Annotated in this window: 102 protein-coding genes, 2 pseudogenes and 1 riboswitch (1 of these 105 only partly in view); of the genes and pseudogenes, 53 read left to right on the forward strand and 51 right to left on the reverse strand. The window is 73.8% G+C overall.

Annotated elements, in window-relative coordinates; all coding sequences use genetic code 11:
- Nucleotides 1-418 precede the first annotated feature (418 nt).
- Nucleotides 419-1069, reverse strand: coding sequence for a DNA-3-methyladenine glycosylase (locus ACZ4SV_RS28905; protein WP_397941869.1), 651 nt, complete (start codon nucleotides 1067-1069; stop codon nucleotides 419-421).
- 100 nt (nucleotides 1070-1169) lie between these two features.
- On the opposite strand from ACZ4SV_RS28905, the gene ACZ4SV_RS28910 reads away from it, so the two are divergent.
- From ACZ4SV_RS28910 to ACZ4SV_RS28920, 3 genes are all read left to right on the forward strand, one after another.
- Nucleotides 1170-1952 (forward strand): sporulation protein, encoded by a 783-nt coding sequence (locus tag ACZ4SV_RS28910; RefSeq protein WP_468007681.1) that lies wholly within the window; start codon nucleotides 1170-1172, stop codon nucleotides 1950-1952.
- A 42-nt stretch (nucleotides 1953-1994) separates the two neighbouring features.
- Nucleotides 1995-2534, forward strand: coding sequence for a YbhB/YbcL family Raf kinase inhibitor-like protein (locus tag ACZ4SV_RS28915; protein ID WP_365881982.1), 540 nt, complete (start codon nucleotides 1995-1997; stop codon nucleotides 2532-2534).
- 168 nt (nucleotides 2535-2702) lie between these two features.
- Nucleotides 2703-3209, forward strand: a complete 507-nt coding sequence (locus tag ACZ4SV_RS28920) for an HNH endonuclease (protein ID WP_365881980.1) — start codon at nucleotides 2703-2705, stop codon at nucleotides 3207-3209.
- Between the two features lie 109 nt (nucleotides 3210-3318).
- Here ACZ4SV_RS28920 and ACZ4SV_RS28925 read toward each other — a convergent pair whose 3' ends face one another.
- The 3 genes and pseudogenes from ACZ4SV_RS28925 to ACZ4SV_RS28935 all read right to left on the reverse strand — a co-directional run.
- Nucleotides 3319-4287, reverse strand: a complete 969-nt coding sequence (locus ACZ4SV_RS28925) for an SPFH domain-containing protein (protein WP_365881978.1) — start codon at nucleotides 4285-4287, stop codon at nucleotides 3319-3321.
- Nucleotides 4288-4409: 122 nt separating this feature from the next.
- Entirely contained in the window at nucleotides 4410-4838 is a 429-nt protein-coding gene (locus ACZ4SV_RS28930; RefSeq protein ID WP_365881976.1) for an NfeD family protein, read from the reverse strand.
- Nucleotides 4839-5163: 325 nt separating this feature from the next.
- A pseudogene (locus tag ACZ4SV_RS28935) lies at nucleotides 5164-5814 on the reverse strand (ABC transporter ATP-binding protein); the annotation flags it as partial.
- Nucleotides 5815-5843: 29 nt separating this feature from the next.
- On the opposite strand from ACZ4SV_RS28935, the gene ACZ4SV_RS28940 reads away from it, so the two are divergent.
- Nucleotides 5844-6674: a hypothetical protein gene (locus ACZ4SV_RS28940; RefSeq protein ID WP_468007684.1), complete on the forward strand. Its 831-nt coding sequence runs from the start codon at nucleotides 5844-5846 to the stop codon at nucleotides 6672-6674.
- A gap of 104 nt (nucleotides 6675-6778) precedes the next feature.
- Here ACZ4SV_RS28940 and ACZ4SV_RS28945 read toward each other — a convergent pair whose 3' ends face one another.
- Together ACZ4SV_RS28945 and ACZ4SV_RS28950 are read right to left on the reverse strand one after the other, a co-directional pair.
- On the reverse strand, nucleotides 6779-7420 hold the full coding sequence (locus ACZ4SV_RS28945) for a response regulator transcription factor (RefSeq protein ID WP_365942028.1): 642 nt from the start codon (nucleotides 7418-7420) through the stop codon (nucleotides 6779-6781).
- Nucleotides 7413-8558, reverse strand: a complete 1146-nt coding sequence (locus ACZ4SV_RS28950; protein ID WP_365881969.1) for a GAF domain-containing sensor histidine kinase — start codon at nucleotides 8556-8558, stop codon at nucleotides 7413-7415. The genes ACZ4SV_RS28945 and ACZ4SV_RS28950 overlap by 8 nt, the downstream gene beginning before the upstream one ends.
- A 457-nt stretch (nucleotides 8559-9015) precedes the next feature.
- On the opposite strand from ACZ4SV_RS28950, the gene ACZ4SV_RS28955 reads away from it, so the two are divergent.
- Nucleotides 9016-9753, forward strand: a complete 738-nt coding sequence (locus tag ACZ4SV_RS28955; protein WP_365881967.1) for a transglycosylase SLT domain-containing protein — start codon at nucleotides 9016-9018, stop codon at nucleotides 9751-9753.
- A gap of 111 nt (nucleotides 9754-9864) precedes the next feature.
- Here the strand turns inward: ACZ4SV_RS28955 and ACZ4SV_RS28960 are convergent, their stop codons facing one another.
- A complete protein-coding gene (locus ACZ4SV_RS28960) occupies nucleotides 9865-12576 on the reverse strand; it encodes an FHA domain-containing protein (RefSeq protein WP_468007688.1) in 2712 nt (903 codons plus the stop codon).
- Between the two features lie 211 nt (nucleotides 12577-12787).
- On the opposite strand from ACZ4SV_RS28960, the gene serB reads away from it, so the two are divergent.
- The gene (gene serB / locus ACZ4SV_RS28965; protein WP_365878264.1) at nucleotides 12788-14011 is read left to right on the forward strand and encodes a phosphoserine phosphatase SerB; all 1224 of its coding nucleotides are present in this window, start codon (nucleotides 12788-12790) and stop codon (nucleotides 14009-14011) included.
- A 222-nt stretch (nucleotides 14012-14233) separates the two neighbouring features.
- Here the strand turns inward: serB and ACZ4SV_RS28970 are convergent, their stop codons facing one another.
- From ACZ4SV_RS28970 to ACZ4SV_RS28985, 4 genes are all read right to left on the reverse strand, one after another.
- Nucleotides 14234-14752 carry a SixA phosphatase family protein gene (locus tag ACZ4SV_RS28970; protein WP_365878266.1) on the reverse strand — a complete coding sequence of 173 codons (519 nt, stop codon included), beginning with the start codon at nucleotides 14750-14752 and terminating at the stop codon, nucleotides 14234-14236.
- 78 nt (nucleotides 14753-14830) lie between these two features.
- The gene (locus ACZ4SV_RS28975; RefSeq protein ID WP_468007690.1) at nucleotides 14831-15037 is read right to left on the reverse strand and encodes a hypothetical protein; all 207 of its coding nucleotides are present in this window, start codon (nucleotides 15035-15037) and stop codon (nucleotides 14831-14833) included.
- A gap of 182 nt (nucleotides 15038-15219) precedes the next feature.
- The gene (locus tag ACZ4SV_RS28980; RefSeq protein ID WP_364863007.1) at nucleotides 15220-15339 is read right to left on the reverse strand and encodes an SGM_5486 family transporter-associated protein; all 120 of its coding nucleotides are present in this window, start codon (nucleotides 15337-15339) and stop codon (nucleotides 15220-15222) included.
- 57 nt (nucleotides 15340-15396) lie between these two features.
- Nucleotides 15397-16725, reverse strand: a complete 1329-nt coding sequence (locus ACZ4SV_RS28985; protein ID WP_468007692.1) for a CynX/NimT family MFS transporter — start codon at nucleotides 16723-16725, stop codon at nucleotides 15397-15399.
- 70 nt (nucleotides 16726-16795) lie between these two features.
- On the opposite strand from ACZ4SV_RS28985, the gene ACZ4SV_RS28990 reads away from it, so the two are divergent.
- Nucleotides 16796-17488 carry a FadR/GntR family transcriptional regulator gene (locus ACZ4SV_RS28990; RefSeq protein ID WP_365878272.1) on the forward strand — a complete coding sequence of 231 codons (693 nt, stop codon included), beginning with the start codon at nucleotides 16796-16798 and terminating at the stop codon, nucleotides 17486-17488.
- On the opposite strand, the gene ACZ4SV_RS28995 is transcribed toward ACZ4SV_RS28990, so the two are convergent.
- The 3 genes from ACZ4SV_RS28995 to fabG form a co-directional block, all read right to left on the reverse strand.
- Complete coding sequence (locus ACZ4SV_RS28995) at nucleotides 17466-17816, reverse strand: hypothetical protein (protein ID WP_365878274.1); 351 nt, start codon at nucleotides 17814-17816, stop codon at nucleotides 17466-17468. The two genes, ACZ4SV_RS28990 and ACZ4SV_RS28995, sit on opposite strands and share 23 nt — an antisense overlap.
- A gap of 315 nt (nucleotides 17817-18131) precedes the next feature.
- Nucleotides 18132-18899, reverse strand: a complete 768-nt coding sequence (gene fabI, locus ACZ4SV_RS29000) for an enoyl-ACP reductase FabI (protein WP_365878275.1) — start codon at nucleotides 18897-18899, stop codon at nucleotides 18132-18134.
- A 5-nt stretch (nucleotides 18900-18904) separates the two neighbouring features.
- On the reverse strand, nucleotides 18905-19609 hold the full coding sequence (fabG, locus tag ACZ4SV_RS29005) for a 3-oxoacyl-[acyl-carrier-protein] reductase (protein WP_365878277.1): 705 nt from the start codon (nucleotides 19607-19609) through the stop codon (nucleotides 18905-18907).
- Nucleotides 19610-19847: 238 nt separating this feature from the next.
- On the opposite strand from fabG, the gene ACZ4SV_RS29010 reads away from it, so the two are divergent.
- The 3 genes from ACZ4SV_RS29010 to tyrS all read left to right on the forward strand — a co-directional run bounded on the left by ACZ4SV_RS29010 (nucleotide 19848) and on the right by tyrS (nucleotide 24097).
- Complete coding sequence (locus tag ACZ4SV_RS29010; protein WP_468007696.1) at nucleotides 19848-21371, forward strand: TldD/PmbA family protein; 1524 nt, start codon at nucleotides 19848-19850, stop codon at nucleotides 21369-21371.
- Entirely contained in the window at nucleotides 21368-22762 is a 1395-nt protein-coding gene (locus ACZ4SV_RS29015) for a metallopeptidase TldD-related protein (RefSeq protein ID WP_397941855.1), read from the forward strand. The genes ACZ4SV_RS29010 and ACZ4SV_RS29015 overlap by 4 nt, the downstream gene beginning before the upstream one ends.
- Nucleotides 22763-22828: 66 nt before the next feature.
- Entirely contained in the window at nucleotides 22829-24097 is a 1269-nt protein-coding gene (gene tyrS / locus ACZ4SV_RS29020; protein ID WP_365878281.1) for a tyrosine--tRNA ligase, read from the forward strand.
- 88 nt (nucleotides 24098-24185) lie between these two features.
- Here tyrS and ACZ4SV_RS29025 read toward each other — a convergent pair whose 3' ends face one another.
- The gene (locus tag ACZ4SV_RS29025; protein WP_468007698.1) at nucleotides 24186-24467 is read right to left on the reverse strand and encodes a GlsB/YeaQ/YmgE family stress response membrane protein; all 282 of its coding nucleotides are present in this window, start codon (nucleotides 24465-24467) and stop codon (nucleotides 24186-24188) included.
- Between the two features lie 243 nt (nucleotides 24468-24710).
- Between ACZ4SV_RS29025 and ACZ4SV_RS29030 the strand changes: the two genes are divergently transcribed.
- Together ACZ4SV_RS29030 and ACZ4SV_RS29035 are read left to right on the forward strand one after the other, a co-directional pair.
- Nucleotides 24711-25115, forward strand: coding sequence for a DUF3099 domain-containing protein (locus ACZ4SV_RS29030; RefSeq protein ID WP_468007700.1), 405 nt, complete (start codon nucleotides 24711-24713; stop codon nucleotides 25113-25115).
- 223 nt (nucleotides 25116-25338) lie between these two features.
- A complete protein-coding gene (locus ACZ4SV_RS29035; RefSeq protein WP_365878287.1) occupies nucleotides 25339-25578 on the forward strand; it encodes a hypothetical protein in 240 nt (79 codons plus the stop codon).
- Nucleotides 25579-25599: 21 nt separating this feature from the next.
- Here ACZ4SV_RS29035 and moaA read toward each other — a convergent pair whose 3' ends face one another.
- From moaA to ACZ4SV_RS29050, 3 genes are all read right to left on the reverse strand, one after another.
- The gene (moaA, locus tag ACZ4SV_RS29040) at nucleotides 25600-26589 is read right to left on the reverse strand and encodes a GTP 3',8-cyclase MoaA (protein WP_365878289.1); all 990 of its coding nucleotides are present in this window, start codon (nucleotides 26587-26589) and stop codon (nucleotides 25600-25602) included.
- Nucleotides 26590-26758: 169 nt separating this feature from the next.
- Complete coding sequence (locus tag ACZ4SV_RS29045) at nucleotides 26759-28384, reverse strand: solute symporter family protein (protein WP_468007703.1); 1626 nt, start codon at nucleotides 28382-28384, stop codon at nucleotides 26759-26761.
- A complete protein-coding gene (locus ACZ4SV_RS29050) occupies nucleotides 28381-28737 on the reverse strand; it encodes a DUF485 domain-containing protein (protein WP_365878292.1) in 357 nt (118 codons plus the stop codon). The genes ACZ4SV_RS29045 and ACZ4SV_RS29050 overlap by 4 nt, the downstream gene beginning before the upstream one ends.
- A 279-nt stretch (nucleotides 28738-29016) precedes the next feature.
- On the opposite strand from ACZ4SV_RS29050, the gene ACZ4SV_RS29055 reads away from it, so the two are divergent.
- Nucleotides 29017-30546, forward strand: a complete 1530-nt coding sequence (locus tag ACZ4SV_RS29055; protein ID WP_468007705.1) for a S8 family peptidase — start codon at nucleotides 29017-29019, stop codon at nucleotides 30544-30546.
- Nucleotides 30547-30613: 67 nt separating this feature from the next.
- Nucleotides 30614-32155, forward strand: a complete 1542-nt coding sequence (locus ACZ4SV_RS29060) for a CoA transferase (RefSeq protein WP_468007707.1) — start codon at nucleotides 30614-30616, stop codon at nucleotides 32153-32155.
- Between the two features lie 31 nt (nucleotides 32156-32186).
- Here ACZ4SV_RS29060 and ACZ4SV_RS29065 read toward each other — a convergent pair whose 3' ends face one another.
- Together ACZ4SV_RS29065 and ACZ4SV_RS29070 are read right to left on the reverse strand one after the other, a co-directional pair.
- Entirely contained in the window at nucleotides 32187-33236 is a 1050-nt protein-coding gene (locus ACZ4SV_RS29065; RefSeq protein ID WP_397941846.1) for a zinc-dependent alcohol dehydrogenase family protein, read from the reverse strand.
- Nucleotides 33237-33531: 295 nt separating this feature from the next.
- Nucleotides 33532-34242, reverse strand: coding sequence for a VIT1/CCC1 transporter family protein (locus ACZ4SV_RS29070; RefSeq protein ID WP_468007710.1), 711 nt, complete (start codon nucleotides 34240-34242; stop codon nucleotides 33532-33534).
- Nucleotides 34243-34506: 264 nt separating this feature from the next.
- Between ACZ4SV_RS29070 and ACZ4SV_RS29075 the strand changes: the two genes are divergently transcribed.
- The 5 genes from ACZ4SV_RS29075 to ACZ4SV_RS29095 all read left to right on the forward strand — a co-directional run bounded on the left by ACZ4SV_RS29075 (nucleotide 34507) and on the right by ACZ4SV_RS29095 (nucleotide 39441).
- A complete protein-coding gene (locus ACZ4SV_RS29075) occupies nucleotides 34507-35502 on the forward strand; it encodes a DEDDh family exonuclease (RefSeq protein ID WP_365879979.1) in 996 nt (331 codons plus the stop codon).
- Between the two features lie 238 nt (nucleotides 35503-35740).
- On the forward strand, nucleotides 35741-35974 hold the full coding sequence (locus tag ACZ4SV_RS29080; RefSeq protein ID WP_365879981.1) for a hypothetical protein: 234 nt from the start codon (nucleotides 35741-35743) through the stop codon (nucleotides 35972-35974).
- Between the two features lie 49 nt (nucleotides 35975-36023).
- Entirely contained in the window at nucleotides 36024-36833 is an 810-nt protein-coding gene (locus ACZ4SV_RS29085) for an SURF1 family cytochrome oxidase biogenesis protein (RefSeq protein ID WP_468007713.1), read from the forward strand.
- Nucleotides 36834-36895: 62 nt separating this feature from the next.
- A complete protein-coding gene (locus ACZ4SV_RS29090) occupies nucleotides 36896-38680 on the forward strand; it encodes a glycoside hydrolase family 15 protein (RefSeq protein WP_468007715.1) in 1785 nt (594 codons plus the stop codon).
- 5 nt (nucleotides 38681-38685) lie between these two features.
- On the forward strand, nucleotides 38686-39441 hold the full coding sequence (locus ACZ4SV_RS29095) for an SDR family oxidoreductase (RefSeq protein WP_365879987.1): 756 nt from the start codon (nucleotides 38686-38688) through the stop codon (nucleotides 39439-39441).
- 778 nt (nucleotides 39442-40219) lie between these two features.
- Here the strand turns inward: ACZ4SV_RS29095 and ACZ4SV_RS29100 are convergent.
- The 4 genes from ACZ4SV_RS29100 to ACZ4SV_RS29115 all read right to left on the reverse strand — a co-directional run bounded on the left by ACZ4SV_RS29100 (nucleotide 40220) and on the right by ACZ4SV_RS29115 (nucleotide 44087).
- Nucleotides 40220-41023 carry an enoyl-CoA hydratase/isomerase family protein gene (locus ACZ4SV_RS29100; protein ID WP_468007717.1) on the reverse strand — a complete coding sequence of 268 codons (804 nt, stop codon included), beginning with the start codon at nucleotides 41021-41023 and terminating at the stop codon, nucleotides 40220-40222.
- A gap of 117 nt (nucleotides 41024-41140) precedes the next feature.
- Nucleotides 41141-41362: a helix-turn-helix domain-containing protein gene (locus ACZ4SV_RS29105; protein ID WP_004002281.1), complete on the reverse strand. Its 222-nt coding sequence runs from the start codon at nucleotides 41360-41362 to the stop codon at nucleotides 41141-41143.
- Between the two features lie 336 nt (nucleotides 41363-41698).
- Complete coding sequence (locus ACZ4SV_RS29110; protein WP_365879991.1) at nucleotides 41699-43297, reverse strand: ABC-F family ATP-binding cassette domain-containing protein; 1599 nt, start codon at nucleotides 43295-43297, stop codon at nucleotides 41699-41701.
- A 127-nt stretch (nucleotides 43298-43424) separates the two neighbouring features.
- A complete protein-coding gene (locus ACZ4SV_RS29115) occupies nucleotides 43425-44087 on the reverse strand; it encodes a hypothetical protein (RefSeq protein WP_468007719.1) in 663 nt (220 codons plus the stop codon).
- 1159 nt (nucleotides 44088-45246) lie between these two features.
- On the opposite strand from ACZ4SV_RS29115, the gene ypfJ reads away from it, so the two are divergent.
- Nucleotides 45247-46137, forward strand: coding sequence for a KPN_02809 family neutral zinc metallopeptidase (gene ypfJ / locus ACZ4SV_RS29120; protein ID WP_468007721.1), 891 nt, complete (start codon nucleotides 45247-45249; stop codon nucleotides 46135-46137).
- 41 nt (nucleotides 46138-46178) lie between these two features.
- A complete protein-coding gene (locus tag ACZ4SV_RS29125; RefSeq protein WP_365883418.1) occupies nucleotides 46179-46592 on the forward strand; it encodes a VOC family protein in 414 nt (137 codons plus the stop codon).
- Nucleotides 46593-46608: 16 nt separating this feature from the next.
- Here the strand turns inward: ACZ4SV_RS29125 and ACZ4SV_RS29130 are convergent, their stop codons facing one another.
- The 3 genes from ACZ4SV_RS29130 to ACZ4SV_RS29140 all read right to left on the reverse strand — a co-directional run bounded on the left by ACZ4SV_RS29130 (nucleotide 46609) and on the right by ACZ4SV_RS29140 (nucleotide 50445).
- A complete protein-coding gene (locus ACZ4SV_RS29130) occupies nucleotides 46609-48024 on the reverse strand; it encodes a hypothetical protein (protein ID WP_365883417.1) in 1416 nt (471 codons plus the stop codon).
- Nucleotides 48025-48295: 271 nt separating this feature from the next.
- A complete protein-coding gene (locus ACZ4SV_RS29135; RefSeq protein WP_468007874.1) occupies nucleotides 48296-49423 on the reverse strand; it encodes an alpha/beta hydrolase in 1128 nt (375 codons plus the stop codon).
- Nucleotides 49424-49653: 230 nt separating this feature from the next.
- Complete coding sequence (locus ACZ4SV_RS29140; protein WP_468007724.1) at nucleotides 49654-50445, reverse strand: class II aldolase/adducin family protein; 792 nt, start codon at nucleotides 50443-50445, stop codon at nucleotides 49654-49656.
- Nucleotides 50446-50891: 446 nt separating this feature from the next.
- On the opposite strand from ACZ4SV_RS29140, the gene ACZ4SV_RS29145 reads away from it, so the two are divergent.
- From ACZ4SV_RS29145 to cobI, 10 genes are all read left to right on the forward strand, one after another.
- A complete protein-coding gene (locus tag ACZ4SV_RS29145) occupies nucleotides 50892-51650 on the forward strand; it encodes a lysozyme (RefSeq protein WP_468007876.1) in 759 nt (252 codons plus the stop codon).
- 143 nt (nucleotides 51651-51793) lie between these two features.
- Nucleotides 51794-53101 (forward strand): inorganic phosphate transporter, encoded by a 1308-nt coding sequence (locus ACZ4SV_RS29150; RefSeq protein WP_397948204.1) that lies wholly within the window; start codon nucleotides 51794-51796, stop codon nucleotides 53099-53101.
- A 34-nt stretch (nucleotides 53102-53135) separates the two neighbouring features.
- Nucleotides 53136-53363 (forward strand): hypothetical protein, encoded by a 228-nt coding sequence (locus ACZ4SV_RS29155; RefSeq protein ID WP_468007726.1) that lies wholly within the window; start codon nucleotides 53136-53138, stop codon nucleotides 53361-53363.
- A 190-nt stretch (nucleotides 53364-53553) separates the two neighbouring features.
- Nucleotides 53554-53694: riboswitch (cobalamin riboswitch) on the forward strand.
- A gap of 99 nt (nucleotides 53695-53793) precedes the next feature.
- A complete protein-coding gene (locus ACZ4SV_RS29160; protein ID WP_397941827.1) occupies nucleotides 53794-54738 on the forward strand; it encodes a cobalamin biosynthesis protein in 945 nt (314 codons plus the stop codon).
- Complete coding sequence (locus tag ACZ4SV_RS29165; RefSeq protein ID WP_365882716.1) at nucleotides 54735-56279, forward strand: cobyric acid synthase; 1545 nt, start codon at nucleotides 54735-54737, stop codon at nucleotides 56277-56279. Before ACZ4SV_RS29160 ends, ACZ4SV_RS29165 begins: the two co-directional genes overlap by 4 nt.
- Nucleotides 56276-59926 carry a cobaltochelatase subunit CobN gene (cobN, locus tag ACZ4SV_RS29170; RefSeq protein ID WP_468007728.1) on the forward strand — a complete coding sequence of 1217 codons (3651 nt, stop codon included), beginning with the start codon at nucleotides 56276-56278 and terminating at the stop codon, nucleotides 59924-59926. The genes ACZ4SV_RS29165 and cobN overlap by 4 nt, the downstream gene beginning before the upstream one ends.
- Entirely contained in the window at nucleotides 59923-61932 is a 2010-nt protein-coding gene (locus tag ACZ4SV_RS29175; RefSeq protein WP_468007730.1) for a putative cobaltochelatase, read from the forward strand. The genes cobN and ACZ4SV_RS29175 overlap by 4 nt, the downstream gene beginning before the upstream one ends.
- Entirely contained in the window at nucleotides 61932-62540 is a 609-nt protein-coding gene (gene cobO / locus ACZ4SV_RS29180) for a cob(I)yrinic acid a,c-diamide adenosyltransferase (protein ID WP_365876819.1), read from the forward strand. Before ACZ4SV_RS29175 ends, cobO begins: the two co-directional genes overlap by 1 nt.
- Complete coding sequence (locus ACZ4SV_RS29185; protein ID WP_468007732.1) at nucleotides 62537-63886, forward strand: cobyrinate a,c-diamide synthase; 1350 nt, start codon at nucleotides 62537-62539, stop codon at nucleotides 63884-63886. The genes cobO and ACZ4SV_RS29185 overlap by 4 nt, the downstream gene beginning before the upstream one ends.
- A complete protein-coding gene (cobI, locus tag ACZ4SV_RS29190) occupies nucleotides 63883-64614 on the forward strand; it encodes a precorrin-2 C(20)-methyltransferase (RefSeq protein WP_397941819.1) in 732 nt (243 codons plus the stop codon). The genes ACZ4SV_RS29185 and cobI overlap by 4 nt, the downstream gene beginning before the upstream one ends.
- Nucleotides 64615-64637: 23 nt before the next feature.
- On the opposite strand, the gene ACZ4SV_RS29195 is transcribed toward cobI, so the two are convergent.
- Nucleotides 64638-65369, reverse strand: coding sequence for a ZIP family metal transporter (locus tag ACZ4SV_RS29195; protein WP_468007735.1), 732 nt, complete (start codon nucleotides 65367-65369; stop codon nucleotides 64638-64640).
- An 83-nt stretch (nucleotides 65370-65452) separates the two neighbouring features.
- Here ACZ4SV_RS29195 and cobM point away from each other — a divergent pair, with 83 nt between their 5' ends.
- The 6 genes from cobM to cobC are packed head-to-tail and all read left to right on the forward strand — an operon-like array spanning nucleotide 65453 to nucleotide 71749.
- Nucleotides 65453-66271, forward strand: a complete 819-nt coding sequence (gene cobM / locus ACZ4SV_RS29200; RefSeq protein ID WP_468007737.1) for a precorrin-4 C(11)-methyltransferase — start codon at nucleotides 65453-65455, stop codon at nucleotides 66269-66271.
- Nucleotides 66268-67503, forward strand: coding sequence for a precorrin-6y C5,15-methyltransferase (decarboxylating) subunit CbiE (cbiE, locus tag ACZ4SV_RS29205; protein ID WP_468007739.1), 1236 nt, complete (start codon nucleotides 66268-66270; stop codon nucleotides 67501-67503). Before cobM ends, cbiE begins: the two co-directional genes overlap by 4 nt.
- On the forward strand, nucleotides 67500-69191 hold the full coding sequence (gene cobJ / locus ACZ4SV_RS29210) for a precorrin-3B C(17)-methyltransferase (protein WP_468007741.1): 1692 nt from the start codon (nucleotides 67500-67502) through the stop codon (nucleotides 69189-69191). Before cbiE ends, cobJ begins: the two co-directional genes overlap by 4 nt.
- Nucleotides 69188-69778: a precorrin-8X methylmutase gene (locus tag ACZ4SV_RS29215; RefSeq protein ID WP_468007743.1), complete on the forward strand. Its 591-nt coding sequence runs from the start codon at nucleotides 69188-69190 to the stop codon at nucleotides 69776-69778. Before cobJ ends, ACZ4SV_RS29215 begins: the two co-directional genes overlap by 4 nt.
- On the forward strand, nucleotides 69775-70683 hold the full coding sequence (locus ACZ4SV_RS29220) for a sirohydrochlorin chelatase (RefSeq protein ID WP_365876804.1): 909 nt from the start codon (nucleotides 69775-69777) through the stop codon (nucleotides 70681-70683). Before ACZ4SV_RS29215 ends, ACZ4SV_RS29220 begins: the two co-directional genes overlap by 4 nt.
- Complete coding sequence (gene cobC / locus ACZ4SV_RS29225; RefSeq protein WP_468007745.1) at nucleotides 70673-71749, forward strand: Rv2231c family pyridoxal phosphate-dependent protein CobC; 1077 nt, start codon at nucleotides 70673-70675, stop codon at nucleotides 71747-71749. Before ACZ4SV_RS29220 ends, cobC begins: the two co-directional genes overlap by 11 nt.
- 85 nt (nucleotides 71750-71834) lie before the next feature.
- On the opposite strand, the gene ACZ4SV_RS29230 is transcribed toward cobC, so the two are convergent.
- From ACZ4SV_RS29230 to ACZ4SV_RS29250, 5 genes are all read right to left on the reverse strand, one after another.
- The gene (locus tag ACZ4SV_RS29230; protein ID WP_468007747.1) at nucleotides 71835-72743 is read right to left on the reverse strand and encodes an SCO1860 family LAETG-anchored protein; all 909 of its coding nucleotides are present in this window, start codon (nucleotides 72741-72743) and stop codon (nucleotides 71835-71837) included.
- A 136-nt stretch (nucleotides 72744-72879) separates the two neighbouring features.
- A complete protein-coding gene (locus tag ACZ4SV_RS29235) occupies nucleotides 72880-73971 on the reverse strand; it encodes an amidohydrolase family protein (protein ID WP_365883530.1) in 1092 nt (363 codons plus the stop codon).
- An 18-nt stretch (nucleotides 73972-73989) separates the two neighbouring features.
- The gene (locus tag ACZ4SV_RS29240; RefSeq protein WP_397948213.1) at nucleotides 73990-74784 is read right to left on the reverse strand and encodes an amino acid ABC transporter ATP-binding protein; all 795 of its coding nucleotides are present in this window, start codon (nucleotides 74782-74784) and stop codon (nucleotides 73990-73992) included.
- The gene (locus ACZ4SV_RS29245; RefSeq protein ID WP_365883532.1) at nucleotides 74781-75614 is read right to left on the reverse strand and encodes an amino acid ABC transporter permease; all 834 of its coding nucleotides are present in this window, start codon (nucleotides 75612-75614) and stop codon (nucleotides 74781-74783) included. Before ACZ4SV_RS29245 ends, ACZ4SV_RS29240 begins: the two co-directional genes overlap by 4 nt.
- Nucleotides 75611-76459, reverse strand: a complete 849-nt coding sequence (locus tag ACZ4SV_RS29250; RefSeq protein WP_468007750.1) for a basic amino acid ABC transporter substrate-binding protein — start codon at nucleotides 76457-76459, stop codon at nucleotides 75611-75613. The genes ACZ4SV_RS29245 and ACZ4SV_RS29250 overlap by 4 nt, the downstream gene beginning before the upstream one ends.
- A 141-nt stretch (nucleotides 76460-76600) precedes the next feature.
- Between ACZ4SV_RS29250 and ACZ4SV_RS29255 the strand changes: the two genes are divergently transcribed.
- The 6 genes and pseudogenes from ACZ4SV_RS29255 (at nucleotide 76601) to thpD (ending at nucleotide 81254) form a co-directional block, all read left to right on the forward strand.
- On the forward strand, nucleotides 76601-77701 hold the full coding sequence (locus tag ACZ4SV_RS29255) for a pyridoxal-phosphate-dependent aminotransferase family protein (protein WP_468007752.1): 1101 nt from the start codon (nucleotides 76601-76603) through the stop codon (nucleotides 77699-77701).
- Nucleotides 77702-77791: 90 nt separating this feature from the next.
- Nucleotides 77792-77863 (forward strand): annotated as a pseudogene (locus ACZ4SV_RS29260) (mycothiol transferase); the annotation flags it as partial.
- Between the two features lie 255 nt (nucleotides 77864-78118).
- Nucleotides 78119-78637 (forward strand): diaminobutyrate acetyltransferase, encoded by a 519-nt coding sequence (gene ectA / locus ACZ4SV_RS29265; protein WP_365874219.1) that lies wholly within the window; start codon nucleotides 78119-78121, stop codon nucleotides 78635-78637.
- Between the two features lie 12 nt (nucleotides 78638-78649).
- Complete coding sequence (gene ectB / locus ACZ4SV_RS29270) at nucleotides 78650-79921, forward strand: diaminobutyrate--2-oxoglutarate transaminase (protein WP_365874217.1); 1272 nt, start codon at nucleotides 78650-78652, stop codon at nucleotides 79919-79921.
- Nucleotides 79922-79951: 30 nt separating this feature from the next.
- Nucleotides 79952-80356, forward strand: a complete 405-nt coding sequence (locus tag ACZ4SV_RS29275) for an ectoine synthase (protein ID WP_468007755.1) — start codon at nucleotides 79952-79954, stop codon at nucleotides 80354-80356.
- A 4-nt stretch (nucleotides 80357-80360) separates the two neighbouring features.
- The gene (gene thpD, locus ACZ4SV_RS29280) at nucleotides 80361-81254 is read left to right on the forward strand and encodes an ectoine hydroxylase (RefSeq protein WP_468007757.1); all 894 of its coding nucleotides are present in this window, start codon (nucleotides 80361-80363) and stop codon (nucleotides 81252-81254) included.
- A 94-nt stretch (nucleotides 81255-81348) separates the two neighbouring features.
- On the opposite strand, the gene ACZ4SV_RS29285 is transcribed toward thpD, so the two are convergent.
- The 3 genes from ACZ4SV_RS29285 to ACZ4SV_RS29295 form a co-directional block, all read right to left on the reverse strand.
- A complete protein-coding gene (locus ACZ4SV_RS29285; protein WP_468007759.1) occupies nucleotides 81349-82410 on the reverse strand; it encodes an aminotransferase class V-fold PLP-dependent enzyme in 1062 nt (353 codons plus the stop codon).
- A gap of 95 nt (nucleotides 82411-82505) precedes the next feature.
- Nucleotides 82506-83225: a DsbA family oxidoreductase gene (locus ACZ4SV_RS29290; protein ID WP_397948225.1), complete on the reverse strand. Its 720-nt coding sequence runs from the start codon at nucleotides 83223-83225 to the stop codon at nucleotides 82506-82508.
- A 207-nt stretch (nucleotides 83226-83432) separates the two neighbouring features.
- Nucleotides 83433-84962: an aldehyde dehydrogenase (NADP(+)) gene (locus tag ACZ4SV_RS29295; protein ID WP_468007761.1), complete on the reverse strand. Its 1530-nt coding sequence runs from the start codon at nucleotides 84960-84962 to the stop codon at nucleotides 83433-83435.
- Nucleotides 84963-85106: 144 nt separating this feature from the next.
- On the opposite strand from ACZ4SV_RS29295, the gene ACZ4SV_RS29300 reads away from it, so the two are divergent.
- From ACZ4SV_RS29300 to ACZ4SV_RS29320, 5 genes are all read left to right on the forward strand, one after another.
- Nucleotides 85107-85880 carry an IclR family transcriptional regulator gene (locus tag ACZ4SV_RS29300; protein ID WP_397948228.1) on the forward strand — a complete coding sequence of 258 codons (774 nt, stop codon included), beginning with the start codon at nucleotides 85107-85109 and terminating at the stop codon, nucleotides 85878-85880.
- 144 nt (nucleotides 85881-86024) lie between these two features.
- A complete protein-coding gene (locus tag ACZ4SV_RS29305; protein WP_468007763.1) occupies nucleotides 86025-86516 on the forward strand; it encodes a GNAT family N-acetyltransferase in 492 nt (163 codons plus the stop codon).
- Nucleotides 86517-86581: 65 nt separating this feature from the next.
- Complete coding sequence (locus tag ACZ4SV_RS29310) at nucleotides 86582-88036, forward strand: peptidoglycan D,D-transpeptidase FtsI family protein (protein ID WP_468007765.1); 1455 nt, start codon at nucleotides 86582-86584, stop codon at nucleotides 88034-88036.
- A 200-nt stretch (nucleotides 88037-88236) separates the two neighbouring features.
- Complete coding sequence (locus tag ACZ4SV_RS29315; RefSeq protein ID WP_365874199.1) at nucleotides 88237-88806, forward strand: SigE family RNA polymerase sigma factor; 570 nt, start codon at nucleotides 88237-88239, stop codon at nucleotides 88804-88806.
- Nucleotides 88803-89678 (forward strand): hypothetical protein, encoded by an 876-nt coding sequence (locus ACZ4SV_RS29320; RefSeq protein ID WP_468007767.1) that lies wholly within the window; start codon nucleotides 88803-88805, stop codon nucleotides 89676-89678. The genes ACZ4SV_RS29315 and ACZ4SV_RS29320 overlap by 4 nt, the downstream gene beginning before the upstream one ends.
- Before the next feature lie 59 nt (nucleotides 89679-89737).
- Here ACZ4SV_RS29320 and ACZ4SV_RS29325 read toward each other — a convergent pair whose 3' ends face one another.
- From ACZ4SV_RS29325 to ACZ4SV_RS29395, 15 genes are all read right to left on the reverse strand, one after another.
- Entirely contained in the window at nucleotides 89738-90535 is a 798-nt protein-coding gene (locus ACZ4SV_RS29325; protein WP_468007769.1) for an HAD family acid phosphatase, read from the reverse strand.
- Between the two features lie 81 nt (nucleotides 90536-90616).
- A complete protein-coding gene (locus ACZ4SV_RS29330; protein ID WP_468007771.1) occupies nucleotides 90617-91726 on the reverse strand; it encodes a pectinesterase family protein in 1110 nt (369 codons plus the stop codon).
- Nucleotides 91727-91795: 69 nt separating this feature from the next.
- The gene (locus tag ACZ4SV_RS29335) at nucleotides 91796-93112 is read right to left on the reverse strand and encodes a pectate lyase family protein (RefSeq protein ID WP_468007773.1); all 1317 of its coding nucleotides are present in this window, start codon (nucleotides 93110-93112) and stop codon (nucleotides 91796-91798) included.
- Between the two features lie 18 nt (nucleotides 93113-93130).
- Complete coding sequence (locus ACZ4SV_RS29340; RefSeq protein WP_468007775.1) at nucleotides 93131-93901, reverse strand: rhamnogalacturonan acetylesterase; 771 nt, start codon at nucleotides 93899-93901, stop codon at nucleotides 93131-93133.
- A gap of 103 nt (nucleotides 93902-94004) precedes the next feature.
- Nucleotides 94005-95345, reverse strand: a complete 1341-nt coding sequence (locus ACZ4SV_RS29345) for an ABC transporter substrate-binding protein (protein WP_468007777.1) — start codon at nucleotides 95343-95345, stop codon at nucleotides 94005-94007.
- A 110-nt stretch (nucleotides 95346-95455) separates the two neighbouring features.
- The gene (locus ACZ4SV_RS29350) at nucleotides 95456-96961 is read right to left on the reverse strand and encodes a glycoside hydrolase family 43 protein (protein WP_468007779.1); all 1506 of its coding nucleotides are present in this window, start codon (nucleotides 96959-96961) and stop codon (nucleotides 95456-95458) included.
- The gene (locus tag ACZ4SV_RS29355; protein ID WP_468007781.1) at nucleotides 96958-97803 is read right to left on the reverse strand and encodes a DUF6807 domain-containing protein; all 846 of its coding nucleotides are present in this window, start codon (nucleotides 97801-97803) and stop codon (nucleotides 96958-96960) included. Before ACZ4SV_RS29355 ends, ACZ4SV_RS29350 begins: the two co-directional genes overlap by 4 nt.
- On the reverse strand, nucleotides 97803-98942 hold the full coding sequence (locus ACZ4SV_RS29360; RefSeq protein ID WP_468007783.1) for a Gfo/Idh/MocA family protein: 1140 nt from the start codon (nucleotides 98940-98942) through the stop codon (nucleotides 97803-97805). Before ACZ4SV_RS29360 ends, ACZ4SV_RS29355 begins: the two co-directional genes overlap by 1 nt.
- Nucleotides 98943-98982: 40 nt before the next feature.
- Nucleotides 98983-99867: a carbohydrate ABC transporter permease gene (locus ACZ4SV_RS29365; RefSeq protein ID WP_397972195.1), complete on the reverse strand. Its 885-nt coding sequence runs from the start codon at nucleotides 99865-99867 to the stop codon at nucleotides 98983-98985.
- Entirely contained in the window at nucleotides 99864-100799 is a 936-nt protein-coding gene (locus ACZ4SV_RS29370) for a carbohydrate ABC transporter permease (RefSeq protein ID WP_365874178.1), read from the reverse strand. The genes ACZ4SV_RS29365 and ACZ4SV_RS29370 overlap by 4 nt, the downstream gene beginning before the upstream one ends.
- A gap of 80 nt (nucleotides 100800-100879) precedes the next feature.
- Nucleotides 100880-102613, reverse strand: coding sequence for an L-arabinonate dehydratase (araD, locus tag ACZ4SV_RS29375; RefSeq protein WP_468007786.1), 1734 nt, complete (start codon nucleotides 102611-102613; stop codon nucleotides 100880-100882).
- On the reverse strand, nucleotides 102610-103521 hold the full coding sequence (locus ACZ4SV_RS29380) for a dihydrodipicolinate synthase family protein (protein ID WP_397941764.1): 912 nt from the start codon (nucleotides 103519-103521) through the stop codon (nucleotides 102610-102612). The genes araD and ACZ4SV_RS29380 overlap by 4 nt, the downstream gene beginning before the upstream one ends.
- Nucleotides 103518-104174 carry a GntR family transcriptional regulator gene (locus ACZ4SV_RS29385; RefSeq protein ID WP_398216469.1) on the reverse strand — a complete coding sequence of 219 codons (657 nt, stop codon included), beginning with the start codon at nucleotides 104172-104174 and terminating at the stop codon, nucleotides 103518-103520. Before ACZ4SV_RS29385 ends, ACZ4SV_RS29380 begins: the two co-directional genes overlap by 4 nt.
- 1581 nt (nucleotides 104175-105755) lie before the next feature.
- Nucleotides 105756-106919, reverse strand: a complete 1164-nt coding sequence (locus ACZ4SV_RS29390) for a hypothetical protein (protein WP_468007789.1) — start codon at nucleotides 106917-106919, stop codon at nucleotides 105756-105758.
- Nucleotides 106916-107857, reverse strand: a complete 942-nt coding sequence (locus ACZ4SV_RS29395; protein WP_365882449.1) for a 5-dehydro-4-deoxyglucarate dehydratase — start codon at nucleotides 107855-107857, stop codon at nucleotides 106916-106918. The genes ACZ4SV_RS29390 and ACZ4SV_RS29395 overlap by 4 nt, the downstream gene beginning before the upstream one ends.
- A 255-nt stretch (nucleotides 107858-108112) precedes the next feature.
- On the opposite strand from ACZ4SV_RS29395, the gene ACZ4SV_RS29400 reads away from it, so the two are divergent.
- From ACZ4SV_RS29400 to ACZ4SV_RS29420, 5 genes are all read left to right on the forward strand, one after another.
- On the forward strand, nucleotides 108113-108922 hold the full coding sequence (locus ACZ4SV_RS29400) for an NAD-dependent epimerase/dehydratase family protein (protein WP_397941757.1): 810 nt from the start codon (nucleotides 108113-108115) through the stop codon (nucleotides 108920-108922).
- A gap of 411 nt (nucleotides 108923-109333) precedes the next feature.
- The gene (locus ACZ4SV_RS29405) at nucleotides 109334-110104 is read left to right on the forward strand and encodes a DeoR/GlpR family DNA-binding transcription regulator (protein ID WP_365882453.1); all 771 of its coding nucleotides are present in this window, start codon (nucleotides 109334-109336) and stop codon (nucleotides 110102-110104) included.
- A gap of 128 nt (nucleotides 110105-110232) precedes the next feature.
- Nucleotides 110233-111603, forward strand: coding sequence for an ABC transporter substrate-binding protein (locus ACZ4SV_RS29410; RefSeq protein WP_397948251.1), 1371 nt, complete (start codon nucleotides 110233-110235; stop codon nucleotides 111601-111603).
- Nucleotides 111600-112535 carry a carbohydrate ABC transporter permease gene (locus tag ACZ4SV_RS29415; RefSeq protein WP_468007792.1) on the forward strand — a complete coding sequence of 312 codons (936 nt, stop codon included), beginning with the start codon at nucleotides 111600-111602 and terminating at the stop codon, nucleotides 112533-112535. Before ACZ4SV_RS29410 ends, ACZ4SV_RS29415 begins: the two co-directional genes overlap by 4 nt.
- Nucleotides 112532-113061, forward strand: the 5' portion of a protein-coding gene (locus ACZ4SV_RS29420; RefSeq protein WP_365882459.1) for a carbohydrate ABC transporter permease. It continues 295 nt past the right edge of the window; only the first 530 of its 825 coding nucleotides appear in the window; its start codon is at nucleotides 112532-112534; its stop codon lies beyond the right edge, outside the window. The genes ACZ4SV_RS29415 and ACZ4SV_RS29420 overlap by 4 nt, the downstream gene beginning before the upstream one ends.

Below are 113061 nucleotides of genomic sequence, written 5' to 3' on the forward strand. Positions count from 1 at the left end.
ACTGCTCCGGTAGACGGGGTATCAACATATCTGGCGTTGACTTTTGGCACGCTGTTGAGTTCTCAAGGAACGGTCGCTTCCTTTGTACTCACCCTCTCGGGCTTTCCTCCGGGCTGCTTCCCTTCGGTCTTGCGTTTCCGACTCTATCAGATCTTTTCTCGATCCGATTCCCTGTCGGCGGGATTTTCTTGGGGCTTTCGGCTTTCGCCGCCCGCCCTTTCGACATTCACTACTTTAGCGGATTCCCCCGGAGACTCATAATCGAGTCCCGCGGGTTCGAATTCGGGCGCGCGGACGCGCCAGAAACGACCCCGTCGAGGGGCTGGAGCCAAGGTAGTGGGTTGGCCGCTCCGGCTGCAGGCTAAAGCCGTACCCGGTTCAGCGGCTCGGGCCACATTACGCACCTCGCCGACCCGAGTCAACCCCGGCGGCGCCTCGGCACGTGCGCGCGGTAGGGACTGACGGTCGGGTCGTCGGCCACCCAGTAGCGCCACGGGTGCAGGTCGCCGTTCCCGCCCTCGCCGGCGACACCGGTCCGGGGACCGCTGCGCACCTGGTCGGAGGGGACCGGCGTGCCGGTCAGCATCCGCATCGGCGTCTCGCCCAAGGCGCACGCGTCCGTGCCGTCCAGTGCCCGGTCGACGCCCAGTGCCGTGGCCAGCCGGGCGGGACCTTTGGCCAGTTCCTTGTCGTTGCGGGCCGAAAGCCGTCGCTGCCGGGCCAGCTCGGCGCCCTCCACCACCTCGCCCGCGCGCAGCAGCACGGCGCTCGCCCGGCCCTCGGGTCCGCAGACCAGGTTCATGCAGTGCCACATGCCGTAGGTGAAGTAGACGTACACGTGTCCGGGCGGGCCGAACATGACCGCGTTGCGCGCGGTGCAGCCGCGGTAGGCGTGCGAGCCGGGGTCGTTCTGCCCGTCGTAGGCCTCCACCTCGGTGAGGCGGACGGCGATCGGGCCGTCGGGTGTCGTCCGGACCAGGATGCGGCCGAGGAGATCGGGAGCGACCTCCAGCACCGGGCGGTCGAAGAAGCTGCGGGGCAGTGGCGTACGGTCCGGAGGCGCGATCATGCCCTCCGAGGGTAGCCCAGGCGGCGTACCGGGCCGGTGGAACCGGTCACGGGCGGATCGCGTTCGTACGGGTCGACGGTTCATTCGTAGAGGGAGTGTCATGGCGTTCAAGAAGCTGCTCGCGAGCCTCGGGGCCGGCGGGGCGTCGGTCGAGACGGTGCTGACCGAGGACAACGTCGTGCCGGGCGGTGTGGTCCAGGGTGAGGTGCGGATCCAGGGCGGGTCGGTGAACCAGGCCATCGAGGGGCTGTCCGTCGGTCTGCAGGCCAAGGTCGAGGTGGAGAGCGGCGACCAGGAGTACAAGCAGGACATCGAGTTCACGAAGGTGCGGCTGGGCGGTGCCTTCGAACTCCAGGCGGGTGCCGTGCACGCGGTGCCGTTCGGGCTGGAGATCCCGTGGGAGACGCCGGTCACCATGATCGACGGGCAGGCGCTGCGCGGGATGCACATCGGTGTGACCACCGAGCTGGCGATCGCGCGGGCGGTGGACTCGGGCGACCTGGACCCGGTCAACGTGCACCCGCTGCCGGCGCAGAAGGCCGTGCTGGACGCCTTCATCCAGCTGGGCTTCCGCTTCAAGAACGCGGACATGGAGCGCGGCCACATCCGGGGGACGCGGCAGCGGCTCCCCTTCTACCAGGAGATCGAGTTCTTCCCGCCGGCGCAGTACCGGGGTCTGAACCAGGTCGAGCTGAGCTTCGTGGCGGACGAGCACGCGATGGACGTCGTCCTGGAGATGGACAAGAAGCCGGGCCTGTTCAGCGAGGGCTCGGACACCTACCGGTCCTTCCAGGTGGGTCTGAACGACTGGCAGGGGACCGACTGGGCGGCCTACCTCAACCAGTGGCTGTCCGAGGTCGGCAGCAAGCGCAACTGGTTCTAGGCTCGGTACCCGCTGTTGCAGATCCGATCAGGAGGTACCGAGGTGACCGAGCAGAAGCGGCGGCCGCTCCCCCATGACTTCCATCCGCCCGTGCCGTCGTTCACGGTGACGAGCGAGGACGTCCAGGAGGGCGCGACGCTCAAAAGCGCCCAGGTGCAGGCCGAGGGCAACACCTCGCCGCAGCTGCGCTGGGAGGGCTTCCCGGCGGAGACCAAGAGCTTCGCCGTGACCTGCTACGACCCGGACGCGCCCACCGGGAGCGGGTTCTGGCACTGGGTCCTGTTCGACATCCCCGCCTCGGTGACCGAGCTGCCGGCGGGTGCGGGCGGCGGTGCGTTCGCGGGGCTGCCCGAGGGCGCCGTGCACGCGCGCAACGACTACGGCACGAAGGACTTCGGCGGCGCCGCCCCGCCGCCCGGTGACGGCCCGCACCGGTACGTCTTCACGGTGTACGCGGTGGACCAGGAGAAGCTGGGTCCGGACGCGGACGCCTCGCCGGCCGTCGTCGGCTTCAACCTGCGGTTCCACACGATCGCCCGCGCCCAGCTGATCGGTGAGTACGAGAACCCCGCCGAGGACTGACCACGGCGGCCCGGCGCGGCCGGGGGTTCACCGAGGTTTTGCCCGCCTCCGGTCTTGGAAGTGACCGGAGGCGGGCAGTTTTTATTGCGTTGTCCATCTCGGCGTGCCCGTCCAGAGTTGACCGAAGCCCGCCGGGGGGCGGGCAGGCGCACACGGGAGGTGGGCTGGATGCGTGACACGTTGGTCCTGAACGCGAGTTTCGAACCGCTGTCGACGGTGACCCTGAACCGAGCCGTGGTCCTGGTGCTGCAGGACAAGGCCGTGGTCGAGCAGACCCATCCCGAACTGCGTATGCGCGGTGCCGAGGTGGACATACCCGCGCCCCGGGTGATCCGGCTGTGCCGGTACGTACGGGTGCCGTTCCGAAGACAAGCGCCGTGGTCGCGGCGCGGGGTGCTGGTGCGGGACCGGCACCGGTGCGCGTACTGCGGGCGCCGGGCGACGACCGTGGACCACGTCGTGCCGCGGTCGCGGGGCGGGCAGGACACCTGGCTGAACACGGTGGCCGCCTGCGCGGAGGACAACCACCGCAAGGCGGACCGGACTCCCCAGGAGGCGGGGATGGCTCTGCTGCGGGAGCCGTTCGAGCCCACGCCCGCCGATGCGATGCTGCTCGCGCTGGGACGGGAGGACTTCGCCGCGCTCCCCGGGTGGCTCGCCCGGGACGCGGCATAACGCGGCGTAACACGCGCTGCCGGGTTCCTCCGGGGGTGCGGCCGTGGGCCGTTGGGGGCCGCTCGCGCGGTCGCCCGCACCCCCCGGCGGGGGCGCGGGCGGCCGGGCTTCAGTCGATGCGCGGCTTCTCCCGGCGTTCCGTGCCGCCGTTGTTGCCGTTGTCGGGGCCGCCGTTGTTGCCGTTGTTGCCGGAACCTCCGCCCAGGGAACCGAAGTTGCCCATGGCGCCGGACAGGCCCTTGAGGGCGTCGCCGATCTCGCTGGGGACGATCCAGAGCTTGTTGGCGTCGCCCTCGGCGATCTTGGGGAGCATCTGGAGGTACTGGTAGGAGAGCAGCTTCTGGTCCGGGTCGCCGGCGTGGATGGCCTCGAAGACCGTACGGACGGCCTGGGCCTCGCCCTCGGCACGCAGCGCGGCCGCCTTGGCCTCGCCTTCGGCGCGCAGGATCTGGGACTGCTTCTCGCCCTCGGCGCGCAGGATCTCGGACTGCCGGACGCCTTCGGCCTGGAGGATCGTGGCGCGCTTGTCCCGGTCGGCTCGCATCTGCTTCTCCATCGAGTCCTGGATGGAGGTGGGCGGCTCGATGGCCTTCAGCTCGACGCGGTTGACGCGGATGCCCCACTTGCCGGTGGCCTCGTCCAGGACACCGCGCAGGGCCGCGTTGATCTCCTCGCGGGAGGTCAGGGTCCGTTCGAGGTCCATGCCGCCGATGATGTTGCGCAGGGTGGTGACGGTGAGCTGCTCGATCGCCTGGATGTAGCTGGCGACCTCGTAGGTGGCGGCCCGGGCGTCGGTGACCTGGTAGTAGATGACCGTGTCGATGTTCACGACCAGGTTGTCCTGGGTGATCACCGGCTGCGGCGGGAACGGTACGACCTGTTCCCGCAGGTCGATGCGGTTGCGGATGGTGTCGATGAACGGGACCACGATGTTGAGGCCCGCGTTCAGTGTCCGTGTGTAGCGGCCGAAACGCTCGACGATGGCCGCGCTCGCCTGTGGGATCACTTGGATCGTCTTGATCAGGGCGATGAAGACCAACACCACCAGGATGACCAAGACGATGATGACCGGTTCCATCGTCGTTCCCCGTACCCTTCTCCGCTTCGGCGCCTTCGGCAGATCTCATGAGTGTCGAAGATCTTGCTGGTCGAGTCTGACAGACCGTCGCGCAACACGTGAGCTGTTCCGGGCCAGTTGTCTCACAGGACGATCGCGGTGGCCCCTTCGATCTCTACGACGTCCACCTCCTGGCCCACCTCGTAGGCGCGGCCGGTGTCGAGGGCGCGGGCCGACCAGATCTCCCCGGCCAGCTTGATCCGGCCGCCGGATCCGTCGACGCGTTCCAGTACGACGGCCTGTCTGCCCTTCAATGCCTCGATGCCGGTGGCGAATTGGGGGCGCTGCCGGCCGTGCCGGGCCGCGATGGGCCGGACGACGGCGATGAGGGCGACGGAGACGACGACGAACGCGAGGACCTGGATGACCGCGTCGAAGCCGAGGGCGGAGACGACCGCCGCCGCGACGGCTCCCACCGCGAGCATGCCGAACTCCGGCATCGCGGTGACCACGAGCGGAATTCCGAGCGCCGCCGCGCCGACGAGCCACCACACCCATGCGTCGATGTCCACATGGTCATGGTAGGGCCGTGGCCGGGCGGCGGACAGGGCGCGCGGGCGGGGCGCGGGGTCAGGACAGGGGCAGGCCCTGGGCGGTCCAGCGGTCGCCGATCTGCTCGACGACGAGCGGCAGGCCGAAGCAGAGGGAGAGGTTGCGGCTGGTCAGCTCCAGCTCGACGGGTCCGGCGGCGAGGACCTTGCCCTGGCGGATCATGAGGACGTGGGAGAAGCCGGGGGCGATCTCCTCGACGTGGTGCGTGACCATGATCATGGAGGGGGCGATGGGGTCGCGGGCGAGGCGGCCGAGGCGGCGGACGAGGTCCTCGCGGCCGCCGAGGTCGAGGCCGGCGGCGGGCTCGTCCAGCAGGAGCAGCTCGGGGTCGGTCATCAGGGCGCGGGCGATCAGGGTGCGCTTGCGCTCGCCCTCGGAGAGGGTGCCGAACCTGCGGTCCAGGTAGTCGCTCATGCCGAGGCGGTCGAGGAAGGCGCGGGCGCGCTGCTCGTCGACGTCCTCGTACTCCTCCTGCCAGCCGGCGGTCATGCCGTAGGCGGCGGTGAGGACGGTCTGCAGGACGGTCTGGCGCTTGGGCAGCTTGTCGGCCATCGCCATGCCGGCCATGCCGATGCGGGGGCGCAGCTCGAAGACGTCGGTGCCGGGCTTGCCGAGGGTCTCGCCGAGGATGGTGGCGGTGCCCTTGCTGGGGTAGAGGTAGCTGGAGGCGACGTTCAGAAGGGTGGTCTTGCCGGCGCCGTTGGGACCGAGGATGACCCAGCGCTCGCCCTCCTTCACCGACCAGGAGACCTGGTCCACCAGAGCCCGGCCCTCGCGGACCACGGATACGTCCTGAAGCTCCAGAACATCGCTCATGAGCGCGTTGTCTCCCCTTGCAGTGTGGCCGGTCTCGGCTGTCGTACGCCTGTGGCTCGGGTCCGCCGCGCCGGTGGGCGCAGCCCTTATGAAATCTACGCCACGAGTGCCGCGCTCCATTCCATCGGTCCGGTCCTTAGGGTGGGGGCATGCTCTCGGAACCGCGTTCAGGACGCCTTGCCGCTTGGGGAAACGCCCTTTTGGCCGGACTTGTCTCTCCGGACGACGCCGTGCTCGCCATCGTGGACGGGGACGCGGTGCACCGGGTGGAGGGGCTGCCCGGCGAGACCGCGCCGGTCGGGCTGACGCTCGCGCTGGGGCGGCTGCGCACGCTCGGGGTGACCGGGCTGCGGGTGGCGCTGCCCGCGCCGGGTCATCCGCTGGGGCTGAGCGGTCCGCCGGAGTTCAACGCGCGGGCGCTGGAGGCCGGGGAGGCGGTGGTCTGTCACGGTGCCGCGTTCGGGCTGGTGCCCGAGGTGTACGAGGCCGGGCCCGAGGGTGATGTGCACGCCGAGGTGGTCTGGCGGGTGCTGCCGGTGCGCGAGGCGCCGCCGGCCGACGTGCCGTCGCTGGGCGAGGCCGAGCGGGAGCTGGCGGAGGCGCTGCGCGAGGCGACCGAGGTGCTGTCGAAGCTGGACGTGGCCGCGTCGGGGCCGGTGGCGGAGGCGGCGATCGAGGCGTACCGGGCGCGGGCCGGGGCGGTGCGCGGCGGCTCCCCTGGAGGCGGCCGGGTGGCGGACGGGCGGCCGGAGGTGCTGGCGCCGGGCTATCCGCCGCGCGCGGTGCGGGTGTGGGAGCTGGCGCGGCGGGTGCGGCTGCTGGTGTCGCTGGCGCAGGGCACCGGGCACGGGGGCGCGGTCAGCTCCGCGGAGATGGCGGCGCGGGCCGAGGCGCTCAGGCCGGTGGAGCGGACGGCCCGGCGGGCGCAGGTGGCGGCGTACAACGCGTATGTGGAGGAGCGGGAGCGCGGGGTGCGCTGACCGCGCGCCCCGGACGGGTGGCCGGCCGGGCGGTCTCCCGGTGGGACCGGGAGACCCGGGACCGGCGCGCGGCCTGGGCCGGCCCCGCCGGGTGACCGGGCGGCTCAGCCGGCCGCGCCGTGGCGTACGGCCCACAGGGCGGCCTGGGTGCGGTCGGCGAGGTCGAGCTTCATCAGGATGTTGGAGACGTGCGTCTTGACGGTCTTCTCGGACAGGACGAGGGCGCGGGCTATCTCGCGGTTGGAGCGGCCGTCCGCGATCAGGCCGAGCACCTCGCGCTCCCGCTCGGTGAGCGAGCCTCCCCGGCCCTGGCCGCCGCCCGTCTCCTCCTGGGAGAGCAGGACGTCGGCGACCTCCGGCTGGAGCAGGACGTGGCCGGCGTGCACGGAGCGGATGGCGCCGGCGAGGGCGTCGGGGTCCACGTCCTTGTAGACGTACCCGGCGGCGCCGGCGCGCAGGGCCGGGACGACCGTGCGCTGCTCGGTGAAGCTGGTGACGATCAGCACGCGCGCCCGGTTGCCGAGTTCGCGCAGTCTGCGCAGCGCGTCGATGCCGTCCATGCCCGGCATCTTGACGTCCATGAGGACGACGTCGGGCCGCAGCTCCTCGGCGCGGGCGACGCCCTCGGCGCCGTCGGCGGCCTCGCCGACGACCTCGATGTCGTCCTGCACCTCCAGGAAGGTGCGCAGGCCCCGGCGGACCACCTGGTGGTCGTCGACCAGCAGTACCTTGACGGGTTCAGCCACCGGGGACCTCCATCTCGATCGTGGTGCCCTTGCCGGGCGCCGACTCCACGCTCAGCGCGCCGCCGACCCCGCTCGCCCGGTCCCGCATCGAGACCAGGCCGAGGTGGCGCCCGGCGCGGCGGACGGCCGTGGGGTCGAAGCCGCGGCCGTCGTCGGTGACACGCAGGACGGCGCCGCCGCCGCGCCGCTCCACGCTCACCCCGACCCGGGCCGCCCCGGAGTGCCGCAGCGCGTTGTGCAGGGCTTCCTGGGCGACCCGGAGCAGGGCCTCCTCCTGGGCGGCGGGCAGGGCGCGGAAGCCGTTGCTGGTGAAGGTGACGCGGGCGGTGTGGGCGCGGTCCAGGACCCGTATCTGGGTGCGCAGGGTGGCGAGCAGGCCGTCCTCGTCCAGCGCGGCGGGCCGCAGCTCGACGACGGCGGCGCGCAGCTCGTCGGCGGCCTCGGCGGCGAGCGTGGCGACCTGGTGCAGTTCGTCCTTGGCGCGGGCGGGGTCGCGGTCGACGAGCGCGGCCGCCGCCTGGGCGGTCAGGCGCAGGGAGAACAGCTTCTGGCTGACCGCGTCGTGCAGCTCGTGGGCGAGGCGGGAGCGTTCCTCGGCGATGGTCAGCTCGCGGCTGCGCTCGTAGAGCCGGGCGTTGGTGAGGGCGATGGCGGCGTGCTGGGCGAGGATGGCGAGCAGTTCCTCGTCGTCCTGGGTGAAGCCGCAGCCGCCCTCCGGTCTGGCGCAGCGCTTGTTGGCGAGGAACAGGGCCCCGATGACCTCCTCGCCGTCCCTGATCGGCAGGCCCAGGAAGTCGGCCAGTTCGGGGTGGGCGGCCGGCCAGCCGCCGAAGCGGGGGTCCTCGCGCACGTCGGCGAGGCGCTGGGTCTTCGCCTCGTGCAGCATCGCGGCGAGGATGCCGTGCTGGCGCGGGAGCGGGCCGATGGCACGCCACTGCTCCTCGTCGACGCCGTCCACGACGAACTGCGCGAAGCCTCCGTGGTCGTCGGGGACGCCGAGCGCGGCGTACCGCGCGTCGAGCAGTTCGCGGGCGGAGGCGACGATCGTCTTCAGGACGTCGCGCACCTCCAGATGCCTGCTCATGGCCAGCAGCGCGGAGCTCACCGCGGCGAGGCCGGACCGGGGGCCGTGACTCATGTCCTCACGGTACCGGCGGGGTCCGGCACCCCGGATCGGTCCGCCGCCCGCCGGGCCCGGTCCGCTGGTCCTGGTCCGCACGGCGTAGGTCCGGCGCCGCCCCCTCCTGCGCACGGAGGAGAGGCCTCACACAGAGCTTTGCGACGGCAACACGCGGTGAGGTGGCGCGGTGGCCGGTGTGAGCCCGCCCATAGGGCCTGCATCACGTACGAAGGGGCTTAGGAGAACGACCCGTCCGCATGAACGGGATAGACGGTCCCGTCTGTCCTATTTTGCCCTTCCCTGATCCACTAAGCGGGATCGTACGTCACACCGTTGCCTGGGGATTTTGCGCCCGCTAAGAATTGCACCGTCGCTCAGCGCCGCGGACTCCCACCGCGGCGTTCGTGCGGGAGGAGCCGATTCCCCCGGCGGACGCGAGAGCGGCCTCCGCGCTATCCGAAGAGGTCCATCAGCCATGCCCAAGAACATCCTCAGCCGTGCTCACAGTCGCCCGCTGACCAAGCAGCACAAGCTGGCCGCCGTCGCCGGCGCCGCCGCCCTCGGCACCGCCGCCCTGGCCTTCTCGGCCGTCCCGGGCGGAGCCGGCACCGTCACCACCGGCGCCCCGGCCACCACCGCCCAGGTCGCCTCCGGCACGGCCCTGAAGAACGTCAAGGGCACGCTCACCGACCAGCTCGCCACCTCCAACGTCAAGCTGGACACCCTCGCGGCGCAGAAGAAGGCCGCCGACGCCGCCGTGGCCAAGAAGGCGGCCGACGCCGCCGCGGCCAAGGAGGCCGCCCAGGCCGCCACCCGCGAGCACGCCGCCACCCAGGCCGCCACCCGCTCCACGCAGCGCCTGCAGGTCCAGCCGGTCGCCGCGAAGACCTACGCCAACGGTCTCGACGGCTGGATCCGCCAGGCCCTGGACATCATGCAGGCCAAGGGCATCCCGGGCAGCTACAGCGGACTGCACCGCAACATCATGCGGGAGTCCTCCGGCAACCCGTACGCCATCAACAACTGGGACGTCAACGCCGTCAACGGCATCCCGTCCAAGGGCCTGCTCCAGGTGATCCCGCCGACCTTCACCGCGTACCACGTCTCCGGCACCTCCTGGAACATCTACGACCCGGTCGCCAACATCACCGCCGCCGCCAACTACGCGGCCCACCGGTACGGCTCGATCGACAACGTCAACAGCGCGTACTGAGGCCTGGCGCGGACCTCTGCGACGCGAACGCCGAAGGGCGGCACCCCGTGACGGGGCGCCGCCCTTCGGCGTCCTGCGGGCGCGGCGCGTGCGCGCGCACGGCGGTGCCGGCTACTTGCGCATGACCTCCGGCTCGTGGCGGCGCAGGAAGCGGGACACGAAGAAGCCGCAGGCCGCGCCGAGCGCGAGCAGCGCGACCATGTCCAGGCCCCAGGCCGAGGCGGCGTGGTCCCACAGCGGGTCGGTGCTGCCCGGGTCGTCGGTGTTCGGGGCGATGGCGTTGAAGTCCAGCGTGGTGCCGGCCGCGGCCACCGCCCAGCGCGACGGCATCAGGTACGAGAACTCGTTGACGCCGGGCGTGCCGTGCAGGGTGAACAGGCAGCCGGTGAAGACGACCTGGACGATCGCGAACATCACGAGCAGCGGCATGGTCTTCTCGGCGGTCTTCACCAGCGAGGAGATCACCAGGCCGACCATCATGGAGGTGAAGCCGAGCGCCATGACCGGCAGGCACAGCTCGATCAGCGTCGACCCGCCGAGCACCAGCCCCTTGCCGGGGATCTCGCGGCTGGCGAAGCCGATCAGGCCGACCAGCAGGCCCTGGAACATGGTGACGGCGCCGAGCACGACCACCTTGGACATCAGGTACGCCGAGCGGGACAGCCCGGTCGCGCGCTCCCGCTCGTAGATCACCCGCTCCTTGATCAGCTCGCGGACCGAGTTCGCGGCGCCCGCGAAGCACGCGCCGACGGCGAGGATCAGCAGGACGGTGGTGGCGGTGCCGTTCGGGACGGGCAGGCCGGTCTTGCGGTTGGGCGGGTTCGGCAGCAGACCGTGGTCGTGCTGGATCAGCAGGCTGACCGCGCCGATCACCGCCGGCAGCAGCACGGTGAGCGCCAGGAAGCCCTTGTCGGAGGCGATGACGGAGACATAGCGCCGGACCAGGGTCATCAGCTGCGAGCCCCAGCTCTGCGGCTTCGGCGGCTTCAGCGCCTGCGGCACCGGCATGGGCACGGCCTGGGGGGCGATGGCGTCGATCTCCGCCGCGTACATCTGGTAGTGCTGCGAGCCCTTCCAGCGGCCCGCCCAGTCGTAGTCGCGGTAGTTCTCGAACGCCGAGAAGACATCGGCCCAGCTGTCGTAGCCGAAGAAGTTCAGCGCCTCCTCCGGCGGGCCGAAGTAGGCGACCGCGCCGCCCGGCGCCATCACCAGCAGCTTGTCGCACAGCGCCAGCTCGGCTACCGAGTGGGTGACGACGAGGACCGTGCGGCCGTCGTCGGCGAGGCCGCGCAGCAGTTGCATGACGTCCCGGTCCATGCCCGGGTCGAGCCCGGAGGTCGGCTCGTCCAGGAAGATCAGCGACGGCTTGGTCAGCAGCTCCAGGGCGACCGACACGCGCTTGCGCTGGCCGCCGGAGAGCGAGGTGACCTTCTTGTCCTTGTGGATGTCCAGCTTCAGCTCGCGCAGCACCTCGTCGATGCGGGCGTCGCGCTCCTGCGCCGTGGTGTCGGCCGGGAAGCGCAGCTTGGCCGCGTACTTCAGGGCCTTCTTCACGGTCAGCTCGCGGTGCAGGATGTCGTCCTGCGGGACCAGACCGATGCGCTGGCGCAGCTCGGCGAACTGCTTGTACAGGTTCCGGTTGTCGTACAGCACCTCGCCCTGGTTGGCGGGCCGGTAGCCGGTGAGCGCCTTGAGCAGGGTCGACTTGCCGGATCCGGACGGGCCGATCACGGCGATCAGCGACTTCTCGGGTACGCCGAAGGAGACGTCCTTGAGGATCTGCTTGCCGCCGTCGACCGTGACGGTCAGATGGCGGGCCGAGAAGGAGACCTCACCGGTGTCGACGAACTCCTCGAGGCGGTCGCCGACGATCCGGAAGGCGGAGTGGCCGACGCCGACGATGTCGCTCGGGCCGAGCAGCGCTGAGCCGCCCTTCGCGATCGGCTGGCCGTTGACGTAGGTGCCGTTGTGCGAGCCAAGGTCACGGATCTCGAAGCGGCCGTCGGGCGTGGCGTGGAACTCGGCGTGCTGCCGGGAGACCTGGAGGTCGGAGACGACCAGGTCGTTCTCCAGGGCACGGCCGATGCGCATCACGCGGCCGAGCGCGAACTCGTGGAACGTGGTCGGGCTGCGGTCGCCGTAGACCGGCGGTGCCCCCGCGCCGTCGCCGGGCGTCTGCTGCGCGTACTGCCCGGCCGGACCGCCGTGCTGGTGCGCGAAGGCGGGCGGCTGCGCTTGCTGCGGCTGCGGCTGCGGGGCCTGGTGCCAGCCCGCCTGCGGGGCCGGCTGGGCCTGCGGAGCCTGGTGGGCCTGCGGGGCCTGGTGGTGCGCCGGGGCCTGGTGCGGAACGTGCTGCTGGGGCACGGCCTGCTGGTGCGCGGGGGCCTGGTGGGGCACGGCCTGCTGGTGGGCGGGGGCCTGCTCGGGTATGGCCTGCTGGGGCCAGCCGGCCGCACCGGCGTCCTGCGCCGCGTACGGCGCCTGCTGCGGGTGCTGGTCCGGTCCGCCGGCCGGTGCCGCGGCCGCCGACAGGTTCAGCCGCGGCCCGTCGGTCGCGTTGCCGAGGTGCAGCACCACGCCGGGGCCGATCTCCAGGTGCTGGATCCGCCGGCCCTGCGCGAACGTGCCGTTGGTGCTGCCGTGGTCCTCCACGACCCATCCGTGGCCGTTGAAGCTGACCGTGGCGTGCCGCCAGGAGACCCTGGCGTCGTCGAAGACGATGTCACCCTGCGGATCGCGGCCGAGGGTATAGGGCCTGGACGGGTCGAGCGTCCAGGTCCGTCCGTGTGATTCCAGTACGAGTTCCGGCACTCCATGCCCCACTGAGTTGTCCCCCGAATTGCCCCCGAAGCGGGGAGTCTAGGGATGTCGAACATCGTGGGGAACTATTTCAGGCTCCGCCCCCTGACAGAAACCCGGGCCTTGCCCGGCGTTACGGCACGCGCTCCGGACGGCGCCGCCGCCCCCCGGTCCGTGTCCGTCTGGCGGACCTCGGCGGCGGGAGGCACTGGGTGCCGGATACGGTGGTGACACCATGAGCGCTTCGCAGACCTCCGCTTCGCAGACCCCCGAGGTCCCCACCCTCCTCGTCAAGATCTTCGGCAAGGACCGGCCGGGCATCACGGCGGGTCTCTTCGACACCCTCGCCGCCTACCTCGTCGACGTGGTCGACATCGAGCAGGTCGTCACCCGGGGCCGGCTGGTGCTGTGCGCGCTGGTGACCCAGCCGCCGGCCGGTCTGGAGGGCCACCTGCGGTCCACCGTGCACAGTTGGGCCGAGTCGATGAAGATGCAGGCGGAGATCATCTCCGGGCACGGCGACAACCGTCCGCGCGGCCTCGGACGCTCCCTGGTGACCGTGCTGGGCCATCCGCTCACCGCCGAGTCGACGGCCGCGATCGCCTCGCGGATCGCTAAGGCCGGCGGCAACATCGACCGGATCTTCCGGCTCGCCAAGTACCCCGTGACCGCAGTCGAGTTCGCGGTGTCCGGCGTGGAGACCGAACCGCTGCGCACCGCCCTGGCCTCCGACGCCGCGGCACTGGGTGTCGACGTCGCCGTGGTCTCTGCGGGCCTGCACCGGCGCGCCCAGCGGCTGGTGGTCATGGACGTGGACTCGACCCTGATCCAGGACGAGGTCATCGAGCTGTTCGCGGCGCACGCCGGCTGCGAGGACCAGGTCGCCGAGGTGACGGCCGCGGCGATGCGCGGGGAGCTGGACTTCGAGCAGTCGCTGCACGCGCGTGTGAAGCTGCTGGAGGGGCTGGACGCGTCCGTGGTGGACAAGGTCCGCGAGCAGGTCCGGCTGACGCCGGGCGCGCGCACCCTGATCCGCACGCTGAAGCGGCTCGGCTACCAGGTGGGGGTCGTCTCCGGCGGCTTCACCCAGGTCACCGACGATCTGAAGGAGCGGCTGGGTCTGGACTTCGCGCAGGCCAACACGCTGGAGATCGTCGACGGCAGGCTGACCGGCCGGGTCACCGGCGAGATCGTGGACCGGGCGGGCAAGGCGCGGCTGCTGCGCCGGTTCGCCGCGGAGGCCGGGGTGCCGCTGTCGCAGACGGTGGCGATCGGTGACGGCGCCAACGACCTGGACATGCTGAACGCGGCGGGCCTGGGCGTGGCCTTCAACGCCAAGCCGGTGGTGCGGGAGGCGGCGCACACGGCGGTGAACTTCCCCTTCCTCGACACGGTCCTCTACCTCCTCGGCATCACCCGGGAAGAGGTGGAGGCCGCCGACACGCACGACGAGGGCTGAGCCGGACCAGACCGGGCCGGACCAGACCGGCCCGACCCGGACCAGACCGCGTACGGCCGGTCCCTTTCGCCAGCCTCGTCAGACCCGCGGCGCCCGTCAGACCCGCAGCGCCCGTCGCGCCCGCCCGTCGTGCCCGTGTGCCCGCAGCGCCCGGCTGCCGGGAGGGTCCGGCACCCGGTGAGGTGCCGGGCGCGCAGGCCGGCCGGCGGGCCGGGCCCGCGCTCACTCCGAGGGAGCCCAGTAGTCCGTGAGCGCGGCCACGCCGGGTTCGACGCCCTTCCAGGGGCCGTCGTGGGTCAGCAGGGCGAAGGCGGCGGCGGGGAAGCCCCGGCGGTTCATCCGTTCCCGCGCGTCCTTCTCGCCCGTGCCGGCCAGGATGTCGGCCAGGCCGTGCACGCCCGGGTTGTGGCCGATGAGGATCACGCTGCGGACCTCGTCGGGCAGCTCGTTGAGCACGGCGATCAGCTCACCGGGCGAGGCTTCGTAGATCCGCTCCTCGTAGACGGTCTTCGGCCGGTGGGCCAGCTCGTGGACGGCCAGCTTCCAGGTCTCACGGGTACGGGTCGCCGTGGAGCACAGGGCCAGGTCGAAGGCGAGGCCGGTGTCGGCCAGCCTGCGTCCGGCGACCGCGGCGTCCGCGCGGCCCCGCTCGGCGAGCGGGCGCTCATGGTCGGGGACCTCGGGCCAGTCGGCTTTCGCATGCCGGAAGAGGACGATCCTGCGGGGTTCTGCGACGCTCATGAGATCCAGCTTCGCATGAAAAAGACCGCCCGGCGCAGGGAGTTGACATGCGGATTCACCCCGCGGGGAACCCTGCCGTCAGCGCCCGAGGAACTGCTGGGCGCGCTCCAGCACCCGCGCGATCACCGGGGTGCCGCTCGCCGCCTGGGCGTCCGACGGGTTGCGTATCAGCGCGAGCAGCGCGACGAACGCGAGGACGGGCAGGGCCAGCGCCCACCAGGGCAGCCGGGCGGGGACGGCGCCCGTGGTCGCCGGAGGGAACCGGGGGTGGGTGCGGGCCGGCATGATCGCCTCCGTGAGTCTTCGAGCGGTCCGTGCCCGCCTGCCGCGGGCACACCTCGAAACTACGCGGCCCGGCGCCGCCAACCCATCCGGATTCCCACCCAGTTGACCCTGAGCCTGGCCCCCTAGGGGACAGGGGGGTCAGCCCCACCATCCGCCCGGAGGGACCCGGCCGGGGGCCGCCGTCACGGGGAGGCGAGGGTCGCCACGATGGCGATGATCACGAAGATGGCGAGGAACGAGCCGAAGACGATCAGCATCTTCTTCTGGCCGTTCTGCGGGTTCGGGTCGAGCACAGGCTGCATGCGCCCAGTGTCGCACTTCGGTCCGGTACGGCGGCGCCGGGGGCACCGCCGTACGGGTCAGCGTGTCGCCTCGTCCTCGACCGTGCGGTCGCGGCCGGCCACGAAGCCCACCACCATCTGCGGCACCATCAGCGCCGCCATCAGGGCGATCGGCAGACCCCAGCCGCCGCTCTGCTGGTAGAGCACGCCGACCAGCAGCGGGCCGGGGATGGAGATCAGATAGCCGGTGCTCTGCGCGAACGCGGACAGCTGGGCCACGCCCGGACCGCTGCGGGCCCGCATGCCGACCATGGTCAGGGCGAGCGGGAAGGCGCAGTTGGAGACGCCGAGCAGCACGGCCCAGGCCCAGGAGCCGCCGGCCGGCGCGAGATACAGCCCGGCGTATCCGGCGAGCCCGCAGGCGCCCAGCACCAGGACGATCGGCCCCTGGTGCGGCAGGCGCGTGGCGACGCGCGGGATGACGAAGGCCAGCGGCACGCCCATCACCATGGTGACGGCGAGCAGCACGCCCGCGGTCCCTGCCGGGACGCCGGCGTCGCGGAAGATCTGCGGCATCCAGCCCATCGTGATGTAGGCGGCCGTGGCCTGGAGGCCGAAGAAGACGGCGAGCGCCCAGGCGGTGCGGCTGCGGGTCATGCGCAGCGGGGCCTGCCGGGTTTCGGCGCCGGGCGCCGGCTCCAGCGGCCGGGGCTCGGCGGGGCCGCGGTCCCGCAGCAGCGGCAGCCAGGGCAGCACGGCGGCGGCGGCGATGGTCGCCCACACGGCGAGGCCGGACTGCCAGCTCCCGCCGAGGGCGTCGGTGAGCGGGACGGTCACCGCGGCGGCGAGGGAGGTGCCGGCGGCGAGGGCCATCGAGTACAGGCCGGTCATGGAGCCGACCCGGTCGGGGAACCAGCGCTTGACGATGACCGGCATCAGGACGTTGCTGACGGCGATGCCCATCAGCGCCAGCGCGCTGGCGGCCACGAATCCGGCCGTGCTGCCGACGTACGGCCGGATGACCAGGCCGGCGGCGATGGCGGCCATGCCGGCGCACACCACGGCGGACGGTCCGAAGCGGCGGGCCAGGCGGGGCGCGGTGACGCCGAAGACGGCGAAGCACAGCGGGGGCACGGAGGTGAGCAGCCCGGCCACGCTACCGCTCATGCCGAGCCCGTCGCGGACCTCCTCCAGGAGGGCGCCGAGGCTCGTGATGGCCGGGCGGAGGTTCAGCGCGGAGAGCACGATGCCGACGACGACCAGGCGCGCGGCCCACGCGCGCGTGCGGCCCGCGCCGGGGGCCGTCTCGGGGGTGCTCGCCGCGGGGGCCGTACCGCGTTCGGTCGGTTTCATCGCCGTACGGGTCTCCACTGTCCGGGTTTCCTCACTAGCCATGAGACCCATCATAGAATCATAGGATGATTCCCTGTCCATTCCCGGAGCGTCCGTGCCCGCTCCTCCCGTGCGAAGGTGTGCCATGCCCTTGAGCCACCCGCGCCGTTCGGCGCTGTCCGAGCAGGTCATCGCCGCACTGCGCAACCAGATCACCTCCGGCGAGTGGCCGGTCGGCGCGCGCATCCCGACCGAACCGGAACTGGTCGAGCAGCTCGGCGTCGCCCGCAACACCGTCCGCGAGGCCGTCCGCGCGCTGGCGCACAACGGGCTGCTGGACATCCGCCAGGGCTCGGGCACGTACGTCGTGGCCACCAGCGAGCTGGCCGGCGTGATGCACCGCCGCTTCGCCGAGGCCGACCCGCGGCACATCGCCGAGCTGCGCTCCACGCTGGAGTCGGCCGCGGCGAAGCTGGCCGCCGAGCGGCGCACCGGCAGGGACCTCAAGCAGTTGGAGGCGCTGCTGACCCGGCGCGAGCATGCCTGGGAGACGGGCGACACGGAGGCCTTCGTGACCGCCGACGCCACCTTCCACCTGGCCGTGGTCGCCGCGTCCCACAACGACGTGATGACGGCGATGTACGCCGACCTCGGCGAGGTGCTGCGGGACTGGCTGCGCGCGGACGTCGGGGCGGAGCTGACCCCGGAGACCCACATGGACCACCGGCGCCTGGTGGACGCGATCCGCGCGGGCGACACGGAGGCGGCGGCCGCGGAGGCCGCCAGCTACCCGTTCCTGTGCAATCCGGGCCGGTTCACCGCGCCTTCTGGTGGCTGATCCAGACGGAGCGGACCTCCTTCCAGCACCGGCCGGTGAGCCGTACGGTCAGGGCCGGCCAGGTGTCCACCGGGGCGCTGTCGGTGTCGATGTCCCACCAGCGGGCGCACTCGATGTGCAGCCGCACCCGGTCGATGTCCACATAGGGGTTGTGGCAGTAGGCGACCACACGGGAGCCGCGCACGTCCGTGCGGCAGGAGGCGCCGAACCGGCTCGGTGCGGACGGCTCGCCGTGCCTCCCGCGCGCGTGGGGCAGCGCGTCGTAGGGCAGCGACAGGACGAGGGCCAGGGCCACGGTCACCGGGGCCAGGCTGCGGGACAGGCGCACAAGGGGACCTCCTCGGCCGGGCTGCGGAGGGACGTGCGGGACGCCGTAGAGGGCGTGCGGGACGCCGTAATCCAGGGTGCGCCGCCGGTCCGGGGGCGGCCCGGCCGGTGAGCCGAACGGGTGAAGTCCGCGCCGGGCCCGCCGGAAGGGTGATGCCCCGCTCCCCGGCACACGCCGGACACCTCGCGGCTCGCGCACGCAGACGCCCCGCTGCTCCCCCCGCCCACGCCGACGCCCCGCGGCTCGGCCGCACATGCCAGACGCCCCGCTCCCCGCACGCGCGGGAAGACGGGGCGTCGGTGTGGCCCTGGAGGCTCAGGCGCCGATGGCGTGCAGACCGCCGTCGACGTGGATGATCTCGCCCGTGGTCTTCGGGAACCAGTCGCTCAGCAGGGCGACGACACCGCGGCCGGCCGGCTCCGGGTCCTTCAGGTCCCACTCCAGCGGCGCGCGGCTGTCCCAGACGGACGCCAGCTCCGCGAAGCCCGGGATGGACTTGGCGGCCATGGAGCCGATCGGACCCGCCGAGATGAGGTTGCAGCGGATGTTCTGCTTGCCCAGGTCACGCGCCATGTAGCGGCTGGTGGCCTCCAGGGCCGCCTTGGCCGGGCCCATCCAGTCGTACTGCGGCCAGGCGTACTGCGCGTCGAAGGTGAGGCCGACGACCGAGCCGCCGTTCTGCATCAGCGGCAGGCAGGCCGTGGTGAGCGACTTCAGCGAGAACGCCGAGACGTGCATGGCGGTGGCCACCGACTCGAACGGCGTGTTCAGGAAGTTGCCGCCGAGCGCGTCCTGCGGCGCGAAGCCGATGGAGTGGACGATGCCGTCGAGGCCGCCCAGCTCCTCGCCGACCACGTCGGCCAGGCGCCCGAGGTGCTCGTCGTTCGTCACGTCCAGCTCGATGACCTTGGCGGGCTTCGGCAGCTTCTTGGCGATGCGCTCGGTCAGCGTGGGCCGCGGGAACGCGGTCAGGATGATCTCGGCGCCCTGCTCCTGGGCCAGCTTGGCGACGTGGAAGGCGATGGAGGACTCCATCAGCACACCCGTGACCAGGATGCGCTTGCCCTCGAGAATTCCGCTCATGGTGATCAGTGACCCATTCCCAGTCCGCCGTCAACCGGGATGACGGCTCCAGTGATGTACGAGGCGTCGTCCGACGCGAGGAAGCGCACCGCCGCGGCGATCTCCTCCGGCTGCGCGTACCGGCCGAGCGGCACCTGCGACACGATGCCCTGGCGCTGCTCGTCGCTGAGCACCTTGGTCATGTCGGTGTCGACGAAGCCGGGCGCGACGACGTTGAAGGTGATGTTGCGCGAGCCCAGCTCCCGGGCGAGGGAGCGCGCGAAGCCCACCAGGGCGGCCTTGGAGGCGGCGTAGTTCGCCTGCCCCGCCGAGCCGAGCAGGCCGACCACGGAGGAGATCAGGACGACCCGGCCCTTCTTGGCGCGCAGCATGCCGCGGTTGGCGCGCTTGACGACCCGGAAGGTGCCGGTGAGGTTGGTGTCGACGACCGAGGTGAAGTCCTCCTCGGACATGCGCATCAGGAGCTGGTCCTTGGTGACGCCGGCGTTGGCGACCAGCACCTCGACCGGACCGTGCTGGTCCTCGATCTCCTTGTAGGCCTGCTCCACCTGCTCCCGGTCGGTGATGTCGCACTTGACGGCCAGGAAGCCGGCCGGCGGTTCACCCGAGCGGTACGTGATCGCGACCTTGTCGCCGGCGTCGGCGAAAGCGCGGGCGATGGCGAGGCCGATGCCCCGGTTGCCTCCGGTGACGAGAACCGAGCGGCTCAACGGATCACCCTTTCGATAGCGGTCTTACACATCCGCCCGGACCCTGAACGACAGGCGGCTTCAGCGAAAACCTATCGGTACCGCCACGCACGCGGAGAAGCGGGCACCGACAGTGGCGTGCGGGTGTCACTGTCGGGTCCCTACAGAACGGGGCCGTCCCGGAGCCAAACGTGTGGTCCGCCGGCCCGCTCACGCGACATGATCGGACCCGACAGGCCACGACAGCAGGGAGACCTCCGTGCCTCATTCCATCGACGAAGCCTTCACGGCGCTTCCCCTACGGGCCCTCGCCGACGCCGCGCTCGCCCGCGCGCGGGCGCTGGGCGCCGAGCACGCGGACTTCCGGTTCGAGCGGGTGCGCAGCGCGTCCTGGCGGCTGCGGGACGCGCGGCCCGCCGGATCGTCGGACACCACCGACCTGGGGTACGCGGTGCGGGTCGTGCACGGTGGCACGTGGGGCTTCGCCTCCGGTGTGGACCTGACCATGGACGCCGCCGCCCGGGTCGCCTCGCAGGCGGTGGCCATGGCCAAGCTGTCCGCGCAGGTCATCAAGGCCGCCGGCGCGGACGAGAAGGTGGAGCTGGCCGACGAGCCGGTGCACGCCGACAAGACGTGGATCTCGTCGTACGAGACGGACCCGTTCTCGGTGCCGGACGAGGAGAAGTCCGCGCTGCTCGCCGAGTGGAGCGGCCGGCTGCTGGCCGCGCCGGGCGTCGACCACGTGGACGCCTCGCTGCTCACCGTGCACGAGAACAAGTTCTACGCGGACACCGCCGGCACGGTGACCACCCAGCAGCGGGTACGGCTGCACCCGCAGCTGACGGCCGTCTCCGTCGACGCGTCGAGCGGCGAGTTCGACTCCATGCGCACCCTCGCGCCGCCGGCGGGGCGCGGCTGGGAGTACCTGACCGGGGCCGGCTGGGACTGGGACGCCGAGCTGGAGCGCATCCCGGAGCTGCTCGCCGAGAAGATGCGGGCGCCGAGCGTGGAGCCTGGCCTGTACGACCTGGTGGTCGACCCGTCCAACCTGTGGCTGACCATCCACGAGTCCATCGGCCACGCCACCGAGCTGGACCGCGCCCTCGGCTACGAGGCCGCCTACGCCGGCACCTCCTTCGCCACCTTCGACCAGCTCGGCACGCTGCGGTACGGCTCGGAGCTGATGAACGTCACGGGTGACCGCACCGCCGAGCACGGCCTGGCGACCGTCGGCTACGACGACGAGGGCGTCGCGGCGCAGTCCTGGGACCTGGTGAAGGACGGCACGCTGGTCGGCTACCAGCTGGACCGGCGGATCGCGCGGCTGACCGGGTTCGAGCGCTCCAACGGGTGCGCGTACGCCGACTCGCCCGCCCATGTGCCGGTGCAGCGCATGGCCAACGTCTCCTTGCGGCCCGATCCCGCCGGGCTGTCCACGGAGGATCTGATCGGCGGCGTCGACCGGGGCATCTACGTCGTCGGCGACCGGTCCTGGTCGATCGACATGCAGCGGTACAACTTCCAGTTCACCGGCCAGCGCTTCTTCCGGATCGAGAACGGGCGGCTCACCGGACAGCTGAAGGACGTCGCCTACCAGGCCACGACCACCGACTTCTGGGGTTCCATGGCCGCCGTCGGCGGTCCGCAGACCTATGTCCTCGGCGGCGCCTTCAACTGCGGCAAGGCCCAGCCGGGCCAGGTCGCCGCGGTGTCCCACGGATGCCCGTCGGCCCTCTTCAAGGGCGTCAACATCCTCAACACCACGCAGGAGGCCGGCCGATGAGCGCCCGTACCCGCAAGCCGCACGAGATCGTCGAGCAGGCGCTGGCGCTGTCCCGCGCCGACGGCTGCGTCGTCATCGCCGACGAGCACTCCACCGCCAACCTGCGCTGGGCGGGCAACGCGCTCACCACCAACGGCGTGACGCGCGGCCGTACCCTCACCGTGATCGCGACGGTGGACGGTGCGCGGGGCACCGCCTCCGGTGTCGTGTCCCGCTCCGCGGTCACCGACGGGGAGCTGGAGCCGCTGGTGCGGGCCGCCGAGGCCGCCGCGCGCGGCGCCGGGCCCGCGGAGGACGCGCAGCCGCTGGTCGGCGGTGTGCCGGAGTCCCCCGACTTCACGGACGCGCCCGCCGAGACCTCCTCCGCGGTCTTCGCCGACTTCGCGCCGGCGCTCGGCGAGGCGTTCGCCCGCGCGCGTGCGGGCGGCCGGGAACTGTACGGTTTCGCCAATCACGAGCTGGTGTCGACGTACCTGGGGACGTCCACCGGGCTGCGGCTGCGGCACGACCAGCCCACCGGCACGCTGGAGCTGAACGCCAAGTCGCCGGACCGCTCCCGTTCGGCGTGGGCCGGCCGCTCCACCCGGGACTTCAAGGACGTCGACCCGGGCGCGCTCGACGCGGAGCTGGCCGTACGGCTCGGCTGGGCCGAGCGGCGCGTGGAGCTGCCGGCGGGCCGGTACGAGACGCTGCTGCCGCCGACCGCGGTCGCGGACCTGCTGATCTACCAGCTCTGGTCGGCCTCCGGGCGGGACGCGGCCGAGGGGCGGACGGTGTTCTCCAAGCCGGGCGGCGGCACCCGGCTCGGCGAGAAGCTCTCCGCGCTGCCGCTGACCCTGCGCAGCGACCCGGACGAGCCGGGGCTCCAGTGCCCGCCCTTCGTGATCGCCCACTCCTCCGGCGGCGACGAGTCCGTGTTCGACAACGGGCTGCCCGCGCCGGCGGCCGAGTGGATCGGGCAGGGCACGCTGAAGCACCTGACGACGACCCGGCACAGCGCGGCCCTGACCGGACTCCCGGTCGCCCCCGCGCCCGGCAACCTGATCCTGGACGGCGGAGGCGACCGCTCCCTGGAGGAGATGGTCGCGGACACCGCGCGCGGGCTGCTGCTGACCTGCCTGTGGTACATCCGCGAGGTCGACCCGGCGACCCTGCTGCTGACCGGCCTCACCCGGGACGGCGTCTACCTCGTGGAGAACGGCGAGGTGACCGGGCAGGTGAACAACTTCCGGTTCAACGAGTCGCCGGTGGACCTGCTGGGCCGGGCCACCGAGGCGGGGCGGACGGAGCAGACGCTGCCGCGCGAGTGGAGCGACTGGTTCACCCGGGCCGCGATGCCCGCGCTGCGCGTCCCCGATTTCAACATGAGCTCTGTCAGCCAGGGCGTATAACCTCGTAGGCGTTCGTGGTCGGGTGTCACCCGGCTGCCCGAAGATCATCAAGGAGACACGAGAACCGTGACGGACATCGTCGACGAGCTGAAGTGGCGGGGGCTCATCGCCCTCTCCACGGACGAGGACGCACTGCGCAAGGCGTTCGCGGACGGTCCCGTCACGTTCTATTGCGGCTTCGACCCGACCGCGCCCAGCCTGCACCTGGGCAACCTGGTGCAGATCCTGACGATGCGCCGCATCCAGGAGGCGGGCAACCGTCCGCTGGCGCTGGTCGGCGGTGCCACCGGCCTCATCGGCGACCCGAAGCCCACGGCCGAGCGCACGCTGAACGCGCCGGAGGTCGTGGCCGGCTGGGTGGAGCGGCTGCGCGCCCAGATCGAGCCGCTGCTGCACTTCGACGGGCCGAACGCCGCGGTGATGGTCAACAACCTGGACTGGACCCAGGGCCTGTCGGCCATCGAGTTCCTGCGGGACATCGGCAAGCACTTCCGGGTCAACAAGATGATCGCCAAGGAGGCCGTCTCCCGGCGGCTCAACTCCGACGCGGGCATCAGCTACACCGAGTTCAGCTACCAGATCCTCCAGGGCATGGACTTCCTGGAGCTGTACCGGCGGTACGGCTGCACGCTGCAGACCGGCGGCAGCGACCAGTGGGGCAACCTCACGTCGGGCACGGACCTGATCCACCGGGCCGAGCCGGAGGCCGTGGTGCACGCGCTGGGCACTCCGCTGATCACCAAGGCGGACGGCACCAAGTTCGGCAAGACCGAGTCCGGCACGGTGTGGCTCGACCCCGAGATGACCACGCCGTACGCGTTCTACCAGTTCTGGGTCAACGCCGACGACCGGGACGTCTCCAAGTTCCTGCGCATCTTCAGCTTCCGGTCCCGGGAGGAGATCGAGGAGCTGGAGCGGCTGACCGAGGAGCGTCCGCAGGCCCGGGCGGCGCAGCGGGCGCTGGCCGAGGAGCTGACGACGCTGGTGCACGGCGCCGGCCAGACGGCCGCGGTGATCGCCGCGTCCCGCGCCCTGTTCGGGCAGGGCGAGCTGGCGGAGCTGGACGAGCGGACCCTGGCGGCGGCGCTGTCCGAGGTGCCGCACATCCGGGTCGCCGAGCCGGCGCCGGTGGTGGACCTGTTCGCCGAGGTCGGCCTGGTCGCCAGCAAGTCCGCGGCCCGGCGGACGGTGAAGGAGGGCGGGGCCTACGTGAACAACGTGAAGGTCACCGCGGAGGACGCCGTCCCCGGCACCGAGGAGCTGCTGCACGGGCGGTGGCTGGTGCTGCGGCGGGGGAAGAAGAACCTGGCCGCCGTGGAGATCGTTCCCGCGTGACGCCGTAGGGCGTGAGGAACGTGGGTTGCGCGGCCGCGGTGGTCCGCGGCCGCGCGCCGCTCCCGCGCCCCTTCCGAGCGCCCGGGCGTCAGGCCCGCTGGTGCCTGCGCTTGCCCAGCGTCGCCATGTAGAGGGCGTCCACGGCCGCGACGATGATGATCGCCGCCACGAGCTGGAAGATGTGCCGGCTCCAGTCGATGCCCCGGGTCTCCGCCACGCCGACCGCGCGGGCGACCGCGTTGCCCACGATGGCGCCGAGGATGCCGCAGAGGGTGGTCAGCCAGAGAGGACTGTGCTGCTTTCCCGGGATGACCGCCTTGGCGATGATGCCCAGCACGAATCCCACGATGATCGCCCACAACCAGCCCATGGCTGCCTCCTTGTACGGCTCGACGTGAGCATTACGGCCAGTGTGGTTCGGCCCGCCGTACGGCGCATGTCGGCTTACCCCATACGCGGCGGGGCCGGACGCGTCCTCGCAGGTTGCGGGCGACCCGGTCTCGTGGGCGGCACGGGGGCGGCGTACCGTGGGAGGTGTCGCGGCCCGGTTCCCCGCCGGACGCGGACGAGGGTGCGGGCCGGGGAGAGTCCTGCGGGCGGATGGTGACAGGTGATGCGGAAACAGCACGGCGGTGCCCAGGTGTTCCGGATCACCGGTGCCCGGACCGGGCTCGCCGAGGACGTCCGGGGCCGGCAACGCCGGTATGTGATCTCGATGTCGGTGCGTACGGTGGCGGTGATCCTCGCGGCCTCGCTGTGGAACGTGGAGCGGTACGTCGCCATCGTCGCCCTGGTGCTCGGCGCGGCGCTCCCCTATATCGCCGTGGTGATCGCGAACGCGGGCCGCGAACGGCCGCCGTCGCTTCCGTCGACGTTCGTCGTCGCGCCGCCGCGTCCGATGATCGCGCCGCGGCCGGAACGGGACGAACAGGCCGAGCGGGCACGGGGTTCCGTGCCCGGCGACGGGCCGGCGGACCAGGCGGCCGGAGTGCCCGGTGAGCACCCCGGACCGGTCTGAGCACGGCGGACGCGGCGCGGGCGGAACGGGCCCGCGCGAGGCTCAAGAAATGCTCAGATCAATCCTGCAGTTCCAGTGCCGGGCGGCGGGGTACCCGTGACATACTGCGTAAGCGCTCCGCATCCCCCGTCGGAGCGATGGACCGACGCCGGGCAGCTCCCCCCGTGGCTGCCCGGCGTCGCCATGTCCGGCCCCTTATCCGAGACGAACCCGAGACGAAACCGTGAGTGACGAGACCCCGATCTGCTCGGCCAAGGGCTGCCGTGCCGCCGCCGCATGGGTGCTGGCGTGGAACAACCCGACGATCCACCCGCCGGAGCGGCGCAAGACCTGGCTGGCCTGCGCGGAGCACCGCGAGCATCTGTCGCAGTTCCTCGGCGTCCGGGGGTTCTTGAAGGACGTGGTGCGCTTCGAGGAGTGGCGGGCGGCCGAAGCGGCGGAGCCGGGACGGCGCGAGCCCTAGAGCTCCCGGAACGGCCGGGCGCTAGCCTCCGATCGCCGACATGGGCCGGTCGGGCTGGACGAACGACGGGTCGTCCAGGCCCGCGCCCGCCTTCTTGCCCCACATCGCCAGCTTCCAGAGCCGGGCGATCTCCTCGTCCGGGGCGCCCGAGCGCAGGGCGGCGCGCAGGTCGGTCTCCTCGGTGGCGAACAGACAGGTCCGTATCTGGCCGTCGGCGGTGAGGCGGGTGCGGTCGCAGGCCGCGCAGAACGGCCGGGTCACCGAGGCGATCACACCGACGCGGTGCGGGCCGCCGTCCACCAGCCAGCGTTCGGCGGGTGCGGAGCCGCGCTCGCCGGCGCCCTCCGGGGCGAGGTCGAAGCGGGTGCGCAGGGAGGCGAGGATGTCCCCTGCGGTGACCATGCCCTCCCGCTTCCAGCCGTGCTGGGCGTCCAGGGGCATCTGCTCGATGAACCGCAGTTCGTAGTCGTTCGCCACCGCCCAGGCGAGCAGGTCCGGAGCCTCGTCGGCGTTCAGCCCCGGCATCAGGACCGCGTTGACCTTGACCGGGGTGAGACCGGCCGCGCGGGCGGCTTCGAGGCCCGCCAGGACGTCCCGGTGGCGGTCACGGCGGGTGAGGGTCTTGAAGACGTCCGGGCGCAGGGTGTCCAGGGAGACGTTGACCCGGTCCAGGCCCGCCGCCTTCAGGGCGGCCGCGGTGCGGCCCAGGCCGATGCCGTTGGTGGTGAGGGACATCTGGGGGCGCGGGCCGAGGGCCGCGACGCGCTCGACGATGCCGACGAGGCCCGGGCGCAGCAGGGGCTCGCCGCCGGTGAAGCGGACCTCCTCGATGCCGAGCGTGCGGACCGCGATGCCGATGAGGCGGACGATCTCGTCGTCCGTGAGCAGGTCGGGTTTGGCGAGCCACTGCAAGCCCTCCTCGGGCATGCAGTAGGTGCAGCGCAGATTGCACCGGTCGGTCAGCGAGACCCTCAGGTCGGTGGCGACTCGGCCGTAGGTGTCGATGAGCACGTGGGGCCCCTCCCTCTCCCGGTCTCATTCTCGTCCGGCGTGCGTCCTTCGTCACCTGTGAGCCTACGTGACCCCGCCGACAGACGGCGGCCCCGATCCCACGAGGTACGGCACGACCGCGTCGTAGGACCGTACAGTCCCCGCCCGACGCGGTCGCCGGCCGGACGTCTCAGTGGGCTCCGGTGCCGGTCAGGGACCGCACCTCCAGTTCCGCGTACTTGCCGTGGTCCGGGGCCTCCTTGGACAGCAGGGTGCCCACGACGCCGAGCAGGAATCCGATCGGGATGGAGACGATGCCGGGGTTCTCCAGCGGGAACCAGTCGAAGTCGGCGCCGGGGAACATCGAGGTCTCCTTGCCGGAGACCACCGGGGAGAACAGCACCAGGCCGACCGCGCTGACCAGGCCGCCGTAGATCGACCACAGGGCGCCCGCGGTGGTGAACCGCTTCCAGAACAGGCTGTAGAGGATGGTCGGCAGGTTGGCGGAGGCGGCGACCGCGAAGGCGAGGGCGACCAGGCCGGCCACGTTCAGCTCGCGGGCCAGGGCGCCGAGGACGATCGAGACCGCGCCGATGCCGACGGTCGCCCAGCGGGCGGCGCGCAGCTCCTGTTTCTCGGTGGCCCGGCCCCTCTTGATGACGTTCGCGTAGATGTCGTGCGCGAACGAGGAGGACGAGGCCAGGGTCAGGCCGGCGACGACCGCGAGGATGGTGGCGAAGGCGACCGCGGAGATGGTGGCGAGCAGGACGGCTCCCCAGGTGGAGTCGACGCCGCCGAGGTGGAGCGCGAGGAGGGGGGCCGCCGTGTTGCCCGCCTTGTTGGAGGTGGTGATCTCCTCCGGTGTGATCAGCGCGGCGGCGCCGAAGCCGAGGGCGAGGGTCATCAGGTAGAAGGTGCCGATGAGGCCGATGGCCCAGATGACGGACTTGCGGGCGGCCTTGGCGGTGGGCACGGTGTAGAAGCGGATCAGGATGTGCGGCAGGCCGGCGGTGCCGAGGACCAGGGCGATGCCGAGCGAGAGGAAGTCCAGCTTGGTGGTGCCGGTGGCGCCGTACTTCAGGCCGGGCTCCAGGAACGCGGTGCCCTTGCCGCTGTTGCCGGCGGCCTTGCCGAGCAGGCCGGAGACGTCGAAGTCGAACTTCAGCAGCACCAGGAAGGTCAGCAGCAGGGCGCCGGCCATCAGCAGGACCGCCTTGACCATCTGCACCCAGGTGGTGCCCTTCATGCCGCCGATGGTGACGTACACGATCATCAGCACGCCGACCAGGGCGACGATGCCGATCTTGCCGCCGTCGCTGGTGATGCCCAGGAGCAGGGAGACGAGGACGCCGGCGCCCGCCATCTGGGCCAGCAGGTAGAAGATGGACACGACGATCGTGGAGGTGCCGGCGGCGGTGCGCACGGGGCGCTGGCGCATCCGGTAGGCCAGCACGTCGCCCATGGTGTAGCGGCCGGAGTTGCGCAGCGGTTCGGCGACCAGCAGGAGGGCGACGAGCCAGGCGACCAGGAAGCCGATGGAGTACAGGAAGCCGTCGTAGCCGAAGAGGGCGATGGCGCCGGCGATGCCGAGGAAGGACGCGGCCGACATGTAGTCCCCGGAGACGGCGAGGCCGTTCTGGAAGCCGGTGAACTGCCGTCCGCCGGCGTAGAAGTCGGCGGCGTCCTTGGTCTGCCGGCCCGCCCAGACCGTGATGACGAGGGTCGCGGCGACGAACACCGCGAACAGGGTGATGATCAGTGTGCGGTGCTCGCTCGCCTCGCCGGCCGCGAGCAGGGTGTGCGGTACGGGGCTCATGCGCCGTCCTCCATCCGGGACTTGATGGCCGCGGCCTTGGGGTCCAGCTTGGCGGCGGCGTGCCGCGCGTACCACCAGGCGATGAGGAACGTGGTGAGGAACTGGGCGAGGCCCAGGACCAGGGCGACGTTGACGTTGCCGGCCACCTTGGTGCCCATGAAGCCGCCCGCGTAGTTGGACAGCAGGACGTACAGCAGGTACCAGGCGGCGAAGGCGATCGTCAGCGGGAAGGCGAAGGAGCGGTGGGCGCGGCGCAGTTCACCGAACTCCGCGCTGTGCTGCACCTCGGTGAACTCCTCGGTGGAGGGAAGGTGGGCTCGGGGTTTCGCGGGCGGCGGTGTCTCGGTTGCCACGGAGTCTCCTCGTGTCACGGACGTGCGCTTGCTGTCCTCACAGGAACGGGATCACATTACAGGGAGTCATCGACCGGCTCCCCGGCGTGAGGCCCGGGGTGCGCACCCCTCGTGCGCCCCCTCACGGTCACGGCGCCCCGCGCGGGGTGGTTCAAGCCGGCGGGACTCTTTCGGAGATCAGCTCCGGGAGATAGCTTCGCCCTGCACCACCCGTCATGTACCTGCCCGAGCCGCCCACCCCGCTCGGGCGGTCCCGTATCCGGATGATGTGGAGATCCCATGGCTCATCTGCGCTCCAGCCGCCGGCTCGCGCTCGCCGTGCCGGCCGTGCTGTCGCTGACCGCCACGCTCGGCTTCCTGCCGTCGGCGGCCTCCGCGGCGGCCCCGGCCGGCCCGGCGGTCCCGGCGGCACGGGCGGCGGACGGCCCCACCCTGTCGTACGTGGTCAACACCCGGAAGGACCACCGCACGATCGAGTCGGTGCGGCGGGCGATCATCCGCGCCGGCGGCACCGTCGTGACGAGCTACGACGCGATCGGCGTGATCGTCGCGCACTCCGCCGACCCCGGTTTCGCCCAGGCGCTCCGCGCCGTGCCCGGGGTCGACTCGGCGGGTGCCACGCGCACCGCGCCGCTGCCCACCGAGTCCACCACCGACCAGGGCACGCCGAAGGCGCTGACGGCCGGGGAGATCTCCGCGGTGCGGGCCGCCGACGGCCAGGACCCGCTGGAGCCGCTCCAGTGGGACCTGCCGGCCATCAAGGCGGACCGGGCGCACGAGAAGACGCTGGGCAGCCCGGATGTCACGGTCGCCGTCATCGACACGGGCGTCGACGACACCCACCCGGACATCGCGCCCAACTTCGACCGCGCGGCGTCCGTCAACTGCGTGTCGGGCAAGCCGGACACGACGGACGGCGCCTGGCGGCCGAGCGCGTCGGAGAGCCCGCACGGCACCCACGTGGCGGGCGAGATAGCGGCGGCCAGGAACGGCGTGGGGATCACGGGCGTGGCGCCGGGCGTGAAGGTGGCCGGCATCAAGGTGGGCACGCCGGGCGGCTTCTTCTACGCCGAGGCCGTGGTCTGCGGCTTCGTCTGGGCGGCCGAGCACCACGTCGACGTGACCAACAACAGCTATTACACCGACCCGTGGTACTTCAACTGCACCACCGACCCCGACCAGAAGGCGCTCGTGACGGCCGTCCGGCGGGCCTCGGGCTACGCGGAGCGGAAGGGCGCGGTCAACGTCGCGGCGGCCGGCAACGAGCGGTACGACCTGGCGTCCGACGCGATCACCGACCCGGTCTCGCCGAACGACGGCACCCCGTCGAGCCGGGTGATCGACCCGCACGAGTGCTACGACATCCCGACCCAGCTGCCGGGTGTGGTGACGGTCTCGGCGACCGGCGCCAAGGGACTGAAGTCGTCCTTCTCCAACTACGGCCTCGGTGTGGTCGACGTGGCCGCGCCGGGCGGTGACAACACGGCCTACCAGACCCCGGCACCCCCGGCGACCAGCGGCCAGATCCTGGGCCCGCTGCCGGGCGGCAAGTGGGGGTACATGTCCGGGACCTCCATGGCGACCCCGCATGTCGCCGCCGTTGCCGCATTGATCAAGTCAACTCATCCGCACGCGCCCGCGGCCGCCGTGAAGGCGCTGCTGTACGCGGAGGCCACGGCCACGCCGTGCACGGACCCGTACGACATCAACGGTGACGGCAAGGTGGACGCCGTCTGCGAGGGATCGCGGAACCGCAACGGCTTCTACGGCTGGGGCCTGGTGGACGCACTGGCCGCGGTGACCAGGTAGACGGCTGTACCGGGAGCTGGCGCGGTCGCTCCATATATTGATTGAGTCAATCATGCATAGTGCAGTCATGACTCCAATCATGTACGCGTGGTCCGCGCTGGGCGGTACTCCCGCCCGGCTCCCCCGGCTCACCGCCGTGCCGCGGGAGGGCGTGCTCGCCGCGCGCCTTCCCGTGCGGGAGCTGGCCCGGGCGTGCGCCGGCGTCTGCGGGCTGGCCGCCGCGGAGCTGGCGGCCCGCAGGACCGGGTCCGGGACGGCGCCGGAGGTCCGGGTCGACGACGGCGCGGTCGCGGCGGCCTTCCACAGCGAGCGGCTGCTGCGCGTCGACGGCCGGCCCCCGGTCGCCTTCGCGCCCCTGTCCCGGTTCTGGCGCACGGCCGACGGCTGGGTGCGCACCCACGCCAACTACCCGCATCACCGGACCCGGCTGCTCGGCGCGCTGGGACTGCCGCAGGACGCCCCGGCGGAGCGGGTCGCCGCCGGGCTCGCCGGGCGCCGCGCGCTGGAGGTGGAGGAGACGGTCACCGCCGCCGGCGGCCTCGCCGTGGCCCTGCGCACGCCCGCGCAGTGGCGGGCGCACCCGCAGGCCGCCGCGGTGGCCGCGCGTCCGCTGGTGGAGCGCGAACGGCTGGACGCGGCACCCGCGCGCGTGTTCCCGCCGCTCCCTTCGGACGCCACCGCCCTGTTGCCGGCCGCCGGGCTGCGCGTCCTGGACCTGACCCGGGTGCTGGCGGGCCCGGTCGCCACCCGCACCCTCGCCCTGCTCGGCGCGGACGTCCTGCGCCTGGACGCGCCGTGGCTGCCGGAACTGCCGGACAGCCATGCCGACACGGGCTTCGGCAAACGGTCCGCCGTCCTCGGTCTGGACACCGGCCGGGACGTCTTCGAGGAACTGGTGCGCACGGCCGACGTGGTGGTGACCGGCTACCGGCCGGGCGCCCTGGACCGGTTCGGGCTCTCCCCGCGGGCGCTGGCCGGGCGGCGGCCCGGCCTGGTCGTGGCGCAGGTGTCGGCGTGGGGCGCGTACGGGCCGTGGGGCGGGCGGCGGGGCTTCGACAGCCTGGTGCAGGCCGCCACCGGCATCGCGGTGACCGAGGGCGCGGCCGGGGAGCCGGGCGCGCTGCCGGCGCAGGCCCTGGACCACGGCACCGGCTATCTGCTGACGGCGGCCGTGCTGCGGGCGCTGACCGAGCAGTCGTACGACGGCGGGAGCCGGCTGGTCCGGCTGGCGCTGGCCCGCACCGCGCACTGGCTGACGACCGGCATCCGGCCGGGTTCGGCCGAGGAGCCGCCGAACCCGGGCCAGGCCGAGGAACCGCCGCATTCAGGTTCGGCCGAGGAACCGCCGTGCCCGGGTTCAGCCGGGGAGCCGTCGCGTCCGGGTCCGGTCCGAGAGGCGCCGTACCCGGGCCCGGTCCGAGAGGCGCCGTACCCGGGTCCGGACGCCTGGCTGGCCGAGACCGGCAGTGCCCTGGGCCGGCTGCGGCACGCCCGCCCGGCCGTGTCCTTCACGGGCGGCCCCGCCGGCTGGGCCCGGCCGCCGGCCCCCTGGGGCACGGACCCGGCCCGCTGGTCCACCGCACCGGCCGGCACCGACGGCACGGGCTGAGGATCACGGCCGGCCGCGTGCGGACCGCGGGTCACCCGCCGTTGGTGACGAGCACCTTCAGGGCCGTGCGCTCGTCCATGGCCCGGTAACCGGCCGGTACGCCCTCGATGTCCACGGTCATGTCGAACACGGGCGAGGGGTCGATCGTGCCGTCGAGGACGTCGGGCAGGAGGTCGGGGATGTAGGCGCGGACCGGGGCGACGCCGCCGCGCAGCGCGATGTTCCGGTCGAACATCACACCGAGGTCCAGACCGGTGCCGCTGCCGTGGGGCACGCCCACGAAGCCGATGGCGCCGCCCGGGCGCGTGATGTGCACGGCCGTCCGCATGGACTGCTCGGTGCCGACTGCCTCCACCACGCCGTGCGCGCCCTGACCGCGGGTCAGCTCGCGGACGGCCTCGACGGCCGCGTCGCCGCGCTCGGCGACGACGTCGGTGGCACCGAACCGGCGCGCGATACCGGTCCGCACCTCGTGCCGGCCCAGAGCGATGATCCGCTCGGCACCGAGCCGCCTGGCGGCCAGCACGGCGCACAGCCCGACCGCGCCGTCGCCGACGACCGCGACCGTCGCGCCGGGCCGGGCGCCCGCGCCGAGCGCGGCGTGGTGGCCGGTGCCGAGCACGTCGGACAGGGTCAGCAGGGCGGACAGCAGCCGCTCGTCCGAGGCCGCCTCCCGGGGCAGCCGCACCAGGGTGCCGTCGGCGAACGGCACCCGGACGGCCTCGCCCTGCCCGCCGTCGTAGCCGACGGTGCCCCAGAAGCCGCCGTGCTCGCAGGAGGTGGTCAGGCCCTCGCGGCAGTAGGCGCAGACGCCGTCGGACCACATGAAGGGCGCGACCACCAGATCACCGCGCCGGACGCCGCTCACCTCGGAGCCGGTCTCCTCCACCACTCCCAGGAACTCGTGCCCGATGCGCTGGCCCGGCTGCCGGGCCGCCTCGCCCCGGTAGGCCCACAGGTCGCTGCCGCAGATGCAGGCCCGCAGCACCCGGACGACGGCGTCGGTGGGCAGCCGCACCACGGGCTCGGGCACGTCCTCCACACGCAGGTCGTACGGGGCGTGGATGGTGGTGGCGCGCATGACGGGGTCCTTCTCGTGGAGGTCGTGCCGGGTCGGGTGCCCCGGGCGGCCCGGGCGACCTTCACGGTACGTCGCCCCGCCCGCGGACCGCGCGGCGAGGTGCCGTCCGCGCCACCGGACGGGCGCCGGCGCCGGTGGGTCCCGGCGAGGCGGTGGCCACCCGCCGGGACCGTGCCGGCTGACGGCCGGGCCGCCGATGTGCGCCCCGCACCCCGGACCGCGCGGACAACTGCCGTGAGCCGGACCGGAGTTGTACGACACCGACCTGGAGGTGACGTCCGGCCGGCCGGTGCCCTCACACGCCCACCGCCCCCAGCAGGCTCCCCGCCGCGTACGTCACACCCATCGCCAGCACCCCGCCCGCCAGGTTGCGCAGCACCGCCCGCTTCGGGTCGGCGGCGCCCAGCCGGGCGCTGCTCCAGCCGGTGAGGACCAGCGCGGCCAGGACGGAGACCACGGTGACGAGCAGCCGCAGGCCGGGCGGGGGCAGGACGATGGCCAGCAGGGGCAGCAGCGCGCCCACGGTGAAGGCGAGGAAGCTGGCCCAGGCGGCGTGCCAGGGGTTGGCCAGCCCGTCCGGGTCGATGCCCAGCTCCACGCGCGCGTGCGCCCGCAGCGCGTCCCGGGCGGTGAGCTGTTCGGCGGCCTCGCGGGCCACCTCGCCGGACAGGCCGCGCTGCGCCAGCAGGTCGGTGAGTTCCCGCAGTTCGGCCTCCGGCTGCTCGCGCAGTTCCCGTCGCTCCACGGCCAGCGCGGCCATCTCGGAGTCGCGCTGGGTGGAGACGGAGACGTATTCGCCGGCCGCCATGGACATCGAGCCGGCCAGCAGCCCGGCCAGTCCGGCGGTGAGCAGGGCGGCGCGGCTCCCGGTCGCGCCGGCCACGCCGACGACCAGTCCGGCGGTGGAGACGATGCCGTCGTTCGCGCCCAGCACGGCCGCCCGCAGCCAGTTCAGCCGCGAGCCGAGCGCGCCGCCGTGGGTCTCGTCGTGCGTGGATTCCGTCACAGCAGGGAGGATCCCACCCGCGGTGCCACGACCGCCGCACCGACGCTCGCCCCGGCCCCCGCACGCCCCGGGCCGGCCGCGGGCGGCGCCCGCCGGGTCCGGCCCTGCCGGGCCTCGACCGTGCGGCCGGCCGAAGTCGCCTGCCCCCGCGGCCCCTTGGCGGAGCGCGCAGGTGTGCGGTGGCCGAGTGGCAGGACGAGCCGGGGGCGCGGGCGGGGACCTGAGGGACCGGGCTGTCAGTCGTGGCCCGTATCCTCAGTGACCATGCTCGAAGACCGTGCGACCGCAGTGTCCTCCGCCACGCCGTGGCCGGCCGCGTATCCGAAGGGATACGCGGTTGTTGACGTGGAGACCACCGGCCTGGCCCGGGACGACCGCATCATCTCCGCGGCCGTGTACCGGCTGGACGCGTACGGCGAGGTCGAGGACCACTGGTACACGCTGGTCAACCCGGAGCGCGATCCGGGGCCCGTGTGGATACACGGCCTGACGAGCGAGCTGCTCGAGGGCGCGCCGCTGTTCGCGGACGTGGCCGAGGAGTTCGCGGCGCGGCTGGACGGCCGGGTGCTCGTCGCGCACAACGCCGTCTTCGACTGGCAGATGATCGCGCGGGAGTACGCGCGCGTGCGCGGCGCGGCTCCGGTGCGGCAGCGGCTGTGCACCATCGCGCTGTCGAAGGAGCTGGGGCTGCCGCTGCCCAACTTCAAGCTGGAGTCGCTGGCCGCGCACTTCGGGGTCGTCCAGCAGCGGGCGCACCACGCGCTGGACGACGCGCGCGTGCTGGCGGAGGCGTTCCGGCCCAGTCTGCGAGCCGCGGCGGCGGGCGGCGTACGGCTGCCGCTGCTGGAGTGCCGGCCGCTGACGGAGTGGTCGGACCGGCCGGTGCCCCGGCAGGCGTCGGCCGGCTACGGCGGTTACCGGGCGGGCGGTTGGCGCCCCTCCCGCAAAAGGCCCGCATGCCCCTATCCCAACCCGGGGCGCTACGAAGATGGCAAACGACTCAAACAGGGCATGCGGGTGGCGTTCTCCGGTGACACGTCGACCGAGCGGGAGCTGCTGGAGGACCGCGCCGCCGAGGCCGGACTGCACGTCGCCACCAGCATCTCGCGGCTGACCAGCCTGCTGGTGACCAACGACCCCGACTCGGGCACCTCCAAGACGGTCAAGGCCCGGCAGTTCGGCACGCCGATCGTGGACGAGGCCGCGTTCGGCCAGTTGCTCGGGGACGTCGAGCCCGCCGACGAGCAGCCGCCCCGCTGAGAACCGCGCACCGCTGACGGGCTTCCGCTGGCGGGCTTCCACTGGCGGCGCACGCCTCTGGCGGCGCACGCCTCTGACGGACGGACGCGCGCCACCGACGGTTGGCCGCCACCGAGGCAGGTGACCGCCACCGACGGGTGACCGCCACCGACGGGTGATCGTACGAACGGGTGATTTGCCGTCCGACTCACCCGGGTCCCGCTCGCCCGGCAATCGACGACGGCTCACCCTGTGGCGCATGGCGACATGCGAAGTATGCGGCAACGACTACGGAATGACCTTCGAGGTGCACGCGCAGGGCGCGGTGCACGTCTTCGACTGCTTCTCCTGCGCGATCCACCGGATGGCCCCGATCTGCGAGCACTGCCGGGTGCAGATCATCGGCCAGGGTGTGGAGGCCGAGGGGCACTGGTACTGCGGCGCGCACTGCGCCCGCGCCGAGGGGAGGGCCGGGGTCGTCGACCGGGTATGACCCGGTACCCGCCTCCGGGCACCCCACGGCGCGGAGGTACCGTCGTGGGGTGCACCGCTACCGCTTCCTGTTGTCCCGCCAGTGGGTGATCCTCACCCTCGTCGCGATCGCGCTGATCCCGACGATGGTCAAGCTGGGTTTCTGGCAGCAGCACCGCTACGAGCAGCGCACCGCCCGCAACGACCTGGTCTCCGCCGCGCTGCACGCCAAGCCGGTCCCGGTGGAGTGGCTGACCGCGCCCGGGCACGCGGTGACCCGCACCGAGAAGTACCGCACGGTCACCGCGACCGGCACCTTCGACACCGCCAAGCAGGTCGTGGTCCGCCGCCGCACCAACGCCGACGGCGAGGTCGGCTTCCACGTCCTCGCCCCCTTCGTCCTCGACGACGGCAAGGTGCTCCTGGTCAACCGGGGCTGGGTCCCCGCGAACGGCGCGCAGACGGCCTTCCCCAAGGTCCCCGCGCCGCCGTCCGGCCGTACCACCGTCACCGGCCGGCTGATGGCCGACGAGACCACCGCCGCCAGCGGCATCAAGAACGTCACGGGCCTCCCCGACCGGCAGATCATGCTGATCGACAGCGCGCGGGAGGCGCGGCGGCTCGGCGCGCGGGTGCTCGGCGGCTACATCCAGCAGACCGCGCCCGAGCCCCCGGGCGGCTCCCCGGAGCAGATCTCCGACCCGGGCAGCGAGGACGCCCCGCTGAACTACGCCTACATGATCCAGTGGTGGCTGTTCGCGGCCGGCGTCCCGGTCGGCTGGTGGTTCCTGGTCCGGCGGGAGATCCGCGAGCAGGAGGAGGCCGCCGCGGCCGAGCGGCGCAGCGAGCCGAGCGAACCGGGTGAGCCGGCCACCGTCTGACCGCGTCACTCCCCCGGCGGCCCGCCTGGTTGGCCCTGGGGCCCGCCGGGAAACCGCACCTCGTGAACGCGCGCATCGACGACTACGCCCTCATCGGGGACGAGCAGACCGCGGCCCTGATCGGCAAGGACGGCTCGATCGACTGGCTGTGCCTGCCGCGCTTCGACTCCGGTGCCTGCTTCGCCCGGATGCTGGGCGACGAGGACCACGGCCACTGGCGGATCGCGCCCCGGGGAGCACAGGTGTGCACGCGCCGGTCCTACCGGAGCGACACGCTCGTCCTGGACACCGAGTGGGAGACCGCCGACGGCACGGTCCGGGTCACCGACTTGATGCCGCAGCGCGAGCGCGCCCCGGACGTCGTACGGATCGTGGAGGGCGTGCGCGGCCGGGTCACCGTCCGCAGCACGCTGCGCCTGCGCTTCGACTACGGCTCGATCACCCCGTGGATGCGCCGCGCGGACGGCCACCGGGTGGCGGTCGCGGGCCCGGACTCGGCCTGGCTGCGCACCGAGCCGGCCGTGCCCGCCTGGGGTGAGGACTTCGGCACCCACGCGGAGTTCACCGTCGGCGCGGGCGACCGGGTCGCGTTCGTGCTCACCTGGCATCCCTCGCACGAGAGGCGTCCGCCGCTGATCGACCCGTACGAGGCGCTGGCGAGCAGTGTCGCCGACTGGCGGCGCTGGGCCCGGCGGTGCCGCTACGACGGCCCGTACCGGGACGTGGTCGTCCGCTCCCTGATCACCCTCAAGGCCCTCACCTACGCCCCGACCGGCGGGATCGTCGCCGCCGCGACCACCTCGCTGCCGGAGAAGCCGGGCGGTGTGCGCAACTGGGACTACCGGTACTGCTGGCTGCGCGACTCCACCCTCACCCTCGGCACGCTCCTCGCCGCCGGTTACCTGGAGGAGGCCGAGGCCTGGCGGGACTGGCTGCTGCGCGCGGTCGCCGGCGACCCGGCCGACCTGCAGATCATGTACGGCGTCGCGGGCGAACGGCGGCTGCCGGAGACGGAACTGCCGTGGCTGCCCGGTTTCGCCGGCTCCTCGCCCGTCCGCATCGGCAACGGCGCCGTCGACCAGCTCCAGCTCGACGTGTACGGCGAGGTGATGGACTCGCTGTCGCTGGCCCGCGCCTCCGGGCTGTCCACGAAGCCGCACATGTGGGCCCTGCAACGCTCGCTGATCACGTTCCTGGAGTCCGCGTGGCGCCAGCCGGACGAGGGGCTGTGGGAGGTGCGGGGCGGCCGGCGGCACTTCGTGCACTCCAAGGTGATGGTGTGGGTGGCCGTCGACCGGGCCGTGCGGACGCTGGAGGCGCACCCCGAGCTGAGCGGCGATCTGGCGGGCTGGCGCCGGTTCCGGGACGAGGTGCACCGGGAGGTGTGCGAGAAGGGCTACGACCCGGAGCGGAACACCTTCACCCAGTACTACGGCTCCCGGGAGCTCGACGCCGCGCTGCTGCTGATCCCGCGCGCCGGATTCCTGCCGCCGGACGACCCGCGTGTGGTCGGCACGGTCGACGCGATCCGCGGCGACCTCGGGCACGGCGGCTTCCTGCGCCGCTACGACACCGAGGACTCGGAGATCGACGGGCTGCCGGGCGGCGAGGGCGCCTTTCTGGCCTGCTCCTTCTGGCTGGCCGACGCGCTGTACCTGACCGGCCGCGCGGCGGAGGCCCGCGAGCTGTTCGGCCGGCTGGTGGAGCTGTGCAACGACGTGGGGCTGCTGGCCGAGGAGTACGATCCGGCGGCCGGCTGCCAGTTGGGCAACTTCCCGCAGGCGTTCAGCCACGTCGGCCTGGTGAACACCGCCCTCACGCTGTTCGGCGGGGAGCGGGCAGTATAGGGGCCATGGATCTTGGACTGAAGGACCGGGTGTACGTCGTCACCGGAGCCACCCGGGGACTGGGCAACGCCGTCGCGCGGGAGCTCCTCGCCGACGGGGCGAAGGTGGTGATCACCGGCCGGGACGGGCAGCGGGTCGCCGACGCCGCCGCCGCGCTGGGCCCGGACGCGGTGGGCGTGGCCGTGGACAACGCCGATCCGCAGGCTCCCGAACGGCTGATCGCGGCCGCCCGGGAGCACTTCGGCGGCTTCCACGGCGTGCTGGTGAGCGTGGGCGGGCCGCCGCCCGGGTTCGTCGCCGACAACACCGACGAGCAGTGGCGCGAGGCGTTCGAGTCCGTCTTCCTCGGCGCGGTACGGCTGGCCCGTGCGGCGGCGGCCGAGCTGACGGAGGGCGGGGTCGTCGGGTTCGTGCTGTCCGGGTCGGTGCACGAGCCGATCCCGGGACTGACCGTGTCCAACGGGCTGCGGCCGGGGCTGGCCGGGTTCGCCAAGTCGCTCGCCGACGAGCTGGGGCCGCGCGGCATCCGGGTGGTGGGCGTGCTGCCGGCCCGGATCGACACGGACCGCGTGCGCGAGCTGGACGGGCTGTCCGCCGACCCGCAGGCCACCCGCACCGCGAACGAGTCACGGATTCCGCTGCGCCGGTACGGGCGGCCGGAGGAGTTCGGCCGGGTCGCGGCGTTCCTGCTGTCCCCGGCCGCGTCGTATCTGACCGGGATCATGGTCCCGGTCGACGGCGGCATGCGCCACGGCTTCTGACCCCGGCCCACCGGACAGACCGGCCCCCGGCCCGGCCCGCCCGGCGAAAGGCCGCCGGTAGACGGCGGACCGTAACGAGCAGCCCCGCCGGGCCCGGCGGCGAGCGGCGGCGGGCCTTAGGGGACAGCCCTGCCGGGCCGGTCGGCGGGTGGCGGCGGGCCTTAGGGGACAGCCCTGCCGGGCCGGTCGGCGAGCGGCGGGCCAGTAGGCGTCATCCCTGCCGGGCCCGTCGGCGGGTGGCGGGCTGTAGGCGTCTGCCCCGCCGGGCCCGTCGGCGGATGGCGGCGGACCGTAGGGGGCAGACCCGCCGGGCCCGTGGGCGGGTGGCGGGACCTTAGGGGTCAGCCCCTCTGCGCCCGTGGGCGAGCGGCGGGCCCTTAGGCGTCACCCCCGCCGGGCCGCCGGCGGGTGGCGGGCCGTAGGCGTCAGCCCCGCCGAGCCCGTCGGCAAGCGGCGGCGGACCGTAGGGGGCAGCCCCGCCGGCCCGGTCCGCGAGCGGCGGGCCAGTAGGCGTCACCCCTGCCGGGCGGACCAGCAAGCGGTCACTCCCGCCGGGCAGGCCGGCAAGCGCCGGGCCCATAGGCGTCACTCCCGCCGGGCCCGTCGGCAAGCGGCGGCGGACCGTAGGGGGCAGCCCTGCCGAGGCCGTCGGCGGGCGGCGGCCCCGTAGGCGTCACCCCTGCGGGGCCGTCTGCGGGCGGCGGGCCGTAGGGGGCAGCTCTGTCGGGGCCGTCGGGTGGGGTCCTGGTGGGCCGGGGGTGTGGGGTGGGCGCGGGGTTTAGTCGCCGAGGCCGGCCAGGTCGCGCAGGCGTCGGGCCTGGGCGGCGCGCTCGGCGGCGCGCTGCTCGTCGTACGTACGGTCCACGGCGCCGCGCAGCAGCGCCTTGGTCTCCACGACCGCGTCCCGGGGCGCCGCCAGCAGGGCCGCCGCCAGGTCGCGTACGGCGCCGTCGAGTTCCCCGGCGGGCACCGCGAGGTTGGCCAGGCCGCTGGCCACCGCCTCCTCGGCCCCGACGAACCGCCCGGTCGCGCAGATCTCCAGGGCGCGGGCGTATCCCACCAGGCCGACCAGCGGGTGGGTGCCGGTCAGGTCGGGGACGAGACCGAGGCTGGTCTCGCGCATGGCGAACTGGACGTCGTCGGCGACGACCCGCAGGTCACAGCCGAGCGCGAGCTGGAAACCGGCCCCGATGGCATGGCCCTGGACGGCGGCGATGGACACGATGTCGGTCCGCCGCCACCAGGTGAACGCCTCCTGGTATGCGGCGATGGTCGCGTCGAGCGCGGAGTCGTCACGGCGCGCGAGGTCGATGAAGGTCGGCTCGCCCTCGATGCCCTCCGGAGTGAACATCCGACGGTCCAGCCCGGCCGAGAAGGACACGCCCTCGCCGCGCAGCACGACGACCCGGACGGAGCCCGGCAGCAGCCGCCCGGCCTCCGCGAGCGCCCGCCACAGGGCGGGGCTCTGCGCGTTGCGCCTGGCCGGGTTGGTCAGCGTCACCGTGGCGAGCGCGTCGTCGACGGTGAGCCGTACGCCGTCCTTGTCGAGTGCGGGAGCGAGGTCCTGCGCGGACGAAGCCATGGAGTGCCTCCGATGGGTGCGGTCAGCAGAGCTGAGCTAAGTGACTGCACAGTAACCACCCGGCCGGTCGGTCCGCCGACCGGGTGGCCACCATCGAAGCCGATGGGCCGCCCGCAGTCAGGACGAAGCGGCCTTCTTACCGCGGGTCGCCCCGCCACGCCCACGGAGCGTGACGCCCGACTCGCTGAGCATCCGGTGCACGAAGCCATACGAGCGGCCGGTCTCCTCGGCCAGCGCCCGGATGCTCGCACCGGAGTCGTACTTCTTCTTCAGGTCTGCCGCGAGCTTGTCGCGCGCGGCGCCGGTCACCCGGCTGCCCTTCTTCAGAGTCTCGGCCACCCGTGCCTCCTCATGGGAAGTGCGCTCTGGTCTCCTCATGATCACCCCTCCCGCGCCCGATGGCCACCCATTCGGCAAGGTCGGTGAGACATCGTTGTGACGACAGGAGCGGTTCCCCACAACCGGAAGGGGAGATTCCAGCGGTCGGCGGCCGGGGACCCGTGCGGGCGGATTCACGAAGTGCCAGGTCAGGAACGCGAAGCGGCCGACCCCCCGACTGCCGGGGGATCGGCCGGAAAATCCGTGTACGACACACCCCGATACGAGGAGATCTCACACAGATGATGGATCACGGATGGGCCGAATGATCCACCCGTAGTGGATCAGGCCCTACGCTCAGGCCAGGGCGACCAGGTCCGCGTAGCCGGAGCCCCACAGGTCCTCGACGCCGTCCGGGAGCAGGATGATCCGCTCGGGCTGGAGCGCCTCGACGGCGCCCTCGTCGTGGGTGACGAGGACGACCGCGCCCTTGTAGGTGCGCAGCGCGCCGAGGATCTCCTCGCGGCTGGCCGGGTCCAGGTTGTTCGTCGGCTCGTCCAGCAGCAGCACGTTCGCCGAGGACACCACGAGCGTGGCCAGGGCGAGCCGGGTCTTCTCGCCGCCGGACAGGACACCGGCCGGCTTGTCGACGTCGTCGCCGGAGAACAGGAACGAGCCCAGCACCTTGCGGACCTCGACCAGGTCCATGTCCGGGGCGGCCGAGCGCATGTTCTCCAGGACCGTGCGGCCGGGGTCCAGGGTCTCGTGCTCCTGCGCGTAGTAGCCCAGCTTGAGGCCGTGGCCCGGGACGACCTTTCCGGTGTCCGGCTGCTCCACTCCCCCGAGCAGGCGCAGCAGCGTGGTCTTGCCGGCGCCGTTGAGCCCGAGGATGACCACCCGGGAGCCCTTGTCGATGGCGAGGTCGACGTCGGTGAAGATCTCCAGCGAGCCGTACGACTTCGACAGGCCCTCGGCCATCAGCGGGGTCTTGCCGCAGGGCGCGGGCTCCGGGAAGCGCAGCTTGGCGACCTTGTCGGACATGCGGATGTCGTCGAGACCGGAGAGCAGCTTCTCGGCGCGGCGGGCCATGTTCTGCGCGGCGACCGTCTTGGTGGCCTTCGCGCGCATCTTGTCGGCCTGGGCGTTGAGCGCGGCGGCCTTCTTCTCGGCGTTGGCGCGCTCCCGCTTGCGGCGCTTCTCGTCGGCCTCGCGCTGCTGCTGGTAGAGCCGCCAGCCCATGTTGTAGATGTCGATCGCGGACCGGTTCGCGTCCAGGTAGAAGACCTTGTTGACCACGGTGTCCACGAGGTCGACGTCGTGGGAGATCACGATGAAGCCGCCGCGGTAGGACTTCAGGTAGTCCCGCAGCCAGGTGATCGAGTCCGCGTCGAGGTGGTTGGTGGGCTCGTCGAGCAGCAGCGTGTCGGCGTCCGAGAACAGGATCCGGGCCAGCTCGATACGGCGGCGCTGACCGCCGGAGAGCGTGTGCAGCGGCTGGCCGAGCACCCGGTCGGGCAGGTTCAGCGCGGCGGCGATGGTGGCGGCCTCGGCCTCGGCGGCGTACCCGCCCTTGGTGAGGAACTCCGTCTCCTGGCGCTCGTACTGCCGCAGGGCCTTCTCGCGGGTGGAGCCCTTGCCGCTGGCGATCCGCTCCTCGTTCTCGCGCATCTTGCGCAGCAGTACGTCGAGGCCGCGCGCGGACAGGACGCGGTCGCGGGCGAGGACGTCCAGGTCGCCGGTGCGGGGGTCCTGCGGGAGGTAGCCGACCTCGCCGGAGCGGGTGATGGTGCCGGCGGCCGGGATGCCCTCGCCGGCCAGGCACTTGGTGAGGGTGGTCTTTCCTGCGCCGTTACGGCCGACGAGGCCGATGCGGTCGCCCTTGGCGACACGGAAGGTGGCGTTCTCGATGAGGACGCGCGCACCGGCGCGCAGCTCGATACCGGAGGCGGAGATCACGGACAGACTCCAGGGCGATGGTTACCCCTGCTCGAGCGGAGCCGAGCGCTCGGGGGAGGGTTGACGGGTGGGCGGCTGAGGGCGTTCCCGCCGTCTAATGCGCGAGGAGAATGGCCATGGGCCCAGTCTAACGGGGCCGGGCAAGCGGTTTTCCTGCGTGCGGGGGCGCCGGGGACGGGCCGGGCGGCTCGTTTCCCAGCGGGGTGCGGCCGGGCGCGATCCGGCCCAGGTCGTCCAGGGCCACGAGCTGGCCGGTCCAGGCGGTGTCCGCGCACGGCTGGGCGAGGAGCAGGGCGGCGCCCCGCCGCAGCGCGCTCTCGGGCCGGAACGCGCAGCCCGCGCGGGCGGGCAGCACCCAGCGCAGGTCGCCGTCGGCGGTGCGGTACGCGGTGACGCGGTGCGGGGTGACGACGGCGAGGATGCCGTGGCCGAGGGGGCGCAGGACGCCGGTGCCGCCGTGGGCCGGGAGCCACTCGGCCGCGTCGGGCAGGGCGCGGTGCCAGCGCACGGAGCGGCCGTCGGTGTCGGTGAGCAGCCCGTCGTCCCAGAGCGTGATCGCCTCCCCGCGCGCGGGCAGCACGGCCACCGGGCGGTGCCCGGCGCGCGCGTAGCTCCAGCGCAGCGCACCGGTGCGCGTGTCGTAGGCGGCCACGGCCGCTCCCCGCAGCCGGGGCACCCACCCCACGGCGTCCGGCTGCCGGTCGGCGCGCGCGGAGGGCAGGAGCCGGTCGCCGTAGGGCACGGGCCGCAGCTGGTGCGCCGTGCCGAGCAGACAGAGCCCGAGGAGCACCGCGACGGCCCGCCCGGAACACGGCAGCCCGCCCCGAGACGCAACGGCCCGGACCGCCGGCCCCGGCCACGAACGCGCACGGTCACCGGACACCCCGGGCACCCCGGACACCCCGGACGGCCCGGACGGCCCGGCGGTGGGCGCCGGGCGCGGGGCGGGGCCGGGCGCCGGGGAAGGGCCGGGAGCGGGCGCCGGGGAAGGGCCGGGAGCGGGCGCCGGGGAAGGGCCGGGAGCGGGCGCCGGGTACGGGGCGAGGGCGGGCGGCCTTTCCGGGGACGCGGGCGACCCGCCCCAGGCGGGCCCGGGCGCCCGGCCCAAGACGGACACGGGCGGGGCGGCCCGAGACGGTCCGCCCGGGGCAGACGCGGGCAGGCCGCCCGGCGCGGACTGCCCACCCGGCGCAAGCGCGGAGGGGCGGTCCACGGCGGACGCAGGCGCGGGTGGGGGCAGCGCGCCCGGGGCGGACCCGGGCGGCTCACCCACACCGGTCGGCCCACCCGACGCGGGCGCGGGTGCGGGCGGTGCCAGCGGTGCGGACGGGGCGGACGCGGGCGGCCTGCCCGGGACGGGCGGGCCGCCCGAGACGGGCCCGGGCGAGACGGCCCGAGACGGCCCGCCCGGGCCGGACCCGGGTGGCCCGCCCGACACGGACCCGGGCGACTCACCCGACGCCGGCTGCCCACCCGGCGCCGGTGCAGGCGGGCCGACCGGTGTGGGCGCGGGTGGGGGCAGCGCGCCCGGGGCGGACCCGGGCGACTCACCCGACGCGCACTGCCCACCCGGCGCCGGTGCAGGCGGGCCACCCGGTGCGGACGCGGACACGTGCGCGGGCGCAGGCGCGGGCGCGGATGAGCCGTCCAGCGCGGACACGTGCGCGGGTGCGGGCGGGCCGACCGGTGTGGGCGCGGGCGTGGGTGGGCCGACCGGCGCGGGTGCGGGTGGTGGGGAAGTTCGGTGGGGTGGTGCGGGCACCTCTCCCCCTTCGCTGTCCACGGGTACGGCTCAGCCGCAGCGTAACGACGCCCGGTGGCCGGGGCCCGGCGCCGGGTCCGGGTGGGCGGGGAAGTCCCTCGCCCGGGTGTTCGCCGGTGGCGGGGGTAACGGAACGGGGTAAGGATGTACCGGTTCCGGAGGGACCGCGGTCGGAAGGCGGTAGCGCGTGCAGTTCGACGACGACGCTGATCTGGACACCTCCGAGGTGCGGGATGTGCGCGGCAGCCGCATCCCCGGCGGCCGGGCGACCGTCGGAGGCGGTGTCGTCGGTCTGATCGCCCTGCTGCTGGGCCTCTTCTTCGGCATCGGACCGGACCAGCTCGGCCTGTCCTCCGGCGGTGACCAGGCCGCGCCGAGCGCCTCCTCCCTCGACCAGGTGGAACGGTCGTGCCGTACCGGCCGGGACGCGAACAGCAGGGACGACTGCCGGGCGGTCGCGGTGGTGAACAGCGTCCAGGACTACTGGGACCAGGAGCTGCGGCGGCGCGGCCGGACGTACGACACCGCGCCGACGGTGCTCTTCAGCCAGCGGATCGGCACCGCGTGCGGCACCGCGAGCTCGGCGGTCGGGCCGTTCTACTGTCCCGGCGACCGCAGGGTCTATCTGGACCTCGGCTTCTTCGAAGAACTGCGGACCCGGTTCGGCGCCACCGGCGGGCCCTTCGCGCAGGCGTACGTGATCGCGCACGAGTACGGGCACCACGTGCAGGACCTGCTGGGCGTGCTCGGCCGCTCCCAGGACGGGCTGACCGGCGAGAACAGCGGCTCGGTGCGCACGGAACTGCAGGCGGACTGCTACGCCGGCGTGTGGGCGCGGCACGCCACGACCACGCCCGACGAGTCGACCGGGCGCCCGCTGATCACCAGCCTGTCGGCCGCCGACATCGAGGACGGGCTGAACGCCGCCGCGGCCGTGGGCGACGACCGGATCCAGGAGCGGTTCCAGGGCCGGGTGACGCCGGAGACCTGGACGCACGGGTCGGCGCGGCAGCGCCAGGACTGGTTCCGGGAGGGCTACCGCACCGGCGACATGGCGCGGTGCGACACGTTCGGCTGAGGCGTCGTCCGGGCCAACCGGGGCGCGAGGGAGTGGTCGGCATGGCGGGCACGGGCGGCGGACGGCCGAGCGTCTACCCCACGCTGCTGTACGCGGACGCGAAGGCCGCGATCAGACAGCTCACCACGGCCCTGGGCTTCACCGAGCTGACGGTGTACGAGACGGAGGACGGCACGGTGCTGCACGCCGAGCTGGTCCAGGGCGGCGGCGCGGTGATGATCGGCTCCAGGGGCCGCGGCGGTCCGTTCGACACGGCGCTGGCGGACGCGGGGCCCGCCGGGGTGTACGTCGTGGTGGACGACGTGGACGCCCACCACGAGCGGGCCGTGGCGCACGGGGTGGAGATCCTGATGCCCCCGACCGACCAGGACTACGGCTCGCGGGACTACCTGGCCCGGGACGTCGAGGGGAACGTCTGGAGCTTCGGGACGTACGCACCCGAGATCGGGAGCTGAGCCGTCCCGCCTCCGGTCATCCCCCGGTGTGCACCTGGAACGCGGCCCGGCGCACGGCCTTGGCCAGGGCCGGGTCCGGGTGGGCGGCGGCGAGCGCGACCAGGACCTGCACGGTGCGCGGGTGGCCGACGGCGCGGACCTCGTCGAGCAACTGGGGCACGGTCGGCTGCACCGCGGACTCCAGGTGCCGGACCAGCATCGGCGCCTCGCCGTGGTCGGCGACGGCGGCGGCGGTGTCCACCCACAGCCAGGTGGCCTCCTCGCGGGTGAGCACCTCGTGGGCGTCCTCCGGGTCGACGCCGTCGTGCTCGGCGAGCCACAGCAGGGCGTACGGCCGCAGGACCGGCTCGTCCACGACGGCCCGTACGTCGGGCTCGGCGGGCGCGCCGACGACGCGCAGCGCCTCGAAGGCCAGCCCGCGCAGCAGGGCGTCGTCGCCGCGGGCGGCGGCGACCAGCTCGGTGACGGCGCTGCCGACGGGGCGGGCGGCGAGCCAGGCGCGGTACTCGGCACGGGCGGCGTTGGGGCGGAGCTGGGCGCAGCCGCGGAGCATGTCCTCGGCGGACTGCTCGATGTTGCCGGCCGGGCTCTGCGCGGCCACGCAGATCTGCTCCAGCTTGACCCACACCGCCCAGCTGCCCAGCGGGGTGAGCGTGGCCTGCCCGGAGCCGTAGGTGAGGGCGCCGACCGCGGCGAGGGCTCCCAGCGCCCAGTCGAGCAGGGGCGCGAGCGGGGCGTCGGCGGGTGCCGGGGCCGCGGGGACGGGGGCGCCGGCCGGCCGGCCGGTGCCGGGCTCGTAGGCGACCTCGCAGCGTTCGGTGCGCAGTTCGGTGACCCGCTGCTGGAGCAGGTCGAGCAGTTGCTCGACGGGGACCGGCCCGGCGGACAGCTGGAGGAGGGAGAGCACCTGGGGCATGGCCGAGACGACCTCGGCGACGGCGGCCGGTTCGTGCCCGTCCGGTTCGGGACAGGCGAGCGACCAGGCGTCGAAGAGGGCGACCCAGCCGCGCAGTACGGCGCTGTCGTCGCGGTCCCAGGCGCGCAGCCGCCAGCCGGGGCGGGCCCGGTCGCCGTGCACCTCGACCAGTCCGGCGAGGCGGGCGGTGTCCCAGTCGGCGCAGATCTGATCCGCGCTCAGGCCGAGGTCGGCGGCGGCGCGTTCGGCGGTCGCGGCGGACAGGGTGGCCTTGCCGTCGGCGGTGGCGCCGTCGCGGCCGGGGCCGAGGGCGGCGTCGGCCCAGCGGGCGACGCGGACCGCGCCGGCCAGTTGGGCGCGGGCCATTCCGGCCAGTTCCGCGGGGGCGGGCGTGCCCTCCGGCGGCCGGGGCGCGGGGCGGCGCGGGCGCCGCTGGTCCACGGCTCTGGGGGCGGCGGCCAGGGGTCGAGAACGGACGAGTCGGAGCCTGGAGTCGCGCGGGATACGGGACGTCACGGGTGCAGTCTTCCGGTTGACGGTCCGAAAACCCAAACGGAATGTCACGGCGGGCGACGGGACTGGCCAACGCACGGCGTCCGAGAGGGGCGGGACGGGCGTGATCCGGCCAGCCGCACCGCCTTGCCGGCCGTAAGCGGAATGCCGCTCACCGGCGCCGCGGACCGTGGCACCGGGTGCCGCGCCGACGGCCTCCCGGCCCGCCGCCGAAGGGGCCGGGAGGCGGGGCCGGGAGGCGGTGGCCGGCGGCGGTGCGGGCCGGGGCCGCCGGTCACATCAGCGGGGTCAGGAAGCGGCGCAGCCGTTCCTCGTACTCCTCGGGGTCCGCGTTCCACATCGCCGCGTGCGGGGCGTGCGGGACGGTGTGCAGGGCGACGAGGTCGGGGCGGCGCCGGGCCAGCCGGCGGGAGTACTCCCATGGGGCGACCTCGTCGTCCGGGCCGTGGACGACCAGGGCGGGGACCCGGAGCCGGTCGGTCCAGGCGGCCTCCGCGGCCCGGTCGGCGTGCAGTCCGGCCCGGCCTTGCGCGGCCCGCACGGCGAGCGGCAGCAGCGGCCTCGGGGTGTGCCGGGCCCTGGCCAGGGCGCGCAGCGTGGCCGCCCAGCCGAGCACCGGCGAGTCCAGGACCAGCCCGGAGACACGGTCGCGCAGCGCGGAGTGCGCGGCGGCGCGCAGGACCATCGTGGCGCCGGTGGACCAGCCGAGCAGGACGACCCGGCGGGCGCCGTAGCGGACGGCGTAGCGGATCGCCGCCTCGACGTCCCGCCACTCGGTCTGGCCGAGGTGGTTGAGGCCGTCCGGCGGGCGGGGCGCGCCGAGGTCGCCGCGGTAGGCGAGGGCGAGGACCGGCAGCCGGCGGCCGTGCAGGAAGCCCATGACGTTCAGGGCGTGTTCCCGGGTGGTGCCGAGCCCGTGCACGGCGATCACCCAGGTGTCCCGGTGGCCGGGCACGAACCAGGCGGGCAGCGCGCCGAGTTCGCCGGGCACGTCGACGTCGGCGTGGTCGAGGCCGAGGGCACTGGCGGGGTTGCCGACGTACAGGTTGGGGGTGAGCCAGGCCGCGTCACCGGCCGCGAAGGTGCCGTGGGTGACGCGGTCCAGGCGCCGTACGACGGTGTCGGCGGTGTGCTCGGCCGACTCCAGGACGGGGCCGACGACCGCGTGCGAGCCGTCGCCGGCCAGGCCGTAGACGCCGGGGCGCAGGGTGGCCAGGTCGCGGGTGAGCGTGATCCCGCCGGCGCCCGTGCCGTGCACGGTGAGCCGGGGCTCGGTGGGCAGCGGGCGGCCCGCGGGCGCCCTGAGCGCGGCGTCGCTGGCGAGCCGGCCGGCGACCACGGAGGCCGTGCCGGCGGCCAGGACGGCGGTGAGTCCGGCGGCGGTCGCCTTGGCAGTGCGCACGGCACCAGTGTCGTGGGGGCCGCGGCCGTCGGCCAGCGGAAGGCCGGCCGGGAGTGACGGGCGGTGGCGGCCGGGCGGGCGGGGCGGCGCCGGCCGGGCGCGCCGGGGCCGGGTGCCGTCGCCGGCCGGGCGGACCAGGCCGGTCAGGGTTTTCAGGTAGGAGGGCAGGGAGCGGGACGGGGCGGGCAGGGGCGTGCGGCGGGGGAACGCGTCGCTGCTCGGCAAAGGGGTCACCTCCGTTGGCCGTACCCCTTCAAGCGTGCCCCGGCCTCCTCCAGTTGTGCCTCGGTCAGCAAAGTCGGTGTCAGACCGGGCACCGCCGACGCCGTCAGCCACAGCCGGCACATCCACTCGAGCTGCGCGGTGCGGTCGTAGGCCTGGTCGAGGGTGTCGCCGTAGGTGACCGTGCCGTGGTTCTGCAGCAGGCAGCCGGAGCGGCCGGCCAGGGCGCGGAGCATGTTCCCGGCCAGTTCGCCGGTGCCGTAGGCGGCGTAGGGCGCGACCCGGACGGGGCCGCCGAGCGCGGCGGTCATGTAGTGCACCGGCGGCAGTTCGGCGACGAGTGTGGAGACGGCGGTGGCGTGCACGGCGTGGGTGTGCACGACCGCGCGGGCGTCGGTGGTGCGGTAGACGGCGAGGTGCATGGGCAGTTCGCTGGTCGGGCGGAGCGTGCCGAGCACCTGGCGGCCGGTGAGGTCGACGCCGGTGAGATCGGCGGGCGTGAGCCGGTCGTAGGGCACGCCCGAGGGGGTGACCAGCACGAGGTCGCCGAGGCGGGCGGAGACGTTGCCGGAGGTGCCGACCACCAGCCCGTCGGCGACCGTCCGGCGCGCCGTAGCGACCAGCTCCGTCCAGAGCCGCGCCACGTCCGGCGGTACGTCCTGCCGTGCCACGTCCGGCGGTAGGTCCTGCCCTGCCGCGACCGGCGGTACGTCCTGCCCTGCCGCGTCCGGCGGTACGTCCTGCCGGCCGTCGTCCGTGTGCCGCCGTCCGTCGTCCGTGTTCTGTCGCCGTTCAGCCATGTGCCGATCCTGCCAGCCGGCCGCCGGACGGGCGGGGTCGGCCGAACGGGCTGATTCCGGTGCGAAACGCCTGAAATCTGCCCACATCGCGTGACCGACCGGCCTTCAATGATCCCGCTTGCCCACGGGGCGACCGCCGCCCGTGCGGGCGAGGGGCGCCCGAAGTCCGCCACCCCGGGAGACGCATGCCCCGCGACCACACCCTTGCCCGCCGCCGCGCCGGTGTCCTGGCGACGGCCACGGTGGTGGCCCTCGCCGTCACGGGCACCGCCACCGCGTCGGCCGGGCCGCCGGTGCCCGCCGAGGCTCCGGTGCCCGCCGAGGCTCCGGTGGCCCCCGGGGCGACGGTGACTCCCAAGGTTCCGACTCCCGAGGCGAGAGTGACGGCCAAGGCGGCGGCCCCCGAGGCGAGAGTGACAGCCAAGGCGGCGGCCCCCGCGGCCGGGGTGACCGCCGGGGCCACGGTGACGGCGGGCGCCCGGCCGGCGGCCGGGTTCCCGGGGCCGGCCGGGCCCGCGGAGCGGACCGGGTCGCTGCGGGCGCAGTCCCCGGCGGCCAAGCTGCCGAAGGGGCCCAGGGGCCATGACGTCTCCTCGCACCAGAAGCGCGTGAACTGGCCGGCCGCCCGCTCCAAGGGCGCGCGGTTCGTCTACGTCAAGGCGACCGAGTCCACGACCTACCGCAATCCCTACTTCTCCGGGCAGTACACCGGCGCCCGTGACGCCGGGCTGCTGCGGGGCGCGTACCACTTCGCCCTGCCGGACCGGTCCTCGGGCACCCGGCAGGCGGCGTACTTCGTGGAGCACGGCGGCGGCTGGCGGGCGGACGGCTGGACGCTGCCGCCGGCGCTCGACATCGAGTACAACCCGTACAGCGCGACGCGCCGGTGCTACGGGCTGGGCAAGGCGCAGATGGTCCGCTGGATCCGCGCGTTCAGCGACGAGGTCAGGCGGCGGACGGGCCGGCGCCCGGTGATCTACACGACGACGCAGTGGTGGAAGCTGTGCACCGGCAACAGCCGTGCCTTCTCCAAGAACCACCCGCTGTGGATCGCCCGGCACGGCACCTCCCGGCCGGGCACGCTGCCCGGCGGCTGGCAGTACTGGACGTTCTGGCAGTACGGCGCGGCGGGCACGCTGCCGGGTGACCAGAATCTCTTCAACGGGACCCTGGACCGGCTGCGGATCTTCGCCCGGGACCGGTAGCCAAGGGGCGCCCGGCCCGACGGCGCGAAGCGGAACCCGGGGCACGTGTTTCGGACACGCATGCGCCCGTCCCAGTTCATCTTCCGTTCACCCAGCTTGCCTACGTTCGACCAGCCAACGACCTCGAACGATTGCCTGGGTAAATGGAAAGCTTCTCGCTGATCCTCGCGATTGTGGTGGTAACCGCTCTCGCGTTCGATTTCACGAACGGTTTCCACGACACCGCCAACGCGATGGCCACCACCATCAGCACAGGCGCCCTGAAGCCCAAGATCGCGGTGGCCATGTCCGCCGGCCTCAATCTTGTGGGCGCCTTCCTCTCCGTGGAGGTCGCGAACACGATCTCCAAGGGTCTCGTCGACGAGAGCGGCATCCGTCCCGAGGTCATCTTCGCCGCCCTGGTGGGCGCGATCCTCTGGAACCTGCTGACCTGGCTGGTGGGCCTGCCCTCCAGCTCCTCGCACGCCCTGATGGGCGGCCTGGTGGGCGCCACCGTCGCCTCCGCCGGCTTCGGCGCCGTCCACGGCGAGGTGCTGGTCACCAAGGTGCTGCTGCCGGCCGTCGCCGCGCCGGTCGTGGCGGGCCTCGCCTCGCTGCTGGCCACCCGCCTCTCCTACGGCATCGGCGGCGGCGCCGACGACCAGGCCACCCGCAAGGGCTACCGCGCCGGCCAGATCGCCTCCGCCGGCCTGGTCTCCCTCGCCCACGGCACCAACGACGCCCAGAAGACGATGGGCATCATCACCCTCGCCCTGATCGCGGGCGGCGCCATCAGCCCCGGTTCCAACCCTCCCACCTGGGTGATCCTCTCCGCGGGTATGGCCATCGCGCTCGGCACCTACATCGGCGGCTGGCGGATCATCCGCACCATGGGCACCGGTCTGACCGACCTGGAGCCGCGCCAGGGCTTCGCCGCGCAGACCAGCGCCGCGACCGCCATCCTGGCCTCCTCCCACCTCGGCTTCTCCCTCTCCACCACCCATGTCGTCTCCGGCTCGGTGATGGGCGCGGGGCTCGGCCGCAAGGGCGGCGTGGTCCGCTGGTCCACCGCGACCCGCATGGCCGTCGCCTGGGTGCTCACCCTGCCGGCCGCCGCGCTGGTCGGCGCGGGCGCCGAGGCCGTCACCGGCCTGGGTGACGGGGGCACCGCCGCCGTCGCCGTCTTCCTGGTCGCCGCGAGCGCCGCGATCTGGAAGATCTCCCGCCGCGAGGTCGTCGACCACACCAACGTGGTCGCCGGGACCGAGGAGCCGGCCGGTGTGGTCACCACCGCCATCGCCGCGGTGACCCCGCCGCCCGCCGGCACGGTCACCGCCCACGTGCCGGCCCAGGCCGCCGGGAGCCTGACGGCCAGGGTCACCACGGACCTGACGCCCGCCGGTCTGACGGCCACGATCCCCGCCCCGGCAGCCGAGCCGGCCCCGGCCGTCCCGCCGGCCGCCACGGTCTGACCCCGAGCACCCGGTTACTGAAGGAAGCATCCCCATGACAATCGACTGGGCGGCCCTCGGCTCCGTCTTCGGCGTCAGCGTCGCGTTCACGGTGGGCGTGGTGGCGCTGTTCACCCTCGGCATCAACGGCCTGTCCCGCCGCGAGCGGGCCGCGGCCCAGGGCGGTTCCGCCGCCTTCGCCGTCACCGGCGCCTACGTCTGCTTCGCGGCCTGCGCGGCGGCGGTGGCCTACGGCATCCACCTGATCACGGCCAAGGGCTGACCGCCGGTCCCCGGTCCCCGGTCCGCGCCCAGCGCCCCCGTTCGCCCCGTTCTTCCCGTACGCCCCGCTGAACCGGCGGGGCGTACGCGTGCTCGCGGGGCCCGTGCGGCAGGGCGCCCGCAGCCGTCCGGCACCCCGGCGATGTGGGCCTCAGCACAGTCGGGCATCCCAGGTCAAAGGCGAGTTGACGGCCGTTCCGGGCGCGTGGTGGACTGCCCAGGCCATCTACGGCGGCAGGAGAGGAAGCCGGTGCGAATCCGGCGCGGTCCCGCCACTGTCACCGGGGAAGAACCCCCGGGAGCCAGGAACTCTCACCGCCGATTTCGTCGAACCAGGGCGTGGACACCCTGAGTGAGGACATGAATCGCCATGCTCGGCTGCCCGAGGACCCGTACCAGGACCGCTCCCGCGCCCACGGCCGGCTGAGCCGATGGGTGCCGATCGCACATATGCGTACGGTGCCGCCGCCGGCCTCCTCGGTGATCTGCTCCTCGGCGATCCGCGCCGCGGGCATCCGGTCGCCGCGTTCGGCCGGGCGGCCACGGCCGTGGAAGGCGCCTTGTGGCACGACCACCGCGGCTGGGGCGCCGTGCACACCGTCGTGTGCGCCGGTGGCGCCGTCGCTCTGGGCGCGCTGGCCGTCCGTGCCGTACGCCCCTGTCCCGCCGCCTCCGTCGCGCTGACCGCCGCCGCCACCTGGGCCGTGGTGGGCGGCACCTCGCTCGCCCGGGAGGCCCGTGCCGTCGGCCGCGCCCTGGAGGCGGGCGACCTCGAGGCCGCCCGCGCCCGGCTGCCCCACCTGTGCGGCCGGGACCCGCAGGCGCTGGACGCCGACGGCATCGCCCGGGCCGTGGTCGAGTCGGTCGCCGAGAACACCTCCGACGCCGTGGTCGGCGCGCTGGTGTGGGGAGCGGTGGCCGGGGTCCCGGGGCTGCTCGGGTTCCGTGCGGTCAACACCCTGGACGCGATGGTGGGTCACAAGTCGCCCCGCCACCGGCGCTACGGCTGGGCCTCCGCCCGCCTCGACGACGTCGCCGGCTGGCCCGGGGCCCGGCTGACCGCCGTGCTCGCCGCCGTGGCCGGACCGGACCCGCGGGGCGCCCTGCGCGCCTGGCGGGCCGACGCGCGCCGGCACCCCAGCCCCAACGCCGGTCCCGTGGAGGCCTCCTTCGCCGGCGCCCTCGGTGTCCGGCTGGGCGGCACGCTGTCCTACGGCGGCCGGGTCGAGCACCGGCCCGTGCTCAACGGCGGTGCCGGACGGCCGGTCCGGGTCACCGACATCGACCGGGCCGTACGGCTCTCCCGCCGCGTCGGCCTGCTCGCCCTGGGCGCCACGGCCGCCGCGCGCGCACTCCTGAAGGGACGTGGGAAGTGAACGGTGGTCTCCTCGTGGCCGGCACCACCTCCGACGCCGGCAAGAGCGTCGTGACGGCCGGTATCTGCCGCTGGCTGGTGCGCCAGGGCGTGAAGGTGGCGCCGTTCAAGGCGCAGAACATGTCCCTGAACTCGTTCGTGACGCGCCAGGGCGCGGAGATCGGCCGGGCGCAGGCCATGCAGGCCCAGGCGTGCCGGATCGAGCCGACCGCGCTGATGAACCCGGTGCTGCTCAAGCCCGGCGGCGAGCAGAGCAGCCAGGTCGTGCTGCTCGGCAAGCCGGTGGGCGAGCTGAGCGCGCGCGGCTACCACGGCGGGCGCCAGCAGCGGCTGCTGGGCACGGTGCTGGACTGCCTGGCCGAGTTGCGGGGCACGTATGACGCGGTGATCTGCGAGGGCGCGGGCAGTCCGGCCGAGATCAACCTGCGGCGGACCGACATCGTCAACATGGGTATCGCGCGGGGCGCGCGGCTGCCGGTGCTCGTCGTCGGCGACATCGACCGCGGCGGCGTCTTCGCCTCGTTCTTCGGCACGGTCGCCCTGCTCTCGCCCGAGGACCAGGAACTGGTCGCCGGGTTCCTGGTGAACAAGTTCCGCGGTGACGTCTCCCTGCTGGAACCGGGCCTGGAGATGCTGCGCGGCCTCACCGGGCGGCGGACGTACGGCGTGCTGCCGTTCCGGCACGGGCTCGGCATCGACGAGGAGGACGGGATGGGGGTCCCCCCGCGCGAGCGCAGCCGAGCGTGGGGGAGGGTCTCGCTGCGCGGCACGGTGCGCGAGTCCGCGGTGACTCCCCCGGTCGGCGCGGACGTCCTGCGGGTCGCGGTGTGCGCGATCCCGCTGATGTCCAACTTCACCGACGTGGACGCGCTGGCCGCCGAACCGGGTGTCGTGGTGCGGTTCGTGGACCGCCCGGAGGAGCTGGCGGACGCCGACCTGGTGGTGGTCCCGGGCACCCGCGGCACCGTGCGGGCCCTGGCGTGGCTGCGCGAACGCGGCCTCGCCGACGCCCTGGTCCGCCGGGCGGCCGAGGGGCGCCCGGTCCTCGGGGTGTGCGGCGGCTTCCAGATCCTCGGCGAGCACATCGAGGACGAGGTGGAGTCGCGGGCCGGCGCCGTGCCCGGTCTCGGCGTGCTGCCCGTCCGGGTGCGCTTCGCCCGCGAGAAGACCCTCACCCGGCCGAGCGGGACGGCCCTCGGCGAGCGGGTCGACGGCTACGAGATCCACCACGGCGTGGCCACGGTCACCGGCGGCGAACCCTTCCTGGACGGCTGCCGGGTCGGCCAGACCTGGGGCACCCACTGGCACGGCTCGCTGGAGTCGGACGGTTTCCGGCGGGCGTTCCTGCGCGAGGTGGCCGCCGCCGCGGGCCGCCGCTTCGTGCCCGCGCCGGACACCTCCTTCGCCGCGCTGCGCGAGGAGCAGCTCGACCGGCTCGGCGACCTGATCGAACAGCACGCGGACACGGACGCGCTGTGGCGGCTCATCGAGTCGGGCGCGCCGCAAGGACTGCCTTTCATTCCACCGGGAGCGCCCGCATGAGCACAGTGTTGTTGTTGTCGACCGCCGACACGGATCTGCTGGCGGCCCGGGCCTCCGGCGCCGGTTACCGCATCGGCAACCCGACCCGGGTCGACGTCGCCGAGGAGCTGCCGGGCCTGATCGCGGGCGCGGACCTCGCCGTCGTACGGCTGCTGGGCGGCAAGCGGGCCTGGGAGGACGGGCTGGCCGCGCTGAAGGCGTCCGGTCTGCCGACCGTGCTGCTGGGCGGCGAGGCCGTGCCGGACGCCGAGCTGATGGCCGAGTCCTCCGTGCCGGCCGGTGTCGTCGCCGAGGCGCTGAAGTACCTGGTCGAGGGCGGCCCCGAGAACCTGCTGGAGCTGTCCCGGTTCCTGTCGGACACCGTGCTGCTGACCGGCGAGGGCTTCGAGGAGCCGCGCCGCATGCCGGAGTTCGGCGTGCACGGCGCGTACGAGGTGCGAGACGGCCGGCCGACCGTGGGCGTGCTGTTCTACCGGGCGCACGAACTGAGCGGCAACACCGCCTTCGTGGACACCCTGTGCGCGGCGGTCGAGGCGCACGGCGCCAACGCCCTGCCGGTGTACTGCGGTTCGCTGCGCGACGCGGACCCCGCGCTGTACGAGCTGCTGGGGCGGGCCGACGCGCTGGTGGCCACCGTGCTCGCGGCCGGCGGCACGCACGCCTCGCAGGCGTCGGCCGGCGGTGACGAGGAGTCCTGGGACATCGGGGCGCTCGCCGACCTGGACGTCCCCGTGCTGCAGGGGCTGTGCCTCACCACCTCGCGGGCGGCGTGGGAGGAGTCCGACGCGGCCCTGTCCCCCATGGACGCGGCGATGCAGGTGGCGATCCCGGAGTTCGACGGCCGGCTGATCACCGTGCCGTTCTCCTTCAAGGAGCAGGGCCCCGACGAGGTCCCGGTGTACACCGCCGACCCCGAGCGGGCCGCCCGGGTGGCCGGGATCGCCGTACGGCACGCGCGGCTGCGGCACAAGCCGAACGCCGAGAAGAAGATCGCGCTGGTGTTCACGGCGTACCCGACGAAGCACTCCCGGGTCGGCAACGCCGTCGGTCTGGACACGCCCGCGTCGGCGGTCCGGGTGCTGGACGCGCTGCGGGACGCCGGGTACGGGGCGGAGGGCTACCCCGACAACGGCGACGAGCTGATCCACCGGCTCATCGCGGCCGGCGGGCACGACGTCGAGTGGCTGACCGAGGAGCAGTTGGCGGCGGCGCCCGCGCGGGTGCCGCTGGCCGACTACCGGGAGTGGTTCGCGACGCTGGACCCGGGGCTGCGCGAGGCGATGACCGAGGCGTGGGGCGAGCCGCCGGGCAGCCTGTACGTGGACGGCGACGACATCGTGCTGGCGTCCCTGCGGTTCGGCAACGTCGTGGTGATGATCCAGCCGCCGCGCGGTTTCGGCGAGAACCCGATCGCGATCTACCACGACCCGGACATGCCGCCCTCGCACCACTATCTGGCCGCCTACCGCTGGCTGGAGAACAGCTTCGGCGCGGACGCGATCGTGCACATGGGCAAGCACGGCACGATGGAGTGGCTGCCCGGCAAGGGCCTCGGGCTGTCGCGCGGGTGCGCCCCGGACGCGGTCCTCGGCGAACTGCCGCTGATCTACCCGTTCATCGTCAACGACCCCGGCGAGGGCACCCAGGCCAAGCGGCGCGGGCACGCCACCGTGGTCGACCACCTGGTGCCGCCGATGGCGCGCGCGGACACCTACGGCGACCTGGCCAAGCTGGAACAGCTCCTGGACGAGTACGCGCTCGTCTCCGACCTGGACCCGGCGAAGGCGCCGGCCGTCCGCGCCCAGATCTGGACGCTGGTCAAGGCCGCCGAGCTCCACCACGACCTGCACGTGGACGAACAGCCGGACGAGGACGCCTTCGACGAGTTCGTCATGCACATCGACGGCTATCTGTGCGAGATCAAGGACGTGCAGATCCGGGACGGCCTGCACATCCTCGGCGGCGGGCCGGTCGGCGAGCCGCGGGTGAACCTGGTGCTGGCCGTGCTGCGCGCCTCCCAGGTGTGGGGCGGCCGGGCGGGCGCGGTGCCCGGACTGCGGGCCTCGCTCGCGGCCCGGTTCGGGCTGGACGAGAAGGAGTTGCTGGCCGAGCCGGGCGCCCCGGTGAAGGTGCCGGCCGAGCTGACGGACCTGGTGGCCGGTCCGGCCCGGACCGGCGCCGACGCGATCGACCTGCTGGAGCAGTTGTGCCGGCGGATCGCGGAGGGCATGGAGGCGCGGGCCTGGGACCGCGCGGTCGTGCCGGCCGTGCTGCGGGGCGTGCTCGGCGACGACGTGCCCGCCGCGGTCGCCGTGCTGGAGTTCGCGTGCGACGAGGTCGTACCGCGGCTGGCCCGCACCACCGACGAGATCGGGCACATCCTGCGGGCCCTGGACGGCGGCTACGTCCCGGCGGGCCCGTCCGGGTCGCCGACGCGCGGCCTGGTCAACGTCCTGCCGACCGGCCGCAACTTCTACTCGGTCGACCCCAAGGCGATCCCGTCCCGGCTGAGCTGGGAGGTCGGGCAGGCGCTGGCGGACTCGCTGGTGCAGCGGTACCTGAGCGACACCGGGGCGTACCCGAAGTCGGTCGGCCTGACGGTGTGGGGCACCTCCGCGATGCGCACCCAGGGCGACGACATCGCGGAGATCCTGGCGCTGCTGGGCTGCCGCCCGGTGTGGGACGACGCCTCGCGCCGGGTGACCGGCTTCGAGGTGATCGAGCCGACGGAGCTGGGGCGCCCGCGCATCGACGTCACGGTCCGCATCTCCGGGTTCTTCCGGGACGCGTTCCCGCACGTGGTCGGGCTGCTCGACGACGCGGTGCGGACGGTGGCGGAGCTGGACGAGCCGGCCGACGCCAACTACGTGCGGGCGCACGTGGAGGAGGACACCGCCGGGCACGGTGACCGGCGCCGCGCCACGGCCCGGATCTTCGGCTCCAAGCCGGGCGCGTACGGCGCGGGCCTGCTGCCGCTGATCGACGCCCGCAACTGGCGCTCCGACGCCGACCTCGCCGAGGTGTACGCGGTGTGGGGCGGCTACGCGTACGGGCGCGGGCTCGACGGGCGGGCGGCGCGCGGGGACATGGAGACGGCGTTCCGGCGGATCGCGGTGGCGGCGAAGAACGTCGACACCCGTGAGCACGACCTCGTCGACGCCGACGACTACTTCCAGTACCACGGCGGCATGGTCGCCATGGTGCGGCACCTGACGGGCGCCAGCCCCGAGGCGTACGTGGGCGACTCGGCCGTGCCCGACCAGATCAGGACCCGCACGCTGGGCGAGGAGACGCACCGCGTGTTCCGGGCCCGGGTGGTCAACCCGCGCTGGATGGCGGCCATGCGCCGGCACGGCTACAAGGGCGCCTTCGAGATGGCGGCGACCGTGGACTACCTGTTCGGGTACGACGCGACGGCCGGGGTCGTGGACGACTGGATGTACGAGAAGCTGAGCGCGGAGTACGTCTTCGACCCGGAGAACCGGGACTTCATGCGGCAGTCCAACCCGTGGGCGCTGCGCGGCATCACCGAGCGGCTGCTGGAGGCGGCGGACCGCGGGCTGTGGGCGGAGCCGGACGCGGAGACGCTGGAGCGGCTGCGCGCCACCTACCTGGAGCTGGAAGGCGACTTGGAGGGCGACCAGTGACCACCCCGTTTCCGTTCACGGCTGTAGTGGGCCAGGACGATCTGCGGCTCGCGCTGCTGCTGAACGCCGTGTCACCGGCGGTCGGCGGTGTGCTGGTGCGCGGCGAGAAGGGCACCGCCAAGTCGACGGCGGTGCGGGCGCTCTCGGCGCTGCTGCCCGAGGTCGCCGTGGTGCCGGGCTGCCGGTTCTCCTGCGACCCGGCCGCTCCCGACCCGGAGTGCCCGGACGGCCCGCACACCGCCGGCGGCGGCACCGGGCGTCCCGCGCGGATGGTCGAGCTGCCCGTCGGCGCCTCCGAGGACCGGCTGGTCGGCGCCCTGGACATCGAGCGGGCGCTCGCGGAGGGCGTGAAGGCGTTCGAGCCGGGCCTCCTGGCGCAGGCGCACCGCGGCATCCTGTACGTCGACGAGGTCAACCTCCTCCACGACCACCTGGTGGACCTGCTGCTGGACGCGGCGGCGATGGGCGCCTCGTACGTCGAACGCGAGGGCGTGTCGGTGCGGCACGCGGCCCGTTTCCTGCTCGTCGGGACCATGAACCCCGAAGAGGGCGAGCTGCGGCCGCAGTTGCTGGACCGGTTCGGGCTGACCGTGGAGGTCGCCGCCTCCCGGGAGCCCGACCAGCGCGTGGAGGTCGTCCGGCGCCGGCTGGCGTACGACGACGATCCGGACGCGTTCGCCGCGCGCTGGGCCGCCGAGGAGGCCGCCGTACGGCAGCGGATCGCGGCGGCGCGGAAGCTGCTGCCGCAGGTCCGGCTGGGCGACGCCGCGCTGCGGCAGATCGCGGCGACCTGCGCCGCGTTCGAGGTGGACGGCATGCGCGCCGACATCGTGATGGCGCGGACCGCCACCGCGCTGGCCGCGTGGGCCGGGCGCACCGAGGTGCTCGCGGAGGACGTGCGGCAGGCGGCGCTGCTGGCGCTGCCGCACCGGCGGCGCCGCAACCCGTTCGACGCGCCGGGCCTGGACGAGGACAAGCTGGACGAGACGCTGGAGCAGTACGCCGGCGAGGGCGACGACGACCCAGACCCCGACCCCGACCCCGGTTCCGGGCCCGACGGGCCCGGTGACGGCGGGCAGCCGGCGCCCGACGGCGGTCCGCAGGGCGACGGGGGCGCCGCCGCGCGGCCCGAGGCCGGCGAGGACGGGCAGCCGCAGGCGTCCGGCGGGACCGAGCAGTCGCCCGTCCGGGCCGCCGAGCCGTTCCGGACCCGGGCGCTGAGCGTGCCCGGGATCGGCGAGGGCGTTGCCGGGCGGCGGTCGCGGGCGCGCACCGAGCACGGCCGGACCACCGGGGCCCGGCGGCCCCGGGGTGCGCTGACCAGGCTGCACCTGGCGGCGACGGTGCAGGCCGCCGCGCCGCACCAGCGGGCGCGCGGGCGGTCCGGGCCGGGGCTGGTGATCCGCCGGGACGATCTGCGGCAGGCGGCCCGGGAGGGCCGGGAGGGCAACCTCGTGCTGTTCGTGGTGGACGCCTCCGGGTCGATGGCCGCGCGGCAGCGGATGAGCGCCGTGAAGGGCGCGGTGCTGTCGCTGCTGCTGGACGCCTACCAGCGGCGGGACAAGGTGGGCCTGGTGACGTTCCGGGGCTCGGCGGCCGAGGTGGCGCTGCCGCCGACGTCGTCGGTGGAGGCCGCCGCCGCACGGCTGGAGTCGCTGCCGACCGGGGGCCGTACGCCGCTCGCCGCCGGGCTGCTGAGGGCGCACGAGGTGCTGCGCGTGGAGCGGCTGCGCGATCCGGCGCGGCGGCCGCTGGTGGTCGTCGTGACCGACGGACGGGCCACGGGCGGGCCCGAACCGGTGGCGCTCGCCGGGCGCGCGGCGCGGCTGTTCGCGGCCGAGCAGGTCGCCTCGGTGGTCGTGGACTGCGAGTCGGGGCCGGTGCGGCTGGGGCTCGCCGGGCAGCTCGCGGGTGAGCTGGGCGCCACCGCGGTGACGCTGGACGGGCTGCGGGCGGACGCGATCGCCGGACTGGTGAAGGACGTACAGGGCAGGAGGGCCGCGTAATGCCGCAGGGACAGCCGAGTGTCGTACCGCAGGACGGACTGACGACCCGCCAGCGGCGGAACCGTCCGCTGGTGATGGTGCACACGGGCGTGGGCAAGGGCAAGTCCACCGCCGCGTTCGGGCTCGCGCTGCGCGCCTGGAACCAGGGGTGGCCCATCGGGGTGTTCCAGTTCGTCAAGTCGGCGAAGTGGAAGGTCGGCGAGGAGAACGCGCTGCGGGTGCTCGGTGCCTCCGGGCAGGGCGGGACCGTCGCCTGGCACAAGATGGGCGAGGGCTGGTCCTGGGTGCAGCGGGACCTCCAGGGGGACAACGCGAGCAACGAGGAGAAGGCCCGCGAGGGCTGGGAGCAGGTCAAGCGGGACCTGGCCGCCGAGACGTACCGGCTGTACGTGCTGGACGAGTTCGCCTACCCGCTGCACTGGGGCTGGATCGACACCGACGAGGTGGTCGAGGTGCTGCGGCACCGGCCCGGCACCCAGCACGTGGTGATCACCGGGCGCAACGCGCCGCAGGGACTGGTGGACTTCGCCGATCTCGTCACCGACATGTCCAAGGTCAAGCACCCCATGGACGTGGGCCAGAAGGGCCAGAAGGGCATCGAGTGGTGACGTCGCCGGTGCCCCGGCTGGTCGTCGCCGCGCCCTCCTCGGGCAGCGGCAAGACCACCGTCGCCACGGGGCTGATGGCCGCGTTCGCCGCGCGGGGGCTCGCCGTGTCCCCGCACAAGGTCGGGCCGGACTACATCGACCCCGGGTACCACGCGCTCGCGACCGGGCGGCCGGGGCGCAACCTGGACGCCTACCTGTGCGGTCCTGAGCTGATCGCGCCGCTGTTCCTGCACGGGGCGCGGGGCTGCGACCTGGCCGTGGTCGAGGGCGTGATGGGGCTGTACGACGGGGCCGCCGGCCACGGCGAGCTGGCGTCCACCGCGCACGTCGCCAAGCTGCTGCGGGCGCCGGTGGTGCTGGTGGTCGACGCCTCCGCGCAGTCGCGGTCGGTGGCGGCGCTGGTGCACGGGTTCGCCTCCTGGGACCCGGAGGTGCGGCTCGGCGGGGTGATCCTGAACAAGGTGGGGTCCGACCGGCACGGGGAGCTGCTGCGGGAGGCGCTGGACTCCTCCGGGGTGCCGGTGCTGGGCGCGCTGCGGCGGGCGGTCCAGGTGGACACGCCGTCCCGGCACCTGGGACTGGTGCCGGTCGCCGAGCGGCGGACCGAGGCCCTGGACGCGGTCGCCGCGATGGCCGCGCAGGTCGAGAAGGGCTGCGACCTGGACGCTCTGGCGCGGCTCGCGGCCAGTGCGGGTCCGCTGCCGGACACCGCCTGGGAACCGCCCGTCACCGCGGCGCGGCGGCGCCCGGTCGTCGCGGTCGCCGGCGGTCCCGCCTTCACCTTCTCCTACGCCGAGCACGGCGAACTGCTCACCGCCGCCGGTGCCGACGTGGTCACCTTCGACCCGCTGCGCGACGAGCGCCTGCCCGAGGGCACCGCCGGGCTGGTCATCGGCGGCGGGTTCCCCGAGGTGTACGGCGCCGAGCTGTCCGCCAACGAGCCGCTGCGCGAGGCCGTCGCCGGGCTGGCCCGCTCCGGTGCGCCGGTCGCCGCCGAGTGCGCCGGGCTGCTGTACCTGTGCCGGGAGCTGGACGGCCGGCCGATGTGCGGCGTGCTGGACGCCACCGCGCGGATGACGCGGCGGCTGACGCTCGGCTACCGGGACGCGGTGGCCGTCGGCGACAGCGCGCTGGCGGCGGCCGGCACCCGCACGCGCGGGCACGAGTTCCACCGCACGGTGGTCGAGCCGGGCGCCGGTGCCGCTCCCGCCTGGGGTGTGACGGCCCCGGCCCGGCGGGTCGAGGGTTTCGTACAGCAGGGCGTGCACGCGAGTTATCTGCACACGCACTGGGCGGCCGCGCCCGGTGTCGCCCGTCGGTTCGTCGAGAGGTGCCGGACGTCATGAGCAGCAGGCTGGTCGGAGTCGGGGTCGGTCCCGGTGATCCGGAGCTGGTGACCGTCAAGGGGGTCAACGCGCTGCGGGCCGCCGATGTCGTCGTCGTACCCGTGCTGGACACCGGGGAGCGCGGCCGGGCCGAGGCGACCGTGGCGCACTACGTGCCCGGGGAGAAGATCGTCCGGGTGGTGTTCGCGCTGAACGAGCGGACCGACCGGGCCCGCCGGGAGGCGGCCTGGGACGCGGCCGGCGCCCGGGTCGCCGAGCTGCTCGCCCGGCACGGGAGCGTCGCGTTCGCCACCATCGGCGATCCGAACGTGTACTCGACGTTCACCTATCTGGCGCAGACCATCGTGGAGCTGGTGCCCGGTGTCGTCGTGGAGACCGTGCCCGGGATCACCGCGATGCAGGACCTCGCGGCGCGGTCCGGGGCCGTGCTGACCGAGGGCACCGAGCCGCTGACCCTGGTGCCGGTGACGGCCGGGTCCGCCGTGCTGAAGGAGGCGCTGGCCGGGCCGGGCACGGTGGTGGCGTACAAGTTCGGGCGGCAGGCCGCCGAGGTCGCCGAGGCGCTGGCCGAGACCGGCCGGCTCCAGGGCGCCGTGTGGGGTTCGGCGCTGGGGCTGCCGGAGGAGTCGGTGCGGCCGGCCGCCGAGCTGGACGGGACGCCGCTGCCGTACCTGTCGACGCTGATCGCGCCGCCGCGGCGGGACGGCGGCCGGGGCGGGAAGCTGTGACACCGCGCCCGTGGCCGGCCGGTTCAGCCGGAGACGCCGACCACCAGCCAGATGAACAGGACACCGGCCACCGTGCACAGCAGGGTGGAGCGGGCCGGGTGCTCGTGGTGGGCCTCGGGCAGGATCTCGGCGGCGGCGAGATAGAGCAGGACGCCGGCGAAGAGACCGAGATAGCCGCCGAGCACGGGTGCGGGGATGTGCACGAAGACCGTGGACAGCGCGCCCAGCACGGGTGCGCAGGCGTCCGCGAGGAGCATGCCGACGGCCCGGCGGCGGGCGTTGCCGTACAGGCTGGTGACGGTGAAGGTGTTGAAGCCGTCGGCGAAGTCGTGGGCGATCACGGCGAGCGCGACGGCCGTGCCCATGCCGCCGCCCACCTGGAAGGCCGCGCCGATCGCCACGCCGTCCATGGCGCTGTGGCCCACCATCGCGCCGGCCGCCGCGAGACCCACCTCGGGCGTCCGGTGCCGGCTGTCCTCGGCGCCGCCGTGGGCGGCCTGGCGCGCGGCCAGGGTGCGTTCCACCAGATGGGCGAGGAGGAACCCGGCCACGAACAGCAGCAGCGCGGCCGGGACGCCGAACAGCTCGCGGCCGGTGGTGTGCAGCGCCTCCGGCAGCAGGTCCAGGCCGACCACGCCCAGCATCAGCCCGCCGGCCAGGCCGAGGACCAGATGACGGCGGTCGGTCACGCGCTGCGCCGTCCAGCCGCCGGCCAGCGTCATCAGGAACGCGCCGAGCGCGACGAAGACCGCCATAGCCCCTTGCTATCGGATGCACCCGGGTTCCCGCACGTCCGCCGGCAACCACCGCAGTACTCGTAGGAGAGGACCGATTTCCCATGGCCGATGCCACCACCGGCAAGGTGACCTTCGTCGGTGCCGGCCCCGGCGCCGCCGACCTGCTGACGTTCCGGGCCGCACGGGCCATCGCGGAGGCCGACGTCGTGATCTGGGCCGCGAGCCTGGTCCAGGCGGAGGTCCTCGACCACGCGCGGCAGGGCGCCGAGATCCTGGACTCGGCGGCCCTGTCGCTGGAGGACGTGGTCGCCGTGTACCGACGTGCGTTCGAGGAGGGGCTGAAGGTCGCCCGCATCCACTCCGGTGACCCGGCCCTGTGGGGCGGCACGCAGGAGCAGTTGGACCGCTGCGCGCAGATCGGCATCGCGACCGAGGTCGTCCCGGGCGTGTCCGCGTTCTCGGCCGTGGCCGCGCTGGCGCAGCGCGAGCTGACGATCCCGGAGGTCGCGCAGTCGGTGGTGCTGACCCGGCTGGGCGGCGGCAAGACGCCGATGCCGCCCGGCGAGGAGGTCCGCGAGTTCGCCCGCCACGGCACCACCATGGCGGTCTTCCTGTCGGCGGCGCGCAGCGGGCAGCTCGTGCGGGAGCTGCTGGAGGGCGGCTATCCGACGAGCACGCCGGTGGTGGTCGCGTACCAGGCGACCTGGCCGGAGGAGCTGATCGTGAAGTGCACGGTCGGGACGCTGGAGGAGACGGTCAAGGAGCACAAGCTGTGGAAGCACACGCTGTTCCTGGTCGGTCCGGCGCTCGAGGCCCACGGCACCCGCTCGCACCTGTACCACCCGGGTCACTTCCACGGCTACCGGAAGGCCGACCCCGAGGCGCGGCGGGAGCTGCGCGAGCGGAGGACGAAGAGTTGATCACGGTCGTGGGCACGGGGACCGGGGCGCCGGTTCCCGCGGACGCCGTGGCGGGGGCCGCGCTGGTGGCCGGCGGCCGGCGGCACCTGGATGCCGTACGGCTGCCCGAGGGCGCCGCGCGGGTCGTGCTCGGGCCGCTGGCGCCCGCGCTGGACACCATCGCGGAGTACGTCGGCAAGGAGCTGCCGGTCACCGTGCTGGCCTCCGGCGACCCGGGGTTCTTCGGGATCGTGCGGGCGCTGGCCGAGCGGTTCGGTGCCGGGCTGCTGGACGTGCGGCCCGGCGTGTCCTCGGTGGCTGCCGCGTTCGCCCGGATCGGGCTGCCCTGGGACGACGCGGTCGTGGTCAGCGCGCACGGCCGGGAGCTGCGGACGGCGGTGAACGTGTGCCGGGCCCGGCCGAAGGTGGCGGTGCTGACCGGTCCGGGGGCCGGGCCCGCCGAACTGGGCGCGGCGCTGCCCGGGGACCGGGTGCTGGTGGTGGCGAGCGCCCTCGGCGACCCGGAGCGCGAACGCGTGGAGCGGGTGACGGCCGCCGAGGCGGCGGTCCGGGACTGGGGTACGGCGGTGAGCGTGGTGCTGTGCCTGGACGAGGCGCGGGCGCTCGGCGCGGTGCGCACGGTCGCCGGGGTGCCCGGGGCGCCGGCGCGCTGGGCGCTGGAGGAGGACGCGTTCGCGCACCGGGACTCGATGATCACCAAGTTCGAGGTGCGGGCGCTGGCGCTGGCCCGGCTGGGGCCGCGCCTGGGCGACCTGGTGTGGGACGTGGGCGCCGGTTCGGGTTCGGTGGCGGTGGAGTGCGCGCGGCTCGGCGCGGCCGTCGTCGCCGTGGAGAAGTCCCCGGACGCGGTGGCCCGCGTCCGGGCCAACGCGGACGCGCACGGCGTCGGCGTGGAGGTGGTGCACGGCGCGGCGCCTCAGGCGCTGGCGGAGCTGGCCGGTGATCCGGACGCGGTGTTCGTCGGCGGCGGGGGCCGGGAGCTGCCCGCCGTCGTCGCCGCGTGCGCGCGCCGGGCGCGGCGGACGGTCGTCGTCGCCATGGCCGCGCTGGACCGGGTGCCGGCGGCGCGCGCGGCGCTGACGGACGCCGGGTTCGCCTGCGACGGCGTGCTGTTGCAGTCCTCGCGTCTTGCGCCGCTGCCGGGGGACGTGACCCGGCTGGCGGCCACCAATCCGGTGTTTCTGCTGTGGGGCGTGCGCGCCCCGGCGTTCAGTGAAGGAGTTGTCCAGTGATCGGCCTCATTTCCGCCACCGCGGCGGGGGCGGCGGCGCGGGACCGGCTGGCCGCGGCCTGGCCGGACCGCACGCGGGTGTACGAGGGTGCCGTCGGGGAGGCCGTGCGGGCCGCGTTCGCCGAGTGCGAGCAGTTGGTGTGCTTCCTGGCGACGGGCGCGGTGGTGCGGCTGCTCGCGCCGCTGCTCGGTGACAAGGCGGCCGACCCGGGTGTGGTCTGCGTGGACGAGGGCGGCCGGTTCGCGGTGTCGCTGCTCGGCGGGCACGGCGGCGGCGCCAACGACCTGGCCCGCGCGGTGGGCGGGGTGCTGGGCGCGGAGCCGGTGGTGACGACCGCGACGGACGCGGCCGGACTGCCCGGCCTGGACACGCTCGGGCTGCCGTACGAGGGTGCGGTCGCCGCGGTGTCCCGGGCGCTGCTGGACGGCGAACCGGTCGCGCTGGCGGCGGAGGTGGCGTGGCCGCTGCCGCCGCTGCCGCTCGCGCCCGAGGGGCCGTACACGATCCGGGTCACCGACCGGGACGCCGTGCCGGGCGAGCGGGAGGTGCTGCTGCGTCCGCCGTCGCTGGTGGTCGGGGTCGGGGCGTCCCGGGGCGCGCCGGCCGGCGAGGTCGTCGGCCTGGTCGAGGAGGCGCTGCGGGAGGCGGGGCTGTCGGCGCGGTCGGTCGGCGAGCTGGCCACCGTGGACGCCAAGGCGGACGAGCCGGGCATCGTGGCCGCCGCCGAGCGGTTCGGGGTGCCCCTGGTGACCTACTCCGCCGGGGAACTGGCGGACGTGGAGGTGCCCCACCCGTCCGACGCGCCGCTCACGGCCGTCGGCACCCCGTCGGTGGCGGAGGCCGCCGCGCTGCTGCGGGGCGGTGAACTCCTCGTGCCCAAGCGGAAGTCGCGGCGCGCCGACGGACGGCCGGCGATGGCGACCTGTGCCGTGGTACGGCGGCCGGGGCGCGGGCGGCTCGCGGTGGTCGGGCTCGGGCCGGGCGCCCGGGACCTGCTCACCCCGCGCGCCGCGGCCGAGCTGCGGCGGGCCTCGGTGCTGGTCGGGCTGGACCAGTACGTGGACCAGATCCGGGATCTGCTGCGGCCCGGCACCCGGGTGCTGGAGTCGGGGCTCGGCGCGGAGGAGGAGCGGGCGCGCACCGCGGTCGCCGAGGCCCGCGCGGGACACGCGGTGGCGCTGATCGGCAGCGGGGACGCCGGCGTGTACGCCATGGCCTCCCCCGCGCTCGCGGAGGCGTCCGACGACATCGACGTGGTCGGGGTGCCCGGCGTGACGGCCGCGCTGGCCGCCGGTGCGGTGCTGGGCGCCCCGCTGGGCCACGACCACGTGTCCATCAGCCTGTCCGACCTGCACACGCCGTGGGAGGTCATCGAGCGCCGGGTGCGCGCGGCGGCCGAGGCGGACCTCGTCGTCACCTTCTACAACCCGCGCTCCCGGGGCCGCGACTGGCAGTTGCCGAAGGCGCTGGCGCTCCTCGCCGAACACCGGGAGCCGGCCACGCCGGTCGGTGTCGTCCGCAACGCGTCCCGGCCGGACGAGTCGAGCCGGGTCACCACGCTGGCCGCGCTCGATCCGGCGACCGTCGACATGATGACGGTCGTCACCGTCGGCAACACCGCCACCCGGATCATCGCCGGGCGCATGGTGACCCCGCGCGGCTACCGCTGGCAGGAGGAGGCCGAGTGAGCCGTGTCGTGCACCCCATCGAGCAGGAGTCCTACCGGCGGCTGCGCGCCCGCCTGGACACCTCGCACTTCCCGCCGCTGACCCGGGCGGTGGTGGAGCGGGTCGTCCACTCCGCCGCCGACCTGGAGTACGCGAGCGACCTCGTCATGGCCGAGGACGACCTGGTGCGGGCGCACGCCGCGCTGCACGCCGGGGCGCCCGTCGTCGTGGACGTGCAGATGGTCGCGGCCGGCATCACCCGGCGGGAGACCGTCTGCCGGCTCGGGGACGCCGTGGCCGGGCCGGGTCTGACCCGGTCCGCGCACGCGATCCGGCTCGCGTACGAGCAGGTCGGCCCCGGTGCCCTCTGGGTGATCGGCAACGCGCCGACCGCGCTGGAGGAACTGCTGGCCCTGGACGCCGACCCCGCGCTCGTCATCGGGCTGCCCGTCGGCTTCGTCGGCGCGGTGGAGTCCAAGGCCGCGCTGCGCGCCAGCGGACTGCCGGCCGTCAGCAACGTGTCCGAGAAGGGCGGGTCGGCGGTCGCGTCCGCCGCGCTCAACGCCCTGCTGTACCACCCCGTTTCACACCCCGAGGAGACCTCGTGACCACCCCGCCCGCCCTGCTCATCGCCGGACACGGCACCCGCGACGACGCCGGCGCCGAGGCGTTCCGCGACTTCGTGCGGGAACTGGGGCGCCGCCGCCCCGGGCTGCCCGTCGCGGGCGGCTTCATCGAACTGTCCCCGCCGCCGCTCGGCGAGGCCGTCGCCGAACTGGTCGGACAGGGCGTGCGCCGGTTCGCCGCGGTGCCGCTGATGCTGGTGTCCGCCGGGCACGCCAAGGGCGACATCCCGGCGGCGCTGGCCCGCGAGAAGGAACGGCACCCGGGCATCTCCTACACCTACGGCCGCCCGCTGGGCCCGCACCCGGCGCTGCTGCGCGTGCTGGAGCGGCGGCTGGAGGAGGTGCTGGACGGCGTGGACCGCTCGGAGGTGACCGTGCTGCTGGTCGGGCGCGGCTCCACCGACCCGGACGCGAACGCCGAGGTGTTCAAGGCGGCGCGGCTGCTGTGGGAGGGCCGCGGGTACGCCGGGGTGGAGACGGCGTTCGTGTCGCTGGCGGCGCCGGACGTGCCGAGCGGTCTGGACCGGTGCGCCGCGCTGGGCGCCCGGCGGATCGTCGTCCTGCCGTACTTCCTGTTCACCGGCATCCTGCCGGACCGGGTGCGACGGCAGACCGAGGAGTGGGCCGCCGCGCACCCCGCGGCCGACGTGCGGTCGGCCGACGTCATCGGGCCCGAGCCGGAGCTGCTGGACCTGGTGCTGGAGCGGTACGAGGAGGCCGTCGCGGGCGATCTGCGCATGAACTGCGACTCGTGCGTGTACCGGATCGCGCTGCCCGGGTTCGAGGACAAGGTCGGGCTGCCGCAGCAGCCGCACTTCCACCCGGACGACGACGGCCACCACCACGGCCACCACCACGGGGGGCACTCGCACAGCCATGCGCACTGAGGACCCGGGGCACGACCTGCGCCACCACGGGGACGCCGAGGTGCGCGACGGCGGGGCCGCGCTGGTGGACCTCGCCGTGAACGTCCGCGCGGACACGCCCCCGCCGTGGCTGCGGGAGGAGATCGCCGGCTCGCTTGCGTCCCTCGCGGCCTACCCGGACGGGCGGGCCGCACGGGCGGCGGTGGCCGCGCGGCACGGGCTGCCGGTGGAGCGGGTGCTGCTGACGGCGGGCGCCGCGGAGGCGTTCGTACTGCTGGCCCGGGCGCTCAAGGTGCGCCGGCCCGTCGTCGTCCACCCGCAGTTCACGGAGCCGGAGGCCGCGCTGCGGGACGCCGGGCATGCCGTGGAGCGGGTGCTGCTGCGGGAGCGGGACGGTTTCCGGCTCGATCCGGCGGCCGTGCCGCCAGACGCCGACCTGGTGGTGATCGGCAACCCGACCAACCCGACGTCCGTCCTGCACCCGGCGCGAACGGTCGCCGCGCTCGCCCGCGCCGGGCGGACCCTGGTGGTGGACGAGGCGTTCATGGACGCGGTGCCGGGCGAGCGGGAGGCGCTGGCCGGGCGCACCGACGTGCCGGGGCTGGTGGTGCTGCGCAGCCTCACCAAGACCTGGGGGCTGGCCGGTCTGCGCATCGGCTATGTGCTGGCCGCGCCGGAGACCATCGCCGCGCTGGAGCGGGCCCAGCCGCTGTGGCCGGTGTCGACACCGGCGCTGGCGGCGGCGCGGGCCTGCGTGGCACCGCGGGCGCTGGCCGAGGCGGGGCACGCGGCCCACCGCATCGCCGGCGACCGGGCACACCTGGTGGCCGGCCTGACCGCGCTCGCCTCCCGGGGAGTGCGGGTGGTCCAGCCGGCGGAGGGACCGTTCGTGCTGGTCGGCGTGGACGGCGCCGCCGGTGTGCGGCGCCGTCTGCGGGACCTGGGTTACGCGGTGCGCCGCGGGGACACGTTCCCGGGGCTCGGCGCGGACTGGCTGCGGGTGGCCGTCCGGGACCGGGTGACGGTGGACGCCTTCCTGCGGGCCCTGTCGGCCGCCCTGGAGGTCCCCGGGCCGCCGGGCACCTGACGGAACCGGCCGCCTCCGGCCCGGCTGGAACCGGTGCCGGAGGGGCCCGGTGCCGGAGGGGCCCGGTGCCGGAGGGGCCTGGGGGTCAGTTCCTGCGGCGGCGGGCCAGCGCCAGCGCTCCCCCGCCCACCAGCAGCAGGGCCACGGCGCCGCCGGCGAGGTACGGCGTGGCCGGGTTGCCGCCGGTCTCCGCGAGGTCGGCCTCGGCCGGGCCGCCCTGGGGGCGGACGTCGGCGGCCGGGTCGTGGCTCGGCACGGGCGTGCCCGTGGGCGGGGCCGCCGGGGACTCGCAGCCGGCCCGGGCCAGGGTGAGCGTGCCCTCGACGTCGGCGACGTTGAGCTTCAAGGGGTTGACGGAGACCTTGAGTTCGAGGGCGGTCGCGGCGGCCGTGCGGGTCGTGGTGGTCCGCTGGGACAGGTCGAGGCGGACCTCGCCGACGCCGGGCACCTTCACCTCGGCCGGGCCGCCGGCGGTGAGGGTGACGCGCCGGCCCAGGACGGTGACGGTGCCGAGGACGTTCGCGGCGGCGGTGGGTGCCTCGCCGACCGCGCAGGTGGCCTTCGCGGTGATCGCGTCCGCCTCGATCAGGGACAGCAGCGGCAGGCCGGGGACGTGCAGTCTGGCGTGGGCGATGCGGACGGAGCCCTCGGCGCGCCGGGCGGTGGCCGTGGCCTTCGACTCGGCCACGTCCGCGGCGAGCACCGTGAACGGCTTGCCGCCGTCGACGCCGTCGAGCCGGGCGGACAGCGCGGTGCGGTCGGCGCTCCGCGGTGCGTGGACCTCGTCGAGGGAGACCGCGAGCGGGACGTTCACGGTCTTGTTCAGCAGGGACACGTCGAGTGCGGTGCGCAGCACGACGGCGGAGGCGCTGCCGTGGCCGGTGGCCGCCTGCGCGGTGCCCGTGCCCAGGACGGCGGGCGCCGTGGTGAGGGCGGTGACCGTGGCGAGCGCGGCCAGCCGGCGTCCGGGCATGCGGAAGTCGTTGCGGTTCAAGGTGGTGGGACCCCCCAGAAGGGAACGTGCTTGGGACCCGTCAACCTTGTCCCCGGTGTGGGTGAACGGTCAGCGTTCCGGGGCTACTTCACCCGAACGTGAATACCCCGCACGGTGATTCGAATCGGGGGTCCGGCTACGCGACGACCCGCCCGTTCAGGACCACCCGTCGCGGCGCCGCCAGCACCCGTACGTCCGCCCGCGGGTCGGTGTCGTACACCACCAGGTCGGCGGGCGCGCCCTCGTCCAGGCCGGGCCGGCCGAGCCAGGCGCGGGCGCCCCAGCTCGTCGCCGACAGCGCCGCGACGGGCGGGATGCCGGCGGTGACCAGCTCGGCGACCTCCCGCGCGACCAGCCCGTGGGCGAGCGAGCCGCCGGCGTCCGTGCCGACGTAGACCGGGACGCCGGCGTCGTAGGCGCCGCGCACGGTGTCGTAGCGCCGCTCGTGCAGCCGGCGCATCCGGGCGGACCAGCGCGGGAACTTCCGCTCGCCGCTCTCCGCCAGCTTCGGGAAGGTGGCGGTGTTGACGAGGGTCGGCACGATCGCGACGCCCCGCTCGGCGAACAGCGGGACCAGGTCCTCGCCCAGGCCCGTCGCGTGCTCGACGCAGTCGATGCCCGCCTCGACCAGGTCGCGCAGCGAACTCTCGGCGAAGCAGTGCGCGGTGACGCGGGCGCCGAGCCGGTGCGCCTCGGCGATGGCCGCCTGCACCGCCTCGCGGGGCCAGCAGGGGGCGAGGTCGCCGAGGTCGCGGTCGATCCAGTCGCCGACCAGCTTGACCCAGCCGTCGCCGCGCCGGGCCTCCCGCGCGACGTAGGCGACGAGGTCGTCCGGTTCGATCTCCCAGGCGTAGTTGCGGATGTAGCGCCGGGTGCGGGCGATGTGCCGGCCCGCCCGGATGATCTTCGGCAGGTCCTCGCGGGCGTCGGTCCAGCGGGTGTCGGAGGGCGAGCCGGCGTCCCGGATCAGCAGGGCGCCCGCGTCCCGGTCGGTGAGCGCCTGCTTCTCCGCGGTCCCGGCGTCGACCGGGCCGTGCGCGTCGAGCCCCACGTGGCAGTGGGCGTCGACCAGGCCGGGCAGCGCCCAGCCGGTGACGGTGCGCACCTCGCGGGCGCCGGCGGGCCGGTCGTAGGAGATCCGGCCCCCGACCACCCACAGCTCGTCCCGGACGTCGTCCGGCCCGGCCAGGACCCGGCCCTTCACGTGCAGCACCGCGCCATCGCTCATGCACCGCACCCTAACGGCCTACGGTTCGGACTTCCCCACCCGGCCGGAGGTCTCCTCCTCCACCTCGGCCATCGCCGGGTCGAGCAGCCGGGACAGGAAGTGCCGGGTGCGCTCGTGCTGCGGAGCGCCGATGACCCGCTCGGGACCGCCCTCCTCGACGATCACTCCGCCGTCCATGAAGACGACCCGGTCGGCGACCTCGCGGGCGAAGGTCATCTCATGGGTGACGACCATCATCGTCATGCCCTCCCGGGCGAGCATGCGCATGACCGCGAGGACATCGCCGACCAGCTCCGGGTCGAGGGCGGAGGTCGGCTCGTCGAACAGCATCACCTCGGGGCCCATGGCGAGCGCGCGGGCGATGGCGACGCGCTGCTGCTGGCCGCCGGAGAGGGAGGCCGGGTAGGCGTCCGCCTTCTCGGACAGGCCGACCCGGGCCAGGTTCTCCGCGGCGGTCCGCGCGGCCGTCGCCTTGTCCCGCCCGAGGACCCGGCGCTGGGGCAGGGTGAGGTTCTCGGTGACGCTCAGGTGCGGGAAGAGGTTGAACTGCTGGAAGACCATGCCGATACGACGGCGTACGGCGTCGATGTCGACGTCCGGGTCGGTCACCTCGGTGCCGCCGACGAAGACCCGGCCCCGGGTGGGCTCCTCCAGCAGGTTCACACAGCGCAGCAGCGTCGACTTGCCGGAACCGGAGGGGCCGATGACACAGACGACCTCGCCCTGGCCGATCTCCAGGTCGATGCCGCGCAGCACCTCGTTGTCGCCGAAGGACTTGTGCAGTCCGCGGACCTCGATCTCCGGGCGGCTCACCGGATCGCCTCCTGGGCCTTGGCTTCCATACGGCGCACGACGAAGCTGAGCGGGATGGTGACCAGCAGGTAGCACAGGCCCGCGACCAGGATCGGCGTGGAGTTGGCGGTCGTGCTGGCGAGGTCGCGGCCGAACTTGGACAGCTCCCGCTCCTCCAGTGTCACGCCGAGGAACAGCACCAGCGAGGAGTCCTTGAACAGCAGGACGAGTTCGTTGGTGAGCGGCGGCAGGATGATCCGGAACGCCTGCGGGACGATGATGGAGACCATGGCCTTGGCCGGCGAGAAGCCGAGCGAACGGGCCGCCTCAAGCTGCCCCTTGGGCACGGCCTGGATGCCGGCGCGGATGGTCTCCGCCATGTACGCGGCCGAGACCAGGCCGAGCGCGATGGCGACCTTGCCGTAGGTGCCGCCGGGGATCTCCGTGCCCGGGAAGGCGAGGGGGACGGCCACCCCGACGAAGATGAAGATCAGCAGGGCGGGCAGCCCGCGGAAGATCTCGATGTAGACGCCGGCCAGCCAGCGGTAGGGGCCCACGGAGGACAGCCGCATCAGCGCGAGGAGCATGCCCAGGGCGAGTCCGACGACGAACCCGGACAGCGTGTACAGCACGGTGTTCTTCAGCGCCAGCGTGATGACGTCCGGGAACATCTGCCGCGCGATGTCGGCCTGGGCGAACTGGTTCGCCAGCCGGCCCCAGTCGGCCGAGACCGCGAACGCGATCACGGCCGCGACGAAGACGGCGTACTGCGCGCCCCGGGACAGGCCGCGCTTCTGCCGCCGGGTCAGTCCCTTCTTCTTGGGCTGGAGGGTGGTGTCCGTATCGGTCATGAGGCGGCGGGGGAGGCGACGGAGGCGTCGTACGGGCCGATCCACTTCTCGTAGATCTTCTTGTAGGTGCCGTCCGCCTTGGCCTGCTTGAGGGCCTTGTTGACGGCGTCGAGCAGCGCCTTGTTGCCCTTCTTCACGGTGAAGCCGTACTGCTCGCCGGTCTTGAGGCTGTCGACGACCTTGAACTTCTCCGCGAACGCCTTGTCCTTCAGCCAGCCCTGGACCACCGGGTAGTCGATGACGACGGCCTGGACCTGGCCGGTGCGCAGGCCGTTGAGGACGGCGTCGGAGGACTCGAAGGAGACCGGGTCGAAGCCCTTGCCCCGGACGTAGTCCTCGCCGGTGGTCTGCGCCTGGGCGCCCAGCTTCCTGCCCTTGGACTTGACGTCGGCGAGCGAGCCGATGCCGCTGCCCTTGTCGACCAGGACGGCCTGGGTGGCCTCGAAGTACGGGTCGGAGAAGTCGACGTTCTTCTTGCGCTCGTCGGTGATGGTCATGCCGGCGGCGGCCAGGTCGCACTGCCCGGAGTTCAGGAAGGCGCCGGTCTTGAAGTTCTCGAAGGGCGTGTCACGGATCTGCTGCTCCACGCCGAGGTCCCGCGCGACGAGGTCGATCAGGGAGACGTCGAAGCCCTGCACCTTGCCGTCGATCTCCGACTGGAAGGGCGGGTACGGCAGGTGGGTGCAGGTGGTCAGCCGGCCGGCCTTGGCCAGGTGGACCCCCTTGACGGTGGTCTTGCCGCTCCCCCCGCTGTCGTCCGAGGAGCAGCCGGCCACGAGCGCGAGCCCGGCCGTCACGGTGATGGCTGCCAGAGCGCGGGTCCGGCGTCCGAGGAGCGTTGTCATGGCGGGAATCTCCCGGTAGGGGAACGAAGGGTTCCGATTATAAGGAGAAGTTTGGGCCCCTCAAATCAAACCCATGGTAACGGAGGGGTTGGACCTAAGATCGAGGGAATCGAACTCTGGCGTACGAAGAGAGAGCACACCGTGACCCACCCCTTCCTCGACCTGCCCCCGCTGAGTGCCGAGCGCTTCGCCGCCATCGAGGACGCGGTGGCCCGGCTGCTGGACACCCGGCAGGACGTCCTGATCACCCAGGGCGAGGCGCTGCTGCCGCTGGAGGGCGCGATCCGCGCCGCGGCCGGCCCGGGCACGGTGGCCCTGAACGTGATCACGGGCCCGTACGGCCAGACCTTCGGCCACTGGCTGCGCGACGCCGGCGCCACCGTGTACGACCTCGCGGTCCCCTTCCACACGGCGGTGACCGCCGGGCAGGTCCGGGAGGCGTTCGCCGAGCACCCGGAGATCGACTTCGTGTCGCTGGTGCACGCCGAGGCGGCGACCGGCAACACCAACCCGGTCGCGGAGATCGGCGAGGCGGTGCGGGAGCAGGGCGCCCTGTTCTACCTGGACGCGGTGGCCTCCGTGGGCGCGGAGCCGGTGCTGCCGGACGCGTGGGGCGTGGACCTGTGCGTGATCGGGGCGCAGAAGGCGATGGGCGGTCCGGCGGGGGTGTCGGCGATCTCGGTGAGCGAGCGGGCGTGGGCCCGGATGGCCGCCAACCCGAACGCTCCGCGCCGGTCCTACCTGTCCCTGCTGGACTGGAAGGAGCGCTGGACCGACGCCGGCCGCACGGTGCTGCCGCACGCGCCGGCCCAGTTGGAGATGCTGGCGCTCCAGGCGTGCCTGGAGCGGATCGAGGCGGACGGACTGGAAGCGGTGATGGCCCGGCACCGGCGCGCGGCGCTGGCCGCGCGGGCCGGCGCGGTGGCGCTGGGCGGGGGCCTGGAGCCGTACGTGCACGAGGAGCGGGACGCGGCGCCGGTCGCCACGACGCTGCGGGTGCCCTCCGGTGTGGTGGCGTCGGAGCTGGTGGCGCGGGCCCTGGCGAGCGATCCGGCGCTGCCGCTGGCGGCCGGCGGCGGGGCGCTGGCCCAGGAGATGGTCCGGGTCAACCACTACGGCCCCGACGCGACCGAGGACGCGGTGCGGGACTGCCTCACGGCACTGGGCACGGCCCTCGCGGAACAGGGCCACGAGGTGAACCTCCCCGCCGCCCACCGCGCCGTGAAGAACGCCTGGCAGTAACGGGCCCGACGGGCCGGGCAGCGACGGCCCGGCAGCGGCCGGCCGGATGACGACGGCCCGCGCCCACGGCGCGGGCCGTCGCCGTGTCCGGAGGACACCGTGCGGCACAACGGGCATGCCGATCTGTTGCGTGAACGTATCGACGGGGCCATCGGCTACTGAATTCAATTCACTTTCACAAAGTCCGCCAATTCCCCGGACGATAGCTTCCCGTCTTCTTCTGCCCGCTTTTTGCAGGGCTAAACAGAAGAGTTTGCGGACGGATACGTCCGGCTTTTCGGGCTGTGACACACTCCACAACGAAGGTGATTTGCACCCTTTTGCCGCCGGGCATTGCGGACATTTCCCCGATAGGCCCAGGACACCGCGCCGTCGCTCCCGTGCATTTTCGAATTCGCCTCGCTAAATTCGTGCCGCATGACTGCCGCACCCGCAGACCTGCTCATCGACCATCCGGCGACCACCGACGGAGCCGCTCTCTGGCGGATCGCCAAAGACTCGGAAACCCTCGACCTGAACTCCTCCTACAGCTATCTGCTGTGGTGCCGGGACTTCGCCGGCACCTCGGTGGTGGCCCGGGGCGTGGACGGGGAGCCGGTCGGTTTCGTCACCGGCTACCTGCGGCCCGGCCGTCCCCGCACCCTGCTCGTCTGGCAGGTGGCCGTCGACGCCGCCCACCGCGGTCTCGGCATCGCCGGAAAGCTGCTGGACGGCCTCGCCGCCCGGCTCACCGCCGAACGCGGCATCACCGAGCTGGAGACCACCATCACGCCCGGCAACACCGCCTCCGAGCGGCTGTTCACCTCGTTCGCCGAACGGCACGGCGCACGGGTCACCCGCGAGGTGCTGTTCCCCGCCGGCCTGTTCCCGGGCGGCACGCACGACCCCGAAGTCCTGTACCGCATCGGCCCGCTGACCGCCTCCACCGCCCACTGAGGAGCCCCGCACGTGACCATCACCCAGCCCGACCTGAGCGTCTTCGAGACCCTGGAGTCGGAGGTGCGCAGCTACTGCCGCGGCTGGCCCGTCGTCTTCGACCGGGCCCGGGGCAGCCGGATGTACGACGAGGACGGCCATGCCTACCTCGACTTCTTCGCCGGTGCCGGATCACTCAACTACGGCCACAACAACCCGGTGCTGAAACGGGCGCTGATCGACTACCTGGAGCGGGACGGCGTCACCCACGGTCTCGACATGTCGACCACGGCCAAGCGGTCGTTCCTGCGGACCTTCCAGGACCTGGTGCTGCGGCCGCGCGACCTGCCGTACAAGGTGATGTTCCCGGGGCCGACGGGCACCAACGCGGTGGAGTCGGCGCTGAAGCTGGCGCGCAAGGTGAAGGGCCGCGAGGCCATCGTGTCGTTCACCAACGCCTTCCACGGCATGTCGCTGGGCTCGCTGGCCGTCACCGGCAACGCCTTCAAGCGGGCCGGCGCCGGGGTGCCGCTGGTGCACGGCACGCCGATGCCGTTCGACAACTACTTCGACGGCCGGGTGCCGGACTTCCTGTGGTTCGAGCGACTGCTGGAGGACCAGGGGTCCGGGCTGAACAAGCCGGCCGCGGTGATCGTGGAGACCGTGCAGGGCGAGGGCGGCATCAACGTCGCCCGGCCCGAGTGGCTGCGCGCGCTGAAGGAGCTGTGCGAGCGGCAGGACATGCTGCTGATCGTCGACGACATCCAGATGGGCTGCGGCCGTACCGGCGCGTTCTTCTCCTTCGAGGAGGCGGGCATCACGCCGGACATCGTCACCGTCTCCAAGTCGATCAGCGGCTACGGCCTGCCGATGTCCCTGTGCCTGTTCCGGCCCGAGCTGGACATCTGGGAGCCGGGCGAGCACAACGGCACCTTCCGCGGCAACAACCCCGCCTTCGTCACCGCCACCGCCGCGCTGGAGACGTACTGGAGCGACGGCTCGGCGATGGAGAAGCAGACCCGCACCCGCGGCGAGCAGGTCGAGCGGGAGCTGATCTCGCTCACCGAGGAGAACCTCGCCGACGTGAAGGAGTACCGCGGGCGCGGGCTCGTCTGGGGCCTGGAGTTCCACGACAAGGAGCGGGCCGCGAAGGTCGCCCGGCGCGCCTTCGAACTCGGCCTGCTCATCGAGACCTCCGGCCCGCAGAGCGAGGTCGTCAAGCTGCTGCCCGCGCTCACCATCACCCCCGAGGAACTGGACGAGGGCCTCGGCATCCTCGCCCGCGCCGTCCGCGAGACCGCCTAGCAAGCGCCTGGCACAGAGGAGGAACCCACCGTGATCGTGCGATCGTTCAAGGACATCGAAGGCACCGACCGCCATGTGAAGGCGGCGTCCGGCACCTGGGAGAGCAAGCGGATCGTCCTCGCCGAGGAGCGGGTCGGCTTCTCGCTGCACGAGACCATCCTGTACGCCGGGACCGAGACGTCGATGTGGTACGCCCACCACGTCGAGGCCGTCGTCTGCACCCGGGGCGAGGCCGAACTCACCGACCGGGAGACCGGCAAGACGTACACCATCACGCCCGGCACCATGTACCTCCTCGACGGGCACGAGCGGCACACGCTGCGCGTCAAGGAGGACTTCCACTGCCTCTGCGTGTTCAACCCGCCGGTCACCGGCCGGGAGGACCACGACGAGAACGGGGTGTACCCGCTGCTCACCGAGCCCGAGGAGGCGTAAGGACATGACCACCGCCACCGTGAGGGACCTCTACCCGACCCGCGGCACCACCGAGGTGACCCTCCCCCGGCAGGACCCGGTCCTCTGGGGTGCCCCGGACACTCCCGGCCCGATCCCGGCCGCCGGCCTCCAGGCGTACGAGCGGGACGGCTTCCTCGCCGTCGACCAGCTCATCACCCCGGCCGAGGTCGAGGTGTACCGGCGGGAGCTGGACCGGCTGGTCTCCGACCCGGCGGTGCGCGCCGACGAGCGCGCCGTCGTGGAGCCGCGGTCGCAGGAGATCCGCTCCGTCTTCGAGGTGCACCGGATCAGCGAGGTGTTCGCCGGTCTGGTGCGCGACGAGCGCGTGGTCGGCCGGGCGCGGCAGATCCTCGGTTCGGACGTGTACGTCCACCAGTCCCGGATCAACGTCAAGCCGGGCTTCGGCGCGAGCGGCTTCTACTGGCACTCGGACTTCGAGACCTGGCACGCCGAGGACGGCCTGCCGCACATGCGGACGGTGTCCGTCTCGATCGCGCTCACCGAGAACCACGACACCAACGGCGGCCTGATGATCATGCCGGGTTCGCACCGGACGTTCCTGGGCTGCGCCGGGGCCACGCCGAAGGACAACTACAAGAAGTCCCTTCGGATGCAGGACGCGGGCACGCCCTCGGACGAGGCGCTGACCAGGCTGGCGGACGAGCACGGCATCCGGCTGTTCACCGGCAAGGCCGGCTCGGCGACCTGGTTCGACTGCAACTGCATGCACGGCTCCGGTGACAACATCACGCCGTTCCCGCGCAGCAACGTCTTCATCGTGTTCAACAGCGTGGAGAACACGGCCGTGGAGCCGTTCGCGGCGCCGGTGCGGCGCCCGGAGTTCGTCGGGGCCCGGGACTTCACACCGGTCCGCTGAACCACGCCGTCCCGGGGGCCCGCGCGGGTGTGCGCGGGCCCCCGGCGCGTACCGCGGCGCCGGAACCGGGAGCCGGCATCGGGCGCCGGGGCGGTCAGCCGGACAGCGCGTCCAGCAGCCGGTCCACGTCCGCGGGCGTGTTGTAGAGGTGGAAGGCCGCGCGCAGATGGCCCGAGCGGTCGGAGACCTCGATGCCCGCCTCGCTCAGCCGGGGCTGGCGGGAGCCGAGTCCGGGCACCGAGACGATCGCCGAGCCGGGCGCGGGCACCGGCTCGTGGCCGAGGTCCGCGAGGCCCGCGCGGAACCGGTCGGCGAGGGCGGTGTCGTGCGCGTGGATCGCCGGGACGCCGAGTTCCTCGATGAGTTCCAGCGAGCGGCGCAGGCCCGCGAAGGTGAACAGGGCGTGGGTGAGGTCGAACCGGCGGGCGGAGCGGGCGAGTTCGGCCACCGGGCCGTAGCAGCTCTCCCAGGGCCGTTCGGCCGCGACCCAGCCCGCGAGGACGGGCGTGAGTCCGCCGAAGTCCTCGGGGACGGTGAGGAAGGCCGCGCCGTGCGGGCCCAGCAGCCACTTGAAGGTGACGCTCGCGGTGAAGTCGAAGGCGTCCGCGTCGGCCGGCAGCCAGCCGGCGGACTGGGAGAAGTCGACGTAGGTGCGGGCGCCGTGGGTGCGGGCGGCCTCGCGCAGGGCGGCCAGGTCGGCGAGCCGGCCGTCGGCGGACTGGGCGGCGCTGACCGCGACGAGCGCGGTGCCCGGCCGCACGGACTCGGCGATCCGCTCCAGCGGGACCGTGCGGACCTTGAGGTCGCCGCGGACGTGGAACGGGTTGAGCACGGAGGTGAAGTCGTCCTCGGCGGTCAGGACTTCGGCTCCCGCGGGCAGCGCGGCGGCGATCACACCGGTGTGCGCCGCGACCGAGGCGCCCGCGGCGACCCGGGTGGCCGGGACCCCGGCGAGCCGGGCGAACGCGGCCCGGCTCGCCTCCACGTCCTCGTACAGCGGGGTCAGCGGCCGGCCCTCGGCCCGCAGCAGCGCCGCTTCCTGGAGGGCGGCGACGCTGCGGGCGGGCAGCAGGCCGTTGCTCGCGGTGTTGAGGTAGGTGCTCCGCGGGCGGAACTCGGCGCGGACGAGGCGGTCGAAGGTCTCCGTGGTCTCCATGGGACCACTGTGCGGCCCGGCGGTGCCTGCGTCCATCGCGATTTTCTGCCCGGTTCCTCCAAGGAACGCTTATGGGACCGCGCCGGCCGGCGGTGTCAGCCGTGCGACGGGACCGCGCAGCCGTCGGGGCCGCACGCCTCGGCGTCCGCCCGGCCGACCGGCCGCAGCGGGGAGCGCTCGCCCCAGGCCTGGGTCAGCGCCTGGGTGAAGACCTCGGCGGGCTGGGCGCCGGAGACGCCGTAGGTCCGGTCGAGGACGAAGAACGGCACGCCGGTGGCGCCGAGCCGGGCGGCCTCCTGCTCGTCGGCGCGGACCTCCTCGGCGTAGGCGTCCGGGTCGGCGAGCACCGCGCGGACCGCCCCGGCGTCCAGCCCGGCTTCCACGGCCAGCTCCACCAGGCGGTCGTCGCCCTCGGTGAACAGGGAGCGCTCCTCGGCGAAGTTGGCCCGGTACAGGACCTGGAGCAGCCGGTCCTGCGCGCCGTGCTCCTTGGCGAGGTGCAGCAGGCGGTGCAGGTCGAAGGTGTTGCCGTGGTCGCGGCCCCGGGTGCGGTAGTCCAGGCCCTCGGCGGCGGCCTGGGCGCCCAGGTTGTCCTCGCCGGCCTGGGCCTGCGCCTCGCTCATGCCGTACTTCGCGGTCAGCATGGTGAGCACGGGCTGGACGTCGCCCTTGGCGCGGCCCGGGTCCAGTTCGAAGGAGCGGTGCACCACCTCGACCTCGTCGCGGTGCGGGAAGGCAGCGAGCGCCTTCTCGAAGCGGGCCTTGCCCACATAGCACCAGGGGCAGGCGATGTCGCTCCAGATCTCGACGCGCATGTCTTCGGCTCTCTCCGGGTGGTACGGCTGCGGGGGCTTTCCCCGGCCGGGTGCGTGAACGTTCAAGCAGCCCGTTTCATTCCCGCTTGGCGCCGAGCCGCGCGGCGCCGGCCGGGACCGCGCGCCCCGGCCGTCCGGCCGGGGACCGGCCGGACGGTTGCGGTCAGCACCGCGGCCGTGGCCGGTTCCCGCCCGGCGGCCGGGGTGCTACCGCTCCAGCCGCCCGTTGAACCGCCGGGGCAGGCCGAGGGGGTTGTCGTCCTTCAGCTCGGCCGGCAGCAGGGCCTCCGGCGCGTTCTGGTAGGCCACCGGCCGCAGCCACCGCTCGATGGCGGTGCCGCCCACGGAGGTGGAGGTGGAGGTGGTCGCCGGGTACGGGCCGCCGTGGTGCTGGGCCGGTGCCACCGCGACACCCGTCGGCCAGCCGTTCACCAGGACGCGCCCGGCCAGCGGGGTCAGCTCCGCGAGCAGCTCGGGCCCCCGGCCCCGGCCGGCGGCCTCGTCCGAGGAGACCTGGACCGTCGCCGTGAGGTTGCCCGGCAGCCGGGACAGGACGGCCTTGGCCTCCTGCTCGTCGGCGTAGCGGGCCACCACGGTCACCGGTCCGAAGCACTCCTCCAGCAGCAGGTCGTGCGCGCCCCGCTCGGCCAGCTTCGCCGCCGGCACGGTGAGGACACCGGCGCTGACCGTGTGCTCGTCGCCCGCGCCCGGGGCGACCGGCGTGTCGACCCCGGGCAGCCCGGCGCGCTCGGCCGCGCCGGCGAGGAAGTTGTCCCGCATCCGGTGGTCGAGCAGCACGCCGGCGCCGGTGCCGCCGACCGCGTCGGCCAGGGACTTCACCAGCCGGTCGCCCCCGTCGCCGGACGGCACCAGCACCAGGCCGGGCTTGACGCAGAACTGGCCGACGCCGAGGGTCATCGAGCCGGCGAGCCCGGAGCCGATCTCCTCGGCCCGCTCGGCCACGGCGGCCTCGGTCACCAGGACCGGGTTCAGCGAGCCCAGTTCGCCGTGGAACGGGATCGGCACCGGGCGGGCGGCGGCGGCGTCGAAGAGTGCCCGGCCGCCCCGCACCGACCCGGTGAAGCCGGCCGCGGCGACCAGCGGGTGCCTGATCAGCTCGACGCCCGCCGCGAACCCGTGCACCAGGCCGACGACGCCCTCCGGGATGCCGTGCCCGGCGGCGGCCGCGCGCAGCACCCCGGCGACCCGCTCGGACAGGGCCGGGTGGTCGGGGTGGGCCTTGACGACGACCGGGCAGCCCGCGGCCAGCGCGCTCGCGGTGTCGCCGCCGGCGACGGAGAAGGCGAAGGGGAAGTTGGAGGCGGAGTAGACGGCGACGACGCCGAGCGGCACCTTGTAGCGGCGCAGGTCCGGCACGGGCGGGGTGGCCGTGTCGTCGGGGTGGTCGATGACGACGTCCAGGAAGGCGCCTTCGTCGACGATGTCCGCGAAGGCCCGCAACTGGTAGGCCGTACGGGCGAGTTCGCCGTTCAGCCGGACCGGGCCGAGCGCGGTCTCGGCGTCGGCGGTCTCCACCAGGCCGTCCCGGGCCGCTTCCAGGCCGGCGGCGGCCGAGCGCAGGAAGGCGGCGCGGACCGTGCGGTCGGCGAGGGCCTCCCGCGCCGCGTGGGCCGCCCGGACGGCCGCGTCGATCTCCTCGGCGGTGGCCTCCACCGCAACCTGTTCGCGCTGCTTCCCGGTGCGCGGGTCGACACTCCAGACTGGTGCTGCTGCCACCGCGGGTCCCTCCCAAATAAGGCCGCACTCTTCGAAACGTGCGCGTCACCCCGAGCGCGTTCGATATACTGAACACTGTCTCTGATGATGAACGCTTCGGAGACTATATATCTCGGTCCTCGTCGAACGAAGGGGTCAAGGGCGATGACGGCAGGCGACACAGGGGGCGGGGCGCAGGTCAAGTCCGCGGTACGGACCGTTGAGCTGCTCGAATACTTCGCCGGCCGGCCCGGTATGCACTCGCTCGCGGCCGTCCAGGAGGCCGTGGGCTATCCCAAGTCCAGCCTCTACATGCTGCTGCGCACGCTGGTGGAGCTGGGCTGGGTGGAGACGGACGCCACCGGCACCCGGTACGGCATCGGGGTGCGGGCGCTGCTCGTGGGCACCTCCTACATCGACGGCGACGAGGTGGTGGCCGCCGCCCGCCCGACCCTGGACCGGCTCTCGGACGACACCACGGAGACCATCCACCTGGCCCGGCTCGACGGCCCCAACGTGGTCTATCTGGCGACCCGGCAGTCCCAGCACTACCTGCGCCCCTTCACCCGGGTCGGCCGCCGGCTGCCGGCCCACTCCACCTCGCTCGGCAAGGCGATCCTCGCCACCTACACCGACGAGCAGGTGCGCAAGATGCTGCCGGAGACGCTGCCCGCGCTCACCGAGCACACCCTCACCGACCGGGAGCGGCTCATCGAGGAGCTGCACCAGGTCCGGGAGCGGGGCTTCGCGGTCGACCGCGAGGAGAACACGCTGGGCCTGCGCTGCTTCGGCGTGGCCATCCCGTACCGCACGCCCGCCCGGGACGCCATCAGCTGCTCGGTCCCGGTAGCCCGGCTGACGCCCGCCCACGAGCAACTGATCAAGGACGCGCTGTTCGACGCGCGGGACCGGCTGACGCTGGCGACCCGCAGGCTCTGAGATCCGGCCCGCGGACCCGAGGGCCGGGCCGTCCGCCCGGCGCCCGGGTCGCCGGCGCCACGCCCGGATCGTCGGCGCCGCGCCCGGGTCGTAGGCTGCGCGCCCGGGTCGTAGGCTGCGCGTCCGGGTCGTAGGCTCGGGGTCATGGAGATCGTGCTGCGGGCCGTCCAGGACGGTGATCTGCCGGTGGTCCGCCGCCAGATGACGGACCCGGAGGCCGTGCGGATGGCCGCCTTCTGCCCGGACGGCCTGGACGACCGGGAGGCTTTCGCGGCCTACTGGAAACGGCTGCGCGGCACCTCCCACGTCCTGCGCGCGGTGCTGGCCGACGGCGCCGTGGTGGGCACCGCTGCGGTGTACGGAGTGCCCGGCGAGCGCGAGGTGACGTACTGGATCGACCGCGCGTACTGGGGCCGGGGCGTGGCGACGGCCGCGCTGCGGGCCCTGCTCGCCGAGGTGCGCGACCGGCCGCTGTACGCGCGCGCCGCGGCCGACAACGCCGGCTCGCTGCGGGTGCTGCGGAAGTGCGGGTTCCGCGAGACGGCGCGGGCGCGGGGGTTCGCGAACGCGCGGGGGCGGGAGATCGAGGAGGTCGTGCTGGTCCTGGCGGACCGGGCGGACGGGCCGGCCGGCTGAACGCCGGATGAGAAAAACGGCCGTAAGGGAACGATCGACCCCGTTGCGCTCGTCTTCCGGGCGGGATGAACAAGACGATCAGGCGGGCGTCCGTCTTCGCGCTGCTGCTCGTGCTCGCCCTGCTGGTCAGGGCGACATGGCTGCAGTACTACGACGGCCAGGCCCTCGCGGACGACAACGACAACCGGCGGAACGTGATCGCGACCTACTCACGGCCCCTGGGGAACATCATCGTGGCCGGGGAGGCGATCACCGGCTCGACACGGACGAAAGGAAGCGACCTCGCCTACAAGCGGACGTACACCGACGGCAGGCTGTACGCGGCGGTGACGGGCTACGCCTCGCAGGCGTACGCGCCCACCCAGCTGGAGGGCATCTACACCGATCTGCTCAACGGCACGGACAACCAGCTGAAGACCGTGATGGACACCGTCACCGGCCGGCGCGCCGACCCGGGCGACGTGGTCACGACGATCGACCCGGCCGTGCAGAAGGCGGGCTACCGCGCGCTGGGCGGCACCAAGGGCGCGGCCGTCGCGCTCGACCCGAAGACCGGCAAGATCCTCGCGGTGGTCTCCACCCCGTCGTACGACCCGTCCACGCTCACCGACGCCGGCACGGCCGGGACGGCGTGGCAGCGGCTCAACGCGGACAAGGACAAGCCGCTCACCAACCGCGCGCTGCGCCAGCCGCTGCCGCCGGGCTCCACGTTCAAGCTGGTGGTCGCGGCCGCCGCGCTGGAGGACGGGCTGTACGAGAACGTGGACGAGCCCACCGACAGCCCCCAGCCGTACATCATGCCGGGCACGGTGCGCGAGCTGCCGAACGAGAGCAAGTCGGCGCCGTGCCGGAACGCCTCGCTCCGGGTCGCCCTGCGCTACTCCTGCAACAACGTCTTCGGTCATCTGGCCGTCCAGCTCGGGCAGGACAAGGTCAGGGCCATGGCCGAGAAGTTCGGCTTCAACGACGAGGAGCAGGACGTGCCGGTGCGCGCCTACCCGAGCGTCTACCCCTCCGGCATGGACAAGTCGCAGACGGCCCTGTCCGGCATCGGCCAGTTCAACGTCACGGCCACGCCCCTGCAGATGGCCATGGTGTCCGCGGCCATCGCCAACGGCGGCAAGCTGGTATCGCCGCACATGGTCGCGCGGATCACCGACGGCGGCGGTGATGTGCTGAAGGACTACGACGACGACACGGACACCAAGGAGATCATCGGCTCCCGCACCGCGGAGCAACTGCGGTCGGCGATGGAGACCGTGGTGAAGGACGGCACCGGCACCAACGCGCTGATCGACGGCGTGACCGTCGGCGGCAAGACCGGCACCGCGCAGCACGGCGAGAACAACGACAAGTCGCCGTACGCCTGGTTCACCTCCTACGGCAAGTCCGACGGCAACGGCAAGGAAGTGGCCGTCGCGGTGATGGTGGAGCAGTCCGACGCGGCACGCTCGGAAGTGAGCGGCAACGGCCTGGCCGCGCCCGTGGCCAAGGCGATGATGCAGGCGGCCCTGAAGTAGCACGCCCAGCGAGCGGAGGCGGGAGGGCACCGTGCGGCGCCCTCCCGCCTCCGCTCGTATCCCCTCCCGTTCCCCCGCGGCGCGTGGACTTCCGGTGCGCGGAGGCGAGTTCGGCGGGTCATACGATGTCCGGCCACCCGTACAATTCCTCGCATGTCATTTGCATGACACTCCTGGCGCGCACCGAGAAGAGGTCACCCGTGGGCACAGTCGTCGACGACGCAGCCTCCGTGGAGTTCCACGCCTTCTTCGAACAGCACTACGCCGAACTCGCCCGCCTCGCCCGCCTCCTCACCGGCGAGGCGGACGCCGCCGACGACCTCGCGGCGGACGCCCTGCTCGCGCTGTGGCACCGCTGGGACCGGGTGCGCGCGGCCGACCACCCGGTGGCGTACGCGCGGGGCGTGGTCGCCAACCTGGCCCGCACCCGGATCCGCAGCGCGGTGCGCGAGCGGCGGCGGGTCGCGCTGTTCTGGCCGCGCGGCGAGGAACGGACCGAGAACCCGGACGTCGCCGGGGTCGTGGACGTCCAGGAGGCGCTGCGCCGGCTGCCGTTCCGCAAACGGGCGTGCGTGGTGCTCCGGCACGCGTGCGACCTGTCGGAGAAGGACACCGCCCTCGCGCTCGGGATCTCGGTGGGTACGGTGAAGAGCCAGACGTCCAAGGGCATGGCCGAACTCCAGCGGCTGCTCGGCCCGCAGGGCGACCCGCCACGGGTGCGCGCGGCGATGGCGGTCCGGGCGGGCGAGAGCGGAGGAAGGAACCGATGAGGCGGCAGGACGTGCACGAGGAGCTGCGCGCCCGGCTGCACGAGGCGGCCGAGGCCCACCGGCCGGACCGCGCGCGCATCCTGGCCCGGGTGGAGCGCGGCATGGCCGCCCCGCCCGGACCCGGCCACCGGGCCGTGCGCCCGCCGGTGCCCGGCTGGCTCCGGGTGGTCTGCGCGACGGCCGCGGTGGCGGGCGTGCTCGCGGCCGGGGGCTACGCCGTGGCCTCCGCGGTGCGCGACGACCCGCCGGCCCGGCAGACCGTGGCGGTCTCGCCCACGCCCACGGCCGGCTCGCCGGCGCCTCCCGCCACCCGGCCTGCGGACCGCTCGGCGGACCCGGCGGACCCGGCGCCCGGCGAGGGCACCGGCCGGCCGTCCCGGGCGCCGCACGTCCCGCCCACCCGCGCACCGGGCGCCTCCTCCTCCCCCACGCCGGACGCCACCGCCCCGGCGAAGCCGCCGGCGGCCCGTGCCGAACAGGACGGACCGCTGTGGTCGGACGGCTCGGTGAACCCGCACAGCAACGCCTTCTGGGCACAGAGCGATCTGACCCTGCGGACCACCGAGCGGCTGACCTCCCTCACCGTCGAGCTGCGGATCGCCCAGACCGGCTCGGTGACGTCGACCGGCGCGTGGCGCTCGCTGCCGGAAGGGGACTTCACCCAGCGCGTCGCCGAGCGGGACGGGTTCGTCGTCTACACCTGGACGCTGCGCGAGGGGCGCACGGTGCCGGCGGGCCGGTGGGTGTTCGCGGGGCAGTACGACCACGCCCGCGGCGGACGCGACGCGGGCGCCGACCGCTATGCCATGACCGGCGTGGCCGGCGGGCATGGCTACGCGGTGGCCGGTGACTTCGCCCCGCACGACGGCTGAGAGACGGCGGCGCCCGGGTCCCCGCCGGCCCGGCCGGGGGGACGGTGCTCAGCCGGCCGTCAGGAGACGAAGTAGGTCGGGTTCGGCAGCTTGTAGGCGCGGTCGGCGTAGCCGCCGTCCAGGTCCGAGTACTGGTCGCCGAAGTTGGCGATGATCTCGTAACCGAGGTCGTGCTCGATGTGCCGGCGCGTGCCCGACTTGTACTGGACGGTCGTGCAGTTCCAGGTGCCCGGCACGGCGCAGTGCTTCAGATAGGCCGGCGGGGCGGCCTTGTCCTTGAGGAACATGTGGCCGGCGTCGAGGTTCACGTCGGCGCCCGCCTTCTTCAGGTTCGCCACCGCGCCGGCGCGCTGGGCCTCGGTGAGACCGGAGTTGTAGAAGACCTCCACGCCCCTGGACTCGGCGTAGCGCACCAGCTCGGGGCTGCCGAAGACGGCCGGACGGTCGGCCTTGTTCACGTAGTCGTTCCAGGTGGCGGAGTCGTACGTGTAGTTGTGGCGCTTCTCGTAGTCGAGGCTGAGCAGCAGGGTGTCGTCGATGTCGAAGACGACGGCCGGCCGGGCGCCCCGGTGGTGCGCCGTGCGGGCGGCCTTGTCGAGGTAGCGCTCGGCCTCGGCGTCGATGCGCGCCAGGTCCTCGGCGTACGGGCTGTCCGGGGACGCCTGGTAGACGCCGTCGGCGTCGGCGGTGGTGCCGTAGTAGGTGTCGATGTCCTTCACCAACTGGCCGATGTTGTACGGCTCGTGGGTGGAGTTCGCCGTCGACTGGCCGGCGCCGGCCACGCCCGCGCCGTACAGCGCGGCACCGGCGACGGCACAGGCGGCGCCGGCCGCGGCCGCCTTGAGGGACTTGCGCATGGATCCTCCGGATCTGGTGGATGGAGTGACGTACCAGGTCACGGACTGTCTACGCGCATCACACGGCTACCGCGAGCCCTGTTATCCGATCGATATGCCCTGCCAGGGGCGCCAGTTGCCGAGATAGGCGGTCCGGGTCGCCGACGCGGCCTGGGCGGCGGTCAGCCGGGGCCGGTTCTCCGGCACGGTGACGGCGGCGCCCGGCCCGGTGTTGCGGTACTCGGCGAAGCGCTGCTCCTGCCAGGGGTGGGCCGCCGCCATGTCGGCGTAGGGGGCGACGGCGTCGATGCCGGGGCCGAGCCAGGTGTCGCGGACGGTGAGCATCGGGCGGGCGGTGGGGTCGGAGCTGGGGACCCAGGGGCGGGCCAGTTTGTAGAAGCCGTCCGGGGCCTCGCTGCTGACGCGGCCGTGCGTGACGAGGAAGCCGCGCGGGTTGGCGGCGGCCGTGGAGGGCGCGAAGACGAAGCCGTAGGGCGCCGCGGCCAGGTCCGTCCGGTCCAGGGTGTGGAAGCGGCAGTGCTCGTAGACGGCGGTGGCCCGGCCGAAGACGAAGTCGACGTCTCCTTCGACATGGCAGTGGGCGTAGTACTGGCGGGCGAAGACACCGAGGGCCAGGGTGTCGGCGTACAGGGTGTCCTGGTGGCCGAGGAAGCGGCAGTGCAGGAAGGCGCCGCGGTCGCCCTGCGCCTTGAGAGCCACGGCCTGGGTGCCGGTGGTGCCCGGATGGGCGGCGCGCAGCCAGTCGTTGGCGAAGGTGAGGTGGCGGGCGGTGAACCCGTCGGCCTGGACGGTGACCGTGGCCGAGCCGCTGGTGCCGTGGGTGCCGCCGCCGGGCGCGGGGGTGCCGGCCGCGTTGTCGTAGACGATCACGACGTCCCGGGGGTCCCCGGTGGCGCCGATCCAGGTCATCTCCGGGCGGCCGGCGTCGACGGCGACCGTCTCGCGGTAGGTGCCGGGCGCGAGCACGAGGGTCCGGCCGCTGCCGGTGGCGGCGGTCACCGCGGCCTGCACGCTGGTGAAGTCGCCGCGCCCGTGCGGGTCGACGTAGAGGGTGTCCGGGGTGCGGCGGCGGGCCGGGGAGCCGTGGCGGCCGAAGGGGCGCGGGCCGGCGTGCGCGGGGGCGGGCGCCAGGGCGAGCGCGGCGGCGGACCCGGCGCTCGCGGCGAGGAGACCTCGTCGGGTCAGGGGCATGGGACGGCTCCTTGTCGGGGCGGCTCGGGCGGGTGCGGCCGGGGCGGGGCGCGCCCCGGCCGCGGGCGGTCAGCGCAGGTGTCCGGCGCCCGCGTGGCGGGCGACGAGGCCGGGGACGGCCTCCGGCCGGTCCACCCGGGTGCGCAGGGCCGGTGTCCAGCCGGCCCCGGACCGCAGGCTCTCGCCGGGGACTTCGGCGTTGTGGACGGCGACGAGGTCCGCCGGCCGGCCGTTGACGTAGTTGTCGGCGGCGGTGACCGGCGCGTCCTTCCACTTCTTCAGGACCGTGCCGGCGCCGGTCCCGGCGGGCAGGGTGAACGCGTTGTGCTCGGCGACGAGCTGGGACTCCAGGCCGATGCCGTAGCTGTAGGAGTAGCCGGCACCGGCGACGAAGTGGTTGTTGTAGGAGTCCACCTGCCCGAAGCGGACGCGCGGGGCCCGTTCGACCAGGTTCCGGAACAGGTTGTGGTGGAAGGTGACCTTCAGGTGCCCGCGGTCGACGGCGGCCGTGGCGGCGCTGTCGCTGTTGCCTATGAGGATCGTCTTGTCGTGGTCCTCGAAGACGTTCCAGGAGGCGGTGACGTAGTCGGCGCCCTTGACGACGTCCAGCTCGCCGTCGTGCTGCTGGTAGATCCGGCCGTAGTACGACGGCAGGGTGCTGTCCGGGTGGTCGCCGTCGGTGAACGTGTCGTGGTCGATCCACACGTGGGACGACCCGTACACCACGGCGCTGTCGTACTCGGAGTTCCAGTTGCCGTCGGCGGTGTCGGTCGGGTCCCACTGCGGGAAGCAGTCGAGCGGGCTCTCGAAGGCCAGGTTGCGCACGATGACGTTGTCGACGCCCTTGATCTGGAGGCTGGCGCCCTTGAAGCCGGCGTCGCGCCCGATGCCGACGATCGTGGTGTTGGCCGGGACGGCCGCCTTGATGGAGGCGTCCTGGCGGGCGGCGGAGGCGCGGCGCAGGCCCTCGGGGCTGTCGTCGGGCTCGGCGTCGAGGGTCGTGGTCCGGCCCCACACGGCGGGGTCGTAGGTCTTCAGATAGGCGGCGAAGTCGTAGCCGGGCACGGCGAACGCGTCGCAGCCGGGCCCGTCGGCGTCGAGGGTGCCCCGCACCCGGACGATCTTCGGCGCGCTGCCGCCGTCCGCGAGGGCGGCCTTGAACTGCTCCCAGGTGGTGACGGTGTAGACGTGCGCGGGGCCGGCGGCGGCGCCGCCGGTCGTCCCGGTGCCGTAGGCCGCCCAGCCGTCGCCGGCGGGCAGCACCTGCCGGCCGGGGGCGGTGCGGTGGGCGGGGTGCGCGGACGCGGTGCCGGTGACGGCGAGGACGAGGGCCGTGCAGCCGACGGCCGTCGCTATGACACGTCCATGACATCCAGGGATACGCATGGTGGGGCTCTCCTCAAGCTATGCGGGTGGCCAGGTGATCCAGGAGGCGGGGACCTCCTCGTGCAGCCGGACGACGTCGTGCCGGGCCAGCACCCGGGTGCGCAGCAGCTCCCGCGCCACGAGCCGCGCCACGGCGACGGCGCCCGGCGGGTTGAAGTGGGTGTTGTCCTGCTCGGTGGCGGTCCAGTTGAAGTAGGTCTTCGTCTCCTCGGCGCCGAGCCGCTGCCACAGCGCGAGCGAGAGCGCCTCGATGTCGAGCAGCGCGACCCCTTCCTGCTCGGCAAGGGCGCGCATGGCCGCCGGGTATTCGCCGTGGGTGGGCAGGGCGGTGCCGTCGGCGGCGAACCGGCGGCGCTCCACCGGCGTGGCGAGCACGGGCCGGGCACCGCGCTCGCGGGCGCCGTCGAGGTACAGCCGCAGGTAGCGCTGGTACGTCGTCCACGGCTCGGTGTACCGGGCGGGATCGGTGGCCTTCTCGTCGTTGTGCGCGAACTGGACGAGCAGCACATCCCCGCGCCGGACCCCGGCGAGCAGCGCGTCGAGCCGCCCTTCGTCCACGAAGCTCTTCGCACTGCGCCCGTTCACCGCGTGGTTGGCGACCTTCAGCTCCTCGCGGAGGAAGAAGGGCAGCGCCATGCCCCACCCGGTCTCGGGGGCGGCGTCGGCGTACTTCTGCGCGGCCGTGGAGTCGCCGGCGAGGTGCAGGGTGCGGGTCTCCCGGCGGGAACGGCCGACGAGCGGTACGGCGGCGAGACCCGCGGAGGTGACTTGTCTGCGCGTGAGGGACACGGCCTGTGCCTTTCGACTGGGGTGCGTTTCCAGGGGGGCGGAAGACCGCGCGTCCGGCCGGGGCCGGCCGGCGGTCCCCCGCCCTCGGGAGCCGTCCGGCCGCTCAGCGGTGCTCCTTCCAGTCCGCCTGCGCCGTGTTCAGCTGGTCGGCGAGCGTGTCCAGGAACTCCTTCGCGCTCAGCTTCCCGAGCAGCACCTTCTGGAGGTTCGGTTCGTTGTCGGCCTTGGAGAGGGTGTTCCAGTCGGGCAGGTAGTACGGCAGCTGCACGATCTTCGTGCGGGACCCGTTCAGTGCCTCGGCGGCCAGCTTCGTCGGCTCCGACGCCCGCACCCACGCGTCCCCGGCCGCCTCCGTGTTGGCCGGCACCTGCCCCGCGACCTCGTTCCACTTGCTGTTGGCCGCGTGCGAGGCGGCGAACTCGATGAACTTCCAGGCTGCGGCCTTGTTCTTGCCGGACTTGAACAGGGCGAGCCCGTCGACCGGGTTGGACACCTGCACCCGGGTCCCGTCGTCCAGGGTCGGGTTGGGGATGCCGCGGAACCTGCCCTTCAGCGCCTTCTCGTGGTCGGCGTAGGAGCCCAGGTTGTGGCTGAGCATCCCGATGGTGCCGGAGTCCCACTGGGCGACCATCTTGGTGAAGTCGTTGTTCACGTCGGCGGACGGCGTGTCCTTCTTGTACAGGCCGGCGTACTTCTCCAGCGCGGCCACGTTCCTCGGGTCGTTGACGGTGGTCTTGTCGCCCTTCCAGAAGGACGTGATCCCGCTCTGCCCGTACATCGCGTCCAGGGCCTGGGCGATGGAGCCCTCACCGCCGCGCAGGGTGTAGCCGAAGGCGTTCTTGTCCTTGTGCGTGAGCCGGTCGGCGGCCCGGTAGAACTTCGTCCAGGTGGTCGGCGGCTCCAGCCCGGCCGCGCGGAACAGGTCGGTCCGGTACCACAGCGTGCCGTTGTTCGCGGACGTCGGCACGGTGTACGTCCTGCCGTCGCCGCCGGCCGCCTTGACGCTTTGCAGGAACGTGGCGTTCAGCCTGTCCTTCAGCGGGCTGCCGGCGAGCCGGCCGTCCAGCGGCTCCAGCGCGCCCTGCGCGGCGACCTCGGCCAGCATCGCCGTGCCGACGCCGCCGACGTCCGGCAGGCCGCCGCCCTGGATGGCGGTGTCGTACTTGGACTGGACGCTCGCGGCGGGCACCCCGACGTACTTGACCTTGATGTCGGGGTACTTGTCCTCGAAGTCGGCGATGATCTGCTTCCAGACGTCGGTGCGGACACCGCCGTTGTTGTCCCAGAACGTGACGGTGCCCTTGCCGGAGCCCTCGTTCCCCTTGCCGCCCGCGCCGCCGCTGCCGTCGTCGCCGCAGGCGGTGGCGGTCAGCGCGAGGACGGAGCCCAGGGCGACGGCCAGGGCGGCGCGCCTGCTTCTGCGGTTGCGGATGCTGCTTGTCATCGGTCGGCTCTCTTCTGCTGGGTCCAACGGGGCAGGGGGTGGTGGGGCTCGGTGTCCGGTCCGTTGCCGCGGACCGGGGAAGGGCGTGCCCGGCCAGGCGGGCACGGTGCTCACGAAGGGGTGAAGCGGAACCGGGTGAAGGTGGCCGAGCCCGCCGGCCCGGTCCCCTCGGGTGCGACGGCGAACAGGCCGAGCAGGGCGCCGACCCAGCGCCAGGGCACGGCCGCGAAGACCGGCCCGGACGGACGCGGGCCGTCCCCGACGTCGTAGGAGAACCGGCACCGCGCCCCGGGTCCGGCCTCGATCCGCAGCCGGGCCCGGCCCCCGGGCGCCACGCACGGCACCCCGGCGTCGCGTTCCCGCTCGGCGACCTCCTCCGCGAAGCGGTGCACGAGGCGGACCGTCCCGTCGGTCCCGCGCTCCAGCCCGATCCAGGAGAAGGCGTCCCCGAGCACCGCCAGTCCGGCCCGCGCGCCCGGCTCGGTGGCGTCCAGCCGCAGCCCGACCTCGACGGTGCCCGGCACCCCGGGCAGCCGCTGGGTCAGGACGTGGGGCAGTTTCCGCGGGTCGTGGGCGTCGGCGGAGCGGACGCAGGCCAGCCGCAGCCCGTCCCCGGAGTGCTGGGTGGCCCAGCCGTCGGCCGGGTTGGCGGTCCACTGCCACTGCCGGCCGTACCGGCCGCCGGGGAAGTCGTCGTCGGTGGCGGGCGCGGCGGGCGGCTGCGGCGGCAGCGCGGGCCGCCGGTGCACGGCGACGGGGGCGCCGTCGTCGCCGAGGACCGGCCAGCCGTCGTCCGCCCAGCGCATCGGCTGGAGGTGGACCACCCTGCCGTAGGCGCCGCGCTGCTGGAAGTGCACGAACCAGTCCTCGCCGGCCGCGGTGCGCACCCAGCCGCCCTGGTGCGGTCCGTTGACGTCGGTGTCCCGCTGCTCCAGGACGATCCGCTCCTCGTAGGGGCCGAAGAACCCGCGCGAGCGGAACGCCCCCTGCCAGCCGGTCTCCACCCCGCCGGCCGGGGCAAGGATCCAGAACCAGCCGTCGTGCCGGTACAGCTTGGGTCCCTCCAGGGTGAACCAGCCGGGGATGCGGTCGCCGTCTACGATCACCCGGCCCTCGTCGAGCAGCGAGGTGCCGTCCGGGTGCATGCGGTGGCCGGTGAGGCGGTTCTTGACCCCGGAGCGGGATCTGGCCCAGGCGTGCACGAGGTAGGCCTCGCCGGACTCCTCGTCCCACAGCGGGCACGGGTCGATCAGGCCCTTGCCCGCCTTCACCAGGTGCGGGCGGGTCCACGGGCCCCTGATCCCGGGGGCGTTGACCTGGAAAACACCCTGGTCCGGGTCGCCCCAGAAGATCCAGAAGCGGTCGTCGTGGTGCCGGAGGGACGGCGCCCAGACCCCGCAGTCGGGCCGGGGCCGGTCGAACTCCTCCGCCGGTTCCAGGCGGTCCAGGGCGTGGCCGACGAGGGTCCAGCCGACCAGGTCCCGGGAGTGCAGCAGCGGCAGGCCGGGGACGCGGCCGAAGCTGGAGGCGGTCAGGTAGATGTCGTCGCCGACGCGGACGACGTCCGGGTCGGACCAGTCGGCGTTCAGCACCGGGTTGCGGTAGGAGGAGGTCACTGGGCCACCGCCTTGCGGACCAGCGCGGCCGCTTCGGCGCGGTCGGGCCGGCCGTCGGCGACGACGGTGACGATCCGGCGTACGACGGTCTCGCCGGGCGCGACGGACAGCCGCTCGGTGTGCGCGAGACTGGAGCCCACGCCCGGGTACGCGGCGGCCCGCACGAACCAGGGGTCGCGGCGGGTGTCCTCGGTGGCGCCGGCGAAGAGCAGCGTCCAGCGGGCGCCGGCCAGCGCGAGCCAGTCGGCGCGGGTGCCGTGCACCGCGGCCTCGCCGTCCCGGTCGGCGGTGAACACCTCCGGGGTCCGTGCCTCCTTGCGGGCCCGCCAGAAGAAGCCGCCGTAGGCCGCGCCGGGCCGGCCGTTGGTGGCGGGGCTGCCGAGCGACAGCGGGGCCGGGGTGACGTTGGTGAGGGAGAAGGTGAAGTCCAGCGCCCAGGCGGTGGCGCCGAGCCCGGTGGCCGCGACCGTACGGCGTTCGCGCAGCAGCTCGGTGCCGGCGGCGACCCAGCGCAGCTCCTCCACGAAGCCGTCCGGGTCGCAGAGCTGAAAGCCGGTGTGCCGCTGGGCGCCGTGGTTGTCCAGCTCGGTCGGGCCCCGGTCGCGGACGAAGGTCCGGCCGCCCCAGAAGTTGTACCCCTCGACGTCGGGGACGGCGACACCGACGCCGAGGTGGTGGGCGTGGTCGGCCGGGCCCAGCTCGGTGACCGCCGTGCCGGCCAGGGTGGTGACGGGGTGCAGGCAGGGGCGCGGGGCGAGCCGGGCGGGCAGCTCGGGCCGGATGACGTAGCGGCCGACCGGCCGGCCCGCGACCCGCAGGACCAGGCTGTCGTGGGAGGGCATCAGGTGCTCACCTCGTTCGGCGGGGCCCAGGAGGCGCCCAGTTCGGAGTAGAGGGCGAGGGTGTCGGCGCTGGCCGCGACCAGGCCGTCGACGCCCGGTACCGTCCGGCGCCCTTCGCCCGGCAGCAGCCGCCAGGCGGTGTCCGGCAGCGGCACCGGGTCCGGGGCGGTGCGGACGGCCTCGACCACCCGCATGAAGGCGCCGGTGTCCTCCGGCGGGACCAGCAGCGCGGTGCCGTGCTCCAGGTGCGCGACCAGGTTCTCCAGCAGGTCCGTGCGGCCGTACACGGTCTCCTCGGGGCCGTGCCCGGTCCGCTGGAGCAGCACCCGGTCCTGCTTGAACCAGAAGGTGATCCGGCCGGTGCTGCCGTGCACCAGCGCGTACGGCTCGCCGGGCCGCTCGGCGCACAGGGTCGCGGCGACCGTGACCGGTCCGCGCGGGGTGCGCACCCGGACGCAGGAGGTGTCGTCGGACTCGATGGCGTTGGCGCGCAGCAGTTCGGTCTCGATGCCGGTGACGTCCTCGGCGCGGGTGGTGCCGAGCAGGGCCAGGGCGGTGGCGACGGCGTGCGCGAGCGGGTTGGTGAGGACACCGTCCACGACGTCGGCGCCGTCCAGGCGCCGCCGGCCGGCCCAGGGCGCCCGCCGGTAGTACGTCTCGTCACGGGCCCAGGCGCCGGCGGCGCCGACCCCGGTCACCTCGCCGATGGCGCCCTCGGCGATCAGCCGCCGGATCGCGGGCAGCGCGTGCGAGCCGAGCGACTGGAAGCCGATCTGGCAGGCCACCCCGGCTCGCGCGACCCCGTCGGCCATGCGGCGGAACGCGGCGTAGGAGGGTGCGGGCGGCTTCTCCAGCAGCAGGTGCGCGCCCCGCGCGGCGGCGGTCAGGGCCAGCCCGGTGTGGGTCGGGATCGGTGTGCAGACGACGGCGATCCGCGCGCCGGTGCCGTCCAGGAGGGCCCCGAGGTCGGCGGACTGCGCGGGCGTGCCCAGGCCGTCCGGGATCTCCGCCGCGGTCAGCGGGGTCAGCTCGCAGATCCCGGCCAGCCGGACCACGCCCCGGGCCTGGAGCCGGCGGATGTTGTCCAGGTGCCAGCGGCCGTGGCCGCGGGCGCCCGCGAGGACGACGGGCACGGTCATGCCGTCCTCCCCGCGACGGCCGCTGCGAGGTGGCGCGGTCTCATCCCTTCACCGCCCCGGCGCTGAACCCGGTGATCAGCCACTTCTGGATGAAGGCGAACACGATCACCACGGGCACGGCCGCGATGATGCCGCCCGCCGCCAGGGCGCCCAGGTCGACGCTATCCGCGCTCATCAGGGTGTTCAGGCCGACCGGGATGGTCTGCTTGCCCTGGTCGGACAGGAACATCAGGGCGAACAGGAAGTGGTTCCAGGCGTGCACGAAGGCGAAGGAGCCGACGGCGATCAGCCCGGGCCGCAGCAGCGGCAGGACGACGATCCGGAAGGCGGTCAGCCGGTTGCAGCCGTCCACCCAGGCGGCCTCCTCCAGGGAGTAGGGCACGTTCCGGATGAAGCCGCTGATCAGGATCATCGACAGCGGAAGCTGGAAGACGGTCTCGGCGAGGACGACGCTGCCCAGCGAGTTGATCATCCGCAGCCCGGCGAAGATCTGGAACAGCGGCACCAGCAGCAGCGCGCCCGGCACGAACTGGGAGCAGAGCAGGGCCAGCATGAAGCCGCGCTTGAGGCGGAAGTCGAACCGGGCGAGGGCGTAGCCGCCGGCCAGGGAGACGACGGTGGTGAGCACCAGCGTGGCGAGGCCGACGTAGACGCTGTTGGTGAAGTAGGTGCCGAAGCTGCGTTCGGTCCACACCTTCGCGAAGTGCTCGAAGGTGACCGGCCAGGGCACCAGGGAGGTGGAGCCGGCCGGGCGGAGCGCGAAGAGCAGGATCCAGTAGAAGGGGATCAGCGTGAACAGGAGGTAGACGGCCAGCGGGACGTAGATCTGCCAGCGCGGGACCTCGTCCCAGGCGCGGTGCCGGCGGCCGGGCCGGGCGGGCTGGGCCGCCACGCGCCCGGGGGCGGGAGCGATCTCGGTGATCACCTGGACGCACCTCCGAACTTGCTCAGCCGCAGGTAGACGACCGAGCAGAAGAGCAGGATCACGAACGCCACCGTGGTCAGGGCGGAGGCGTAGCCGAAGTTGTGGGCGTCGACGGAGGTGTTGGCGATGTACAGCGGCAGGGTGGTGGTCTCGCCGGCCGGACCGCCGCCGGTCAGGGTGTAGAGCAGGTCGACGTTGTTGAACTCCCACACCGCGCGCAGCAGCGTGGACAGGACGATCGCGTCCTTCAGGTGGGGCAGTGTGATGTGCCGGAACTGCTGGAGCCGGCTCGCCCCGTCCACCTCGGCGGCCTCGTACAGGTCCCGGGAGACGGACTGGAGGTCGGCGAGGATGAGGATCGCGAAGAACGGCACTCCCCGCCACAGGTCGGCGACCACCGCGGCCGGGAACACCGTGGAGGTGTCCGACAGCCAGCTCGTGCCGTAGGAGCCGAGGCCCGCGTCGGCGAGGTAACGGCTCACGCCCGTCTGGGAGTTGTACAGCAGCACCCAGATGGCGGAGGTCAGCACGCCGGAGACGGCCCAGGGCGAGAAGACGAGCGCGCGGCCCACCGCCCGCCCCACGAACGTCTGGTTGACGATGAGCGCCAGGGCGAGGCCCAGCAGCAGTTGCAGGGCGACCTCCACCACGACCCACTTGGCGCTGAAGGTGAGCGAGTCCCAGAACTGCGGGTCGTGGGCGAAGGCGTGGGTGAAGTTCTCCAGGCCCGCGAAGCCGTTGCGCCAGGGCTTGGTGGGGTTGTAGTCGCGCAGGCTGTAGTAGAAGACGCTGAGCACCGGGTAGGCGATGAAGCCCAGCATCAGCAGGGCCGCCGGGGCGATCAGCAGGTACGGCAGCCTGCGCGGGGTCGCGGAGGCACGGCGCCGCCGGGGTGGCGCGGGCGGTGTCGCCACGGCTGCGGCTTGGGCCATGACTGTTCTCCGTTCTCGGTGAAGCGCTTTCCGATCGGTGTTCGAGATCCCGGCCAAGGGCGGCCGGGATGCGGGGCGGCTCAGCCCGCGTACGGGTCCCGCACCGTGCCGGGCCGCGCGAGGAACTCGAAGTCGCAGCCGGTGTCCGCCTGGGTGATCTGCTCGTTGTAGAGCGCTCCGTAGCCGCGCTCGTACCGCGCGGGCGGCGGGGTCCACGCCGCCCGGCGCCGCGCCAGCTCCTCGTCGTCCACGTGGAGGCGGAGGCTGCGGGCGGCGACGTCCAGGGTGATGAGGTCGCCGCTGCGCACCAGCGCCAGGGGGCCGCCGACGTACGACTCCGGGGCCACGTGCAGCACACACGCGCCGTAGCTCGTGCCGCTCATCCGGGCGTCGGAGATGCGGACCATGTCCCGCACGCCCTGCTTCAGCAGGTGGTCCGGGATCGGCAGCATGCCGTACTCGGGCATGCCCGGGCCGCCCTTGGGGCCGGCGTTGCGCAGCACCAGCACGTGGTCGGCGGTGATGCCGAGCGCGGGGTCGTTGATGGTCCGCTGCATGGTCTTGTAGTCGTCGAAGACGACGGCCGGGCCGGTGTGCCGCAGCAGACGCGGCTCGGCGGCGATGTGCTTGATGACCGCGCCGTCCGGGCAGAGGTTGCCGCGCAGCACGGCGACCCCGCCCTCGGCCGCGACCGGGTTGTCCCGGGGCCGGATCACGTCGTCGTCGTGGACCAGGGCGCCCGCCAGCTGTTCGCGCAGGCTGTCGTGGGCGACGGTCGGGCGGTCCAGGTGGAGCAGGTCGGTGATCCGGGAGAGGAAGCCGGGCAGCCCGCCGGCGAAGTGGAAGTCCTCCATCAGGTACTTCCGTCCGCCCGGGCGGACGTTGGCGAGCACCGGGACCGTGCGGGCGATGCGGTCGAAGTCGTCCAGGGTGAGCCGGACGCCCGCCCGGCCGGCCATGGCGATCAGGTGGATCACCGCGTTGGTGGAGCCGCCGAGGCCCAGCACGGTGGTGACGGCGTCCTCGAACGCCTCCCGGGTGAGGATGTCGGCCAGTGTGCGGTCCCGGTGGACCAGTTCCACCGCGGTCAGGCCGGCCCGCGCCGCCATCCGGTCGTGCCCGGAGTCCACCGCCGGGATGCTGGAGGCGCCCGGCACGGTCACCCCGAGGGCCTCGGCCGCCGCGGTGAGCGTGGACGCCGTGCCCATCGTCATGCAGTGGCCCGGCGAGCGGGCCAGGCCGCTCTCCAGCTCGGCCAGTTCGCAGTCGCCGATGAGCCCGGCCCGCTTGTCGTCCCAGTACTTCCACATGTCGGTGCCGGAGCCCAGGACCTCACCGCGCCAGTGGCCCGGGAGCATGGGGCCGGCGGGCACGAAGACCGCGGGCAGGCCGGCGGAGGCGGCGCCCATCAGCAGCGCGGGCGTGGACTTGTCGCAGCCGCCCATGAGCACCGCGCCGTCGACCGGGTAGGAGCGCAGCAGCTCCTCGGTCTCCATGGCGAGCAGGTTGCGGTAGAGCATGGGGGTCGGCTTCTGGAAGGTCTCGCTGAGCGTGGCGACCGGGAACTCCAGCGGGAAGCCGCCCGCCTGCCACACCCCGCGCTTGACGGCCTGGGCGCGCTCGCGCAGGTGGACGTGGCAGGGGTTGATGTCGGACCAGGTGTTGAGGATGGCGATGACCGGCTTGCCGAGGTGTTCCTCGGGCAGGTAGCCGAGCTGGCGGGTGCGGGCGCGGTGGCTGAAGGACCGCAGGCCGTCGGTGCCGTACCACTGGTGGCTGCGCAGTTCCTCGGGCCGTTTGCGGGGCGCGCTCATATGGACCATCCGGCGGCGATGGCGGCGACCTCGGCGCGCTGGTCCTCGGGCAGCGCCCTGCTGGGCGGGCGGACGTCCCGCCGGCACAGGCCGAGCGCGGCCAGGGCCTCCTTGACGACGGTGACGTTGTCGGCGTTGCCGTGCGCGGCGCGCAGCTCCTCGAAGCGGCGGATCCGCTCCCAGACCTTCATGGCGGCCGGGTAGTCGCCGCGGCGCAGCGCCGCCAGCATGGTCCGGGAGAGGGCCGGGGCCACGTTGACGAGTCCCGAGGTGAAGCCGGTGGCGCCCGCGGAGAAGTAGGAGGGCGCGTACGGCTCGGCGAGTCCGGCCACCCAGACGAAGCGGTCCAGGCCCGCGTCCCGGGCGAAGGCCGCGAACCGGGCGGCGTCCGGGACGGCGTACTTCACGCCGATCACGTTCGGGCAGTGGCCGGCGAGTTCGCCGAGCCGGGCGCCGGGAAGCTGCGCGTTGCGGATGTACGGCACCACGCCCAGCTCGGGGACGGCCTCGGCGATCGCGCGGTGGTAGTCGACCCAGCCGGCCGCCGAGACGTACGGGTGCACCGGCTGGTGCACCATGACCATCCCGGCGCCCAGGTCGCGGGCGTGCCGGGCGGAGGCGATGGCGGTGGGCAGGTCGTGGCCCACGCCGGCCAGGATCGCGGCGCGGCCGCCGGCCTCCGCCGCGGTGGTCTCGGCGACCAGCCGGCGCTCCTCGGGGGTGAGGGCGTAGAACTCACCGGTGTTGCCGTTCGGGGTGAGGGTGGTGATCCCGCCGTCGAGCAGGCGGCGCAGCAGGGCCCGGTGGGCGGCGGTGTCCACGGAGCCGTCCGCGGCGAACGGGGTCACCGGGATGGCCACCACGTCGGCCAGGGCCGCCCGCTGGGTCTCGAAGGTCACGCTGCTCATCGCTCGCCTTCCGTCGCGAGGGGCTCGGGGAACGCCCGGTGTACGAAGGACGCGATGTGGGCGCGCAGGGCCTCGGCGGCCCCGTCGGCGTCGCCGTCCAGCGCGCGCCGCAGGATGTCCCGGTGCTCGGCGGCCTCCCGCTCCCAGGACGGGTCGGCGGCCCAGGCGACGGTGGAGACCAGGGCGGCCTGGTCGCGGACCTCGTCCAGCATCCGGGCGAGCAGCGGGTTGCCGCACGGCAGGTACAGGGCGCGGTGGAACTCCCGGTTGGCGAGGGAGCGTTCGGCGGTGTCGGTGGCGTCGTCGGCGCGGGTCAGCGCGGAGCGGGCGGCGTCGAGGGAGGCGCCGCCCCGGACGGACCGGCGCAGAGCCTCCGGCTCCAGCAGCAGCCGTACGTCGTAGACCTCGCGCGCCATGTCCGCGTCCACCATGCGCACCGTGACGCCCTTGTACTGGCTCATCACGACCAGGCCGGTGCCGGCGAGGGTCTTCAGCGCCTCGCGCACCGGGGTCTTGGACACCCCGAACTGCGCGGCCAGCTCCGTCTCGACCAGGGCCTGACCGGGCGTCAACTGCCCGGTGAGGATGCGGTGTTTGATCGCGTCCAGCACGTACTGCGTGCGGGACGGGATCGGCGTGGGCACAGAGGTCATACGGCCCTCTCGGATCTCACATATCGCGTCTCATATATGACGTACGAAGTACGACGCGTCGAAGGTAGGAGGGGCCACGGATTTCGTCAATGCTTCCGACAAAGAACGTGCGGATGACGGGAGTTCGGGCGGGCCTCGACGGCGGTTCGTGGTGGGCGGGATCGCGCCGGCGGCGGGCGGAGGGGTGGCGGTTTGCGACGATTCACGGTGGTCCGGATCGCGGGTCACGGTGGCCGGGATCGCGCCGACGGCGGACGGGGGCACGTCGGTTCACGGTGGGCGGGATCGCCCTGGCGAGCGCGGTGGCGGGTCCGGTCGGGGTGTGGGAACCGGTGGCGCGGCGGCCGGCGCGGCCGCCGGCCCGGGGCCGCCCTGAGGGCCGTTCGCCGCCGTGCGGCGCGAACGCCCGGAGCGCTGCTCGGCCGGGCTGCGGCGACCGCGGGCACGCCGCTGCCCCCCGGCCGCCGCGACCGGACGTAGCGCCGGGGCCGGTCCGATGGCGGCGGCCGGTCCGGGGCCGCCCTGGCGCCGGGCCCCGCGGCCACCGCCGTGCAGCGCGAGACGCCCGGACCGCCGCGCGGCCAGGCGACGGCGACCACGGGCTTACCGCCGGGCCGGTCCGGGGGGGCCGGTCGCCGCCCGTGGGGCGCGGGACGCCGGGACGCCGCTGCCCACGGACGCCACGACCGGGCACGCCGCCGGGTCCGGTCGGGTGGCAGTGGCCGGCTCGGGGCCGCCCTGAGGCCGGGCACCGCGGTCCCCTCCGCGCGGCGCGAGACGGCCGGACTGCCGCTCGGCCGGGCTACGGCGACCGCGGGCACGCCGCTGTCACGGACGCCGCGAACGGGCCTACCGCCGGGACCGGGCCGGTGGCAATGGCCCGCCCGGCCCCGCCCTGGGGCCCGGCACCGCGGCCACCGCCGTGCAGCGCGAGACGCCCCGCCCGCCACTCGGCCAGGCGACGGCAACCACAGACTTACCGCCGGGGCCGGTCCGGTGGGCCGGTCGCCGCCCGTGGGGCGCGGGACGCCGGGACGCCGCTGCCCACGGACGCCACGACCGGGTTTAGCGCCGGGGCCGGGCCGGTAGCAGTGGCCCGCCCGGAGCCGCCCTGGCGCCGGGCCCCGCGATCACCGCCGTGCGGCGCGGGGCGCCCGGGACGCCGCTCGGCCGGACTGCGGCGACCGCAGGCACGCCGCGAACGGGCCGCCGGGGCCGGTCCGGGGGCAGTGACCGACCCGGCCCCGCCCTGGGGCCGGACGTCGCAGTCACCGCCGTGCGGCGCGAGACGCGGGGGCCGCCGCTCGGCCAGGCGACGGCGACCGCGGGCACGCCGCTGTCCACGGGCACCACGAACGGGCTCGCCGCCGGGGCCGGGCCGGTAGCAGTGGCCCGCCCGGAGCCGCCCTGGGGCCGGGCCCCGCGGTCACCGCAGTGCGGCGCGGACGCCCGGGCCGCCGCTGGCTGCGGCGACCGCGGGCGCGCCGCTGGCTACGGGCGCGGCGAGCGGGCTCGCCGTCGGGGCCGGGACGTTGCCGTTGCCGGGGGCTCTGGGGTTGGTTGTGGGGGCGTTCTGTTGGTTCAGGGGGTGGGCAGGGCTGTGCGGACTGCTGCCAGGTCGTCGTCCGAGGCCAGGCCGGCGTGGTAGAGCCGTAGTTCGGTCGCGCCGTCGGCCCGTGCGCGGGACGCGTCCGCCGCGAGGGTGCCGGGGCTGCCGCCCATGCCGGCGACGACGGTGAGGTTGGCGGCCAGCACCGTCCCCTCCCGGGCCCGCGCGGCGAACGGCGCCAGCAGGGCCGTACCGCCCGTGCAGGGCACCACCACGCCGTCGGCCACGGACAGGATGTGCGCCGGGTCGACGCCCGCGTTGGCCCCGCAGTGGTAGGAGACCGGGTCGGCGTGCAGCAGGACCTGGAAGCCGTGGGGCGCGGCGGCGCGCACGGCGGCGACGGCCTCCTCCTGGAGGGTGCGGGCGGTGGTGTCGCGCCAGGCGCGCGTGACGGCCGCCGTCTCCTCGCCGAGCAGCTTGCCCACCGTCGGCCAGCCCTCGTCCCCGGCCGCGCCCCGCCACAGCGGTTCCAGGGCCTCGCGCACGGCCGCGGCCAGCGCACCGGCGTCCAGGCCGAGTGCGCCGTAGCCGGCCTGGCAGGACGGGCAGAAGCACAGGGACATCAGGTACTGGCCGGCCTCCCCGAGGGCCACGCCGGCCGTCTTGTCGTGGGCGTGCAGGTGCTGGAGCCCGTACCAGCCGAGGGACTCCAGTTCGGTGCCCCGGGCGCCGGGGCGTACGGCGGCTTCGGCGGCCAGGTCGGTCAGGTACGCGCGCGTGGCGGGCTGGGCGATGCAGGGCGCCCACGGATAGCGGTCGCCGTAGGCGTTGACGACGCTGGTGTCGGGATGCTCGGCGCCCATGCGGGAGTTGTGGGCGAGGACGACCCAGGTGTGCACCTCCAGGCCGGCCGCGGCGAGCGCGCCGGCCGCCGCGCCGTAGGCGTCGCCGGGGGCCCAGCGGCCGGCGGGGTAGGGCCGCAGACCGCGGCCCGCCCAGCGGGTGCCCGGCGGGTAGAGGACGGCCGCGTACTCGGCGGTGACGACGCGGTGGCGCGGATGGCGCGGGGTCAGCGCCCGGGTGGAGTGGTAGGCGGCGGCGAGGGTGACCTGCTCGACGCCGAGCCCGGCGAGGCGCTCGGGCGCCTCGGGGTCGCCGACGACGTCCCAGGGGTAGACGAACGCGGACGCCTTCACGCGGCCCCCTCCAGCAGCGCCTGCCCGCGCTCGATCAGCCGGGCGAGCTGCTTGACGTGCTCCTCGGCCGGCTCGTGCAGCGGCGGCCGGACCTCGCCGACGTCCAGGCCGCGCAGCCGGACGCCCGCCTTGACCAGCGAGACCGCGTATCCGCGGCCCTGGGCGCGCAGTTCCACGAACGGGCGGTAGAAGCCGTCCAGGAGGCGGTGCGCGGTGGGCAGGTCGCCGCTCTCCAGGGCGCGGTGGAAGGCGAGGGCGATCTCCGGCGCGAAGCAGAACACGGCGGAGGAGTACAGGGTGACGCCGAGCGCGCGGTAGGCGAGCTGGGTCTGCTCGGCGGTGGGCAGTCCGTTGAAGTACAGGAAGTCGCCGGGGACCTCGGTGCGGACGGCGCTGATGACGCGCTGCATCAGATCGAGGTCGCCCAGGCCGTCCTTGAGGCCGATGACGCCGTCGGTGCGGGCCAGTGCGACCACGGTCGGCGGGGTGAACACGGCGTTGTCGCGCTGGTAGACGACGACCGGCAGGTCGGTGGCGGCGGCGACCTCCCGGTAGTGCCGCAGCAGCCCCTCCTGGCCGGCGAGCACCAGGTACGGCGGCATGGCGAGGAGGCCGTCGGCGCCCGCGTCGGCGGCGAGGCGGGCGTAGCGGACGGCGAGCGCGGTGCCGTACCCGGCGCCCGCGACGACCGGGACGCGCCCGTCGGCCGCCTCGACGGCGGCCCGGACGCAGTCCGCGAACTCCTCCGGCAGCAGCGCGTGGAACTCGCCGGTGCCGCAGCAGGCGAAGACGGCGGCGGCACCGGCCTCGACACCGGCGCGCACATGGGCGCGGTAGACGTCCAGGTCGGGTGAGCCGCCGGGGCCGTAGGCCGTGACGGGGAAGAAGAGCGGCCCGGTGGGTTCGCGGAGCCGGGCGGCGAGAGGGGCTGGCGTCACAGGCGCTCCCTGTCGGTGCATGCTTCTGATCGTCGTCTATATTCCTGAACGACAGCACGCTACGGTCCGTCATCCGAGCGGGTCAAGCGCCCGAACGGGCAACACCGGTGCGGATCTCCCGCCGCCGGGGCACACTTGACGGGGCATGGCACACCTCCCTAGCGTGTCCATGGATGTGAACAACATCCACACACGCGCCTGTTGTCTCCCGGCCGCCCCGGCCCGCCGGCTCTAGGACACCAAGGAGATCGAAGGATGCCCGCTCCCCGCACCGTCCTGCTCACCGGCGCCGCCGGCGGGCTCGGCACCCTGATGCGGTCCCTGCTGCCGGAGTACGGCTACACGCTGCGCCTGCTCGACGTCCGCCCCGTCGAGGGCGAGCCGGACGCGATCACCGCGGACCTCGCCGACCGGGACGCGCTGCGCGAGGCGGTGCGGGGCGTGGACGCGGTCCTGCACCTCGCGGGCATCTCGCTGGAGGCGCCCTTCGAGAAGATCCTCCGCTCGAACATCCAGGGCACCTACCATCTCTACGAGGCCGCCCGCGAGGCCGGGGTGCCGCGGATCGTGTTCGCCTCCTCCAACCACGCCGTCGGCTTCACACCGGCCCCGCGCCCGGGCGAGCCGCTGATCCCGGTCGACACCCCGCGCCGCCCGGACACCTTCTACGGCCTGTCCAAGTCCTTCGGCGAGGACCTGGCCCAGCTCTACTGGGACAAGCACGGCCTGGAGACCGTCTCCGTGCGCATCGGCTCCTGCTTCCCGGAGCCCACCAGCGTCCGCATGCTCTCGGTATGGATGAGCCCGGCCGACGGCGCGCGCCTGTTCCACGCGGCCCTGACCGCCGAGGGGGTCGGCCACACGGTCGTCTACGGCTCCTCCGCCAACACCCGTCTGTGGTGGGACCTCGGCAGCGCGCGGGCGCTCGGCTACACGCCCCGGGACGACTCCGAGCCGTACGCCGCGAAGCTCCTCGCCGAGCAGGGCGAGCCGGACCCGGACAACCCGGCCCACACCTGCCTGGGCGGCCACTTCGTGAACGACCCGCCGATCTGGCCGTACTGAGCCGCACCCCGGGCCGGGCGCCGGCCCGGGACGGATCCGAGCGCCCATGAGGGACGAGCACCCACGAGGGCCCGGTGGCGGCTGACGGCGGGTCAGGCGTCTCACGGCCGCGCACGGCGTCTCACGGCGTCTCACGGCGACTCACGGCGACTCACGGCGGCCGGAATCAGCCGTCCCCACGCGCGGGCGGGCACCGAACGGGCCCGTCCGCGGCCGTGTCCGGGCATCCGGTGTGCCCGTTCCCGCTCCGCTCCGGACAGTCGCGCAGGTCCGCCGCGGGCCCGGCCCGTACCGAACGGGCCGAAGCGGGCCCGATCGGGCCCGCAACAGACCTGGTCAGCGCCGCGCACCGACGGTAGAACTTCCCCCATGGGCCCGAACGGGCAGTGCCACAGGGAAGTGGGTGACGACATGCGCACAGGGACCGCCGAGGAGCGCCGGCGGGAGATCGTGCGGACCGCGCGCGCCACCGGCTCGGTGGACGTCACCGCCCTCGCCGCCGCGCTCGGCGTGGCCAGGGAGACCATCCGGCGCGACCTGCGCGCGCTGGAGGACCACGGTCTGGTCCGCCGCACCCACGGCGGCGCCTACCCGGTGGAGCGCGCGGGCTTCGAGACGACGCTCGCCTTCCGCGCCACCAGCCACGTGCCCGAGAAGCGCCGGATCGCCGCCGCCGCGGCCGGTCTCCTCGGCGACGCGGAGACGGTCTTCGTCGACGAGGGCTTCACCCCGCGGCTCATCGCCGAGGCGCTGCCCGGGGGCCGGCCGCTGACCGTGGTCACCGCGTCGCTGCCGGTCGCGGGCGCCCTCGCGGAGGCGGAGAACGTCTCCGTGCTGCTGCTCGGCGGCCGGGTCCGCCGGGGCACCCTGGCCACCGTCGACCACTGGACGACGAAGATGCTGGCCGGCTTCGTGCTCGACCTCGCCTACATCGGGGCCAACGGCATCTCCCGCGAGTACGGTCTGACCACGCCCGACCCGGCGGTCGGCGAGGTGAAGGCGCAGGCCGTCCGGGCCGCCCGCCGCACGGTCTTCGCGGGCGTGCACACCAAGTTCGGCGCGGTCGGCTTCTGCCGGTTCGCGGAGGTCGGCACGCTGGAGACGATCGTGACCAGCACCCTCCTCCCGGCCGCCGAGGCCCACCGCTACTCCCTGCTGGGCCCGCAGGTCATCCGGGTCTGAGCCTCCGCCCGCCCGTCCTCGGGGACCTCCCCGCCCCGAGGACGGCCTCCCCCGCCCGCACACCACCCTTTATCTCCCTGTACATCCCCTTCCTTTCCTCCTTCTCCAGCTATCCCCAGGAGCGATCCATGCGCACCCCGAGCCGACGGAGGCCGCGAGCCACGCTCGCCGCGGCCGCCGCAGGGACGCTGCTCGCCCCGCTGCTCACCGGCTGCTGGGCCGGCGCGGGCGGGACCGGTTCCGGCGGCGACGCCATCAACGTCCTGATGGTCAACAACCCGCAGATGACCGAGTTGCGGAAGCTGACCGCCGCCCACTTCACCCAGGACACCGGCATCAAGGTCAACTTCACGGTGCTGCCCGAGAACGACGTCCGCGACAAGATCAGCCAGGACTTCGCCAACCAGGCCGGGCAGTACGACGTGGCCACCCTGTCCAACTACGAGATCCCGATCTACGCCCGCAACGGCTGGCTGCGCCCGCTGGACGCGTACGTCGCGAAGGACCCGTCGTACGACGAGAAGGACGTCCTGAAGCCGATGCGCGAGGCCCTCACCGGCGCCGACGGCAAACTGTACGGACAGCCCTTCTACGGCGAGTCGTCCTTCCTGATGTACCGCAAGGACGTGTTCGCGGCCAAGGGCCTGACCATGCCCGCCCGCCCCACCTGGCACCAGGTCGCCGAGCTGGCCGCCGAGGCGGACGGCGCCCGGCCCGGGATGCGCGGCATCTGCCTGCGCGGACTGCCCGGCTGGGGCGAGCTGACGGCGCCGCTGACCACCGTCGTGAACACCTTCGGCGGCACCTGGTTCGACAAGGACTGGAGGGCCCGGCTCGACTCGCCCGCCTTCGAGAAGGCGACGAAGTTCTACGTCGGCCTGGTCCGCCGGCACGGCGAGTCCGGCGCCGCCCAGTCCGGTTTCGCCGAGTGCCTGAACAACATGACACAGGGCAAGACGGCCATGTGGTACGACGCCACCTCCGCGGCCGGTCTGCTGGAGGCGGACGACTCCCCGGTCCGGGGCAAGCTGGGCTACGCCCCGGCACCGGTGGAGAAGACGCAGTCCTCCGGCTGGCTCTACACCTGGGCCTGGGGCATCCAGCATGCCTCCCGCAACCCGGACAAGGCGTGGAAGTTCGTGTCCTGGGCCTCCGGCAAGGGCTACGAGCGGCTGGTCGGCGAGACCAGCGGCTGGTCGAACGTCCCGGCGGGCAAGCGCGCCTCCACCTACGCCGACGCCGGCTACCGCGCGTCCGCCGCCGCGTTCCAGGAGATGACCAGGCGGTCCATCGAGAACAGCCGCCCGGACGACCCCGGCGTCCAGCCGCGCCCCGCGCCCGGCATCCAGTTCGTCGGCATCCCCGAGTTCACCGATCTGGGCACCAGGGTCTCCCAGGAGATCAGCGCGGCCATCGCCGGACGCCAGTCCGTGGACGCGGCCCTGGAGAAGTCCCAGCGGCTCGCCGAGCACATCTCCGAGGAGTACGAGGGACGATGACCGCGACCACCGCACCCGTTGCCGCCACGCCGGTACGCGCCGCCCGCCGGCCCTCCGCCCGGCTGCGCGCCTGGGCCACCCGGGCCCCGCTGCTGCCCGCCCTCGTCTTCATGATCGTCGTCACCCAGCTGCCGTTCGTGGCCACGCTGGTGATCTCCTTCTTCGACTGGAACGCCCTCTACCCGAAGGCCCGCCGCTTCGCCGGCCTCGACAACTACCGCCGGGTCCTGACCGACGCCGAGCTGCGCCACTCGGTGTGGACGACCGTGCTGCTGACGGTGACGGTGGTCCTGGTCAGCCTGGTGCTCGGCCTGGTCCTGGCGCTGCTGCTGGACCGCAGGTTCCGCGGCCGGGGCCTGGTCCGCACCCTGCTCATCGCGCCGTTCCTGGTCGTCCCGGTGGCCGCGGCCCTGCTCTGGAAACATGTGCTCTACAACCCTGAGTACGGCTTGTTCAACGGGTTGCTGCACTATGTGGGCGGGCCCCAGCCCGACTGGATCTCGCACACCCCGCTGCTCGCGGTCGAGGCCTCCCTGGTCTGGCAGTGGACGCCGTTCATGATGCTGATCCTGCTCGCCGGCCTGCAGAGCCGCGACCACGAGCAGATCGAGGCCGCCCGGGTGGACGGCGCGAACGACTGGCAGGTCTTCCGCCATCTGACGCTCCCGCACCTGCGCCGCTATCTGGAGCTGGGCGCCCTGCTGGGCTCGGTCTACATCGTGCAGAACTTCGACGCGGTCTTCACGATCACCTCCGGCGGGCTGGGCACCGCCAACCTGCCCTACACCGTCTACCAGAGCTTCTACCAGGCCCACGAGAACGGTCTCGCCTCGGCCGCCGGCGTCCTGGTGGTCATCGGCTCCCTCGCCCTCGCGACCTTCGCGCTGCGCGTGGTGTCATCCCTGTTCCGCGAGGAGGTGTCCCCCGTATGAAGGCCGTACGACGCCACGGGCCGGCGCTGCTGGCCTGGCTGGCCGGGATCGTGTTCTTCCTGCCGATCGCGTGGATGGCGCTGACGTCGTTCCACTCGGAGGCCGACGCGGCGACCAGTCCGCCGTCCTTCGGCGCCGCCCTCACCCTGGACGGCTACCGCGCGTTCTTCGGCGGCGACGGCGGGCCCGGTCCCTGGCCGGCGCTGGTCAACTCCACGGTGGCCTCCGCCGCCTCCACGCTCTGCGTCCTGCTGCTGGCCCTGCCGGCGGCCTACGCGCTGTCGATCCGCCGGGTGCGCAAGTGGACCGACGTGCTGTTCTTCTTCCTGTCCACGAAGATGCTGCCGGTGGTGGCCGGTCTGCTGCCGGTCTACCTGTTCGCTAAGCACACCGGGACGCTGGACGACATCTGGCTGCTGGTGCTGCTGCACACCTCGATGAACCTGCCGATCGCGGTGTGGATGATGCAGTCCTTCCTCGCCGAGATCCCGGTCGCGGTGATCGAGGCCGCGCGGATCGACGGCGC

The sequence above is a fragment of the Streptomyces sp. NPDC027672 genome, from assembly GCF_055566335.1.

Coding starts and splice junctions, on each gene's coding strand:
- ACZ4SV_RS28905 (WP_397941869.1), bottom strand. CDS start 1,069: ATGATCGCGCCTCCGGACCGTACGCCACTGCCCCGCAGCTTCTTCGAC.
- ACZ4SV_RS28910 (WP_468007681.1), top strand. CDS start 1,170: ATGGCGTTCAAGAAGCTGCTCGCGAGCCTCGGGGCCGGCGGGGCGTCG.
- ACZ4SV_RS28920 (WP_365881980.1), top strand. CDS start 2,703: ATGCGTGACACGTTGGTCCTGAACGCGAGTTTCGAACCGCTGTCGACG.
- ACZ4SV_RS28925 (WP_365881978.1), bottom strand. CDS start 4,287: ATGGAACCGGTCATCATCGTCTTGGTCATCCTGGTGGTGTTGGTCTTC.
- ACZ4SV_RS28940 (WP_468007684.1), top strand. CDS start 5,844: ATGCTCTCGGAACCGCGTTCAGGACGCCTTGCCGCTTGGGGAAACGCC.
- ACZ4SV_RS28950 (WP_365881969.1), bottom strand. CDS start 8,558: ATGAGTCACGGCCCCCGGTCCGGCCTCGCCGCGGTGAGCTCCGCGCTG.
- ACZ4SV_RS28955 (WP_365881967.1), top strand. CDS start 9,016: ATGCCCAAGAACATCCTCAGCCGTGCTCACAGTCGCCCGCTGACCAAG.
- serB (WP_365878264.1), top strand. CDS start 12,788: ATGAGCGCTTCGCAGACCTCCGCTTCGCAGACCCCCGAGGTCCCCACC.
- ACZ4SV_RS28970 (WP_365878266.1), bottom strand. CDS start 14,752: ATGAGCGTCGCAGAACCCCGCAGGATCGTCCTCTTCCGGCATGCGAAA.
- ACZ4SV_RS28975 (WP_468007690.1), bottom strand. CDS start 15,037: ATGCCGGCCCGCACCCACCCCCGGTTCCCTCCGGCGACCACGGGCGCC.
- ACZ4SV_RS28980 (WP_364863007.1), bottom strand. CDS start 15,339: ATGCAGCCTGTGCTCGACCCGAACCCGCAGAACGGCCAGAAGAAGATG.
- ACZ4SV_RS28985 (WP_468007692.1), bottom strand. CDS start 16,725: ATGATGGGTCTCATGGCTAGTGAGGAAACCCGGACAGTGGAGACCCGT.
- ACZ4SV_RS28990 (WP_365878272.1), top strand. CDS start 16,796: ATGCCCTTGAGCCACCCGCGCCGTTCGGCGCTGTCCGAGCAGGTCATC.
- fabI (WP_365878275.1), bottom strand. CDS start 18,899: ATGAGCGGAATTCTCGAGGGCAAGCGCATCCTGGTCACGGGTGTGCTG.
- ACZ4SV_RS29015 (WP_397941855.1), top strand. CDS start 21,368: ATGAGCGCCCGTACCCGCAAGCCGCACGAGATCGTCGAGCAGGCGCTG.
- ACZ4SV_RS29025 (WP_468007698.1), bottom strand. CDS start 24,467: ATGGGCTGGTTGTGGGCGATCATCGTGGGATTCGTGCTGGGCATCATC.
- ACZ4SV_RS29030 (WP_468007700.1), top strand. CDS start 24,711: ATGCGGAAACAGCACGGCGGTGCCCAGGTGTTCCGGATCACCGGTGCC.
- ACZ4SV_RS29045 (WP_468007703.1), bottom strand. CDS start 28,384: ATGAGCCCCGTACCGCACACCCTGCTCGCGGCCGGCGAGGCGAGCGAG.
- ACZ4SV_RS29055 (WP_468007705.1), top strand. CDS start 29,017: ATGGCTCATCTGCGCTCCAGCCGCCGGCTCGCGCTCGCCGTGCCGGCC.
- ACZ4SV_RS29060 (WP_468007707.1), top strand. CDS start 30,614: ATGACTCCAATCATGTACGCGTGGTCCGCGCTGGGCGGTACTCCCGCC.
- ACZ4SV_RS29065 (WP_397941846.1), bottom strand. CDS start 33,236: ATGCGCGCCACCACCATCCACGCCCCGTACGACCTGCGTGTGGAGGAC.
- ACZ4SV_RS29075 (WP_365879979.1), top strand. CDS start 34,507: ATGCTCGAAGACCGTGCGACCGCAGTGTCCTCCGCCACGCCGTGGCCG.
- ACZ4SV_RS29080 (WP_365879981.1), top strand. CDS start 35,741: ATGGCGACATGCGAAGTATGCGGCAACGACTACGGAATGACCTTCGAG.
- ACZ4SV_RS29095 (WP_365879987.1), top strand. CDS start 38,686: ATGGATCTTGGACTGAAGGACCGGGTGTACGTCGTCACCGGAGCCACC.
- ACZ4SV_RS29100 (WP_468007717.1), bottom strand. CDS start 41,023: ATGGCTTCGTCCGCGCAGGACCTCGCTCCCGCACTCGACAAGGACGGC.
- ACZ4SV_RS29125 (WP_365883418.1), top strand. CDS start 46,179: ATGGCGGGCACGGGCGGCGGACGGCCGAGCGTCTACCCCACGCTGCTG.
- ACZ4SV_RS29140 (WP_468007724.1), bottom strand. CDS start 50,445: ATGGCTGAACGGCGACAGAACACGGACGACGGACGGCGGCACACGGAC.
- ACZ4SV_RS29150 (WP_397948204.1), top strand. CDS start 51,794: ATGGAAAGCTTCTCGCTGATCCTCGCGATTGTGGTGGTAACCGCTCTC.
- ACZ4SV_RS29155 (WP_468007726.1), top strand. CDS start 53,136: ATGACAATCGACTGGGCGGCCCTCGGCTCCGTCTTCGGCGTCAGCGTC.
- ACZ4SV_RS29160 (WP_397941827.1), top strand. CDS start 53,794: ATGGGTGCCGATCGCACATATGCGTACGGTGCCGCCGCCGGCCTCCTC.
- cobN (WP_468007728.1), top strand. CDS start 56,276: ATGAGCACAGTGTTGTTGTTGTCGACCGCCGACACGGATCTGCTGGCG.
- cobO (WP_365876819.1), top strand. CDS start 61,932: ATGCCGCAGGGACAGCCGAGTGTCGTACCGCAGGACGGACTGACGACC.
- cobI (WP_397941819.1), top strand. CDS start 63,883: ATGAGCAGCAGGCTGGTCGGAGTCGGGGTCGGTCCCGGTGATCCGGAG.
- ACZ4SV_RS29195 (WP_468007735.1), bottom strand. CDS start 65,369: ATGGCGGTCTTCGTCGCGCTCGGCGCGTTCCTGATGACGCTGGCCGGC.
- cobM (WP_468007737.1), top strand. CDS start 65,453: ATGGCCGATGCCACCACCGGCAAGGTGACCTTCGTCGGTGCCGGCCCC.
- cobC (WP_468007745.1), top strand. CDS start 70,673: ATGCGCACTGAGGACCCGGGGCACGACCTGCGCCACCACGGGGACGCC.
- ACZ4SV_RS29235 (WP_365883530.1), bottom strand. CDS start 73,971: ATGAGCGATGGCGCGGTGCTGCACGTGAAGGGCCGGGTCCTGGCCGGG.
- ACZ4SV_RS29245 (WP_365883532.1), bottom strand. CDS start 75,614: ATGACCGATACGGACACCACCCTCCAGCCCAAGAAGAAGGGACTGACC.
- ACZ4SV_RS29250 (WP_468007750.1), bottom strand. CDS start 76,459: ATGACAACGCTCCTCGGACGCCGGACCCGCGCTCTGGCAGCCATCACC.
- ectA (WP_365874219.1), top strand. CDS start 78,119: ATGACTGCCGCACCCGCAGACCTGCTCATCGACCATCCGGCGACCACC.
- thpD (WP_468007757.1), top strand. CDS start 80,361: ATGACCACCGCCACCGTGAGGGACCTCTACCCGACCCGCGGCACCACC.
- ACZ4SV_RS29285 (WP_468007759.1), bottom strand. CDS start 82,410: ATGGAGACCACGGAGACCTTCGACCGCCTCGTCCGCGCCGAGTTCCGC.
- ACZ4SV_RS29290 (WP_397948225.1), bottom strand. CDS start 83,225: ATGCGCGTCGAGATCTGGAGCGACATCGCCTGCCCCTGGTGCTATGTG.
- ACZ4SV_RS29300 (WP_397948228.1), top strand. CDS start 85,107: ATGACGGCAGGCGACACAGGGGGCGGGGCGCAGGTCAAGTCCGCGGTA.
- ACZ4SV_RS29305 (WP_468007763.1), top strand. CDS start 86,025: ATGGAGATCGTGCTGCGGGCCGTCCAGGACGGTGATCTGCCGGTGGTC.
- ACZ4SV_RS29310 (WP_468007765.1), top strand. CDS start 86,582: ATGAACAAGACGATCAGGCGGGCGTCCGTCTTCGCGCTGCTGCTCGTG.
- ACZ4SV_RS29320 (WP_468007767.1), top strand. CDS start 88,803: ATGAGGCGGCAGGACGTGCACGAGGAGCTGCGCGCCCGGCTGCACGAG.
- ACZ4SV_RS29325 (WP_468007769.1), bottom strand. CDS start 90,535: ATGCGCAAGTCCCTCAAGGCGGCCGCGGCCGGCGCCGCCTGTGCCGTC.
- ACZ4SV_RS29330 (WP_468007771.1), bottom strand. CDS start 91,726: ATGCCCCTGACCCGACGAGGTCTCCTCGCCGCGAGCGCCGGGTCCGCC.
- ACZ4SV_RS29335 (WP_468007773.1), bottom strand. CDS start 93,112: ATGCGTATCCCTGGATGTCATGGACGTGTCATAGCGACGGCCGTCGGC.
- ACZ4SV_RS29345 (WP_468007777.1), bottom strand. CDS start 95,345: ATGACAAGCAGCATCCGCAACCGCAGAAGCAGGCGCGCCGCCCTGGCC.
- ACZ4SV_RS29355 (WP_468007781.1), bottom strand. CDS start 97,803: ATGCCCTCCCACGACAGCCTGGTCCTGCGGGTCGCGGGCCGGCCGGTC.
- ACZ4SV_RS29360 (WP_468007783.1), bottom strand. CDS start 98,942: ATGACCGTGCCCGTCGTCCTCGCGGGCGCCCGCGGCCACGGCCGCTGG.
- ACZ4SV_RS29370 (WP_365874178.1), bottom strand. CDS start 100,799: ATGGCCCAAGCCGCAGCCGTGGCGACACCGCCCGCGCCACCCCGGCGG.
- araD (WP_468007786.1), bottom strand. CDS start 102,613: ATGAGCGCGCCCCGCAAACGGCCCGAGGAACTGCGCAGCCACCAGTGG.
- ACZ4SV_RS29380 (WP_397941764.1), bottom strand. CDS start 103,521: ATGAGCAGCGTGACCTTCGAGACCCAGCGGGCGGCCCTGGCCGACGTG.
- ACZ4SV_RS29385 (WP_398216469.1), bottom strand. CDS start 104,174: ATGACCTCTGTGCCCACGCCGATCCCGTCCCGCACGCAGTACGTGCTG.
- ACZ4SV_RS29400 (WP_397941757.1), top strand. CDS start 108,113: ATGCCCGCTCCCCGCACCGTCCTGCTCACCGGCGCCGCCGGCGGGCTC.
- ACZ4SV_RS29405 (WP_365882453.1), top strand. CDS start 109,334: ATGCGCACAGGGACCGCCGAGGAGCGCCGGCGGGAGATCGTGCGGACC.
- ACZ4SV_RS29410 (WP_397948251.1), top strand. CDS start 110,233: ATGCGCACCCCGAGCCGACGGAGGCCGCGAGCCACGCTCGCCGCGGCC.
- ACZ4SV_RS29415 (WP_468007792.1), top strand. CDS start 111,600: ATGACCGCGACCACCGCACCCGTTGCCGCCACGCCGGTACGCGCCGCC.